Origin of the sequence: Pseudalkalibacillus sp. R45, from assembly GCF_052246725.1 — a bacterium.
In the GTDB taxonomy this organism is placed as follows: domain Bacteria; phylum Bacillota; class Bacilli; order Bacillales; family Fictibacillaceae; genus Pseudalkalibacillus.
Genome location: NZ_JBQQCL010000004.1, coordinates 173,015 through 288,357, shown reverse-complemented (window position 1 = coordinate 288,357; position 115,343 = coordinate 173,015). Strand labels below are relative to the sequence as shown.

Sequence of the window (115,343 nt, the reverse complement as noted above, 5' to 3'; positions counted from 1 at the left end):
TCCTGTATACTTATAAAGCAATCACAGTATAGAGGGGGATACATATATGGAATTAAGGACGATCAAAGCAAATGAGTTCGATGAATTTCTCAAAATGGGCGAATTCGCATTTCAATATGAACTTTCAGAAGAAGATAAAAGAAAAAGACGAGATATGACAGAGCTGGAAAACTGCTGGGCTATATTTGATAATGGGATTATGGCTTCAAAATTATTGATCCACCCGATGGAAATTTGGTTGGGTGGCAAAGTCATGTCGATGGGTGGCATAGCTGGAGTCGCAAGTTGGCCGGAATATCGCCGTAAAGGTCATATCAAAGCATTAATGAAAAAATCTTTGGAAGTGATGAAAGACAATGGTCAATCTGTTTCAATGCTGCATCCTTTTTCTGTGTCCTTCTATCGGAAGTATGGGTGGGAACTGACACACACGATCAAAAAGTATGAAATAAAACCAGAACAATTAGCAACAAGGTATGCCCATACAAAAGGAAACGTGATCCGAATTGAACATGATGTTGAAAGATTAGATCGGATTTATGATAAGTACGCGCAGAAATACGCAGGGATGTTGAAGAGGACAGAAAAGTGGTGGCGGAATTCTGTTCTCCATAACCCTCGTGATATAGTCGCTGTCTATTTGGACGAAAATGGAAATGACGAAGGATATCTCGTCTATCGTGTCAAAAAGAATGTGATGGAAATTGAAGAATGGGTTTCTTTGAATGAGGAAGCAAAAATGGTTATGTTGCAGTTTGTAAGAAACCACAACTCTATGGTCGATTCTATTCAACTGCATCCAGCAATTGATGAAAACTTTGAATTTCTGATGTTCGATCCAAAGATAAAACAGGAAATCAGTTCTTATTTCATGAGTAGAATTGTTGACTTTAAACAATTCATAAAAGTGTATCCGTTTCAGGTGTTTTTGGAAAAACCTTTGATTATCCATTTGGATGATCCTTTGGCAGAATGGAATAGAGGGACATTTATCATTAGGATGAATCGAGAGGAAGAAATTCAAGTTGATCATTTTCATCCAAAAGAAGGCGTGGGTTGCACACATCCTCCTGAAAAAGGGATCCAATGTGACGTCAACACACTCAGTGCAATGTTTTTCAATTATCAAACTCCAGGTCAGTTAGCAGCACAAGGCAGATTAGTTGGAAAGCCTGAAGAAATTGAAGTGCTGAAAAAGGTGATTAATAAGCAAATTCCATTCTTATACGACTTTTTTTAATCAAACAATACGAAAGGCTGTCCTAGTAGAATCGGGGACAGCCTTACCTTTGTTCTCTTGAATTTTGGCTGTTTTGGCAAACCTTTGTTGCTCTTGAACTTAAAGAAAGTATAAAATACTTTCTTCAGTATAAGGGCAACTAAGGCTCGACCTACAAAAGGCTTGGTCTCGCCAAGTTTTCTTTAAAAGTTGTTGATATCCGCTCCAGGATGCTCGCTTTCCGCGGGGCTTGCGGTGAGCCCACTCGTCGCCTTGCGACCTCAGGAGTCTCCTTTTCAAGGAAGCATTTGTGCTCCTGCGTCTACAAGAAAGTCCTGTCGATGCGAGCTTCCTCGTCGCATGCCTTGCGAGGAGATTATTCAGGTAGTAGGCACGCTGATCCCGCAGGACAAGGAAAGCTTCGGCATCGTTACATCGCACGAAGAAAATGCGATTTTCATTTTCGAGGAGTCTCGCACCTTGCTCTCCATTCAAGTTCCACAAGGTGATTTTTTTAAAATGACTCAAAACTAAATTTTAAAGTTGGTCTTTACAATCCCTGCTTCCCGAGCAGAATTAAAAATGATTAGAATAAGCGGACCGGCTATGAAGCCTATCATGCCCAATAACTTCAGACCAAGGTACATTGCAATCAGTGTGGATAGTGCTGATAAACCGATATGGTAGCCCATCACTTTTGGTTCGACTGTACGTCGGATAATCAACAGAATGACTGCTAATACTGCTAGCTTTGTTCCTAATACAACCTTACCGATAAGCAGATAATACAGTGCCCAAGGTCCAAGAATGACGATCGAACCGATGATCGGAATGAAATCGATCACCCAAATGATGAACGCCATTAATAGAGCAACCTTAGGAACAATCATGTATAGACCGATCAATGCTGCGATGAATATGACAATGCTGACTAAAAATTGCGCTTTCATAAAGCCGAATATAACATAAGATAATCTTGTGCTCATGAAATGCACTTTCTCAGCAGTTTTTTCAGTCATATGTGAATAGACACCTTTTTTCAATCTGGGGATATCTAAGAGAAATAAGAATAATGTAAGAAGGAAAACAATAATACTTACCAGAAAGCTTGGGATGAAAGAAACCAGAGAAGTAAGCGATTCAATATAGTTCTTCTCAAGCAGTTTCGTCCGAATCGACTCTAAAAATTGATCAACTTGGCTATTGATTTCAATGACGATTTCTTCCGGCAGATCTTGTGCTGCTTTTTCAAAATTTTTCTCTATATCATCCCATACAATATTCACTTCTGAAATATAGGTTGGGGAATTTTCCACGAAATTAATAGCAGAAGTGACTACTTTAGTTACCAGGAAATAGCTCCCGATCCCCATCAAAACGACGAAAAGTGAAAACACGATGAATACGGATAAGTTACGTTTGAAGGAGAATTTCCCTTGAAACATTTTAACAGCCGGTTCTAATAGCAGAGCGGTAAACAGTGCAAAAACGATGGGAAGTGCGATCGGCAGAACCCATACAAATGATGCAATGACAATGAGTGCGATCAATGTATAAATAATCCAACGTTTACGTGCTGAAAATTGGTTCAACCTGGTCCTCCTTTCCCGCTAAAATTGATATGTATCAGGCTTGGACAATGAATAATCAAAATAACGTTTTTTAGTCCTTACTTTATATTATATTGGTTTTGTGAAATTATGAACAGAGCTCCTAATAGAAATATGATCATTGTTAAAGAAAGTTCAAATAAATAAATCTGAAAAATAGCTGTACAAAAAAAGGGGCGACTTTTAAGTCAGCCCCTTTTACGCTGTATGATGCTTATCAATTTCTTCTTTAAGTTTATTCAACATCTTCTTACAGGTTGTAACCACATTCTTCGGAAAATCTTCATCGTATTCAACCCCATGAGGGTAGTAATGCTTCCCAAGGTACGGTTCCATAATTTTGATCAATGCATGTGCGGATTCAACTTCACCTTCGACTGCATAGCAAGGAATTCTTAAGTAGAATACCTCACCAGTATCCATGCTTTCAAACTTATAATCATATGTAATTCGTTCGTAATCCCATTGGCCAGCACGGACCAATCCGACATCATGCATTAAATGTTCGAGTATTTCAAAATTAATGACTTTACCTGCTAGTCCGATTTCTTCAAATTTCATGTGTCATCCTCCACATCCTTCGATATGTTCTTCCTTCATAATAATAGTACGAAATAGATTAAGATGCAATCTTTCAGTTATGATTCCTTACAATTATATATGATTTTTGAAAAGAAATCGAAAATTTGGCAAGACTAGACAATATGGACAGAATGTAAGCGAGCAATGGTAACGGTAACACGCACCAACAACACACAAAATTCTATTCGAAGGAAGGTTGATGTTTATGAAAAAATTAAGGGAAATAATGACCGAAAACGTGGACTTTTGTACAACACTTGATAACGTGTATGAAGCTGCTGTCAAAATGAAGGAAGATCATGTAGGCGCAATTCCAGTATGCGAAGATGACAAGCTGGTTGGCATGATTACTGATCGTGATATTGTGATCCGAGGTGTAGCTGAAAAAAAGCCAAATGCGTCAAAGATTACTGATGTTATGAGTAATGAAATAATAACCGGGACACCTGATATGGAAATAGAGGAAGCTGTAAAACTCATGTCCAAACATGAGATAAGGAGGTTACCAATTGTAGAGCAGAGTAAACTAGTTGGTATTGTGTCCTTAGGAGATCTAGCTATCCATTATGAAAGTGATCAACAAGCAGGGATGGCATTGACTGAAATTTCAGAAGCAGAGCCGGATCAACAAATGCATTGAATCGAAAAGTTGACCTCCAAATAAGGTCAACTTTTTGCATTTAAAAGCCGTTCCTCAGGATATGGGCAACTGAGGTCAGCCTGCGCTAAGGCATGGTTTTACCCAAGTTCTATTTATGCTTTAGTGAGGTATGGCCAAGTGATAACTTGAATAAGATGTTAATTAATAGATTGTATTCTATGGATAGACAAGTATAAAGCTATACGGTAATGTGAAAGTAAGATTCGACATACTTTTTAAGAAAAATAAGGGGGAGGGTGCATGAGAAGTATTGGATTGATCATCATTATCGCAATCATATTTTATGGATTCAGCATATTCTACGATGATTTAACCGAACTCCCGGATTATTCAGACCCTCCTATTGAACAAACTGAATCGGATTCTTCTGATAAGTCAAGGAGCGATCTTGATTTACCTGAAGAAGGTATCAGCAAATTTTTCCAAATGAACCAGGAAGAATTGATTACCAAAATTGGTGAACCTGATCGGATTGATCCTACACCTTACGGGTACCAATGGTGGATTTACGACCAGGATCCAGACCAGTATATCCAGTTTGGTTTGGATAAAGGAAGAGTGGTCACTATGTTTGTCATTGGGAAGAATGTAGATGTTTCTCCTTTGAAAATCGGACAAAAACGATCTGAGATTGAAAAGCATCTTAAGATGGATAATAAAGCGAAGCTCAAGGTTGACGGAAATGAATATCAATTTGAATTGACACAAGAAGAGATGCAAACCAGACCACTTGTAAAAATCAATGGGATATGGGTGCAACTTTATATGGATAAATTCAAAGATACCCTGGTCGGCATTCGCTACGTGACGCCGGAGGTACTGATCATGCAGCGTCCTTATTCACTTGAATATCGGGGCAAGTTGATCGATCAACCAGAATTGGATCAGAAGAATTGGGAAGAAGTTCAAAATGCTGAAGAGCTTCAAATATTCACATTGACGAATGTCATCCGTGAACAATACAATGTCCCGGCACTCCAATGGCATGAAGAAACCTCACAGGTTGCTTTTGGGCATAGCAAGGAAATGAATGAAGAAAATTACTTTTCTCACGAATCACCGAACACAGGAAATTTATCAAATCGCTTGGACAGAAAAGATATCAAATACATCCAAGCTGGAGAAAATATAGCCGCGAATTATATTGATGGCATCGAAGCAGTGGTCGGTTGGTTGAATAGCGAAGGTCACCGTAAAGCGATGTTGAATAAGGAATTCACACACCTAGGTGTGGGCGTATATCAAAGATATTATACTCAGAACTTCATCGTACCGTGGTGACAATGATATATACGTATAGAAAAAGAGGAGACTTTCGGAAAGAGTCTCCTTCTTTATTGTTCTGTTCATCTTAATTGTATTTTTGCGAAATCAACTTCTTAGCCTTGATACGTAAACCTTTCATCTAGGCTTTTCTTGGAATCAAATAGAAGCTTCCGGTTGATACTGCAACAAGGGTACCGTTTTCATTGTAAATTTTTGCTTCTGTCACGGAAGTCTTCGTCCCGAGGTGGAGGATTTCTGCTCTGCATTCAAGGAATTCTCCAACTCCCGGTGCGGTGTAGTTCATTTTTATTTCGGATGTGACGGCCACTTTATCATCTGGTATCTTCCGGTTGACGAAAGTACCCATTGCTGTATCAGCGAGTGTAGCTGTAAAGCCCCCATGTACGATATCCACAGAATTCGCCAAAAACGGGGTGATTGGGATCGACATGACAAGCTGCTCGCCATTATCTTCGATTTCAGTCTCCATGAACGCTGTTATATATGTATTGTACTTTCCGGTCATCTTACCATCTATACCATCCAACACTTGCTGTAACACGTTTATATCATCAATTGAGCCGTTTTCGATTATATATTTTACTTTCTCAAGCAGTTGATCCATTGATTCCATTTGATGTCCTCTTTTCGTATTTAGTTATTCAAGTGTACCAATGAAAAAATAACACTTGCAACAATAAAATAGGCGAACATAATCAACTCCTGCGTTGTACTATATACTGTAGGCTTGAGTTGAACGTATGGGAGGCATTATAGTGAGTAAGCAAGCGAAAAATAATGAAAAGGTCGAACAATTCAAGATGTTTGTACGCTCACACCCTGGATTAATCGATCATGTAAAGAACGGAAACCAGACCTGGCAAGATGTGTTTACAGAGTGGAATTTACTCGGAGAAGATCATGAACAATGGGGTAACTATATAGAGCGGAAGATTGGAGTTTCATCAACAGCAACAGGGAAGACGAAGAAAAAAGGGAAAAACGTCAATGATATCTCTGTCGGGGAAATCCTTACGATGTTCAAGAACATGGATATGGATGAAGTGCGCCAATATGCTTCACAGCTTAGTTCCGCAATGTCTGGTATCCAAGATATGTTACAACAATTTCAATCTAAAGGTCCAAGAAGACCACCATATCAAAACAATCCGTTTAACCAATTTTTCAAAGATTAATAAAGGGAGTATGTAGGATGCGTAAAGAAATCATTGATTACTTAGATCAAAGACCAGACCTGAAATTCATTGTCCGTGAACATCCTGATTGGTATCGTAAGTTATCACGTAACCCGGCTGCAATTCAAGAGCTGGAAAATGAAGCGAAGTTCTTTTATGGTCAGACATTCGGACAGAAAATCGACCGATTACATGGACAGATCGACACACTCTCTAGATTATTTCAATTATTTGTAAAACAATAATGAAGGTTGACTCGCAACAGAGTGTGTATAACCTCTAAATTCCGGTGTATGGGAGGTTAGCACAACTTATGAGTCAACCTTTTATTTGGAATTAGGGACCATTTATATGGGCAAGGGATATTTTACAGGACACCTGCAAATCCTATCGGATGAGGAGGTGTATCCGGTGTGGTTATTTTTCGTGTAATCGCTTGTGCAATGCTTATCAGTATCATATCAGGTTGTCAGATTAGTGGTCCGGGAAAGGTACAAAAGGTAACGATTGAAAAAGATCCGTCCGCCTTTCAGGTTGTTGAAGTTACAAGCCCTGTTAGCACCTTATCATTGACAGTAAGGCATATGGTGTCAAATGATGATGTGTTTGTGGAATGTTATGTGCCAGGATTTCAATTTACCGATAATACCACTTCAAATACAAGCAAAGAAGGGCATCTGAAGATCTCGGTCGATCATCAAAAGCCCTATTCTGTATATAAAGCAGCTTTCATTATAAAAAACTTGGAAAAAGGGACACATGACATTGCGGTGACCCTTGTAGATAGTCAAGGTAAGACGATTGAGGGGCTGAATAAGCAATTTATAGTGACCATCCCATGAGGATCAAGAAGGAACTTTCACGGTTGTTCCGATCGAGTTTGGTGGAAGCAGAGGCCTGAACTGCATTAAAAGATATTGAAAAATCTTTTCTTCAAGATTGATTTTCCTTGCTCGGAGCGCCTCATTTCCAAATAACGTATTGAACTCCAAAAAGTAGAACCTTCCATCAACTACCGCAAGATCAAATCCCGCATGATTGATGTTCAATTCTCTTGCTACCTCGATCGTAAGCTTGAGAGCATCCTCGGGGATATCATGAAACGAAATGCTTCCACCTTTTGCAACATTATTATGAAATTGATTTTCACCTGACCGCCAGTATGCCGCGATAACTTCTTCCCCGACAACACACACTCTTAAATCCCGATCCATTTCCAAGAATTCCTGGACATAAAGAGTGGAGTTGTTTTCTGCGTACTCTATGAATTCCTCTTCTGAATGAATTAGAAAAACGCCACGTCCCATCGAATTACGGGACTCTTTCGCCACGAATGGAAAAGGAAATGTTTCCAGAATATAATCGATATTCCTTTTAGAATTTCCTAGAATTTCGGTATAAGGAACGTGTTCAGGGCTGACTGTCCATAGAGCTCTTGTCATTTCTACTTTATCGTGACCTAAATGGATCGATTCTACACTTGGGAATATGGGTTTCTTGAGTCCATATACAAGTGAATTGACCTGCCAATGCTCTGGAAATAAAATCACATCCGCATTCTTGATTGACGCCTGTTCCCGGAACATAAGTTCAGGTTTGATATACTGAATCCCAGGAATGCCGATTGTACGGAATGGATTAAATGTTACAATTTTCATTATACTATCCCCTAAAATATACTAAACGAGAAAATTATATAGCCGGAATGAAAAACTGTCAATAAAATTTTTTAGTATAATAATGTATGATGAACTATTGGAGATGAAATATCTTAGAATGAAAGATTGGAAATAAGGGGACAATTTGTGGCATACTATACATAACCCAGAAATGCAGGGTGGAGGTGTTATTATATGTTAGCAACAGTTGAGAGTATTGAAATACTGGACGGGGCCGATGAACTTGCGTCAGTCATCTTCAATTCAGATATAGGACAAGAATATAAAGAAGCTAAGAAGAAGCTTCAAAAAGATAAAGAGGCTCAGAAATTGATTCATGAGTTTTCTAAAATGAAGGAAAGGTACGAAGAGGTTCAACGATTTGGTAAATATCATCCGGATTATAAGACCGTGTCCACGGACATCCGTGTCTTGAAGCGTGAGATCGATCTTAACAAGACTGTGGCATCATTCAAAAAAGCTGAAAAAGACCTTGAAACGCTTTTGAATGAAATATGTGGTATATTGGCAGGTCAAGTTTCTAAAAATATCAAGGTACCAACAGGTAACCCATTCTTCGATAACATGTCGTGTGGAGGAGGATGCGGATCCGGAGGAGCATGTGGCTGCGGTTAATAGCATAGTTTTGGGAGAGGGTAATCTTCAGAGGTTATCCTCTCTTTCTTATGTTTTTATTGATTTTGCAAGATTACTCCATTTCCACGGGCAGACGAACAGCGGAGGCGACCCGATTAGTCACGTAGGTCACTGGAGAACTGCCGAGGAGGCTCGGACCAAACAAACTTGGGGCTGAGTGGCTCACTCATAAGGATGTCAATCAATCTGTCGATCGCGTATGAAGGCTCCATACGACCATTTGAGGAGCAAAATCAGGTTGGTTTGTCCGTATGAAAGCTTCATCAACGAAAACGAATACAATCATGACAAAGGTTTCCACAACAGAACATCTTTTGTTGCGGGACATAAAAACGACATCTATAAACGATCAACTGTTGTTCAGAGCGCACATAAATGGATTCGAAGTGCAGACGATTCCCTTTCATTGCTGATACAGCAGCCCTTTCGATGATCTGTTCCACTTCTTTCCTCTTAATAGAGGAATCTGACGTTAAATAAAGGAACGGTATGCCTGCCCTTTTTGTAATTGACACTTCTGTAAATTTTGAAGTGCTCAGCAGGTTTTTCACAAACATATCCCAAACCGTTTCAAGATCCATGGACTACCACCTCAGGTAAAGTCATATAAGTGATTGCGCGCGGTTTATCTTCATGCTAGACTGAATTAAAACTGGTTAAAAGGAGTTCCGCTCATGCTAACGAATCGAACTGGATTGGCCATCTGGCTTCATTCATTAAAATACATTAAACAACTTCGTAAATTTGGCAACATTCATTATGTTTCGAAACGGATGAAATATGCAGTATTGTATTGCGATACCGACCAGAAAGATCGCATCATCGAGAAAATTGAAAAACTTCATTTTGTAAAGAAAGTAGAACCTTCTCATAAAGCTTATATCAAGACAGAGTATCAAAATGCACGTCCGGATAAAGCGAAAGAATATGATTATAAAATAGGGCTCTAATCGCTGTTAAGCATTATCATTGCCAGGCAGGAATGATATGCTGCATCCTCAGGATTCCTGTGAGATAGTGATAATAAAGCTCTTTTTCACTAAATTCGGTAGAAGGTTTTACCTCCAGGATTGTCAGTTCTTTATTATGAGTTGAAGCGCGATCTTGGAACAAGTTCCAACGTTTCGAATGTTCAGGTACGCCTTCACGGCAAATATAGATGGGTTGGAAGTTTGATTCACCTGCAGCTTGTAAGACGATCGCCAGGGAACAAACTTCCTTTTCATTTACCTTCGTTTTTAAAGCAATGAACTTTGTAAGACGGTGTGTATTTGTTTCAGCAATTTCAATAAGTTCATATAAATCTGAATAACCTTCACCAAGTTCTATAAAACGTTGAATCATAGTTTTGACCTCCTTTTTTAAAGGCTGTTTTCGCAAACTTTGTTGCTCTTGCACTTAAAGAAAGTATAAAATGCTTTCTTCAGTATAAGGGCAGCTAAGGCTCGACCTACAAAAGGCTTGGTCTCGCCAAGTTTTCTTTAAAAGTCGTTGATTTCCACTTCAGGTGCTGGCTTTCCGCGGGGTGTGCGGTTAGCCCACTTGTCGCTTTGCGACCTCAGGAGTCTCCTTATCAATGAAGCATTTGTGCTCCTGCGTCTACAAGAAAGTCCTGTCGAAGCGAGCTTCCTCGTCGCATGCCTTGCGAGGAGATTATTCAGGTAGTAGGCACGCTGATCCCGCAGGACAAGGAAAGCTTCGGCAGCGTTACATCGCACGAAGAAAATACGATTTTCATTTTCGAGGAGTCTCGCACCTTACTCTCCAATCAACTTGCAGAAGGTGATTCATTACCAAAATGACCCAAAAGCTCTTTAAAAAAGAGTTTTTTTAAAAGAGCTTATTCTATTGATAACTTTAGCATGAATGAAGGAGAAGTTCTATTGTAGATTTATGTAGGATACTTCTTGAGTGAAATCTATGACACTCCAGCGGGAAAGGCGAGCCAGGCATACGGTTCGCCGACTGAAAAGGAGTAAATTCCACAAAAATGATCTATTCAATAAGACCATATTTACGATTAAAAAAAGACCCGCAGGTAGTTACCTGCGGGCTGTTCTATACCCTTACATGCCTAGAAACATTACGGAAATGTTCATTTGCCGTAGGGACAGAACAATGGGAGAGGAGAAACCGGAGTATAGCCTATGGGGAAATTAAGCTTACTCCGTGGTTCAACTTACAACACCTGATTGAGGTGTTGTAATCCTATTATTGTACAGTTATAAAGCTTCTATACGCTCTATTTAAGAATTAGCTGCTTTTGTGGTAGGATAGTGAAGGTAAATAATTCTACGGTGAGGTTATACGTGATGAGAATAATATCAGGAGAGTTTAAAGGCCGTAAGTTAAAGGCTGTACCGGGTTCAGGTACACGACCGACATCTGACAAAATACGTGAATCGATCTTCAATATCATTGGTCCATATTTTGAGGGAGGCACCTCTTTAGATCTGTATGGTGGAAGTGGTGCTCTTACCATTGAAGGTATGAGCAGGGGTATTGCTAGAGCAATCATAATCGATGTCGATCCAAAAGCTGTGGAAACGATAAAAGAAAATTTGCACACCCTTGACTTGAATGAACGAGTAGAGGTTTTCAGGAATGATTCATACCGCGCATTGAAAGCGCTTCGAAAAAGGACTGTTAAATTCAGTTACGTGTACCTGGACCCACCATATAAAAAGCAAAAGATCAAAAAAGAAATCGAATTTTTAAAGGAAAATGAATTGTTAGAACTGAATGCGGTGATTGTCACCGAACATGATGCAATGCTGAAGCTTCCAGAACAAATCGCTGGTTGCGTTTGCCTCAAGCATGAGCAATATAATAGCACAACAGCGGTTACAATATATACAAATGAAACCGAGGGGGAAGAACAACATGAATAGGAAACTGGCTATCTGCCCAGGCAGCTTCGATCCGATCACATACGGCCATCTTGACATCATCTCCAGGGGCGCAAGTGTTTTTGACGAAGTGATTGTAGTCGTTGCGCACAATCAAAGTAAACAGTCACTTTTCACAGTCGAAGAGCGTATGGATCTTATAAAAGAAACTACTAAAGATATTGCGAACATCAAAGTCGATTGGTGTGATGGTTTGCTGATGGATTATGTCCGAACGACCGGTGCAAAAGTGATTTTGAGAGGATTAAGAGCGGTTTCTGACTTTGAATACGAAATGCAGATCACCTCCATCAACCGGAAGCTCGATGAATCGGTAGAGACATTTTTCATGATGACGAATAATCAATATTCATTCCTAAGTTCAAGTATTGTAAAAGAAGTTGCAAAATATCATTCTCCAGTTACTGATCTTGTTCCTAAAGTGGTGGAGGAGGCCTTGAAGGAGAAGTTTGCAAAATAATCCGTTCCACACTTTTACATAATCTTGTAGTGTTTGATGGATTTTAAATGTATCAAAATAAAAATGATCAAGCTGATGAAGGTGATCATCGCTCCAATAGTCAATAGGGAATGCCATGCATCATAAATCCATGAAATTGATGGGTGAGATGCATACGTCTCCACCACTCTTCCCTGTGACGTTTGCTTTACATACAGTGGCTCCCATAGAAGGATGGTCAAAATAGCAGCGATAAATCCATGCATGATCCTTGCGATAAGGAACGGTTTGAAACGTATATCCGTCTCAGCTAAGATACTTGCTACCTGAGCTTGAACGGAAAAGCCATTAAAGGCAAGGACGAAACTAACCAGCACAGCTTGTTCCAAAAGCACAGAACCACTGGTTTCGCTGATTAATTTGCTCCCGAGTGTAATTTCGAACATCCCTGAAAGAAATGGTGGGATCAGAGCTTGAGCAAAGCCTATCAAAGCCATAAATGTGGACAAGATAGAAGCCATAAACATAGTAATATGGAATTCTGTGAGCATCCTATTCAATACAGAAAAAAGTAGGATGAATCCACCAATCATCATTAGGGTCTGGATAGAGTGTTTGACAGCATCTCCCAGTTGTTGCCCGAATGGACGCGGATCGCTTCTCCTGACTTGATACATCCGATCAAGTGCAAGGCTCAACCTATTGTCTGGCCTAGGTGAATAATTTCGTCTTGGGCGGAAGTCATCCGAACCGTAAAAGCGCATGATGAAGCCTACAATGATATTACCGATATAATGCGCTGCAGCAAGAAGCACACCTAACTCTGCATTATGGAAAAAGCCGACTGCTACAGCCCCTAGTATGAATAACGGATTGGAACAATTGGTGAATGAAACGAGACGTTCTGCTTCGATCCGAGAGATTTCCTTCTCCTGTCTAAGTCTTGCAGTCAGTTTCGCACCTGCAGGAAATCCAGAGGAGATCCCCATAGCCCACACAAATCCTCCTGAACCAGGTACTTTGAAAAGTGGGCGCATGATCGGTTCCATCATTACACCAACAAAACGGACAACACCGAAGCAGATTAACAGTTCACTTATGATGAAAAATGGGAGTAATGAGGGGAAAACGATTTCCCACCACATTTTCAATCCGATCAATGATGATTCAAATGCTGCTTTTGGGTATACCATTAAAGATAAAGCAAATAGTGAAGCGACTATTGCAAAAAGTGAATTTTTTATTCGAGAATGGTACAATCCAAAGCCTCCTTATGAATACGATGAAATAAGGATGGACGTTTGATAAGTTGTCCTCATTCATTTATACGTGAATATACTGAGTTTAGACCTTGATGCAGTGTTCTTAGATGAAAAGAGGAGGTCATCCTGTGGATCAACCAAAGATTGGTTTAGCTCTAGGATCTGGAGGAGCTAGAGGGTTTGCGCATATAGGCGTTTTGAAAGCGTTGGTCGAAGCGGAAATTCCTATCCATATGATTGCAGGAAGCAGTATGGGTGCTCTTGTAGGTGCATTTTATTGTACCGGGCATAAGCCTGAAACAATGGTGAAGATGGCAAGGATGTTCCGAAGAAGATATTATATAGATTATACAGTTCCGAAAATGGGATTTGTAGCGGGTGAAAAAGTGAAGCAATTGATCCATGCTTTGACGAAAGGAAGAAATATTGAAGATTTAGATCTACCTTTTTCCATCATAGCAACAGATCTTTATAAGGGTGAAAAGGTCGTCATCACCAAAGGCGCTATATCTGAAGCTGTAAGAGCAAGTATTGCTGTTCCAGGTATTTTTGTGCCATATGAAAAAGATGGCAGACTCTTAATTGATGGAGGGGTGATCGATCGGGTACCTGTCTCTGTAGTGAAAGAGATGGGAGCGGATCTTGTTATTGCGGTTGATATCTCACATATAAAAAAAGACCCGGAAATCAATACAATCTTTGATGTTATCATGCAAAGCATCGATATCATGCAGCGAGAACTTGTAAAAGCGAACCATATTTCTACAGATGTGCTGATCAGACCTCTGGTGGAAAATTACAGTTCAGCTACGTTCAAGGAAATAGATGAGATCATTGCAATTGGTGAAGAGGAAACCAACAATCGCATTAAAGATATTAAAGCTGCGATACGCGACTGGAGGAAGAACAATGAAAAGAATTAGAGCCCAATGGCCCTGGGTTGTCATTTTAATAGCCATTTTGATCGCTTTCTTACCACTTCCTTTTTATTTCACACAACCAGGTGATGCAAAGGTACTGACTCCGATCATCGAGGTTGAAGAGAGGAATCAAGCAAAAGGTTCATTTATGCTTACCACCGTTTTGGTGGGGAAGGCAAATGCGGCAGAATACTTATGGGCGAAAGTCAGTGATTATCGAGAAGTGATTCCCGAAGATCAAATACGCGGGTCTGACGAAACAGAAGAAGAATATGAATCCCGACAGCTCCAGTTGATGCAAAGCTCGCAGCATGCAGCCACGATTGTCGCATATAAGGAAGCAGATAAATCGATTGAAATCCTCAATAAAGGTGTATTCATAACGGGTATCATTTCAGGTATGCCCGCTGCAGATAAACTAAAAGTGGGGGATCTGATCACCGAATTGAATGGGAAAGAAATCAAAACGGCTGAAGAACTTGTCAACCGGTTGAAAAAGTTTGATGCGAACGAAAAGGTTCAACTTACAGTTAACAGAGAATCAAAAGAAAAAGAGATAACGCTTTCGTTGAAGCCTTTTCCGAAAGACATTGTCCAAAACAGTGAAGAAGAACGCGCTGGAATCGGGATCACATATCCGGTTACATATTCAGAAATAAAGACTGACCCCGAATTAAAAATCGACACGAATAAAATTGGTGGTCCATCAGCTGGCCTGATGTTCACGCTTGAAATATACAATCAATTGACGAAAGAGGATTGGACGAAAGGTTACCAGATTGCGGGAACAGGGACGATGAATGAAAAGGGAGAGGTTGGTCCGATCGGAGGGATCAAACAAAAAATTGTAGCTGCAGACAATGCAGGTGCAGAAGTCTTCTTTGCCCCGGTTAAAGCAGATAATTATAAACATGCAAAAGAAGCTGCAGAAGACATTAACACTGAAATGGAAATCGTCCCAGTTGAAAAATTCACCGATGCACTGGATTATTTAAAAGACTTAAAGGAAAAGTAATACGTGCATAAGAGGCTGGGACAACTGAATTTTGTCCAAAAGAAAGAGGCTGACCCATAAGTGTCTGAGTCTCTCCGAACTTAACAACATTTTTAGGAAAAGCGTGTTTTGATACAAAATGTTGTGTTGGAGGTGTCTGACACTTGTCTTTTGGGTCAGCCCCTTTCTTTAGTGAGCAATAAATGAAGTCACTGCTTCGTCAACATCCTTCGCTTTTCGGTTTTCATTTTATCAATAGGCTGTTTTGGCAAACTTTGTTGTTCTTGCACTTAAAGAAAGTATAAAATACTTTCTTCAGTATAAGGGCAACTAAGGCTCGACCTACAAAAGGCTTGGTCTCGCCAAGTTTTCTTTAAAAGTCGTTGATTTCCGCTCCAGGATGCTCGCTTTCCGCGGGGCGTGCGGTGAACCCACTCGTCGCCTTGCAACCTCAGGAGTCTCCTTATCAAGGAAGCATTTGTGCTCCTGCGTCTACAAGAAAGTCCTGTCGAAGCGAGTTTCCTCGTCGCATGCCTTGCGAGGAGATTATTCAGGTAGTAGGCACGCTGACCCCGCAGGACAAGGAAAGCTTCGGCAGCGTTACATCGCACGAAGAAAATGCGATTTTCATGTTCGAGGAGTCTCGCACCTTGCTCTCCAATCAACTTGCACAAGGTGAGTTTTTAAAAATAACTCAAAAGCAACAATCTTTTAGAAAAGAGCCGCTTTGCCAAGTTTTCTTCAAGCGAAATTTCAGATACTCCACGGGGCAAAACCGAATATATTTTCAAATTCAATAACAACGATCTACACAACAACAGCTTTAATCAAATACGTATCGGAGGATTAGCGTATTCCTGTTTCCAAAGTGTTGTATGGAATCTGGATGGGAAACCAAGAATATATGTATTCGTTGCTTTGATATCCATCTCCATAAAGTCATCACTGTATTTGGAAAGGGTACTTACAATCGGAAGTTCCACCTTCTTTTTGATCGTATTTAAATGCTTTTGGCCATTTTCCGACATCCCAAGCAGTCGAATGGAAGTGGGCTGCTCACGTAAAGCTTTATTCATCACTTCTTTATTTGCATTGGTCAGAATATGTGTGCAAAGTCTTTGCAGACGGGTCCATGTGTATCGTTTCGTTTTGACGGATTCCAGAAAACTTTGAAATGATTCTGAACGCAAAATTTGATCCTTAAGTCGATGTTGAATGCCCTCCACACACTCATATACTTCTGATAGTTCATCTGCAGAAAAAGTGATCAATCGATGTTTTAAAAATTCAAAATAACCTTCCCAGTTGAGGAATTGACCGAACTCATGTTGGTGCTTTATTAGCCCCTTATATGTAGTCGGTGGAACAAGCTCCTCTATTTCTGATAATTTTCCATTGCCTTCAAATAGGGTTTTCCTGATTCCAGTCGCACTTGCGATTTTATCAGTTCCATGACCGACTTCATGATAACCAGCACCAGTGCGTTGTACAGTATCTATATGCATTTTAGAATCATTTTCTCTGATCGAATTCACATAATGGTACCCTAAAATGTTATTAGGTTTCGCTAGATCGACAGCTTCGTCAGGACGATTTGGAATTGTAGCGAAAGCTTTGGATGCGGCCGCAGGGTAACTGATACCTGTTTTGACATGCCTTTGTATCCACTCATTATATTCCTTTTCATTTTCTCGAAGAAAATCGACAGTCTTTAAAAAGGGTTCAATCTTCCCGGATTCACTACCAAAAATGATTTCATCACATTTCATTTCATCCAGTATGGAAACAGCTCCAAACGCAAAACGATCTGCCCGCTGGGTTGCAAAGGCATAGGGAAGTTCAACGACTAAATCGACTCCTGCTTCAAGTGCCATCTTTGCCCGTGTCCATTTTGAAACAAGGGCAGGCTCTCCTCTTTGCAGAAAATTACCGCTCATCACAGCAATGACTACATCAGCTTGTGATTGTTTCTTAGCTTGTTGCAAATGATATAAATGTCCATTATGAAAAGGGTTATACTCAACAATCAATCCTAAAGATTTCATCATTCTGCTCCTTCTGATTTGGTAGTGATAGAGGATATGCGTTAAAATTGAATCATCTTGACCTTATAGGAGAAAATCAGGTGAAACTGGAATACCAGTGACTTCATTATTGTACCAAATTGTGGAGAAAGAATAAAAACGACTGTAAAGAAAAAATGTTGACAATTTTTTTGTTGAAAGCTATAATTACTACTGTTGCCTTGAGGTGATGACAAATGAAATGGTCCATACAACAACTGAGAAGTTTTCAACGTAAAGGACTAGAACTTGATGAAACGATCGAGTTGGACTCGATCCGTGATTTTGATTCTGAGATCCGCGAAATAACACCAGTCCATGTAAAGGGTTATGCTGAAATCAATCAAAATCGAGCTGTATTTCATTTGACGATTACTGGACAAATGACACTGCCTTGTGCAGTGACTCTTGAAGATGTACCTTTTCCTTTTAATATCCGATCGACCGAGATTTTCCTCTTCGAGCCGGATTACGGGATGGATGCAGAAGAAGAGGATATCCATGTTGTCGAAGAGAATACGGTTGACCTGATACCTTATATTCGGGAAAACATATTGTTGGAAAAGCCGTTGAAGGTCATCAGCTCTGAACCAACTGATAACCCTCCTGCTCCTCCATCAGGTAAAGGATGGGATGTAGTTGAGGAAGAAGAGGATCGACAAGACAAGGTCGATCCACGGATGGCCGACTTGGCCAAATTTTTTAATGATAGCGATAAAAAGTGAAGAAACGTCAAAGCATTTGACATTCTCTAGCTGAACAATTCCTTCAAGGAGGTGGAAAACCATGGCAGTACCTTTTAGAAGAACCTCTACAACTCGCAAAAACAAGCGTCGTACTCACTATAAGTTGAAAGTACCTGGAATGGTGAAATGCCCAGAATGTGGCGAATACAAGCTTTCTCACCGCGTATGTCCAGAATGTGGAACATACAAAGGAAAAGAAGTAGTTGAGAAGTAAGTTTGATCAAAAGTGCCTGTAAGGATTAATATCCTTCCAGGCACTTTTTTTATGGTTCCTTTCAGCTATAATATAGGAAAACACACATAAGCAAGGTGATCATATGGAGAAAGTGAAAGTCGAAGTCGAAAATGGGATCGGCTGGGTGATTTTGAATCAGCCTGAGCGTTACAATGCCATCGATCATGACATGATTGGATTGATAGGCAAAGCGTTGAAAAATTTGAAAGATGATGATGGCGTTAAAATATTGGTGATGACAGGTGCAGGAGAGAAATCATTTTGTTCCGGAGGAGATTTATCCGTCTTCCATCAATTACATACAGAAAACGAAGCCTATGAAATGCTTTCCAAGATGGGAGAGGTTTTGTTCAAGATTTTCAGCTTTCCTAAGCCCACGATCGCTCTTTTGAATGGTGTAGCGGTTGGAGGAGGTTGTGAAATTGCTTCCGCATGTGATTTGCGGGTTGCATATTCAAATGTGAAGTTCGGTTTCATACAAGGCACACTTGGAATCACCACAGGCTGGGGTGGATCTACTTTTGTCATGGAAAGAATGAATCCTGACTCAGCGTTTGAGATATTGACCAGTGCTATTAAATATTCCGCACAGGAAGGATATGAAAAAGGGTTTATCCAGAAAGTGTTGGGTACAGAGGATCCGCTGAATGATTTTAACGAATGGATCGAACCTTTTACAACGAAAAATTCAGCAGTTCAACAAGCATATAAACAACGACGTCTCGACCGATATAAGCTTTCTGAAATCAAACAACGAGTTGAAAAAGAGATAAGTGATTGCGCGCGTTTGTGGGCTACAGATGACCATCATCAGGCTGTCAAAACCTTTTTAAACCGAAAATGAGCAGTTCCAGTTTCCTCCAAGACATAAAGGGATCGAATCTTTCACTAGCATTTAAAGAAAGTATAAATACTTTCTTCAATATAAGGGTAACTAAGATTCAGCCTACGCTAAGGCTTGGCAAAGCCCAAGTTTTCCTTAAACAAAAGTCTATCTTTTCTACCATCTGCATATGTTGTAAATAAAGTAGAAATGTTTGGAGGGATGCAGATGGGCTCAACACGCCAGGATGCTTGGAGTCATGATGAAGATCTATTACTAGCCGAAGTCGTTCTGCGACAAATACGTGAGGGTGGTACTCAACTAGCAGCGTTTGAAGAAGTTGGGAAAAAATTATCCCGAACCTCAGCGGCATGTGGTTTCAGATGGAATTCATTGATCCGCAAAAAATATGATGCTGCCATAGCCATTGCAAAGAAACAACGAAAACAGATGATGAAAGAGAAGTCATCGAAAACACATTCTAGTAATCCTGTTCCACAACAGGCAACGACCCAACAAGAAGAAATAAGAGTAATGAACAGAACCCCGGAAGTTAATTCAGATTTATGTATGGCGGATATAATCGACTACTTGCGAAATATCCAAAATTCAGAACAAGATGTGTTTACTCTTCAAGCAGAAAAAGATCGACTGAAGGAAAACCTTTTGAAAATCGAGAAGGAAAATGAAGTGTTGAACCACAAACTTCAAAAATTGCAGAATGATTATGATCATGTGTATGAAGACTATAAAATCATGTTGAACTTCATGGAGCGGGCAAGGAAAATGGCAGTGACGGATGAAGATGAGGATTCGCAAGTGAAATTCCAAATGGATTATAACGGAAATCTTGAAAAAGTGGAGAAGTAAGTAAAACAAAGCTGACGAAAAAGTGCCAGGAACCTAAAAATAAGGTCCTGACACTTGATACAAGTCAGCTTTTACTGTTTTAAACGTACAACGTATTTCTCTACAAGTCAGATGACGATACATCCGTTTCTTTGATCGGACCATCCTCTTTTTCCACAGGTTCTTGCTCAGCAACACCTGCTGGATACCATACATAAGGATTTTCCCCGCGGTCACGGCTTGGATTATAGGTTACGGATGAGAAGCCCATCTTTTCCCAAAACTCACTAGAACGCTGTCGTGCGTTTGTCTTGATTGGAAGATTGTAGGTTTTTGCATAATTGACGAGCGCACTACCGAAACCTTTCCCGTGATATGCAGGTAAGACTTCCAATTTCCATAGTTCAAGGTAATCCTGAGGCGGATCGAAATAGCGGTCGTAGTTCCCATCGATTCGATAAAGGCTCATTCTAGCAACCAGTTTGTCACCATAATAAATCCCGTAAAATGGAGACTCACTATCGTTATCAATGATATTTTCCTGTAAATCTTCCAACATCGATAATTCCTGGATTCCATATTCCTTGAACTTTTTAAATTCTTCCAACGTTTTATAATTAACGAGAAGCTTTTGTACTTTATACATTATTGGCGTCCCCCTTCATTTTTTCTCCCTTTCTATCTTGTATTATTATATAATAAAGTTACGAAAATTTCTGCAAATGTGAAAAAATTCTGCAGAAATCTACAGGAATCAGCCAGATTGTTGTTGAAAGTAGTAGATTGTAGCCTAGAGAAATAGGAGGAGATGGTTTGAAAAAGATACTGATCGCAAACAGAGGAGAAATTGCAGCTAGAATTGTAAAAACTTGCGAGAAATTAGGGATCGAACCTGTAATTGTTTATTCACAGGCAGATAAAGATCTTCCCTATGTGAAAAATGCAAAGATAGCTCATGAAATCGGTGAGCCTCCAGTCGTGAAGTCATATTTGAATAGCGACCGTGTGTTGGAGGTTGCACTTTCTGAAAAAGTTGATGCAATCCATCCTGGTTATGGATTTCTATCTGAAAATGCTGATTTTGTGCGGAAAGTTGAAAACGCTAACATTACATTCATCGGTCCTTCTGCAGATGTTGTAGAAGCGATGGGGGACAAGGTAAAAGCAAGAAAAACCATGCAAGTTGCTGGTGTCCCAGTCGTACCTGGAAGTGATGGTCCGATCAGTGATGTCGACGCAGCTGTCCAGCTTGCTGATAAAATCGGATATCCAGTCATGATCAAGGCAAGTGCTGGCGGAGGAGGCATCGGAATGCAGCGGTGTGATGATGAGAAAACTTTACGCACTGCTTTTGTATCTAGTCAGAACCGAGCGAAAGCTTATTTCGGCAATGATGAAATGTTCATGGAAAAATTCATTTCCAACAGCCGTCATATTGAAGTGCAAATCTTCGGTGATAAAGATGGGAATGTCGTGCATTTATATGAAAGGGACTGCTCGATCCAGCGCAGACATCAGAAGGTCATTGAGGAGTCACCATCACCATTCTTGAGTGAAGAAGTCCGCCAACAAATTTGTGAAGCAGCAGTACAGGCAGGTACACATGTCAGTTATACAAATGCTGGTACAGTTGAATTCATCGTTGACGAAAACGAAAATTTCTATTTCCTCGAGATGAATACACGTCTACAAGTTGAACATCCGGTCACGGAGATGATCACTGGTTTGGACCTTGTGGAATGGCAGATTGACGTTGCACAATCGAAACCAATCCCTTATTCACAAGCAGAACTTGTGAAATCGGGACATAGTATTGAATATAGGATTTATGCGGAAGATCCGAATACATTCTTACCTTCTCCTGGAAAAATCGAAACGTTCGAGTATCCAGAATCGGAAGGGCTCCGTGTAGATACTGGCTTCAGTTCTGAGACACAAGTCACACCATTTTATGATCCGATGATTGCAAAAGTCATCATTCATGCAGATGACCGTGAGAAGGCGTTAGAGAAGTCCAGGCATTTCTTTGCTGAGTGGACTTTGAGTGGGATCAAACATAATGGCCCGTTATTCGAGCACGTGTTAAATGAAGAATCGTTCCAAAAGGGACAATATACAACCCAATATTTAAATGAAGTAATCAAAAAAGTTGAAAATTAGGAGTGGTACAACATGAAAGAGATTACAGCATCAATGGCAGGTACAGTATTGAACGTATTGGTATCAGAAGGAGAAACAATCACAACAGGACAAGCAGTACTTACATTGGAATCAATGAAAATGGAAATTCCGATTGAAGCAGCAACTGAAGGTGAAGTAGCTTCTGTAAACGTAAATGTCGGTGATTTCGTCAATGAAGGTGACGTCCTTGTTGTCATGAAATAAAAGTGAATGAGCGCTCGTTCTTTTCTACAGCAATGAAGGAGGAATAATATGTTGAAAACAATTAATGAAACATTGAATGAGACGAAAGCAAGGATTGAAGCGGGTGGTGCTGAAAAGTATCATGAGAAGCTGAAAACACAAAATAAATTGTTCGTCCGTAAACGTCTCGATTTATTGTTCGATGATGATTCTTATAAGATTGAAGATGGAAAATTCGCAAATAACCAAGCAGAAGGGTTGCCTGCTGACGGTGTCATAACGGCAATCGGGAAAGTGAACGGTCAAAAAGTATGTGTAATGGCCAATGATTCTACTGTAAAAGCTGGTTCATGGGGAGCAAGAACAGTAGAAAAGATCATCCGTATCCAGGAAACGGCTATGAGGCTCAAGTTGCCACTCTTTTATCTAGTTGATTCAGCTGGTGCCAGAATCACGGACCAGATTGATATGTTCCCGAACCGACGTGGTGCAGGTAGAATCTTTTATAATCAAGTGAAAATGTCTGGAATGGTGCCACAGATCTGTATCCTGTTCGGACCATCAGCTGCGGGCGGGGCATATATCCCTGCGTTTTGTGACACGGTCATCATGGTAGATCAGAACGCCTCTATGTACCTGGGCTCACCGAGGATGGCGGAAAAGGTGATCGGAGAAAAGGTCACACTTGAAGAAATGGGCGGTGCTAGAATGCATTGCAGCATCAGTGGATGCGGTGATGTGCTTGCATCATCAGAAGAAGAAGCGATCGAATCAGCCCGCAACTATTTTTCATATTTTCCTGCCAACTATAAAGAAAGACCTCTGAAACTAGAGGGGAAACATCCTGTTCAAGGCAGAAGCTTATCCGAAATTGTACCGGAAAATCAGAACGTACCTTTCGATATGTATGAGTTCATTGACGGACTTGTCGATGAAGGCTCATTTTATGAAATGAAAAAGTTGTTTGCGCCAGAAATGGTGACGGGGTTTGCACGTATTGATGGAAAAACCGTTGGAATCGTGGCGAATCAGCCGAAAGTCAAGGGCGGGGTGTTGTTTGTCGACTCTGCCGACAAAGCAGCGAAGTTCATTACCCTTTGTGACGCGTTCTCGATTCCTTTGTTGTTCCTTGCTGATGTACCAGGATTCATGATCGGTACGAAAGTAGAAAGAGCAGGAATCATCCGCCATGGAGCGAAGTTGATTGCAGCAATGAGTGATGTGACTGTTCCGAAAATATCGGTTGTTGTCCGTAAAGCATACGGTGCAGGATTATATGCTATGGCAGGTCCTGCTTTCGAACCCGATTGCTGCATCGCACTGCCAACGGCACAGATTGCAGTCATGGGACCTGAAGCAGCGGTCAACGCGGTTTATTCCAATAAGATCAATGAAATCGAAGACCCGAAAGAACGAATGAAATATGTGCAGGAAAAGCATCAAGAATACAAAGAACATATTGATATCTATAAGTTGGCTTCTGAAATGATTGTCGATCAAATTGTTTCTGCTGATGACCTGCGGGAAGAGTTGATTGATCGATTCGAAGCTTACGAGTCTAAAGAAATTATTTTCAGTGAACGTAAACACCCAGTGTATCCAGTATAGGTAATCGTTGATTTATTAAATTGATCCATAGACCATCGATAGATGGCTCTATGGATCTTTTTTGCATTAGCTGTTTGCGCAAACTTTGATGCTCTTGCACTTAAAGAAAGTATAAAATACTTTCTTCAGTATAAGGGCAAGTAAGGCTCGACCTACAAAAGGCTTGGTCTCGCCAAGTTTTCTTTAAAAGTCGTTGATTTCCGCTCCAGGATGCTCGCTTTCCGCGGGGCGTGCGGTGATCCCGCAGGACAAGGAAAGCTTCGGCAGCGTTACATCGCACGAAGAAAATGCGATTTTCATTTTCGAGGAGTCTCGCACCTTGCTCTTCAATCAACTTGTACAAGATTTTTTAAAAATGACTCAAAAGCAAAAATCTTTTAGAAATGAGCCTTTGTATTTAAAGAAAGTATATATAGACTATTCACTTTTTAGACTTCATTATAATGGAAAGATTTATCAGCCTTCATAATTGTGCTACTATAATCTTACAAATCTCGTTGAAAGTTGGGGTTATCATGAAAATCGGGGTTATCGGCGGTGGTTCAATAGGATTATTATTTACAGCTTATTTAGCGGAAAGTGCTCATGAAGTCACACTTTTTGTCAGAAGAGAAGCACAGCAACAAGCGATTCATACGATGGGATTGACTGTAAAAGCGGGGAGTTCAGCATACACGTGCCAACCAAAGGTTTGTTTATTATCAGAAACTGGTAGAAATGACATTGATGTGCTGATCGTTGCAGTCAAATCCTATGATGTCGAACATATAATGCCTGAAATAATAGAAAAGTTCAAAAATACACGTTCCATTCTATTTGTTCAAAATGGAATGCAGCACCTTCGATTTTTGCCGCATTTTAAAATGCATTCGATTTACATGGGCGTGGTTGAACATGGTGCCATGAAAGAGTCCGATCATTTAATCAATCATACAGGTGTCGGACGGACTAAAATCGCCCCCTATCTTGATGGCCATTCAGGAATCAATTGGGAAAAGCTCTCGAAAGAAAAATTCCCATTTTTCTACCAAAATGATTGGTATGCAATGTTAAGTGAAAAGTTGCATATTAACGCTGTCATCAATCCTCTCACTGCAATTTTGAGGGTCCCCAATGGAGCTCTTCTGACGAATCCGCATTGGCTCGACTTGATGGAACAACTCAGTGAAGAAGCATGCAAGGTTTTGAACATCAAATATCATGAAGCATGGAAGGATTTAGTGGCTGTCTGCGAGAATACTTCTTTAAACAAATCTTCCATGTTAAGGGATATCGAGAATAAGCGGAGAACCGAGATCGAAGCGATAAACGGCTTCATCTTGAATTCAGCTAAAGGAAAAAATATTGAGGTTCCAAATAATCGATTTGTCTATCAAATCATTAAAGGGATGGAAGAGTAAAGAAAGTAGGGGGAACGATGATTGATTTTTTATTGGGTTCCTTGGCTATATTGGTTACAGTACCATTGCTTGCTTGGATCATGGTTTACTGGATCACAAGGAAGATCACCAGGCAAAAAAAGCGGTCGTTCATGGTTGCAACAGATGTGACAACTTTTTTCCTGATCATCTCTGTCATGGTCATTCTATATACGATATGGGGAAATACATTTTTATGGCCTATTGTCATTTTGATTTTGCTCATTGTTATTTGTATTACCATCTTGTATTGGAAGAGAGATGAGGATATCGGACTTTCTAAAATCATGAAAACAGCTTGGCGCTTGAATTTTTTATTATTTTCTTCGGGTTATTTGGTGCTTTGTTTGTATGGGTTGGTCATCCGTGTGATTGCTCTTAAATAGGAGGTTTAAAAATAGGACGACTGATAAACTTCGAATTTCTGCGTTACTTGGTTTTACCGGGTTAAAGATAAATCATATGTACCTGCGTCTACAAGTACACCTTAGAATGTTAGCTTCCTCGGTACAACTCGTAGCGATTCATGCAAGTATCGCTCGTCATTCTGGTCCTCAAAACCATCGTGCCTTGAACTTCTCGTTTTAAAGTAGCCATTTTTAAACTTATAATGAATAAACTTCGCAATGTGGAAATGTGGCTAACTCCAAGTCTTTCCGCGGGCAAACGAAAAGCGGAAGCCACCCGTGTCGAACTCCCACAGGAAGTTTGGAGTAATCCAAGTAACTGTCCGCTGAACTGGATAATACTTCCTGCAATAACTTACTTCCGAACTCCATCCTCGCTGAAACTGAGTTGTACTAACCCGTTAACGGACACAGGAGACCTTATTTGGTCAATATAATGGAAATTTACAAACTTAACGGACATCAGGGACCTTATTTCGCAAATATCATAGGAAATCAGCTGCTTTGTTCACAAATAACGGCTGTGGTGTCCGTTAAAGTTTCAGAAACAGCGGTTTTGTCACAAATAACGGCTCTGATGTCCGTTAACTTTAATCATGGCTTCTTGTTTCTCGATTGGCTCGCTTATCCCCGCTGGAGTGTCGCGAATTTCGTTTACACTTAAAGAAAAATACTTTCTTCAGTATAAGCGCAACTAAGGCTCAGCCTACGTCAAGGCTTTTCTTTGCCAAGTTTTTTAAAAAGATCGGGAAAGCTAAACTTTAACAAAGATTCATTACGATGTCCTCCTAGTTGCACCTTAGGCAGAATTGTTGGGTGAGTAGTAATTAATTTGCTATACTCATATTCGCAAAGTGTCTGTCGTGTTTACAAGAAAGGAAGAAATGTATGAAAGTGCTAGAGCTACCTTTTCGAAATAACGAAAATCTTTATTCTGCCTATTTGATGGGGAATTCTGATGTTGGTTCCTTATTTGACTATAATGCGTTTGAGGAACAAAGCTATATTGATCGATGGAAGGATCTTCAAGAAACGAGATTTCCAAGGTTGGCTCTTGTTGATCATCTGCTCACCTATCATCAATCATTTCCGACTAAGCCACCAACATACGAAAATATTGAAAAATTAAAGGATTCAAAATCCACGGTGGTTGTAACTGGCCAGCAAGCTGGTTTGTTGACTGGTCCTTTATACACTATACATAAATGTCTATCTACCATCCTGTTTGCACAAGAAAAGGAACGTCAACTTGGCACGCCAGTCATCCCGGTTTTTTGGATAGCTGGGGAGGATCACGATTTTGATGAGATCAATCATATCCACGTCCCTGATGGCGATCACTTAAAAAAACACAAGTTGAATTTATATGAAGGGATGAGGTCTGTTTCTCACATCAAATGTGAAAACGATTGTTTGCTTCAATGGGCTGAAGATGTGATCCGCTCATTCGGAGAAACAGAACATACCCAACAAGTGAAAGATCTGGTCCATAATGCTATAAATGAAAGTGATACGTTGACTGATTTTTTCGCTTATCTGATGATTACCTTATTCAGTGAATTCGGTCTTGTCATTCTTGACTCCCACCATCCTGACTTGCGGAAGATTGAAAGCCCCTTTTTTGAAAACATGATTGACAACAATGATGAAATCGATGTTTCATTTCAGCAAGGCTTGGCAGCTGTACAGAGACTAGGGTATGAATCGCCAATTGAGTCTGAAACGAACAATGCCCATCTCTTTATCGAAGAACGTGATGCTAGAGTATTGTTAATCCGTGAAAATGGTTCTTTCCGTGGGAAGAACAATGAATGCATTTATTATGAAAATGAATTATCAGAGATTGCTCGTTCAACACCATCAAGATTGAGTAATAATGTTATCACGAGGCCCCTAATGCAGGAATTTCTTTTACCTACACTTGCATTCGTAGCGGGACCTGGGGAAATTAATTACTGGAGCGCATTGAAGCCGGTCTTCCATAGCTTCGATAGGAAAATGCCGCCGATCCTACCGAGGTTGTCACTTGTTTTATTGGACCACTATACGCAAAAGACTATTGAAGAAAAGGCACTGGATCCACAGCGTATCGTTTTTGACGGGGTGGAAAAAGAAAAGAAACAATGGCTGGATGACAATACAGACCACGAACTGGATCAAGAAATCGAACACGCTTTGAAAGTGATGAAGAAGCAACACAGGCAGCTAAGAAATACTGCTTTTGAAATTGATAAAGGACTGGATCGTTTAACCGAAAAGAACTGGATGATCATTGAAGATCAAATCCTATATATGAAAAAAAGGATGGAAAAATCCATCTTACAAAAACATGAAGTCGATCTGAAAAAATTCGATCATATCCAAATGCATCTTCTTCCGGAGAACCAACCTCAAGAGAGAGTATTGAATATTTTTTACTACATTAATCATTTTGGATTTGGATTCATTTCGGAATTGGCAAGACAGAATTATTTATGGAACGGAAATCCGAAAGCGATAAAACTCTAATCTACAGAGAGATGGTTTTATCATGCAGGCGAGAAAACCCCATCCTCAAGGAATGGAAAGGGCATAGCCCAATGAGTAGGGTGGGGATGAATCGCCTTCGGACAAGGGATGGATCTTACCATCTCAATTGTCCGACTCATGATTTGTCTCATTTTTTTTGGAATCGTTCTTTTTTTCATCCCTAAAATGAAACTTTATGATATAATAGGAACGAATGTTCGTTTTCTGGAAGTGGAATCCATGTTGGTTCATAGAGCCTATAAATTTCGACTCTATCCAACCAAAGAACAAGAAATTCGAATCGCGAAGACAATCGGCTGCAGTCGTTTTGTATTTAATCACTTTTTGGCACGATGGAGTACCACCTACCAGGAAAAAGGGAAAGGATTGACCTATCCGACTTGTTCGAAGCAATTAACGCAACTGAAAAAGGAATTACGGTGGCTCAACGACGTAGACAGTGTTGCCCTTCAATCATCATTAAGGAACCTTGCGGATTCCTTTTCACGATTCTTCAAGAAACAAAACAACCCTCCCCGATTCAAGTCTAAAAAGAATAAGGTCCAATCCTATACCACCAAATATACAAACGGAAATATTGCGATTGTTGGAAACAAAATCAAATTGCCCAAACTGGGACTCGTCAAATTGGCAAAGAGTCGTGAGGTTAAAGGACGGATCCTCAATGCCACAATCAGACGAAACCGAAGTGGTAACTATTTTGTGTCCATTCTGGTTGAAACAGAAGTAGGTGATGGGTCTAAAACCAACTCGTCAGTGGGGATTGATGTCGGACTAAAGGACTTTGCCATATTGTCAGACGGAACGGTGTATAAGAACCCTGCGTTTTTTCGAACCTTAGAAAAGAAACTGGTGAAAGCCCAACAAGTCCTGTCCAGACGTCAAAAAGGGTCTTCTAATTGGCATAAGCAACGGATTAAAATTGCCCGAATGCACGAGAAAATTGCAAATGCACGAAACGATTACTTGCATAAAATCTCTACCCATATTGTCAAAAACCACGACCTTATTGGTATGGAAGATTTGCAGGTGTCCCATATGCTTAAGAACCACAACCTCGCAAAGCCATAAGTGAAGTGAGTTGGTCAACCTTCCGTTCCATGCTTGAATACAAAGCAAAGTGGTACGGCAAGCAGATCGTGGTGGTATCCAAGACGTTTCCTTCCAGTCAACTTTGTTCCCATTGTGGCTACCGTCATAAAGACGTTAAGAATCTTGCATTACGTGAGTGGGACTGCCCCAAATGCACGACGCATCATGATCGAGATCTTAACGCAAGTATGAACCTTCGTAAGGAAGCCTTACGATTAACCGCAGGAACTGCGGGGATCGCCTAATCCATAACCGGCGGTTACGCTGGTGTTCTTAGGAATCCCCCACTTCAAGCCACTCGCAAGAGTGCTACGTGGCGGGTAGTTCAATCGCCGAAAATCCACAGCATTAACAAAAAAACAGACGGAATTAAGAGAAAACTCTCCTTTTATATTGTCGTAAATAAGCTGACTTTACTGTAAAAATATATCGATGAAAACTTCTGAAAATCCTGCATTTAAAAGCAGGATTTTTTTTTGTTCAAAAGAATATTTAAACAAGTGGTGCAAAGTGGGGAGTTGTGGTAGACTTAGGGAAGAAAGTGGGGAGGGGGACCCGTATATGTTTATGGGAGAGCATTTACATACCATTGACGATAAGGGAAGAATGATAATCCCCTCTAAGTTCCGGGATGAATTAGGAACCACTTTCGTACTTACAAGAGGACTAGATCAATGTGTTTTTGGTTACCCTCTTGAAGAATGGAAGCAGCTTGAAGAAAAGCTGAAAGCACTCCCATTCACTAAAAAAGATGCACGTGCCTTTACGCGGTTTTTCTTTTCTGGAGCCGCAGAATGTCAGCTTGATAAACAGGGGCGTGCAAACATCGCATCTACACTACGTCAATATGCAAAGTTGGAAAAGGACTGTGTCGTCATCGGGGTAAGTAATCGAATCGAGATCTGGAACAAGGAGATTTGGGAAGATTACTTCAACAAATCAGAAGACTCATTTGGTGAAATTGCAGAAAGTCTGATGGATTTTGACCTCTAGAACACAATCGTAGTTAGAGCAGGAAATTGAGGGACAATTATGTTTGAGCATGAAACAGTATTGAAACAGGAAGCAATCGATGGACTTAACATTAAAGAAGATGGCATCTACGTGGATTGTACCCTTGGTGGAGCGGGTCATACAGAAGAAATTTTGAAAAGGCTCACTTCAGGACATGTTTATGCATTTGATCAGGATCTTCACGCAATCAACCATGCTAAAGAAAGATTGGCAGAGTACGAAGGTAAGTTCAGTATTATCAGATCTAATTTCAGAAATCTCAAGGATGAACTCATTGAAAAAGGGATTAGTGGTGTTGACGGTATTTTATTTGACCTTGGTGTTTCATCTCCGCAACTTGACGAGGCAGATCGAGGTTTCAGCTATCATCAAGACGCCCCATTGGACATGAGGATGGATCAGACTAGCGAACTAACCGCGTTCCATGTAGTGAATGAATGGTCTTATGAACAAATTGTCTCGATATTGTTCAAATATGGAGAAGAAAAATTCGCGAAATCAATCGCACGAAAAATTGAAGCCCACCGGGCACGAGAGACAATTCAAACAACCGGTGAATTAGTAGAAATCATTAAAGAGGCAATCCCGGCTAGGGCACGCCGAAAAGGTGGACACCCTGCCAAAAGAACCTTCCAAGCCATTCGTATAGCCGTAAATGATGAACTTAATGCATTTGAAGAGGCTTTACGAGATGGGATTGAAATGTTGAACGTGGCAGGTAGAATCTGTGTCATTACGTTCCATTCTCTTGAAGACCGTTTATGTAAGAAAGTTTTCAAGGAAGTGAGCAGTGAACCCGATTTACCACCAGGAATGCCAGTCGTTCCAGAGGAATACCAACCGGACATGAAATTGATCACCCGGAAACCGATTACTCCAGATAGTGGAGAACAAGAGAAAAATAGAAGAGCGAGATCGTCCAAATTACGGATCGCCGAGAAGAGAAAATAGAAAGGGGAACTGGGAGTATGAGCAATCTTGCCCATCAAGTAGAAAGAAAAACCAATCATGTTCAAAATCCACAACCGCAACCGAATGTGGTTAGAAGAAAAAGATCAAAAATCACAAAAGGGGAGAAGGTTCTCTGGACAATCGCTGCAATGATGTTAGCTGCAGCTTCGATCTTCATGATTTCAAATTATGCCGAAATGTATACCGTGAACAAAGAAATTCAGGTTATGGAACAAAATATTGATAAGCAAAGCAAGCAAGTGGATGATCTAACACTTAAAAAGTCAGAGCTAAGCGAGCCTTTGCGTATTATTAACTTCGCAGAACAAAAATTAGGAATGAAGTTCGACGATAAAAATATTAAAGTAGTAAACAATTAGTTTAGGTGTGGTTTGAATGATAGAGAAAAAGAATTCGAATATTAATAAAGGAGCAGTGATTTTATCTTTGATATTTGTCCTGCTCTTTTTCTTATTGATTGGACGTTATTTTTATTTAGGTTGGACGGGTCAAGCTGAAGGTGTCAATCTAGAAGAAATGGCTGAGAAACAATGGACACGGGAAGCGGCCCTTGATGCAGACCGCGGAACAATTTTCGACCGTAACGGAAAAGCGATTGCTGAAGATATCCCTTCGTACAACGTAATTGCAATTCTCGATAAAGATTATGCGAATCACATCAAGGATCCTGCTGAGGCAGCTAGTAAACTTGCACCATTACTGGGCATGTCTGAATCGAGATTGACAGAATTGATGAGCAAGGAAGGTCCTTTTCAAGTGGAACTGGGACCAGGCGGGAAAAAGATCAGCCATTCAAAAATGGAAGAAATAAAAGCGTTGGATATCAGCGGAATTGATTTCAAGCGGCTTACAAAACGATACTATCCGAACCAGGACTTTGCTTCTCACATTCTAGGATTCACTACGAATAATGATGAAGGTGTGAGAGCTGGGGCGATGGGACTTGAAAAAGCACTAGATGAATATCTACAAGAAGAAGACGGATCCCTGAAGTATCAAAGCGACCGTTATGGCTATAAGTTACCTGACCCTAAAGAAGTCATCAAAGAACCGAAACATGGCGCAAGTGTCCATTTGACACTAGATGAAAAGATCCAATTATTCCTCGAACAAGCGATGAATAATGTGGAAGAAGAGTATGAACCGAAGCGGATGATGGGGATCGTCGCAGATCCGAAGACCGGAAAGATCCTGGCGATGTCAAATCGTCCAAGCTTCAACCCGAATGTAAGGGACATCACGAATTATAATAATTTTGCTATCGGCTCAGCCTTCGAACCGGGTTCCACGATGAAGATTTTCACCCTTGCGGCAGCCATTGAAGAAGGGGTCTATAATGGGAACGCCCAATATCAATCAGGGGTTTACAAAACGAAGCATAGCAGAGTAAGCGACCATAATAACGGAAGAGGATGGGGTAAGATCACCTATGATGAGGGTGTGCAACATTCTTCCAACGTAGCATTTTCAAAAATCGCCAAAGAACAACTTGGTTTCGAAAAGCTCCATGAATACCTGACTGAACGTTGGGAATTTGATGAAAAAACGGGTATCAATATTCCTGGTGAAGCAGAATCCAAAATTCAATTCGACTGGGAAATTGAAAAGCTGGCAACTGCTTTTGGACAAGGAACTTCAATTACTCCGATCCAGCAGATTCAAGCGGCTACAGCAATTGCAAATGGCGGAAAAATGATGAAACCGTATGTTATCGATAAGATCGTTGATAAGAACAATGATGATGTAATAAAGAGTTATAAACCTAAAGTGGTTGGAGAACCAATTTCTTCAGATACATCCAAGCAAGTCCGTAAATTACTAAGATCAGTTGTAACCGATGGAACAGGGAAAAATTATAATATTGAAGGTTATGATGTTGCTGGTAAGACGGGTACTGCACAATTGTATGGCATGGATGGAAAAATAATGAAAGGTCATGACAACTATATTTTTTCATTCTTAGGAATGGCTCCTGCAGACGATCCGAAGTTATTGGTCTACGTGGCGATTGATCGTCCTGACCTTGACGACGAGGCCTATGAATCAGGTTCAGTTCCTGTATCGAAAGTATTCAATCCCGTCATGCAGGGAGGCTTGCAATACTTGAATATCACACCAGATGAAGCCAGTGAAGAAAATTCGGAAGAGAGGTCTTCAAGCGGAGTCATCCTAGAAGATTATGAGGGCGAATCATCGATTTCAGTGAAAAAGCAATTAGAGGAAAAAGGATTGAAGGTCAAAGTCTTTGGTGAAGGTGATCGAATCGTCAATCAAGCCCCTTATGCTGATACCAATGTGCTTCAAGGCGAAGAGGTCTTCCTTAGAACGGAAGGGAATGTGAAAATGCCTGATCTGACTGGGATGTCACGTTCAGAAGTTCTTAGACTTTCACAAGTTCTAGGATTGAAGACGCCAGAATTTACAGGAAGTGGATTCGTTTCATTGCAAAGTATCAAGAAAGGATCGGTCGTGAAGGCGAATTCACCCCTTGTCGTAGAGTTGAAGACACCACAAGAAGCGTTGCAGCAACAAGAGGATGAACAAGAGAATGAGCAAGAGACTAATAGAGAAGAATAACTGATTTGTTCTAGCTGTTTCTGTACAGGCATATAAATGAAACGAGCTCATCTGCCGAGGAGGTTGGACAAGTGCGGGTTTCTAATGTGACTGTACGGAGGCGGCTTGTTTTTGTGTTTGTTGCCGGACTCTTATTTTTAGTAGTGATTATGGGGCGGTTAGGTTATGTCCAGTTTGTGAAAGGGGAATGGTTGACAGGTCTCGCTCTTGATTCATGGAGTCGAAATGTGCCCTTTGAACCGAAGCGTGGAGAGATCCTCGACCGCAATGGGGTGCCGATAGCAAAGAATATCAGTGCGCCCACCGTGTACGTCGTACCTAAGCAAGTGAGGGATCCTGCCGGGACTGCGCAAAAACTGGCGGCAGCGTTGAATATCAGTGAAAAAGAAGTCTATAAGACGATCACTAAGAAGGAATCGATTGTCAATATTTACCCGGGAGGCAGGAAAATCAGTAATGAGAAAGCGAATGAAATCCGAGCTTATGATCTTCCCGGGGTATTTATAGCGGAGGACAGCAAACGTCATTATCCGTTTGGAAACTACTTATCACACGTCTTAGGGTTCGTCGGAATTGACAACCAGGGTTTAACTGGATTGGAGCTTCAGTATGATGAACATTTGAGTGGAGATGAGGGACATGTATCCTTTTATACAGATGTCCGTGGAAATCGAATGCCATCATTGTCAGATGAATATGAACCTCCAACTGATGGTCTTGATCTGAAACTTACGATTGATTCCAAGGTACAATCGATCATCGAACGTGAGCTGGATATAGCAGAAGCAACCTATAATCCTGATGGAGTGGTCGCAATCGCTATGGATCCAAAAACGGGTGAAATTCTTGGTATGTCAAGCAGGCCAGATTATAATCCATCCAATTACCGGGAAGTTCCTCAAGAGATATATAATCGTAATAAACCGGTGTGGAGCACGTATGAGCCTGGTTCAACATTCAAAATCATTACGTTAGCTGCTGCACTTGAAGAAAACAAGGTTGATCTTCAAAGAGACTCGATCCATGATCCAGGTTCGATAGAAGTGGCGGGGCGAAAATTAAGATGTTGGAAAAAAGGCGGCCATGGGAGTGAAACTTTTTTAGAAGTCGTACAAAATTCATGTAACCCAGGGTTTGTCGTACTAGGACAGCGGTTAGGTAAAGAGAAGCTGTTTTCATATATTAAGGACTTTGGTTTCGGTGAAAAGACTGGAATTGACCTTCAAGGAGAAAGTACGGGAATCCTTTTCAATCTTGATCGAGTTGGTCCGCTTGAACTAGCAACGACAGCATTTGGACAGGGGGTATCTGTAACACCAATCCAGCAGGTTTCAGCAGTTGCTGCCGCTGTGAATGGAGGTTACCTGTACACGCCATACGTAGCGAAAGAATGGTTGAATCCTGAAACAGGAGAAACCGTCAGTAGAACAACTCCTGATATGAAGCGACGTGTCATTTCAGAGGATACGTCCAAACAAGTCAGAGAAACACTTGAAACAGTCGTCGCCCAAGGGACTGGTAAAGGAGCTTTCGTAGATGGCTATCGAGTGGGCGGAAAGACAGGAACCGCTCAGAAAGCCGTGAACGGTCAATATTTGAAAGACAATCATATCGTATCCTTCATTGGATTCGCTCCTGCTGATGACCCTCAAATTGTGGTTTATGTAGCTGTGGATAATCCGAAAGGAACGTTGCAATTCGGAGGAATTGTAGCAGCCCCGATAGTTGGGAATATCATTGAGGATAGTCTGCCGGCAATGGGTGTACCGAAACGGAAGAATCAAGTAGAAAAGGAATTGACTTGGCTAGATCAGCCTTTGATTGAAATTCCAGATCTTAAAGGTAAAACAAGACAGGATATCCATAAAGCCTTCTATGAATTGAAAATCGAAACTGTTGGTTCAGGAGACGTTGTCATTGACCAGGCACCTGATCCTGGCCTTAAAATGACAGTAGGGTCGACGATTCGTCTTTATATGGGTGACAAAACATCCTCAGAGGATTAGAATGGAAGCAAGAGTACTACTTCTGGAACAAGCATATGGAGTCAAGGATTTAAAATGGTGTCAGACATTCTCTTGTTCAATCAACAGACCTGAGTAGAGTGCTCTTAAAGAGACTGTTGATCATCGAGAGTGTTTGGCACTTTGTTTTGAATGTATAGTAATATAGAGATGGACGATAAGCATAAAGGATGGAATGTCAGAAATGAAGAAATTAAATGAATTACTCGATAAGCTTTTTGTGTATCAATTGAAGAACGAAGGGAATCCGGAAATCACGGGGATTGAGATGGATTCTCGTAATGTAGAAAGCGGTAACCTCTTTGTTTGTATTAAAGGGGCAAATTTTGATGGACATGAATATGTCGACGATGTAGTCCGAAAAGGAGCTACTGCGATTGTAGCTGAAGAAATGGTTGAAACAACTGTACCTGTTATTCTCGTTAGAGACAGCCGTCACGCCCTCGCTGTACTTTCAGACCAATTCTATGACCACCCTACGCATCAACTACAGTTGATCGGTGTAACAGGGACGAATGGGAAGACCACAATTACACACATCCTGGATAAAATGTTCCAAGATCAGGGTAATCGGACTGGGGTAATCGGTACGATTGAGATGAGAATCAACAATCAAAAGTATCCTGTAGCCAATACGACACCAGAGTCACCATTCCTTCAGAAAGCTTTTGCAAAGATGGTCGATGAAAATGTGGATGGTGCGTTCATGGAGGTATCTTCCCATGCACTGGAGATGGGTAGGGTACGTGGCTGTGATTTCGATATTGCCATATTTACGAATCTCTCACAGGACCATCTAGATTATCATAAAACAATGGATCAGTACCTCCAGGCAAAAGGGCTTCTTTTTTCCCAACTTGGAAATACATATGGTAACAGGAAGGAAAAACTCGCCGTCTTGAATGAAGATGATCCAGCAACAGCAAAATACAAGAAAGTTACTGCAGTTCAGATCATGACATATGGAATTGAAAACGATAGCGATGTCATGGCGAAAGATATATCAATCACAGGAAAAGGGACAACGTTTCAATTGCATACATTGAGGGGTATTTATAAGGTTCAGATGAAGCTGATTGGTAAATTCAGTGTATACAATGTCCTGGCTGCTGTAACAGCTGGAATAGCTGCAGGTCTTGATGAACAAAAAATGGTGGAATCTGTCGAAAGACTAGAAGGGGTTCCAGGTCGTTTTGAAGTTGTAGATGGAGGACAACCATACACTGTCATCGTTGATTATGCCCATACACCAGACAGTTTGGAAAATGTGTTGACCACAATCAGAGAGTTTGTTGAAGGGAAGATATCCGTCATCGTCGGTTGTGGAGGAGACCGTGATCGGACAAAAAGACCATTGATGGCTAAGATAGCTGTCGATCACTCGGATCTTGCTATCTTCACTTCAGACAATCCTCGTACAGAGGATCCTCTGCAAATCCTGAAGGATATGGAAGAAGGAGTCGAGGCTGGTTCATATACTTCCATCATCGATCGGAAAGCCGCTATTGAATATGCCATCGATATTGCAGGAGAAAATGATGTGATCTTGATTGCTGGAAAAGGACATGAAACCTATCAGATCATCGGAAACAATACGATAGATTTCGATGACAGGGAAATTGCACGTGAAGCAATACAAAAGCACAACATCCAGGATCCATCAAAATAAATACAGTAATCAATACCGAAATACATTAATACTGGGAGGGGTTTAAAGAATGGATATAGCATTAATTGTTACCCTTCTGGCTTCATTTTTTGTAGCTGTCGTCCTTTCGCCGATTTTCATACCATTTTTAAAGCGTTTAAAATTCGGCCAAAGCATACGTGAAGAAGGGCCCAAATCACATCAAAAGAAATCCGGGACACCCACTATGGGTGGTATTGTCATCATCGTTTCATTAATTATAACGACTTTAGTTATTTCCTGGTATTCTGGTTTACTTACATTAGAAACGATGATTTTGTTGTTTGTCACGTTAGGGTATGGAATCATTGGATTCATTGACGACTTCATCAAAGTGGTGATGAAGCGGAATCTGGGCCTAACTTCTAAACAGAAGCTGCTGGGACAACTCGTAATTGCAATCATTTTCTATTTTGGTATGAAAGCAGCTGATATTTCGACAGCATTGGCTATACCTGGTACTGGGTGGTCGATTGAATTAGGTTGGTTTTATTTCATTCTTATCATCGTAATGCTTGTCGGTGCATCCAACGCGGTAAATCTGACAGATGGCCTTGATGGCCTTTTGGCTGGAACTGCTGCAATTGCATTCGGAGCATTTGCTGTGGTTGCTACAAGTAAATTTGAACTTAGTATTGCTTTATTTTGTCTAGCTGTCGTTGGGTCTCTTCTTGGCTTTCTGGTCTTCAATGCACACCCTGCGAAAGTATTCATGGGGGATACCGGTTCTCTTGCCTTAGGAGGCGCGATTGCTGCTGTAGCGATTCTAATAAAAATGGAACTGCTGCTTGTCCTCATTGGCGGGGTATTCGTCATGGAAACTTTATCAGTCATGATTCAAGTCGTATCATTCAAAACTACAGGAAAGCGTATATTCAAAATGAGTCCATTACATCATCATTATGAACTGAGTGGTTGGAGTGAATGGCGGATTGTTGTAACATTCTGGGCTGCAGGATTGTTGCTGGCTGCAATTGGTGTTTATATCGAGGTGTTGATCTAAAGTGGAGCGCAAACATGAACTCAACAATAAGAAAGTGCTGGTAGTTGGACTTGCGAAAAGCGGTTTTGCTGCAGCCAAAGTGTTAGTCAAGTATGGTGCGAATGTTATTGTTAACGATATGAAAGAACTTGAAAAGAATCAGGAAGCAAAAGAACTGATCAACCAGGGGGTTGAAGTCCACTGCGGGAGCCATCCGTTATCATTGTTGGACAAGCCGATCGATTTCATAGTGAAAAACCCAGGTATCCCGTATACTAACCCATTGATTGATGCAGCACTGGAAAAGGAAATTCCGGTATTTACTGAAGTAGAACTCGTTTCCTATTTGACCGATGCTGAAATCATTGGAATTACGGGTTCCAACGGAAAAACCACGACTACCACATTAGTAGGGCTAATGATGGAGAACAATCCGAAAAAACCAATAGTCGCAGGAAATATCGGTACAGTCCTATGTGAGGTAGCTGATCAGACGGATGTGGATGATATCCTTGTTGCGGAACTTTCAAGTTTCCAATTGATGGGTGTTCAATCTTTCAAACCTCACATTGGTGTACTTTTGAATATCTTTGATGCCCACCTGGATTATCATGGGACCCGTGAAGCATATGGAAAAGCGAAAGCACGATTATTCATGAATCAAACTGAAGAAGACTTTTGTATCTTCAATGCCGACGATCAAGAAGTCATTGCGTTGGTTGAAAATATGAAGAGCAAAAAGGTGCCATTCAGTACAAAGCAGACGTTACCAAAAGGTGCTTGTCTGAATGAGGGTTTTGTGACATTCAATGATGAAAGGATCATTGCAATAGATGAAATCGTCCTTCCAGGTGAACATAGCCTTGAAAACATCTTGGCTGCTACTGCTGCTGCCAAAATAGCAGGAGCAGATACCAATCAAATTATCAATGTTTTGAAAACCTTCAGCGGTGTGGAGCATCGACTGCAATATGTCGATACTGTCGAAGGCGTGAAATTTTATAATGATTCGAAGGCAACCAATATCCTCGCTACGCAAAAAGCGATTTCTGCCTTTAACCAACCATTGATTCTGCTTGCTGGTGGATTGGACCGTGGCAACGATTTTGATGACTTGATCCCTTATCTAATCAATACAAAAGCATTGATTACATTCGGAGAAACTGCACCGAAACTAATAAAAACCGCAAAAGAAGCAGGAATAAAGGTGATTGAACATGTTGATAATGTTGAAAAAGCCGTTCCTGTTGCTTATGAGTGCTCCGTTTCAGGTGATGTCGTATTATTATCTCCGGCATGTGCCAGCTGGGACCAGTATCCTTCTTTTGAACAAAGAGGGGACATGTTTATCGAAGCGGTGCATAAACTTAGGTAATAGAGGTTGTTCGAAAGCGATAGCTCACTCCTGATACTGGTGAATGGGACTGTCTTCTTTCTGGACACGATCTTAACAGGACGTTTTAAACCTATGGATTAGGGGTGTCTTGATTGCCTAAGGCTAAAAAAACACCAGATTTCGTTTTGGTTATTGTGACGATGACATTGCTTGCGATTGGAATCATAACTGTATATAGTGCCAGTGCTCAATGGGCAGAGATTCGTTTTGAAGATTCCTTTTTCTTCGCTAAGCGCCAATTGTTGTTTGCTGGGTTAGGTATTATTGCGATGTTCCTGATCATGCAAGTGGATTATTGGAGCTGGTCGAATTGGTCGAAACTACTCCTCATTGCATGCTTTGTGCTTCTTGTCGCTGTTTTGATCCCTGGTATAGGGATGGTACGTGGCGGTGCCAGGAGCTGGATCGGTGTAGGCGCCTTCTCCATCCAACCTTCTGAATTTACGAAGCTTGCGATGATTGCTTTTCTGGCAAGGTACCTATCTTTGAATCAAAAGAAAATCACTTCTTTTAAAAAAGGGCTGGTTCCTTCGCTCGGGGTTGTGCTGTTTGCCTTTGGCATGATCATGCTTCAGCCAGACTTGGGGACGGGTGCTGTATTAGTAGGGACATGTATCGTGATGATCTATGTAGCTGGAGCGAGGGTAAGCCACTTCGTCGGGCTGGGATTCATCGGTCTTTTTGGGTTTGTTGCCCTGATTATTTCAGCGCCATACCGGATTAAAAGAATTACATCGTTTCTGGATCCATGGAGTGACCCTCTTGGCAGCGGGTTTCAAATCATCCAGTCCCTCTATGCAATCGGACCAGGTGGATTGCTGGGATTGGGTCTTGGGCAAAGCCGACAGAAGTTCGGGTATCTGCCAGAGCCTCAAACCGATTTCATCTTTGCAATACTTGCAGAAGAGCTGGGTTTTATCGGTGGTTCATTAGTGCTGTTGTTGTTTGGTCTCCTCCTTTGGAGAGGCGTGCGTATCGCACTAGGTGCACCTGATTTGTTCGGAAGCCTTCTTGCAATCGGTATTATCGGCATGATCGCGATCCAGGTCATGATCAATATAGGAGTCGTGACTGGTTTGATGCCTGTTACGGGGATCACCCTCCCATTTTTAAGCTATGGCGGATCTTCTTTAACCCTGATGCTGATGGCGCTCGGTGTTTTATTGAACATAAGCCGATATGCACGGTATTAATGCTAGACAATCTACCCGCGTTCTATTAGACTTTAAAATGAGGAATCATTCATTTTATGGGCAAGGACGGATCAGCTTGGCAGATGCCAAGTTTCTTTTTTTGTGGCTTAAGAAAGTTTAAATTTAAGCCATTTTGAAAACCATGGTTGCTGAGTTGGGTGACATGTTTAGCTATGTACATGTTTAGTGCATATCATAATATAGAGATATTTAAGGTGGTGTAAGTGAAGTGGATAATATTATTGAACAATTAGAACAAGCTGAAGTAGGAAAAATATTAAGAGATGAACCACTTTCCAAACATACAACGATTAAAATCGGAGGCCCAGCCGATGTCTTTGTGGAACCTGATTCTGTTGAAGCATTGAAGAAAGTCATTGATATCGTCAAAAACAACGATGTCCCATGGACAACGATTGGACGCGGATCGAATTTATTGGTTTCTGATGAGGGGATTGAGGGAGTCGTCATCAAGCTAGGGAAGGGTACAGACCATCTAGAAGAAAATGGTGAAGAAATACTCGTAGGTGGGGGCTATTCCTTAGTGAAACTTTCAACGATCATGAGTCGAAAAGGCATGGCTGGATTAGAATTCGCAAGTGGAATTCCTGGATCGCTTGGTGGAGCGGTTTATATGAATGCAGGAGCTCACGGTTCAGATATGTCGAAAATATTGAAGAAAGCCCATATTCTTTTTGAGGATGGATCGATAGAATGGTTGTCTGCTGATGAAATGGCGTTTTCATACCGTACCTCGATTCTACAGAAAAAACCTGGGATTTGCATAGAAGCTGTCTTACAATTGAAACAAGGCGATCGAGAAAGCATTACGGATGTCATGCAAAAAAATAAAGATTATCGAAAAGAAACCCAGCCATGGAATCATCCTTGTTGCGGGAGTGTCTTCCGTAATCCATTACCGAACTATGCTGGTCAATTGATTGAAAGCTCAGGATTAAAAGGAAAGACGATCGGCGGTGCCCAGATTTCTGAAATGCACGCCAACTTCATCGTCAATACTGGAGATGCGAAAGCAAAGGATGTCCTAGAGTTAATTGATTTGGTGAAAAGTACGATAAAAGAGAAACATGATATCGACATGGAGACGGAAGTCGAAATGATCGGACGATAATGGATGTAACTAGTTAAAGGTGTTTGTGATAAAAGTTATATCCATATTTGGTAGAGAAGAGAATGAAACGCGGAAAGCGAGTGTCTTTCCAATAAAACACCAATTTATATAAAAAAAGTCCATTGAAAAAATCTTTTCAGAAGTAGAAAAGATGGATTAATGTACCATTTTAGTGTGCTATAATACAACTAAATAGATGTGTTCTGAAAGAGTGGACATATGAACGGGGTTGACTCGAAATGTTGGTCAGAGCAGCAGTTCAGACACACATTGGTTAACCCCTTAACTCTTTCTAAGTCCTCATCAAATGGGGGAAGCCTTGATGAAGAATGAAAAGGTAACAACGATAGAAGACCGTATACCGAAACTGAAACAACAACGGAAACAAAAAGCGAATCGAAGAATGATCTTCTATATTTCTTTTTTCTTTTTACTCATCTTGATCATCGTCTACTTCCAATCACCTTTAAGTGATGTTAGAACGATAGATATTAAGGGAAATCAATTGATTCCGGAAAATATTATATTGGACCGGCTTGATTTTTCAACAGATACGAGCTATTGGTCTGTTAATCCAAAAGCTGCTGAATCTGATGTCCAAAAGATCGTACAAGTCGAGTCAGTGAATGTGGAGAAAGTCTTTCCAAACAAAGTGGTTATTACTGTAACTGAATTCGAAAAGGTGGCATTTCTAACAACAGATGGAAAATACTTGCCATTGCTGCAAAATGGAGAGTCACTTCCAAAAGTTTCTGAAGCTACTGTGCCGTCAAATGCACCTATATTAGTAAACTGGAAAAAAGAAGAATTGATTAAAGAGATGGCTGCAGAACTAACAAAACTATCAGAAAGTGTACGATTACGAATATCGGAAATCCATCATACTCCCTCTGATAACGACGCCAAGCATATAACGCTGTACATGAATGACGGTTTTGAAGTTCAATCCAGAATCACTAATTTTGCAGCCTATATGCAATACTATCCTTCTATCGTAGACAAACTTGATGGAAATACAAATGGTGTAATTCATATGTCAGAGTCACCTAGATTCGAAGCATTTGATATCGAAGAGGAAGAAGGAGAGGAACAAACAGAGAATGAAGGTTAGAGGAAAGTATGCAATCTACTCATTAGTCTTGCTTGTCACTGGATTCATGATTGCCTTTTCCTATCAATATACGAAGGAAGAAAGAATACAACCTACTAATGATCAATGGAAGCGGGAAGATCAATTGCGTTCTAGCATCCTTTCCATTCAAAGAGAGAACCGTAAATTACAAAGCGAGCTTGAAGAGGCTCAAAAAAAAGTAAGTGATATGGAAGATAATATTGCCGAACAAGAAAAAAGGTCGTTCAACTTTGTAGAAGAGATCAAGAAACTGAGGAAAGTAGTCGGACAAGTCCCTGTTGAAGGCCAAGGAATATCTGTTTCCCTTGAAGACAGTTCTTACATACCTGATGCGGAAAATCCGAACGACTATATCGTTCATGAAGAACATATCCGGATGGTCATTCATGAGTTGTATGTAACTGGAGCTGAGGCCGTTGCCATCAATGGGCAACGAATCTCTCATACGAGTAATATCGCTTGTGTAGGTCCGGTTGTAAGTGTAGACGGAGTAAAACACCCTGCACCATTTGTGATAACTGCCATAGGAGATCCAGATATCTTTTCAAATTCCTTGAATTTAACAGGAAATACCACCGACCAGTTAGTGAATGATGGAGTGCAGGTCCGTATCCAAAAAGAATCTTCGATTGAAATACCTCCTTTTATTGCTCGGGAAGGATGACAAACGACCATGAAAAGACGTATTAAATTCTTTATCATGACCATGATTGTCGGTTTTATGCTTGCAGTTCAATTTCATACGAATCAAGAACCTGTCGTACGTGATACGAGAGATATATGGGAATTGAGAAATGATCTGGAAAGTCAAAAACAGATACAGCAAGAGCTTTATGCCGAAATTTATAAGTATGAACAACTGATTGACGAGTATTCTGACTCTGATAAAGACGGACAGCTGGAAACCTTGGAAGAGACACTTGCCGATCTGAAAAAAGATGCGGGTTTAACGGAAGTTAGCGGTCAAGGAATCGAATTAACGATCGAACCATTATTAAATGATGAGGATTTGGTAGGCAAGGCTGCTTATTCCATTCATCCCGAGCTATTAAGGCGTTTGATCAATGAACTCAACAGTTATGGAGCAGAGGAAATAGCAATTGATGGTGAGCGGATTATCAATACCTCCCCGATTCGAGAAGTCAATGGCAAGACCTACATAAATGACAAGCCAATTTCTCCTATACCTATCAAGGTTAAAGTCCTTACCAGAGATCCAGGAAAACTGCACACAGAAATGCTGACTTCTCAATCTGGAGAAGATTTTGCCCGTGAAAACCTTCTATTATCATCAGAGTTGGTTGGTGAAGTTTCTTTACCACCCTACAATCAACAACTGCGTGTAAAATTTATGAAAGAGAAGGAGGATACGTAATATGTGGCTTCCTGTATTAGGGTTATTGATCGGCCTCCTTCTTGGGTTCATGTCCGATTTGCGGGTGCCTCCAGAGTATACAAGCTATCTGTCCATAGCGGTTTTAGCAGCATTAGACACCTTGTTTGGTGGAATACGTGCTCAATTGCAAAAAACCTTTGACGACAGAGTATTTGTCTCAGGTTTTTTCTTTAATATTCTTCTTGCAGCAGGTTTAGCTTTTCTAGGTGTCCATCTTGGTGTAGACTTGTATTTAGCTGCAATTTTTGCTTTTGGAGTGAGACTATTCAACAACATTGCAGTGATCCGTAGATTACTCCTCACTAAAAGCTCTAAAATTCAGCAAACAGAAAGAAATTAACGTAAAAAACTTTTAAAAAATAAAGGGAATGCTTGCTTGATGTTGAATACATTCCTTAATTACGGATTTTATCAGTCAGGTATTTTCGTTTTTTTATCCGGCTTTTTAAATCCAAATTGTCGGATTCAAGGAAAATAAGTAAAAGCGTATTCATAAGAACCTGTTATGCTTGAAGATTCACTTTACCTCAATAAGAGCGAAGCAGACCTTATGAAAGAATGAAAATGATAGCCTGAAATGAAAACAAACAATCAAGCAAGAGTCGATATTTTGAAGGAGGTGCCAAAGAATGAACAGCAGCGAAGTTATGATTAGCTTAGACATCGGTACATCCAATATTAAAGTAATCATTGGAGAAATGTCTGATGAGTCCTTTAATGTCATTGGAGTAGGGAATGCAAAATCAGAAGGAATCAAAAAAGGTTCTATAGTTGATATTGATGAAACTGTTCGTTCGATAAAAAAAGCTGTTGAACAAGCCGAAAGAATGGTAGGAGTACAGATCAATTCGGTTATTGTCGGTATTACTGGCAATCATGTACAACTTCAACCATGCCATGGTGTCGTAGCAGTATCAAGTGAAGACCGGGAAATACGTGATGAAGATATTACAAGAGTCATAGATGCAGCTCAAGTAATGTCCATACCTCCAGAAAGGGAAATCATCGATGTGATTCCAAGAGAGTTTGTTGTTGATGGGCTTGGGGAAATCAATGACCCTAGAGGTATGATCGGCGTTAGACTGGAAATGGAAGGTATTTTGATAACAGGATCGAAAACGATATTACATAATGTTCTCCGTTGTGTTGAACGTGCTGGTCTGGATGTTGCTGATATCTGCCTTCAACCATTGGCAGCTGGAACAATAGCCCTGAACAAGGATGAGCGTAACCTTGGTGTCGCTCTTGTAGATATGGGGGCGGGTTCCACGACACTGACAGTTTTTGATCAAGGGTCAATCCAGTTCACAAAAGTACTGCCGATCGGCGGAGACTTTGTTACTAAAGATATCTCGATTGGTTTTCGGACCACGACAGAAGATGCTGAACGTGTTAAGGTTAAACATGGACATGCTTTTATTGACCATGCATCTGACGAAGAATTATTCGAAGTGGCGAGGATTGGTTCATCTAATGAACAGCAATTTTCACAATATGAACTTGCTCATATCATCGAACCACGGATGGAAGAAATCTTCGGTTTAGTCATGGAAGAGCTTCATCGGAATGGTTACAATGAACTCCCTGGAGGATTTGTACTGACTGGTGGAGTCGTAGCCATGCCGGGTGTATTAGAATTGGCAAGGGAAGTATTAAATCAGAATGTACGTATTTCCATGCCTGATTATATTGGTGTACGAGAAGCACAATATACAACAGGAGTCGGATTGATACAATTTACATTCAAAAACGTTAAAATCCAGGGGAAAGAAGTGGCTGCTTCTATTTCTGAAGAGCATCACATTGAAGAGCAGCCAACGAAAAAGCGTAGGAATTCCGAACAACGGGTAGAGAAAGATAAGCCTGGTGTCAAAAACAAGATGAAGGAATGGTTCGGAACCTTCTTTGAATAATCCCTCGTGAAGAGAAAATCAGTAGATTAGGAGGATCGCAAATGCTAGAGTTTGATATGAATATGGATGGACTCGCAAAAATTAAAGTAATTGGTGTAGGCGGCGGTGGTAGTAACGCTGTCAACCGAATGATCGAAAACAACGTTCAAGGTGTTGAGTTCATAGCAGTAAACACGGATGCACAAGCCTTGAATCTTTCAAGAGCAGAAAAGAAAATGCAGATCGGTGCCAAGCTGACAAGAGGTCTAGGTGCTGGTGCTAATCCAGATATAGGTAAAAAAGCTGCAGAAGAAAGCAAAGAACAGATCGAAGAGGTCCTGCAGGGTGCGGACATGGTATTTGTTACTGCTGGTATGGGCGGAGGAACAGGTACGGGTGCTGCTCCAGTCATTGCTGAAATCGCAAAGGAAATCGGAGCATTGACGGTAGGAGTCGTTACGCGTCCATTCACTTTTGAAGGGCGTAAACGTTCAACCCATGCAGTAGGTGGAATCGAAACACTGAAGGAAAAAGTTGATACATTGATTGTAATCCCGAACGACCGATTATTGGAAATCGTCGATAAAAACACACCGATGCTTGAAGCATTCCGTGAAGCGGATAATGTACTTCGTCAAGGTGTACAAGGTATCTCTGACTTGATTGCAGTGCCTGGCTTGATCAACTTGGACTTTGCAGACGTGAAAACGATCATGACTTCTAAAGGATCTGCTTTGATGGGAATCGGTGTCGCAGCAGGGGAAAACCGTGCAACAGATGCGGCTAAAAAAGCGATTTCCAGTCCATTGTTGGAAACATCAATTGATGGAGCTAAAGGTGTTCTTATGAATATCACTGGTGGTTCGAACTTGAGCCTTTATGAAGTGAACGAAGCTGCAGATATCGTATCTTCTGCTTCAGATGAAGACGTGAACATGATCTTTGGTTCCGTCATTAATGAAGATTTGAAGGATGAAATTCTAGTAACAGTCATTGCGACAGGTTTTGACGACACACAACCACAAGCGAAGCCACAGCAGCAACGACCGAAACAGACAATGAATAATCAACAGCCTACTAGTCAACAACCTTCTCCACAGAAACAAAGCAATCGTGAAGAAGGGCAACCTTCAAGACAACAAGAGGGTCAACGGAATTCAAATTCAAACCCTCAGACGGATTTCAATGATACGTTGGATATCCCTGCATTCCTAAGAAATCGAAACCGTCGTCGCTAAATTTTTATAACATGAAGCTGTCTCCAATATTGGGGACAGCTTTTTTACATTTAAAGAAAGTATTTTATACTTTCTTTAAGTGCAAGAGCAACAAAGTTTGCTAAAACAGCCTTTATTAAAAAGGGAAAATGGAGGTGCGTCTAGCAAAAAACTAACAAAATTAAGAAAGGAGTGATTTTTTGACGCAAAAAATCAATTTTACTCACCAAAAATCGAAAAACTCGAAGTGATACTAAGAAAATCTACACCCATACCTCCTGGAATAGCAAAAGCTGAAAGCCAGTTGTCAAAAAGCAAGGCTGGAGTGAAGGGTGAAAGGTCACTTGACTTTCGCTTCTTAACAACTTAAATACCAAAGTAAGACTTTAACTTTACTTTATTAATACAGACATAGTTAAATGATTTCTCATGTTAAGCTTGTGTCCTTCCATCCCCACTTACTTCCTTTCCGTAAGAATGTCTGAAATATCTACCAATCCACAGAATAACTTTATATAGCACACCTTACTATCGCTCAGGGCGATTCAGTGGTATTAACCGGTGTTATTAGCAATTAAAATGGTTTGATGATTATACCTGGTACTTATAATATAAGCACATGCCCGATTTTCAAAATAGCCAGAAAGGAGAATGAATTACAATTGATATGATCACTGAAACCGTTCAAACTTTAGATGAAATTATCTTTTCGAAACCTGCATTAGAAGATGGGAAATCAATGTGGCAAATCGTCAACGATACAAGTCTTGATCAAAACTCATCATATAAGTATATCATGATGAGTGAGTTCTTTTCAGAGACGTGCGTCGTTGCAAAGATAAATGATCAAACAGTAGGGTTCGTCACAGCGTTCATACCGCCAGAGCAACCTGAGGTAGTATTCGTCTGGCAAATAGGTGTAGATCCGAATGAGAGAGGAAAAGGAATTGCATCGAAAATGCTTACCGAATTGATCAACCGACCGATTTGTAACGACGTTCGTTACCTGGAAGCTACAGTAACACCATCTAATCAAGCATCTAGATCTTTATTTGAAGGTTTTGCACGTCATCAAGACACTGAATGCGAAATAACTGAACGTTTCGCGGATGATCTCTTCCCTTCTGATGACCATGAATCGGAGCTTAATTTCCGAATCGGTCCTTTTAAACGATGACCATTAATCACAGCAAATACTTATACCAATTGGAATCAAGGAGGAATGTAAGATGGATAATAATAGTACAGATTTGAAACTTTTTGAGGAATTGGAATCTGAAGTTCGCAGCTATTGTAGAAGCTTCCCTGTTGTTTTCGATAAAGCAAAAGGATATAAATTGTGGGACGAAAACGGTAAAGAATACATTGATTTCTTTTCTGGTGCCGGTGCCTTGAATTACGGTCATAACGATGAAAAAATGAAATCGGCGTTGATCGAATACATTACTGGAGATGGGATCACCCATTCTCTTGATATGGCTTCTGTAGCCAAAAGGAATTTTATCCAGAAATTCAAAGATACCATATTAGAGCCTAGAGGCTATGATTATAAAATGATGTTCCCTGGTCCTACGGGGACCAATACAGTAGAAAGCGCACTGAAATTAGCAAGGAAAGTAACCGGACGTACTGATATTATCAGTTTCACAAATGGGTTTCATGGAATGACGATCGGTTCTTTGTCTGTAACCGGAAATGCTGTCAAACGGAAAGGGGCAGGAATCCCATTACAAAACACGGTGACTATGCCATTTGACAGCTTTGTGGATAACGGTACTGATAGCTTGGATTATTTGGAGCGGTTCCTGGAGGATAACGGAAGTGGAGTAGAAACTCCGGCTGCAATGATCTTTGAAACTGTTCAAGGTGAAGGTGGAATCAATGCAGCCAGCTACGAATGGATGAAAAGGATTGAAGAGATCTGTAGGAAATGGGATATTCTTTTAATCATTGATGATGTTCAAGCAGGTGTAGGCAGGACAGGGACCTTCTTCAGCTTCGAACCTGCTGGCATAAAGCCAGATATCGTCTGTATGTCAAAATCTCTAAGTGGTTATGGTTTACCGCTTGCAATTACGCTGATTCGTCCAGATCTCGATATTTGGACACCCGGTGAACACAACGGTACGTTCCGAGGGTTTAACCATGCCTTCATAACTGCAACAGCTGCCCTTGATTATTGGGAAGATGAAACCTTCGAGAAAAAGATTCAAGAAAAAGCAAGGACAGTTCAAGAATTCCTGATCAACCTTACGGATAAATATCCTGAAATCGAAGGAGAAGTATGCGGAAGAGGATTGATGATCGGAGTAGAAACAAAGAAAGAAGGTCTCTCTGAGGAAATTGCTGCAGAAGCATTCAAACGTGGGTTGATTATGGAAACCTCTGGACCAAATGATGAAGTGTTTAAACTCTTCCCACCGATCAATATTGATATGGAAGGATTGGAAAAAGGGTTTGAAATCATAGAAGCAAGTGTAAGGCATCTTGTAAAAGAACCAGTACACAATTAAGGAGTAGATAGAGCTAAGGAGGCAGATTCATGAAAGTCGTCAAACTAGAAGATGTAATCAATTCTGAACATTCCATTGAGGGTGGAAACTGGGTAAGCAGAAGATTGATTTTGAAAGATGATAACATGGGCTATTCTGTCCATGATACAGTCATCAAAGCGGGTACTGAAACGCATATTTGGTATCAAAACCATTTGGAATCTGTTTATTGTATAGAAGGAGAAGGGGAAGTAGTAACACTGAAAGATAATAAAGTGTGGCCGATTGAGAAAGACACCCTTTATGCCCTGGATGAAAATGACGAACATCTCCTTCGGGCAAAGACAAACATGAGGATGGTTTGTGTTTTCAATCCTCCGATCACCGGTAAGGAAATACACGATGAAAATGGCGTCTATCCGGTATTAGAAGATTGATGTCATGAAAGTGAACACCCCTTGGACTAACTCTCCAAGGGGTGTTTTTTAATTTGACTTAAAGAATGGATAAATATCTTGTTCAGTTCAATATCAACCGATTTACAAAAATAACGGACACCAGGAACCTTATTTTGTGTAAAATCATAAAAATCAGCTGTTATATGTACAAATAGCGTCTCTGATGTCCGTTAACCTGTAACCTGTACCACTGCAGAGTCTCGCTTAGCTCTTTGTTCCCCTTAGGAGTGTCGTGAATTTCGCTTAAAGGGATTTTCTTTTCTGCTATCCTTACTGCTGATAAGGGTTCTAGTTGGACTATAGATCCAACCGACAAAAACTCCTTAAATCTTTCAAAATTAATCGCTTGCCCCCCACATAAACCGACAGACAATCTTATTCCCCTTACGCTATACTAAGTGCACAGTTCTACAGAGAAAGGAGCACCCAATGGCAATATATCTGGATGTCATTTGGTTTCTGAATTTCTGTATCGATTTTCTGCTATTGTGGTTGACTTCGGTGATCCTTAAAAGGGAAGTCTCAAAGAAAAGGTTGGCCGTAGGTGCATTTTTAGGTTCTTTATATGTATTGTTTTTATTTTTAGACACCGCAATTATCTATCATCCAATCATCAAGTTTTTCTATTCCGTCTTCATCATCATCACCACATTCGGTTACAAGCGCTTTGGTTATTTTGTACAAGGCTTATTCATGTTCTATTTTTCAACATTCATTACAGGGGGTGGCATTTTAGGACTTCATTACTTTTTACAGACTGATGCCAAAATCGTGAACGGAGTTGTCAAGACACAATCGTCAGGAATGGGGGATCCCATCAGTTGGTTATTCGTCATTTTAATGGTTCCAATCATGCTCTATTTCACAAAAAAAAGAGTCGACCATATCGAGGTCAGAAAACTTCGCTATGATCAAGTTATGAATTTCGAACTGAAAATAGACTCTCTCACCTTAAAAGGAGTCGGGCTTTTAGATAGCGGGAACCAGTTGCATGATCCAATATCGAAACAACCTGTCATGATAGTGGATATGACTGTTTTTGCCGATCAGATTCCGTCGGCAGTCATCAACCATGCAAAAAGCCTTGACTCGATAGGTGAATTGGTAGATGAACCGAATCCCTGGCAAGATCGAATGCGCATCATTCCTTATAGAGCTGTCGGAAGCGCAAATCAATTTCTTACAGGATTCAAGGCGGATTCTATTGGAATTTGGGATAATGGTGAAAAATATGAAACATCAAATGTCATTGTCGGACTATCCTTTACAAATATCTCGGGAGAAGGAGAGTATAACGCAATTCTTCATCCGAAGATGTTATCAAATGCAAAAGTGACATCAACCGCATCATAAATATCGATTAATTAACGGGGGAGGATATTGAATGGGGAAGCTGAAACTGCGACTTACGTTGTTCTGGTACAAACTCTTGATCAAATTGGGTGTGAAGACGGAAGAAATCTACTACATAGGCGGAAACGAAGCCCTTCCATCACCCCTATCGAAAGATGAAGAAGCCTTATTACTGAAAAAGCTGCCAAAGGGTGACAAGGCAGCACGAGCAGTATTGATTGAAAGGAATCTGCGTCTAGTCGTTTATATTGCGAGAAAATTCGAGAACACAGGGATCAACATCGAGGATCTGATCAGTATCGGTACGATCGGATTGATAAAAGCTGTGAATACCTTCAATCCTGAAAAGAAAATCAAACTCGCAACGTACGCTTCAAGATGCATCGAGAATGAGATATTAATGTACTTGCGACGTAATAACAAGACACGTTCTGAAGTTTCATTTGATGAACCTTTGAATGTCGATTGGGATGGTAATGAATTATTGCTCTCTGATGTCTTGGGGACAGAAGAAGATATCATCACAAGGGATATCGAAGCAAATGTAGATCGTAAGTTGTTGGTCAAAGCCCTTTACACCTTGTCACCAAGAGAAAAGCAAATCATGGAGTTAAGATTCGGTCTTGCGGGTGGAGAAGAGAAAACCCAAAAGGATGTAGCGGATTTGTTAGGAATTTCGCAATCATATATATCCAGATTGGAGAAACGTATCATAAAAAGGCTGCAAAAAGAATTCAATAAGATGATGTGAAAATAAGAAGGTTCTTTTCTAAAAGATTGTTGTTTTTGAGTCATTTTTAAAAAAACATCTTGTGCAAGTTGATTGGAGAGCAAGTTGCGAGACTCCTCGAAAATGAAAATCGCATTTTCTTCGTGCGATGGAACGTTGCCGAAGCTTTCCTTGTCCTGCGGGATCAGCGTGCCTACTACCTGAATAATCTCCTCGCAAGGCATGCGACGAGGAAGCTCGCTTCGACAGGACTTTCTTGTAGACGCAGGAGCACAAATGCTTCCTAGAAAAGGAGACTCCTGAGGTCGCAAGGCAACGAGTGGGCTCACCGCACGCCCCGCGGAAAGCGAGAATCCTGGAACGGAAATCAACGACTTTTAAAGAAAACTTGGCGAGACCAAGCCTTTTGTAGGTCGAGCCTTAGTTGCCCTTATACTGAAGAAAGTATTTTATACTTTCTTTAAGTGCAAGAGCAACAAAGTTTGCGAAAACAGCCAAAAAGAAAGAACTTATCGATGTCACCGGTAAGTTCTTTCTTTTTGGCTGTTAAAATTCTAAAAAAAAGATAACCCTTGTAATGACAATCATTTGTAGAGAATACATCGAATTGCGGATCGATAATTTTTAAGCTTGTGCATAAATTTTCCTCCTCAGGAGATACTTTAATTTGACAGTAACTCCCAATTGGAGGGGAAGATATGACACGAAATAAGGTAGAAATTTGTGGAGTAGATACATCTAAGCTTCCAGTTTTGAAAAACCCTGAAATGAGAGTTTTATTCAAAGAAATGCAGAATGGAGATTTGTCAGCAAGAGAAAAACTTGTGAATGGGAATCTAAGGTTGGTCCTTAGTGTAATCCAACGATTCAACAATCGGGGAGAATATGTCGATGACTTATTTCAAGTCGGTTGTATCGGCTTGATGAAATCAATCGATAATTTCGATTTAGGTCAAAATGTCAAATTCTCAACCTATGCGGTACCGATGATCATCGGTGAAATTAGAAGGTACTTACGTGACAACAATCCGATACGTGTTTCGAGATCCTTGCGTGATATCGCTTATAAAGCTTTACAAGTCCGTGATAAGATTGTCAGTAAGGAATCCCGCGAGCCGAACCCGACGGAAATTGCCCGTGAACTAGGAGTTACAAAAGAAGAAGTCGTTTTTGCCCTCGATGCGATTCAAGATCCTGTTTCATTGTTTGAACCGATCTATAATGACGGTGGCGAACCGATCTATGTCATGGATCAGATCAGTGATGACAAACAGAAAGATTATCAGTGGATTGAGGAAATTGCACTGCGCGAAGCGATGACGAGATTGAATCAAAGGGAAAAGTTGATTTTGACGATGAGGTTTTTCCAGGGTAAAACCCAAATGGAAGTAGCGGACGAAATCGGAATATCTCAAGCACAAGTTTCTCGTCTGGAAAAAGCAGCAATCAACCAAATGAACAAAAGCATCCAAAGTAGTTGAATAGCAAGTGAAGCCGATCATATACAAGTCGGCTTCTTTTTTTGTTCATTTTATATCCACTTGTCATATATTTTATAGAGAAGCGTTGTTTGTACGACATTACGCTGTATATACAAAGGCATTGTTGTAGGAAAAATAGTTGCTTTTTCGAGGAACCATTCTGTATTTGCCAGAGCTTCGCAGATATCACCAATTAAGTTTGACAAAGCACAAATCAAAAACATAAGTCAGGGGCGATTATTGTGATAAAAATTTCCGAGTTCCAGGTCAAGGATGTTGTCAATGTATCGAACGGACGAAAACTTGGTCATATAGCGGACCTTGAAATCAATTTGAATTCCGGAAAAATCGAAGCGATCGTTATCCCGGGGGCAGGGAGGATGATGGGGTTCATGCGTAAAGAAAATGATATCATCATACCGTGGAGGGATATTGTCAAAATTGGAAAAGACGTCATTCTAGTAAGGTTCGAAGACCAATCAGGCAATGAATTGGCTCCGCAAGGCTTCCAACATTCTTCGAAGAATTAAATGAACAACGTATTCTCCAACTATTCAACAACTTGTGATAAAATAAGAAGAGCTAATCATGATATCGACAGCAATACACACGATAATTGTTGGAGGGTTGACAATGTCGGATCCTTTTACACTTGGACATGAGATGTATTACAAAATTAAAGAACTGCGGAATTTCACCACTAATAAGGTGACGGCAGGCTTTTCAACAAGGCATGGCGGAGTGAGTCAAGGACCATTTCAATCTTTGAATTTAGGCTTGCACGTAAAAGATGTAGATCACGACGTCATCGATAACAGAAGGCGTCTGGCGGAAGCTATCGACACTCAGTTGGAGCAGTGGGTGTTTGCTGACCAAGTCCATGGAAGCGACATTTGTAAAGTTGAACAAACTGACAAGGGCAAGGGTTCAAAATCCCTTGAATCGGGAATCATAGGGATGGATGGATTATATACAAGGGAAAGTGGCCTTGTCCTTGCCTTAGCCTACGCCGATTGTGTACCGGTTTTTTTCTTGTCAGAAGAATCCGATATCGTTGGTGTTGCACATGCTGGGTGGAAAGGTTCAGTGAAAGGTATTGCCGCTAAGATGGTTGGAACATGGGTTACTAACGAAGAGGTAGCTGTCGATTCAATCCATGTCTTTGTAGGACCGTCTATTCAGGGATGTTGTTATGAGGTTGACAAGCATGTCATCACTCAAGTTGATGACTCTTTAGATGATGAGGATCCTAGACCTTATACTGCGAAGGGAAATTCTAAGTACCAATTGGATCTTCAACGATTGAATAAACAGCTTCTTATGAAAGCAGGCGTTCCTGAAAAGAATGTTCATTTGACGAAACTTTGCACAAGTTGCAACGTAGACCGATTTTTTTCACATCGAAAAGAGAATGGAACAACTGGAAGAATGTTAGGTTTCATCATGGTGGAGCAATAGGAGGTGCTCAAAGTACGATTGACTATTTCAAATAACTTACAAATGATCAAAGACGACATAGCAGAAGCTTGCCAGAAAACAAATCGAGATCCTGAAAAGGTATCGATCATTGCAGTGACGAAATATGTCAGTGTCGAAACGACTCAAAAAGCGGTTGAAGCTGGAATCAAACATCTTGGTGAGAATCGAGATGGAGGCTTTTTACATAAATATGAACACGTCAGTGGAGATGTCCAATGGCATTTCATAGGTACTCTACAATCCCGTAAAGTCAAATCGATTATTGATCAGGTCGATTATATTCACTCCTTAGACCGTATGTCACTGGTGAAGGAAATCAACAAGAGAACTAACCGCAAGATCAAATGTTTTGCCCAGGTGAATGCTTCAGGGGAAGAGTCGAAGCATGGTTTGGATCCCGAAGAAGTTGTTGCATTCATCAAAAATGTTGCAAAATATGAAAATGTTGAAGTAGTAGGTTTAATGACGATGGCTCCATTCATATCTGATGAAGAAAGGCTGCGGAATATTTTTCGTACGATGCGGGTTCTGAAAGAAGAAGTACAAGCATTAGGCCTTTCCCACGCACCTTGCACTGAGCTATCCATGGGAATGTCAAATGACTATAAGATTGCCGTAGAAGAAGGCGCTACCTTTGTACGTATCGGTACATCGCTAGTTGGAAAAGAATTTTGAGGAGGGCTCTCCATGGGAATTAAATCAAGGTTGAAGAATTTTTTTGCATTTGATGAAGATTTATATGAAGATGAAGTTTATGAGGTTGAACAATCTGAAGGTGAAGAGGTTGAACCGATGAGTCGCTCGCGTCGAGATCAGAAAAGCCAGAATATCGTCAGTTTACAAAGTGTTCAACAACAAGTGAAAGTGGTCCTGATCGAACCGAGGACATACTCGGAGGCACAAGAAATCGCAGATCAGTTAAAAAACAGAAGAGCTGTTGTGATGAATCTACAGAGAATTCCCCTCGATCAGGCGAAACGTATTGTCGATTTTCTCAGTGGCACGGTATATGCCATCGGTGGAGATATACAGAAACTTGGTCCAAACACATTCATGTGTACCCCGGATAATGTAGACGTTTCAGGTGCAATATCTGAAATGACTGGGGAAGAATAGAAGCTTAAAAGGGTGGTAATAGAGAATGCTAGAAGATATCCTAATATTTGCAATTGGAGCTTACCGATGGTTGATTATCATTTATATTTTCATGTCCTGGGTCCCGAACGCGAGAGAATCGTCATTCGGTCAATTTTTAGGATCGATTTGTGAACCATTTCTCTCTCAATTCAGAAAAATCATCCCACCACTTGGAATGATTGATTTGTCCCCGATTGCAGCATTGTTTGCGCTTTTCTTCGCTGAAATCGGTGTCCGTGCATTATTCGATTACCTGTAGGTGTCAGAAATGTCGATATATGATCATTACAGACCAGAAGAACAGCCTTTCATAGATCAAGTATTGGAATGGCGAAAAATCGTACTTGACCAATATCGGGTAAAAGTCACGGATTTCCTGGATCCGCGAGAGCAGCACATTATAAAATCCATTCTTGGATCAAATGATGAAGTCCATTTTCAAATTTGGAAGGGGTACCAAGGTATAGAACGTTCAAGAGCCTTGTTGTACCCCATTTATTATGAACCTCAAGACGAAGATTTTGAAATAGAATGTCTTGAAGCGAATTATCCATCAAAATTCGTTACATTACATCATTCAGATGTTCTCGGTGCTCTAATGAACTTAGGTCTGAAACGGAAGAAGTTCGGTGATATTTTGATGGGTGAATCCAAATTCCAACTCATCATCGCCAGTGAGGTTGCTGATTATGTCCGTTTGAACTTCAATTCGGTAGGGAAGACATCTGTAAGTGCCAAGATCATCTCTCCTGAAAAATTGATCGGAAAACCTGATGAATGGAATACAGCATCGAGCACGGTAAGTTCGTTGAGGTTGGATGTTGTGTTGTCGGAAGTATTTCGTCTATCACGGTCAAAGGTAGTACCTTACATAACGAACAAAAAGGTAAAGTTGAATTGGAAAATCGTCGAGCAACCTTCAAGCATTTTGGAGGAAGGTGATCATCTTTCTGTGCGAGGTTTAGGCCGAGCGAAACTCATTTCTGTTGATGGTAAGAGCAAAAAAGGAAAGTGGAAAGTAACATTTGGTACAAAAAATTCCAAATAAGAGAAGGATTTGTCATTGATTATGTCGAAAATGAAAGAAAGTAAAGACATCGATACGGGGGTGGCGTCATGCCTTTAACACCATTGGATATTCATAATAAAGAGTTTAATCGTGGGTTTCGAGGATATGATGAAGATGAAGTAAACGAATTTTTAGATCAGGTTATCAAAGATTATGAAGGGGTCATTCGTGAAAAGAAAGACCTACAGGAACAGTTAGCGAAAATGGAAGAGAAGCTTTCCTATTTTACGAACATTGAAGAAACACTGAATAAGTCAATCGTCGTTGCACAAGAAACGGGTGAGGAAGTAAAGCGTAACGCAAATAAAGAAGCCCGTTTGATTGTAAAAGAAGCAGAGAAGAATGCTGATCGAATCATTAATGAAGCATTGTCTAAGTCTAGAAAAATAATGCTCGATATTGAAGAATTGAAGAAGCAATCTTCCGTTTATCGTACCCGTTTCCGTATGCTGATAGAAGCACAGCTGGAAATGTTGAAGAACGAAGATTGGGATCATCTGATGCCTCCTGAAGATGAGAATGAACAGCATCAACTTGAGGAATCAGAGTCAGAAAAAGCAAACATAACTTGACGTAGTAATTTTAAATTCGGTATACTTTGATGACAGGAGCATATTCCTACTGAGATGGGGACAGTACAATCAGTTATCTTTCTAAGCGAATCGGGAATGGTGTGAGCCCGATAAAGAGTCTGTAAGGAAAATCACCCCGGAGTTCCGTGCTGAATTTCAGTAAGCACTGGCGTTTCATCCGCGTTAAGGATGCTAAGTGGCTTGTATCAACAATGTACATACAGCTATTAGGGTGGTACCGCGAGTCAACCTTCTCGTCCCTATCTGGGATGAGAAGGTTTTTTTATACTTAATGAAAGTATAAATACTTTCTTCAGTATAAGTGCAACTGTGGCTCAGCCTTCGTTTAAGCGTGTCTTTGCCAAGTTTTTTTTATACTTATGAGAGTATCAACTATTTTCATCAGTTAAAGTGAACGCTTGCTCAGTGATGGAGATTATGAAAAGGCTTTGTTGAACTTCTTTGTTGATTTTAAAGAAATCAACTATCATGATCAAATCTTAAGAAAAAGAACCTTTTGAAAGGCAGGTTGGATATATGAATTACAAAGATACGTTATTAATGCCAAAAACTGATTTCCCGATGCGTGGCGGTCTTCCGAACAAGGAACCGAACATTCAGGAGAACTGGGAAGAACAGAAGATTTATGAAAAAGTGCTAGAGAAAACGAAAGATCAGCCCAAATTCATTTTGCACGACGGACCTCCATATGCTAACGATAATATCCATCTCGGACACGCAGAAAATAAAGTCCTGAAAGATATCATCGTACGATACAAATCAATGAACGGTTTCAACGCACCATATGTTCCTGGTTGGGATACACATGGACTGCCGATCGAAACTGCGCTAGCTAAGAAAAAGAAAGTAGATCGCAAGAAACATACGATCGCTGAATTCCGCAAAATGTGTGCGAAATATGCACTTGAGCAGGTTGAATTGCAAAAAGCACAGTTCAAACGTCTTGGGGTGCGCGGCGATTGGAATAATCCATATATCACGTTGAATAAAGAATACGAAGCCGAACAGATCAAAGTCTTTGGGGAAATGGCAAACAGAGGCTTGATCTATAAAGGGAAAAAACCGGTCTACTGGTCCCCTTCATCTGAATCAGCTTTTGCGGAAGCGGAGATCGAGTATAAGGATAAACGTTCCCCTTCCATTTATGTCGGATTTAAAATCAAGGACGGTAAAGGTGTTGTCGATGAAGATGTATCTGTAATCATCTGGACGACTACCCCTTGGACGATTCCTGCTAACCTGGGTATTGCCGTTCATCCGGATTACAATTATGTTGTCGTTGAAACTGGCGGGGAAAAATATCTCGTCGCAGAAGATCTACTTGACGAATTGGCAGAGGTATTGGAATGGGAGTCTCCAAATGTATTGAAGCAGTTAAAAGGCACGGAGCTTGATCAGGTTGTTGCGCAGCATCCTTTTTATGACCGGGATTCGTTGATGATGCTGAGTGACCATGTTACCACCGATTCAGGTACTGGTTGTGTCCACACTGCTCCAGGACACGGGGAAGATGACTTTAAAGTTGGAAAACGTTACGGACTCGGCATCCTTTGCCCTGTCGATGATAAAGGGGTTATGACTGAAGAAGCACCAGGCTTTGAGGGAATGTTCTACGATGATGCCAATAAACCGATTACAGAGAAGTTACAGGTGTCTGGCGCATTACTGAAATTAGAATTCATCACACACTCCTATCCACATGACTGGAGAACGAAGAAACCGATCATTTTCAGAGTGACTGACCAATGGTTTGCTTCTATTGATAAAATCAAGGACCAGATCCTTTCAGAAATCAAGGACGTCAAATGGTATCCTCATTGGGGCGAAACAAGACTACACAATATGGTGAAGGATCGCGATGATTGGTGTATTTCGCGACAAAGAGCGTGGGGAGTACCGATTCCGGTCTTTTATGGAGAAGATGGAGAACCGATCATTACACCGGAAACAATCGAACATGTTTCCAACCTGTTCCGCGAACATGGCTCTAATGTGTGGTTCGAATGGGATGCAAAGGATCTTCTTCCTGAAGGCTTCGAATCAGAGCATAGTCCGAATGGTGAATTTACGAAAGAGACGGATATCATGGATGTCTGGTTCGATTCCGGCTCTTCCCATCAAAGTGTTTTAAATGAACGTGCTGAATTACAACGCCCTGCTGACGTATACCTTGAAGGTACAGACCAATATCGAGGTTGGTTCAATTCTTCCTTATCAACAAGTGTTGCCGTCACAGGTAAATCACCATACAAAACGATCATCACGCATGGTTTCGTACTCGATGGTGAAGGAAAAAAAATGAGTAAATCTCTCGGGAATGTCATCGATCCGATGAAAGTTATGAAGCAGCTTGGAGCAGACATCATCCGTCTTTGGGTTTCTTCAGTCGATTACCAAGCAGACGTACGTGTTTCGGATGATATCCTTAAACAAGTATCAGAAGTTTATCGTAAAATCCGTAATACGCTCCGCTTCATGCTCGGAAACTTGAATGGATTCGACCCAGCGAAGCATCGTGTAGCATATGAAGATATGAACGAACTTGATCAATACATGCTGGTCAAAATGAATCAGCTGGTAGAACGAGTGAAGGATGCATATGATGATTATCAATTCTCATCTGTATATAATGCGATCCATAACTTCTGTACGATCGAATTGAGCTCTTTCTATCTTGACTTGGCGAAGGATACGTTGTATATCGAAGCTGAGGATGATCATAAACGTCGTTCAATGCAGACTGTCTTGTATGACAGTGTTGTCGCTCTTACACAACTTGTCACGCCGATCATCCCTCATACAGCAGATGAAGTGTGGCAGTACATCCCAGGGGAAAAGGAAGAAAGCGTACAGCTTACGATGATTCCTGAAGCCAACAAGTATCAGAATGCTGAGGAAATGTTGAAGAAATGGGATCAAATGCTGGATATCCGTGATGAAGTATTGAAAGCATTAGAAAATGCACGTAACAAAAAAGAAATCGGTAAGTCACTTGCAGCATCCATCGAGCTCTACCCGAATGCAAAAGCAAAAGAGCTATTGATCAATGCGGGTGATCTGGATAAATTCTTCATCGTATCACATGCAGCTGTAGCAGGAGATAAAGGTCAAGCTCCTGAACATGCTGATGTATATGATCTGTTAGGGGTTGTTGTAAAAGCAGCAGAAGGAGAAACTTGTGAACGCTGCTGGACTGTAACGCCGACTGTCGGTCAAAATGAAGAACATCCTGCCCTTTGTGCACGCTGTGCCACTGTGGTTACAGAGAATTATCAATAAAAAGAATGATGGCCAGCTCTGATTTAAAATAAGAGCAGGCTTTCTTTTTTTGTTGGTAAAATCACGCCTTTTCAGCGGTTGATCCGCAAGTTTAAGTGTACTCTAAGGATCCTTTTCTGAGTGCTTGATCTTGTTTCTTCTCTCCACATCAGACCCTTAGAACCGCCTTTTGAGTGCTTGATCTTGTTTCTTCTCTCCTCCTCACACCCTCAGAACCGCCTTCTGAATGCTTGATCTTAAGTTCTTTCTCGCTATCGCACCCTCAGAACTCGTAAAAGTGCTTCATGAAGGCTTCATAAGACGCTTTGAATAAAAAAAAGGGTTGTAAGTACTTCATAAAGGTTTTATAAGACACTTAGAACGCAAAAATGGGTTGTAAGTGCTCTATGAAGGATCCACCATTTAATGCAAACTTCCTGTTGTAAAATGTAAGACTCTGGTCAAACTATAATTACTATGCAATAGGAAGGAAGTTTCGTCATGAAATATGAACATCTGAAAAGACAACTCGAACAAAGGAAACAAGAGATATTGCATGAATTTGAACAGAATGACCATTACGGTTTAAATCGTGGCTTTGCCAGTGATACTTCATCAGGCGAGCTTTCTCAATATGACAACCACCCAGCTGACTCGGGTACGGAACTTTTTGAGCGTGAAAAAGACATCGCATTGAACGGGCATCTGAAGGAAGAACTGTCGGATATCGAGTACTCATTGAATCAGATGGAAGAAGGGACATATGGAATTTGTGAAGCGACTGGAAAAGAGATCCCTATGGAAAGACTAGAAGCACTTCCTACTTCAAGGACAGTTAAAGATGCTTCGCCCAACCAGGAGATATCCAAAGACAGACCGGTTGAAGAAGAGGCACTTACTGAAATGGAAGACAAGTATTATTCAGAGCATGATGATAATGAATTCAACCAGCCCAATGTTTATTACGAAGTCGCCTCCTTCAACGAGAATAGCATGACATATGAAGGCTCTTCGATTGTAGATGAAGAAGACAATACCGAGTATGTGGAAGAATATGAACAATTCGTTTCAACAGATATCGAAGGCTACAGAGGGGCTGATAACGTGAATTTTGAACGTAATGTGGAATACGATGAATTCATAAACGAACAGGATCAATTAGAGGATGAACAGCCTTAAGCTGAAGGCTGTTCTTTTTTCAATCTTCAAATGATGAAGGTTGACATATAAGAAATCTCGTTGTGAAAGCACCTTCGATATGCTAAAATTTAACGGGTAGAAACGAAGGTGGGGTAAACATGCGCTATTATGCTCTAGCGATTTTTGTATTGATAGTTGATCAAATTACGAAATGGCTCATTGTCACAAGGATGGAGTTGGGGGAACAAATTACGATCATCAATGAGTTCTTCTATCTGCATTCGCATCGGAACCGGGGAGCGGCTTTCGGTATATTACAAGGACAGATGTGGCTCTTTATCATCGTCACAATCATCGTCATCATAGCTGTAATCTATTATCTACATACTGAAGCAAAAGGGAATGTTTTGTTAAGTACATCATTAGGTCTTATTCTTGGAGGCGCGATCGGTAATTTCCTCGATCGCCTATTTCGAGGGGAAGTCGTAGATTTTCTCGACTTTTACATCATCAACTATGATTTTCCGATTTTCAATATTGCGGATTCCTCGCTTGTGATTGGTGTCGGAATGATTGCGCTTGCCTTTTTACTGGAAAGCAGAACACAGAAGGAGAATTAAAACATGGAGCAAGTTTATATAAAGGTGACTGAAGATCATATACGTGAACGGGTAGATAAAATCATTTCTACTCAACATGAAGATACATCACGGTCACAAGTCCAGCAATGGATCAAAGAAAACCGAGTGAAAGTGAATGGGGAATCGGTCAAAGCGAATTATAAATGCCAAGATGGTGATGAAATCGTCATCGATATTCCTGATCCAGTTGAGCTTGAAGTGGTACCAGAAGAAATGTCTCTTGATATTGTTTACGAAGATGAAGATTTGCTTGTCGTCAATAAACCAAGAGGTATGGTCGTGCACCCTGCTCCTGGACACTTGACAGGTACTCTCGTGAACGGTCTGATGGCTCATTGCAAAGATCTTTCAGGTATAAACGGCGTTCTCCGCCCTGGCATCGTACACCGGATTGATAAAGATACTTCAGGTCTATTGGTTGTCGCAAAAAATGATACGGCTCATAAACATTTAGGCGCTCAGATGAAAGCAAAAACGACAACTCGTAAATATGAAACGATTGTGCATGGCGTCATCCCTCATAACAAAGGGACGATCGATGCACCAATCGGAAGAGATAAGCATGATCGGCAAAAAATGACGGTGACGGATACGAACAGCAAGGACGCTGTCACACATTTCAATGTACTTGAACGATTCAGCCGTTATACGTTTGTGGAATGTATTTTAGAAACTGGACGGACCCATCAAATCCGTGTCCATATGAATTATATCGATTTTCCGGTAGCAGGGGATCCGAAATATGGACCAAAGAAGACGCTTCCGATTGATGGTCAGGCCTTGCATGCGAAAACGTTGGGCTTCGTCCATCCAAAGACTGAAAAGAATATGGAGTTCACATCTGAACTTCCAGATGACATGCAGAAGCTTTTGGATGAACTTCGTCGAAATTAAGCTTGACAGGCAGAGGTCGCTTTGAGATAATCAGTTCAACAATGAAATAAGAACCTTTAAGATCAGTCCCGTGAGGCTGAGAAGGTAAACGGTTAGGTATCAGGAGAAAAGTGTCTTCTTGATGCTTTCAGGTACAACTATACCCTCTCACCCATTGCGGTGAGAGGTTTTTTAATGAAAAAGTTCTGTTAAAGGAATTTGTTGATTTGAAGCGAAATTTGCGACACTCCTGCAGGAAAAGCAAGCCAAGTGAGACCCCGGAGCGAGGAACACGGGAGGAGGCTTGCGGATCGCCCGCGGAAAGAGAGTGAATTTCGTAGTAGAAATCATCAAAAACAGAGCCAGACAAAAATACAACTAACCTTACCGGGTCATAAGGTTCACGAAAACTGGGGGTGTGGGAATGGAGCAAACTGTACTGCTCGATCAACAAGCGATCAAACGAGCACTAACACGAATTGCCCATGAGATTTTAGAACGGAACAAAGGAACAGAAAACCTTGTTCTTGTCGGTATCAAAACGAGAGGCGTTTACTTGGCTGAAAGGCTGAGTGACCGGATTGAACAAATCGAAGGTGAAAAGGTAAGTAAAGGGGAAATCGACATCACCTTGTACCGGGATGATCTCACGAAAAAGACAGATAATGACGAACCGATGCTAAAAGGAACTGATATCCCGATTGATGTCACCAATAAAACAGTGATTTTAGTCGACGATGTCTTGTATACAGGCCGCACAGTAAGAGCCGCGATGGATGCACTCATGGATTTGGGGAGACCGTCCCAAATACAGCTTGCTGTCCTGATTGATCGTGGACACCGTGAACTCCCAATACGTCCAGATTATGTCGGCAAAAATGTACCAACATCAAAAGAAGAAATCATCAGTGTCGATTTGACAGAAGTTGATGAAGTAGAGCAAGTGATCATACAAAAAAACTAAAAATGGCCCTTTTAAGTCAGTCCCGTGAGGCTGGCAAAGGGGAATGAAATGAGCGGTTAGACAAAGGGAGAACTGTACCTTGCTCCGCATTTCATCCAACCTCTTTGCGCCTGCAGAGAGGTTTTTTATGGGCCTCATACCATGAGGAGGATGTAAAAATGAAACAGCAAGAATCTGTTGGAATTCGAGAAATACCAAAGCCAGGTAAATGGCTGACATTGAGTATACAGCATTTGTTTGCGATGTTCGGAGCGACGATCCTCGTCCCATTCTTAGTAGGATTGAGTCCTTCAGTCGCTCTCATTTCAAGCGGACTGGGTACGTTGGCGTATCTGATCATAACAAAAGGCAAGATTCCTGCCTATCTCGGCTCATCATTCGCTTTCATCATGCCGATCCTTTTAGCCAAGTCTCTCGGTGGATTAGAAGCAGTCATGGTCGGGAGCTTCTTAGCGGGTCTTGTTTACGGAATCGTTGCATTGTTAATCCGTAGCCTGGGTATCAAGTGGCTGCTGCAGATCTTTCCACCGATTGTGGTAGGTCCTGTCATCATCGTCATTGGACTAGGTCTTGCGACGACTGCGATTGATATGGCGATGTACGTTCCTGGGTCTGATCCGAAAGAGTATAGCCTGATCCATTTTTCAGCAGCGCTTGTGACACTTGGAATCACGATTGTAACCGCGGTTTTTCTGAGAGGATTTTTCAGTCTGATTCCTGTTCTGGTAGGAATTTTCGGCGGTTATGCATACTCATACTTCATTGGATTGATCGATCTTGCACCAGTTCGTGAAGCTCAATGGATCCAAATGCCTGACTTGATGGTACCATTCGTCACCTACACACCATCCTTCTCCTGGCAGATCGCACTGATCATGGTACCGATTGCAGCAGTGACGATCACAGAGCATATCGGGGATCAGATGGTCCTAAGTAAAGTCGTGGGGAAAAACTTCATCGAAAAGCCCGGTCTTCATCGCTCGATTCTGGGTGATGGCGTGGCTACGATAATTGCTTCATTCTTAGGTGGACCTCCAAATACAACATACGGAGAAAACATTGGCGTACTAGCAATCACAAGAGTATTCAGTGTATTTGTGGTAGGGGGGGCGGCAGTCCTGGCAATCATGTTCGGATTCGTCGGGAAAATTTCAGCCTTGATCGGCACCATCCCTGCACCTGTCATGGGAGGCGTCTCTATCCTATTATTCGGTATCATCGCATCCTCAGGATTGAGAATGCTGATCGATAACAATGTGGATCTTGGGGATAAACGGAATCTTGTCATTTCGTCTGTCATACTCGTCCTCGGTGTTGGAGGAGCAACCATTGAAGTGACAGAAGAGTTCCAGGTCGCAAGCATGGCATTGGCTACTATAACAGGAATCATCCTCAACCTGGTCATACCGGGAAGGGATAAGGACGTTCATAATTCTAAGATTTTCTCTGAAATCAATGAAACCAAGACAACTCAAAATGACTCTGTAGCATGAGAATGACCATCTTTTAAACTTAGTCCCGTGAGACTCAAAAGGGTGGGTGTGAGGGATTGCTCCCTAGGGTAAAAGACAATAAATGTCTTCACTTGGAGCATCCCTTCCAACACGCCTTTAACAATGAATAAGGCGTGTTTTTTTTAGAATATGGCTTTGATAAATCCTGAAGTTTTTTGCTGAAGCCAATATATAAAGAGTTAAGGAGCGTGTTTTGGGTGAATCATCTACTTACAATCGACGCTTTACAAACGAGTGCGATCGATGAAATTCTACATAGGGCTCAATACTATGTAGACAAAGACTTCAAAGGTGTAAGTCAGAGTGAACCGAAATTTGTGGGGAATTTATTTTATGAACCGAGTACGCGTACGAAGTTCAGTTTTGAAGTAGCGGAAAAGAGGCTGGGTCTGCAAGTATTGGATTTCGAATCGCAGTTTTCGAGTGTATTGAAGGGTGAGTCATTATATGACACAGTCCGGACGCTTGAAGCAATCGGAGCGAATGCGGTTGTCATCCGCCATCCTCAGGATCACTTTTACGAAGAACTTAAAGATATAACGATTCCGATTCTGAACGCTGGGGATGGATGCGGGAATCATCCAACACAATCGTTGTTGGATTTACTCACGATCCGACAGGAATTCATCGTCTTACAAGGCTTGACAGTCGCGATCATCGGTGACTTGAGACATAGTCGTGTAGCACGATCCAATGCAACCTTGCTTTCGAAAATGGGCGCTAAGGTCATCTTCTCAGGACCGGAACAATGGTTTGATTATGATCTTCCAAACGGAAAGTATGTGCCGATGGATCAAGCAGTTGCAGAAGCAGATGTTGTGATGATGCTGAGGATCCAGCACGAACGACATGAGCAAATGATGGACTTATCCAAAGAGGAGTACCATAGTCAATACGGTTTGACGATCGAAAGAGAAACGCTGATGAAAGATCAAAGTATCATCCTGCATCCAGCGCCGGTAAATAGAGGAGTGGAAATTGCGGATGAACTGGTTGAAGGTACTCGTTCAAGAATCTTCAAGCAGATGACGAACGGAGTAGCAATACGGATGGCCGCCCTGCACTGGGCATTACAAATAGAGGAGGAAGTAAGCTATGGGAATCTTACTTAAAAACGCTCGTGTGTGGAATAAGGATAGCCGAAAATTGCAAGATGTATTGATCATCGATTCGAAAATTCAAGAAATCCGTCCAAATATCGATGAGGAAGAGCATAAGACCATCGATGTCGATGGCCAACTTTTGGCACCTGGTTTTGTGGATTTGCATGTACATCTGCGAGAACCTGGTGGAGAGCATAAAGAGACGATTGAGACGGGGACGAAAGCTGCCGCCAGAGGCGGATTCACTACAATTGCAGCTATGCCAAATACACGTCCTGTCCCAGACACCCAAACCACGATGATGAATTTACAGAAACGGATTAAAGAAACAGCGAGCACTAGGGTCCTCCCTTATGCTTCAATTACAGTCCGCCAGATTGGAGAAGAACTTGTCGATTTTGAAACATTGAAGGAAGAAGGCGCATTCGCTTTTACCGATGATGGCGTCGGGATACAAAACGCAGATAAAATGCTGCAGGCGATGCAACGAGCAGCTGCACTGGATATGGCGATCGTCGCTCATTGTGAGGAAAATTCACTCATCCATAACGGCTGTGTCCATGAGGGAGAATATTCTAAAGCGAACGGTCTGGATGGTATCCCATCTGTGTGTGAAAGTGTACAAATTGCAAGAGATGTCCTTCTTGCAGAAGCGGCAGGGGTCCACTATCACGTATGCCATATCAGTACGAAAGAGTCTGTCCGGGTCGTGCGCGATGCAAAGAAAGCCGGAATTAATGTGACGGCTGAAGTGACCCCTCATCATCTATTACTATGTGAAAATGACATCGTGGATCAATCACCTCATTTCAAAATGAACCCGCCTCTTCGTGGGGAAGAAGATCGTGACGCATTGATTGAAGGGCTGCTGGATGGAACAATCGATTTCATTGCAACCGACCATGCCCCGCATACGGAGGAGGAAAAGTCTGTCGGCATCGAACGGGCTCCATTCGGAATCGTCGGCTTAGAAACTGCGTTCCCGCTATTGTACACGTATTTAGTGAAACCTGGTATATGTGACCTCGACTTCCTGATCAGTCGGATGACGAGGGAGCCTTCAAAAAGTTTCGGTTTACCATACGGACGAATTGAAGAGGGAGCACCAGCAGATCTTGTCGTCCTCGATTTGGATCATGAAAGTCCGATACTTGTTGAAAACTTTGCGTCGAAAGGAAGAAACACACCATTTAAAGATCGAATTTGTAACGGCTGGCCGGTCCTCACATTAGTCGCAGGAAAAATAGCATATAAGAACGGGAGTGTGTTCACACCATGAAACGACAATTGATTTTGGAAGATGGAAGTACCTTTGAAGGCATTGGAATTGGGAGTTTGCGTGAGTCTGTTGGAGAAGTTGTTTTCACCACTGGAATGACAGGTTATCAAGAAACGCTTTCTGATCCATCTTATTGTGACCAAATTATCACGTTCACATATCCTTTGATCGGAAATTACGGCATCAACCATGAAGACTTCGAATCAATCGATCCCGCCGCTGCAGGAATAATCGTAAGCGAAGCAGCGATTGAACCAAATCATTGGCAATCGACAAGTACATTCGATGAGCTATTGAAAGTAAAAGACATACCTGGAATAACAGATATAGATACCCGGGCATTGACACGTAAAATCCGCATACACGGAACGTTGAAGGGAAAAATTGCTGCAATGGATGCGGATGTCGGTCACGTTACGGAGGAACTGGCTCGGAAGTCTTTACCGAGAGATCAGGTAAAGAAGGTTTCTACGCATACGCCATACACTCTTCCTGGCAGAGGGAAGCGTGTCGTCCTGGTGGATTTCGGAGCGAAGCGAGGTATCTTAAGAGAATTGATTGAGCGTGGATGTAATGTCACTGTCGTTCCTTATAACATAAGTGCAGATGAAATCCTGAGGCTGCAACCTGACGGGGTGATGCTCAGCAATGGTCCTGGGGATCCGACAGATGTGCCGGAGGCGATCGAAATGGTCAAGAATATCCTTGGAAAAGTCCCTGTCTTCGGAATTTGCCTTGGACATCAGTTACTCGGACTAGCATGTGGTGTAAAGACCATCAAAATGAAATTCGGACATCGGGGTGTCAATCACCCTGTGAAGGATCTGGAGACAGGAAAGGTCATGATAACTTCACAAAACCACGGCTACACAGTCGACCCAACCGGTATTGAAGAAACGGATCTGATTGTCACACATGTCGCAATCAACGATGAAACGATCGAAGGATATCGCCATAATTCCCAACCGGCGTTCAGTGTTCAGTTCCACCCAGAAGCCTCACCAGGTCCGAATGACTCGAATGATTTGTTTGAACAATTCATTTCTATGATGCAGACATCGAAGAAAGCGGGGAATCAAGTATGCCAAAACGTATAGATATTGAAAAAATCCTTGTCATCGGTTCTGGACCGATCGTGATCGGTCAGGCAGCAGAATTTGATTATGCGGGAACACAGGCTTGTCAGGCGTTGAAAGAAGAAGGATACGAAGTCATACTTGTGAATTCGAATCCTGCGACGATCATGACCGATACGACAATGGCAGATAAAGTATACATCGAACCACTGACTGTCGATTTTGTCAGCAGGATCATACGTAAAGAAAAACCTGATGGCGTTCTTGCAACATTAGGGGGCCAAACCGGATTGAACCTTGCAGTTGAACTTCATGATGCAGGTATTTTAGAAGAATATGGGGTAGAGCTGCTTGGAACGAATTTGCATTCAATCCAACAAGCTGAAGACCGGGATCTATTCAGAACATTGATGAATGAATTGAATGAACCGATTCCGGAAAGCGAAATCATCCGTTCTCTTCCTGAAGCTAAAGAATTCGTCAAGAAAATCGGCTACCCAGTGATCATCAGACCGGCATACACCCTCGGAGGTACTGGAGGAGGGATTGCCAGTAATGAAGCTGAATTGAATGAATTCGTATCGAGCGGATTGAAATACAGCCCTGTTTCCCAAGTGTTACTGGAAAAAAGTATTGCAGGTTACAAGGAAATCGAATATGAGGTCATGAGAGATGGAAACGACGGCGCAATTGTCGTATGTAATATGGAGAATATCGATCCAGTAGGTGTTCATACAGGAGATTCATTCGTCGTGGCTCCGAGTCAAACACTCAGCGATCGTGAATATCAGATGCTTCGGAATGCAAGTTTGAAAATCATCCGGGCACTTGAAATCGAGGGCGGATGTAATGTTCAACTCGCTCTTGACCCGCACAGCTCGGATTATTACATCATCGAAGTGAACCCGCGTGTCAGTCGATCATCCGCCCTCGCTTCTAAAGCGACGGGCTACCCGATTGCAAAGTTAGCAGCGAAGATTGCTGTCGGTTATTCGCTGGATGAACTGAAAAACCCAGTCACTGGAAGAACGTATGCCTCTTTCGAACCTGCACTGGATTATGTCGTCACTAAAATCCCGAGATGGCCGTTCGACAAATTCGAGGCAGCGAACCGTACATTGGGTACACAGATGAAAGCCACTGGTGAAGTCATGGCGATCGGAAGGAATTTTGAGGAATCATTGCTTAAGGCAGTTCGTTCACTCGAGACAGACATCTATCATCTGCATAGTTCGACCGATCCAGCCACTGTGACGGACTGGAAGGAGATCCTTAAGAAAACGGATGACCAAAGGATTTATAATGTCACAGAAGCACTTCGTTCTGATGTACCAATCGAGTCCATCAACGAGTGGACGAAAATCGATCCATTCTTTTTATCTAAGTTGAAGTACATCACCGAGATTGAAAAAGCATTGACAGCAAACCCCAATGATTTTGAACTATTGAAGATGGCAAAACATAGAGGATTCTCTGACAAAACAATTGCAAAGCTTTGGGATATGACGGAACTTGAAGTGTACCAAAAGCGAGAAGAGAATCAGTTGATGCCAATCTATAAGATGGTGGATACATGTGCGGCGGAGTTCGATTCGGCTACGCCTTATTACTACGGAACATATGGTCAGGAAAATGAAGTTGAGGAAAGCAAGAAAAAGAGTGTTTTAGTTTTAGGATCCGGGCCTATCAGAATCGGGCAAGGAATCGAATTCGACTATGCTACGGTCCATACTGTTTGGGCGATCCAAGAGGCAGGATATGAAGCGATCATCATCAACAACAACCCTGAAACTGTCTCCACTGACTTCAGTACTTCTGACAAGCTTTATTTCGAGCCATTGACGGTTGAAGATGTCATGCATGTGGTCCGTCAGGAAAATCCGCTCGGAGTTGTCGTCCAATTCGGTGGGCAAACAGCTATCAATCTTGCATCCGAGCTGAGCAAAAGAGGGGTGGAAATACTCGGAACAAGCCTGGAAGATATGGATCGAGCTGAAGACCGTGATAAATTTGAGCGAACGTTGCAGAATCTTGATATCCCGCAGCCTCCTGGGAAAACAGCGACATCTGTAGAAGGGGCAGTTCAGATCGCGAAAGACATCGGTTATCCCGTATTAGTCAGACCGTCATATGTACTTGGGGGACGAGCGATGGAAATCGTCTATCAAGAAAATGAACTCCTTCAATATATGGAAAACGCAGTGAAAATCAATCCAGAACATCCGGTTTTGATCGACCGCTATCTATTCGGGAAAGAGATTGAAGTCGATGCTATTTCAGATGGTGAGACAGTCTACATCCCTGGGATCATGGAACACATCGAACGAGCAGGGGTTCATTCAGGAGATTCAATCGCCGTATATCCGTCGCAAACCATTTCAGAACAAATGAAAGAACAGATCATCGAATGTACGACCAAGCTTGCTAGAGGCTTGAAAATCGTCGGATTGCTGAACATCCAATATGTCATATGTAAAGATGAGCTATACGTGCTTGAAGTGAATCCTAGATCAAGCAGGACAGTACCGTTCCTAAGTAAAATCACGGGCGTCCCGATGGCGAACCTAGCAACAAAGGCGATTTTGGGAGAGAGCTTGGTACAACTAGGATATGAAACAGGCTATCACCCTGAGCCTGCGGATGTTTTCGTCAAGGTTCCTGTCTTTTCATTTGCGAAGTTACGCCGTGTAGATATCACGCTCGGGCCTGAAATGAAATCGACAGGTGAAGTAATGGGACGTGACCGTACGCTGGAAAAAGCACTGTATAAAGGCTTGATCGCTTCTGGCATGAAGATTCCAACATTCGGCTCCGTATTGTTCACGATTGCGGATAAAGACAAAGAGGAAGGATTATCACTCGTCCAGCGTTTCTATGATATCGGTTATCAGATCCTTGCTACAGAAGGTACTGCAAACTTCATCAGAGAGCACAAAATCCCGGTCACCGTCGTCAATAAGATCCAAGAGGGCAGCCCAAGTTTGCTTGACCGGATCCAGCAAGGAGAAGTACAGTTTGTGGTCAATACGTTGACGAAAGGGAAACAGCCTGCAAGAGACGGTTTCAGGATTCGAAGAGAAGCCGTTGAAAATGGAGCTGTCTGCTTGACTTCTTTCGATACGGTAAAAGCAATTTTGAATGTAGTCGAGTCAATGACCTTTTCAGCTAATCAAATGCCATCCTTTGAAAAGAGAAAGGCAGGTGTACTTGCTTGAGGAAAGAGTTGACCAAAGTCATCCACCAGGAACGAATCGCGGACAAGATCTATGTGTTGACCTTTGAAGGTGAAATGGTTTCTGAGATGGTAGATCCCGGACAGTTCTTGCATATCAGAGTCGGTGAGCAGTATATGCCGCTGCTCAGAAGACCGATCAGTATCTGCGATGTTGACCTTGACCGCAAGCATTGTACAATTTTATATCGCGCAGAGGGGGAGGGTACTCAGCTATTGGCGAAAAAAAGAAAGGGAGACCAATTGGATGTATTGGGACCATTAGGAAATGGTTTCCCTTTAGATGCTGTTCAGGAAGGCGAAACGGCATTGCTAGTAGGGGGTGGCATAGGGGTTCCTCCCCTCTATTATCTCTCCAAGAAGCTGGTGGAACGTAACATCCGTGTAATCCATGTCCTTGGCTTTGCTTCGAACAAGGATGCCTTTTATGTTGACGAATTCGAACAACTTGGGAGAACCGCGGTCACGACAATTGATGGAACACTAGGATATCAGGGATTTGTAACAGATTATATTAAACAAGCACAACCATCGTATGACGTGCTTTATTCATGCGGACCGACCCCAATGTTGAAAGCGGTCGAGGAGCAAATGAATCCACGGCGTGCCTACTTCTCACTTGAAGAGAGGATGGGCTGCGGCATCGGAGCTTGTTTTGCTTGCGTGTGTAATGTAAAGGATGATCCGACTGGTCACGCATATCGAAAAGTTTGTTCGGATGGACCAGTGTTTCCACAAGGGGTGATTCAACTGTGAGTAAATTCGATATTCAATTGCCTGGTTTAACGATGAAAAATCCAATCATGCCCGCTTCCGGGTGCTTCGGGTTCGGAAGAGAGTTTTCGAAGCTGTATGACTTGAGCCAGTTGGGGGCAATCGTCATTAAAGCGACAACAGATGAACCTCGTTTTGGGAATCCGACTCCACGGGTAGCTGAAACGCCTGGTGGTATGCTGAACGCAATCGGTTTACAGAACCCAGGTCTTGAAAAAGTGGTTTCTGAAGAGTTGCCTTTTTTAGCGGACTATGATGTCCCGATACTTGCAAATGTCGCAGGAACTACCACAGAAGATTATGTTACTGTTGCCCGGACCGTTTCCAAATCCCCGAATGTGACAGCACTAGAGTTGAACATTTCGTGCCCTAATGTAAAAGAAGGCGGGATTTCATTTGGGACTAATCCAGAGGTTGCAGCAGAACTGACAAGAGCAGTGAAGAAAGTGTCAGAAGTACCCGTCTATGTAAAACTCTCTCCAAATGTGACGGACATAGCTGAAATTGCTCAAGCCGTCGAAGCAGCTGGTGCCGATGGATTAGCAATGATCAACACCTTGCTCGGGATGCGTATCGACTTGAAGACAGAAAAACCTGTCATTTCTAATCGTACCGGTGGATTATCTGGCCCTGCAATCAAACCAGTAGCGATCAGGATGATTTATGAGGTCAGCCAGCGTGTATCGATTCCGATCATCGGTATGGGCGGGGTGACATCTGCTGATGATGTCCTTGAGTACTTTTTAGCAGGCGCAAGTGCAGTGGCGGTCGGGACAGCTAATTTCGTCAACCCATTCATTTGCCCGGAAATCATTGCAGAGCTGGAAGAGAAATTGACAGAAATGAAGATTGGACATATCAATGAGTTGGTCGGAAGGAGCTGGAAGTCTTGCTACAGCCCATCATTATCGCGTTAGATTTCGAATCGAAGGAAAAAGTCCGGACATTTCTTGACTCATTTCAAGATGAGCAATTATTCGTTAAAGTCGGAATGGAACTATTTTATCAAGAAGGACCTGATCTGATCCGGATGTTGAAGGACCAAGGGCACGCCATCTTCCTGGATTTGAAGCTGCATGATATCCCCAATACAGTACGCAAAGCGATGAGGGGATTGGCGAAGCTTGATGTCGATCTTGTCAACGTCCATGCGATGGGCGGATCTGAAATGATGATCGGTGCCATCGAAGGATTAGTGGAAGGAAGTCGAAGCGGACGTCCGAAATGTGTCGCTGTCACACAACTTACAAGCAGTTCCACAACAATGATGAATGAAGAGCTGAATATCCCTGGTTCAATTGAGAAATCGGTCATTGGACTAGCTGAAAATGTACAAAACGCTAGTCTTGACGGTGTGGTGTGCTCACCTTTGGAAGTACCACTCATCAAGGAAAAATGCGGCAAATCATTTTTAACGGTCACACCGGGAATCCGTTTGTTCTCGGATCAGAAAAATGATCAGAAACGGGTAGCGACTCCTGCTCGTGCGAGAGAGCTAGGGAGTGATTTCATCGTCATCGGCCGAACGGTCACGACATCTGCTGATCCACTTCAAACATACCGAAAAATCGAAAATGAATGGGGGATTACTTATGAAACACCAGGTAGCTAAGTATCTACTAGGCATAGAAGCAGTAACGTTAAGTCCGAAAGAGCCATTTACATGGTCTTCCGGAATGAAATCACCTATCTATTGTGATAACCGTCTGATCATTTCTCATCCTGAAATCCGTTCCAAGATCGCTGATGCATTTGTTGAATTGATTAAAAAGTATTATCCAGATGTTGAAGTCATCGCAGGAACGGCAACAGCAGGCATTCCCCATGCTGCATTGGTTGCTGATCGGATGAATCTTCCGATGGTGTATGTCCGATCCAAGGCAAAAGCACACGGTAAAGGTAAGCGGATTGAAGGGAAGCTCTCTGAAGGTTCCAATGTCGTTGTGATTGAAGATTTGATTTCTACAGGAGGCAGTGTCCTCAACGCAGTGGATGCTTTAGAAGAGGATGGAGCTCGTGTTCTTGGATGCGCGGCAATTTTCACCTATGAATTGCAAAAAGGGAAAGAGGCATTTGCAGCTCGATCATTGGACGTGCAAACCCTCTCTGATTTTAGTACATTAGTACATGTAGCCGCAGAAGAAGGGGACATTTCAAACGACTCGATCAACCAGTTGAATGAGTGGTGTAATAATCCTGAATCCTGGTCGAACGTGGCTTCAAAATAAAATCGATCTGGAGTGAAGTCTGTTGAGGAAAATGGAAGGTGAGGACTTTGATCAGCTTGTTTCTTTTTTTGACGGGATGGCAAGGACAAGCTGGTTGAGTTCGATTCATGATAAGTTGAAAATCCAATCAGGAAGCTGGGAAGGTGCTCACGTATTGGACGTAGGTTGTGGAACCGGCCGCCTTTTATTACGTGGGATAGAGGAAGCAGAGCATGTGACGGGAGTCGATCTTTCTTCAGAAATGTTAAAAGCGAGCAAACAGAACTTTTTCTTACATAACCGTGCTGCTAAGTCGACGTTTTTGATTGGCGATGCTTATGAACTGCCTTTTGAAGATAATACATTTCAAGTCTCGCTCTCCACATGTGTGATGTTTCTTCTCCCAGAACCAGAAAAAGGGCTGAAAGAACTGATCAGGGTGACAAGTCCTGGTGGAACAATTACAATGTTGAATCCAAGCAAGAAAATGAATCAGATGAACGCATTCGATTATAATAAAAAGAATGGTATCACCGGATTCGAACAGACAACTTTATTGAAATGGTCGAATGTGTCGACTCGCAGGCATCGATATACTTCACAAGAATTGACGGACTTGCTGACTCGCTTGGGTGCAACAAAAGTAATCCATCAAGAAGTATTGGATGGTCTCGCAGTGATTACAACCGCAAGAATTTGATCATACCTATTCATTTTTGGTGTAAAAGTGAATACTTCATTAAACTCTTCTTGAAGGAAATTCGTGATTGCTGTAGTAAGTAATGTAATAGCAATACGAATTTATACTGAAAAGGAGAGGTCGAATGTACGAATTGAAAACAAAGGAAAATGACAACAGCGTTATCGAATTCATAGAAAATGTCGATAACCCTAAAAAGCGCGAGGACGCCTATAAATTACTGGACATCTTCACAGAAACGACTGGTTTCAAGGCAAAAATGTGGGGACCAAGCATTATCGGATTTGGTTCTTATCATTACAAATATGAATCAGGGCATGAGGGGGACGCACCCCTAGTCGGATTCTCACCACGAAAAGCAAAAATAAGCTTGTATTTTGCCCCTGGGGATCCAAAGCGTGACGAACTGTTGAAGGATTTTGGAAAGCATACAACAGGGAAGGCTTGCGTGTACATAAACAAAATGGCAGACATTGATGATGAGGTGCTTAAGGAGCTGATCAACCAATCTGTGAAGTTCCTTCAGGATACTTATCCAAATACATAAAGGCTCTGTTCTAAAAGATTGTTGCTTTTGAGTCATTTTTAAAAACTCACCTTGTGCAAGTTGATTGGAGAGCAAGGTGCGAGACTCCTCGAAAATGAAAATCGCATTTTCTTCGCGCGATGTAACGCTTCCGAAGCTTTCCTTGTCCTGCGGGCTCAGCGTGCCTACTACCAGAATAATCTCCTCGCAAGGCATGCGACGAGGAAGCTCGCTTCGACAGGACTTTCTTGTAGACGCAGGAGCACAAATGCTTCCTTGAAAAGGAGACTCCTGAGGTCGCAAGGCTCACCGCACGCCCCGCGGAAAGCGAGCATCCTGGAGCGAAAATCAACAGCAACAAAGTTTGCGAAAACAGCCTACATAAAAGAAGGGCAGTCCTTTTCAGGCTGCCCTTTCGTGTTGCATTAATTTAGTATGATGACAGAGTTGAGATCAGAATAACCAATTGACGATGAAACTGATGACGACGATTGCTCCAATGATCATTAAGATAGTTCGTAGCATAAATAACTTCCTTTCTGATTTCGAATTTTACTGAAACTTATGTGAGTTTAATTTCTTAATTGTATAATTCACTACTCTTAAGAAAATTAAACCTTTTACCTAAAGCTTTTGAAAATTCTCATCATGCAGAAAGGGGTCTATTTTCATTCATCTGCGTCGTTGCAGCAATTGATAGACCAGATCCTCGTCAGGAGTGACGTAAATGGTTTTTTGATTATCATAGGTTACAAAACCTGGTTTTGCACCGCTCGGTTTTTTTACATATTTGATAAATGTGTAATCGACCGGGACGGAACCCGAGTGTTTCGCTTTACTGAAATAAGCTGCAATATTCGCAGCTTGCTGCAGGGTTGTTTCATCAGGATTGTTGCTTCGGATGACGACGTGTGAACCTGGAATATCTTTCGTATGAAGCCACACATCGTTCGCATTAGCAAACTTGTTTGTCAAATAATCATTCTGTTTGTTGTTTTTTCCGACCCAAATACCCACATCGGTTGTAGAACGGTAATGCTCAATAGCTGGTTTATGATTTTTCTTTTGTTTGGATTTGCTCTTTTTCTTTAAGTAATGACCTTCTTCCAACTCTTCGCGAATTTCCTCTACATCGCTTGCAGAAGCTGAGTCCAACTGTTGTAATAAAGATTCAAGGTACTTGATTTCGTTATTCGTCTCGTGAATCTGTTCATGGACATATTGAATCGAATTTTTTAATTTATTATACCGCTTGAAGTAATGCTGTGCATTTTCCGAAGGGGTTTTTTGATTGTCCAATGGTATTGTGACTGTGCCGCCATTCTCATCATAATAATTCGGCAATTCTGCTTCTTTCATTCCACGGCTCAGCTGATAGATATTTGCAGTGATCAGCTCCCCATAAAGCTTGAATGATTCCGCTTTTTCAGAGTTTGATAAGGTTTCTTTCAACTTCGGCAATTTCTGTTCGTTCTTTTTGAGTTCATTTCTCAGGAATTTCTCTAGATCGGTTGCCTGTTGTTTGACACGATCTCTTTCTGCTTTTCCGAAAAAGTAACGATCCAAAAGGCTGCTGATTGTATGAAAGCGAGTCACCTCTCCCTTTAGGTGGGATAATTCGATGACTGAATAATATTCTTTATTATCTGTAACAAGCATTATCGGTTGATAAATATGGTTTTTTACATCTTCCATCACTTTTGAAAAGGAAGAAGCTAAGGAACTGCGGTCACCTAATTTTGATCTTGCAATGATTTCCTTTGCAACCAGTGGAGAGATCCCTTCGAAATTCTGAACAATTTGCCGGTCAAGTTTCCCGCTGTTGAAATCCAGTCTGCGGATGAATGAATCTTCATCTGCCTTTAGTGGGTTAACTTTATTTTGTGCTGGAGGGAAAATGTAGGGACTGCCTGGAAGCATGGTCCGGTGTCTGTTTTGAGTGGGCGGGATATGCTTCACACAGTCAAGTATCACATTCGTATCAGCATCAACTAGTGAGATGTTACTATGTCTTCCCATGATCTCAACGATCAACAGTTTCTCAGTAATGTCTCCAATTTCATTTCTTGAAGCAATATGGAAAGTGACGATCCGCTCCAGTCCAGTTTGTTCAATCCGATCTATGACCCCGCCTTCAAGATGTTTACGAAGTAACATACAAAACATCGGAGGTACTTTAGGATTTTCATATTGCTGTTCAGTGATATGTATCCTCGGAAAACTTGCATTTGCAGATAATAGCACTCGTCTAGATTTACCTTTTGAGCGTATGACAAAGATCAACTCTGTCGGGAAAGGTTGATAGATTTTGGTTATTTTTCCTTGTGTTAGGTTTTCGGTAAGTTCGTGTGTAATGGCTCTTGTCATAATACCGTCGAAAGACATAATATTTCACTCCAATAAATTGATACCTGTACGGTAACGTTTTAACGATCTTCGAATCTAGAACTTTATTCCTTTTTCATAAGCATACATACAAATTCCCGTTCCATTATAGCATTTTTTGGGACAATCCTGAATATAGATGGCTTGTATAAGAAGGTTTAAACGGGGTGGAAGAATGAAATGGTATACGTTCTCAACTTCAGAAATTGAAGAAAAACTTCAGACAAGCACTACAACAGGATTGACCGTAAAAGAAGCTAAGAAACGATTTACGAAGGACGGCCCCAATGAATTGCAACAAGAAGAACGAATGTCTGCCATTATCGTTTTCTTAGCACAATTCAAGGATTTCATGGTCTTAGTGTTATTGATTGCAACATTGATCTCTGGGATTCTTGGAGAGTATATGGACGCCATCACGATCATGCTCATCGTTTTCGTAAATGGAATCCTGGGTTTCTTGCAAGAACGGAAAGCCGAACGATCATTGCAAGCATTAAAACAGCTTTCAAGTCCGAAAGTCCAGGTATTACGTGATAAGGATTGGATTACAATTCCTTCTCGTGAGGTTGTCATAGGGGATGTCATCCGCTTCTCTGCAGGGGACAGGATTGGTGCAGATGTAAGGTTGATCGATGCCAAGTCATTGTCAGTTGAAGAATCAGCTCTGACAGGAGAATCTTTGCCATCACAAAAAAATGGGACAGCCAGCTTACAAGGTGATCATGAACCTGGGGATCAAGAGAATATGTGCTTCATGGGCACTCTCGTCTCCAATGGAAAAGGAACCGGAATCGTAGTCGGTACGGGTATGAGTACAGAAATGGGGAAGATCGCCCACCTCCTGAAGAGCGAAGAAGGATTACAGACCCCATTGCAGCGCCGGCTTGAGCAGCTCGGTAAGATCTTGATCCTCGTCGCATTGTTACTGACTGCCCTTGTCGTCGTAGTCGGAGTCATCCAGGGGCATGATGTGTATACGATGTTTCTTGCTGGAGTCTCACTAGCGGTTGCCGCCATTCCAGAAGGCTTGCCTGCCATTGTGACGATCGCACTCGCTCTAGGTGTACAGAAAATGATCCGACGGCGAGCAATCGTCCGAAAGCTCCCTTCAGTCGAAACATTAGGCTGTGCAACGGTCATTTGTTCGGATAAGACAGGTACCCTCACTCAGAATAAAATGACAGTCACGGATATTTGGAGCAGCGGCAAGACCTGGCAGGTGACAGGAACAGGCTTTGAGTTGACAGGAGACTTTATAAATGGAGATCAATCTGTAGAGATCGAAAAATTTCCGGCTTTGAAACAGCTCTTAACCTTTGGAGTGCTCTGTAATAACGCTACAATCAAATTTTCAGATAGAAAAGGGAAAAATGGTTATCAGATAAATGGAGACCCCACTGAAATAGCTTTGCTCATAGCAGGTCAAAAAGCAGGCTTGAGTAAAGAAACGCTTCATGGAGCATATCAGATCCAAGATGAGTACCCATTTGATTCGGATAGAAAGATGATGAGTGTTCTTGTCCGTACCTCAGATAATCAGGAATATATCGTGACAAAAGGGGCTCCAGACGTTGTGTTATCTAGATGTGATAACATCTTATGGAATAATCGGCAAGCATATTTGGACGATTCGAGGAAAAACGGCGTACATCAGGCTGTCGATAGGATGGGAAGCCGTGCTCTGAGGACGATTGCAGTCGCTTACCGTCCTTTGAAGAAGGGAGAAAGAGTGAGCACTGCTTTCGAGGCGGAATCGAATCTGACATTCATCGGATTACAAGGGATGATCGATCCACCTCGACCTGAAGCAATTGAATCAATCAATGACTGTCAGCTGGCAGGAATCAAGACAGTCATGATTACCGGGGATCATATCGTCACAGCAAAAGCAATTGCCAGAGAGCTGAACATGCTACCCGATCATGGAAAAGTAATGGAAGGGAAGACATTGGCGGCACTGACTGTTGAAGAGCTTGAGGATGTCGTGGATGATGTTTATGTCTTTGCAAGGGTATCTCCTGAACATAAATTGAAAATCGTCAAAGCGCTTCAAAATAGAGGACATGTGGTGGCGATGACCGGTGACGGTGTTAATGATGCGCCTGCTATCAAAGCTGCGAATATCGGAATTGCGATGGGTGAATCAGGGACGGATGTCGCCAGAGAAGCTTCTTCTCTTGTCCTATCCGATGATAACTTTGCAACGATCAAATCTGCTATTGAAGAAGGCCGGAACATTTATGAGAATATACGGAAGTTCATACGTTACTTGCTTGCATCCAATGTTGGGGAAATTTTGGTGATGTTGTTTGCGATGCTGCTTGCATTACCATTACCCCTCGTCCCAATCCAAATCCTCTGGGTGAATCTAGTGACGGATGGTTTGCCTGCAATGGCATTGGGTGTGGATAGCGCTGAAGAAAATGTCATGAAAAGAGCGCCGAGATCTACGAAAGAAGGTGTGTTTTCACGAGGGCTTGGCTGGAAAATCATCAGCCGTGGGTTTTTAATCGGGATCGTCACAACCATCGCCTTCTGTATTGCCTATTTTGAAAATCCGGAAAATCTAGTCAGAGCACAGACGATTGCATTTTCAACGCTTGTAATGGCACAGTTGATCCATGTGTTCGATTGCAGAAGTGAGCGTTCTGTATTCCATCGTAATCCATTCGGAAATATATATCTTGTATGGGCAGTCATCTCGTCAGTCGCACTCCTTGCTGTAGTCATATATTATCCGCCTTTGCAGCCAATCTTCCATACTACAAGTCTTACGATAAGGGAATGTCTATTAGTCCTCGGTATGGCGGCATTACCAACCTTCGCACTTGCAGGGTCACACCTGTTCAATAAGAAAAAGTACAAAGGCCAGCCAATCAAGCAAGCCTAATAATGATTTGAAAGAGGCTGCCCAAAACATTTTTTTCTTCAATGTTTGGGTCAGCCTTTTTGGATTTTCCTTGAAATCGTAACGGACACCAGAGCCGTTATTTAGGACAAAAATGCGGTATTTCAGAATTTAACGGACACCAGAGCCATTATTTGTGAACAATAAAGCTGTTTTACTAAGATTTTAACGAAATAAGAGTTCTGGTGTCCGTTAGTTGTCTCTCCTCAACTGTTTCAGATAGGAGGCCCGAGGTTTTCCCTATGCTCGGCACTTATTAGACTACCTCTATTTTTATGATTGGGCTCTTTTAAATGTCTTTGTTGATTTTTAAGCGAAATTCGCGACCACCCCTGCGGGAAAAGTGAGCCAGGCGAGACCCCGAAACGATTAATGATCTTCGAGTATAATAATGATCTTCGACTAAATACCACCACGTCCTGCGCCTGCGATAATTCGGCGAAAAACTACAAGGATGAATATAAGTTCGTGGTCTAGTGGTGAACGTCGAAGTCAGTACATCCTGTACAATTACGTTCATGTCGTTGAGGGGGCTTCCATTTTTCTTTATCGTATTTCTGCTTTAAAAGGAATTAGCAACTATAAATCTTTCATATTCTTGTCCACTGTTGTAAAATTGTATAGAATAGTACAATGGATGTGATAATGTGATTAAAAGTATGACGGGTTTTGGAAGAGCATGCATTGAGCATGATGAATACACAATCACTACAGAGATCAGATCCGTGAACCACCGTTTTACTGAGGTTCATGTTCGGATGCCGAGACAGCTGACGATCATTGAGGATAAGGTCAAGCGTTGTGTCACACGATACATAAAACGGGGTAAGGCTGATGTGTGGATCACCATTGAAGGTGAAACGGGTGTTGAACGCGAATTGACTGTGGATTGGGGATTGATGGATCAATATGTTGCTGCACATGAACGTGCCAATGAACGATACAATGTTCAGGATCCGATCCGTTACCAGCAACTCCTAACATTTCCAGATATCGTTTCTATTCACGAAAAAGAGAATGTATCCGATGAATTTGCAGAAAAGATACTTGAATCTGTAGAAAAAGCCGCTTCTAAATTGAGCGAAATGAGAGCTGAGGAAGGAAAACATTTGAGAGAAGATCTCAATCAACGGCTAACTGTGATTGAAAAAATCCTCAACGAAGTAGAATCCTTTGCACCAGATGTTCAAGAGGCGTATAAAGAACGTCTTTATAAAAGGATCAAGAGCATCAATGATGGAACGGTCGAATTAGATGAAGATCGTATCCTGACTGAAGTTGCGATATTTGCTGATAAATGCAGCATTGATGAAGAATTGATCCGTTTGAAAAGTCATCTCAGCCAATTCAGAGACATTTTAGAGGAATCTGAACCTGTGGGAAGAAAATTGGATTTCCTCGTCCAGGAGATGAATCGTGAAAGCAACACGATCGGGTCAAAAGGAAATGATTATTCAATTAATAAAAATGTTGTACAATTAAAGAGTGAAATAGAAAAAATCAAAGAACAAGTACAAAACATTGAATAAGGTATGATCTAGAGGGTTGTACGTTAAGAAACTTGGATACGCTAGATATAGATAGCCAGGAGGTAACAAATGAACATTAAATTGATCAACATTGGATTTGGAAATATTGTTTCGGCAAATCGGATCATTTCGATCGTAAGTCCAGAGTCTGCTCCTATCAAGCGAATCATAACAGATTCAAGGACACAGCATAAATTGATAGATGCGACTTATGGAAGAAGGACACGCGCCGTGATCATCACTGACAGTGATCATGTTATTCTTTCTGCTGTACAACCCGAAACGGTAGCTCAGAGATTACTAAACAAAGAGGATTTGACAGAAGAATAGAGAGTGACTGAGGTGTAAAGGTTAATATGAAGAATGAGAGAGGAATTTTGTTCGTTTTATCTGGTCCCTCCGGAGTTGGAAAAGGAACAGTGAACCGAGCATTGCGTCAACAATGGAATGGGCTTGAATTTTCGATTTCCGTCACTACCCGTAAACCTCGTGAAGGTGAGCAGGATGGGGTCGATTACTTCTTTAAATCCCGAGATGAATTTGAAAAAATGATTGAACAGAATGAACTTCTTGAATGGGCAGAATATGTGGGGAATTACTACGGGACTCCTTTGCATTATGTAGAGCAAACGTTGGCTTCCGGTAAAGATGTTCTGCTTGAAATTGAAGTGCAAGGTGCTTTGCAGGTGCGAAAACTGGTACCCGAAGGCGTGTTCATTTTCCTTGTTCCTCCAAGCCTTGCTGAACTTCGAAATCGAATCGTAGGCCGAGGGACGGAAACAGAAGAATTGATCAATAATCGAATGTCCGTTGCTAAGGAAGAACTAGAAATGATGGATCATTATGATTATGTTGTGGAAAATGATGAAATACAGGCAGCATGTGATCGTATTAAATCGATTGCAATTGCGGAACATTGCAAGAAAGAAAGAATTAAACAACAATACTTGAGATTACTGGAGGTTGAGTAAATGTTATATCCTTCAATCGATTCTTTGATGGAGAAAATAGATTCCAAATACACACTGGTGACAGTTTCAGCTAAAAGAGCGCGAATGATCCAACAGGCATCCGAGCCGATGATTGATGATCCGAAATCAAGTAAATTCGTGGGTGTGGCTTTAGAAGAAATCATCGATGGAAAACTAAGTTATGATATTACCAAGCTAGAAGGATAAAGGGGTTGACCCATAAGTGTCTGACGTACTCCGTTGAACCAACATCTTGATTCAATTTGTTGCCGGGAGACGCCTGACACTTTTCTTATGGGTAGGCCCTTTTTTACACTTATCTATGTTAAATCATAAGGTAGGTTAATAATTTTTAACTTTCTTTAAGCGAAATTCGCGACACTCCTGCGGGAAAAGCGAGCCAGGCGAGACTCCACAACGAGGAACTCGTGAGGAGGCTCGCGGTTCACCCGCGGAAAGGGCGTGAATTTAGCTTAAATAACAATTGAGAATAATGCCTTTCAAGGAAATGTATTAACCGTAAAAATATTATGTATACAAAAAGTAGTAGGGGATGGTTTCAGTGTCTAGCAATAAAAACATTTTGCTATGCGTGACCGGAGGGATAGCGGTATTCAAAGCTGCGGCCCTGACGAGTCAAATCAGACAAGCTGGGTATGAGGTCAAGGTGATGATGACAAAGTCTGCGATGGAATTCGTTACACCATTAACCTTCCAAACACTTTCTAGAAATCCTGTATATCATGATACGTTTGATGAAAAAGACCCATCCGGTGTAGCTCATATCGATTTGGCTGATTGGGCCGATCTGGTCGTCATTGCACCTGCGACAGCAAACAGCATTGGTAAACTGGCAAACGGGATTGCAGATGATATGATCTCTACGACATTGTTAGCAACGACAGCGCCAATAATGATCGCTCCTGCCATGAATGTCCATATGTATGAACATCCGGCAGTCTTTTCGAATATGGAAAAACTGGCTGACTTCGGATGCCGTTTCATAGAACCAGGGGAAGGGTTATTAGCATGTGGTTATGTTGGTAAAGGAAGACTTGCAGAGCCGGTTGAAATCCTTGAAGCAATCAGTGCGTTTTTCAAGGAAGCGGATCATCAAGTTTTACTGAATAAACATGTGCTTATCACAGCGGGGCCAACTAGAGAACATATCGATCCAGTGAGGTTTTTTTCCAACCGTTCAACTGGGAAGATGGGCTACGCCTTAGCAGAAGCAGCCGCTTCACTTGGTGCAAAGGTAACGCTTGTCAGCGGTCCTTCGGTGCTTAAGCCCCCATTCGGAGTAGAGGTTATTCCGGTGGAGACAGCTGAAGAAATGTTTGAAGCTGTAATGGCTCATTATGCTGATGCAGACCTAGTGATCAAATCAGCAGCAGTTGCTGACTATCGCCCGAAACTCACTTATGATTCGAAAGTGAAAAAGAGCGGGGGAGACTTGTCGGTTGAGATGGAAAGAACAAAGGATATTTTGAAGGAACTTGGCCGGTACAAGACAAGGCAAATATTAGTCGGTTTCGCTGCTGAAACGGATGATGTTGAGCGTTACGCGAAAGATAAGTTAGAAAGAAAGAACTTAGACCTGATTGTTGCGAATGATGTTTCTCAAAAAGGATCAGGATTCGAAGGAGATACGAATCAGGTTTTTATTTATGGCAAGGATGGATATGAACGCAAAAGTGCCTTAGTATCCAAAAAACAAGTTGCAGAGATGGTGCTGGAAGAATCCCTCCGATTCATGAAAGGGTTGAATAAAGGATGATTGCTGGGGTAATTGTCGATGTTCCAGCAATTGGTACGGACCGGACGTTCGACTATCGAATCCCTGATGATCTTGCAAGTGCGGTTCAAATCGGCATACGGGTCGTTGTGCCTTTTGGACCCAGAAAACTGACAGGATTCGTAATCAGTTTGAAGGAATCATCAGAGCATAAACGATTGAAGAAAATTGAAGATGTTGTCGACCCTTCTCCGGTCATAAATGAAGAATTGATTGACCTTGGAAAATGGATTGCTGATAACACTTTATGTTTTCTTCATTCTGCGTATCAATCGATGTTGCCAGCGGCCATGAAAATGAATTACACGAAGCGCATCCATATGACGGAGAGAACTGATTTGGACCGATTCCCGGAAAATATCCAGGAAGCCCTTCAATCTGATAAAGGTCTGAGCTGGGATGAGGTATTGAAGATGGGCTCAGAATATGTACGTAGTGTACAAACAGGTTTGAACGAAGGGCAACTTGATGTCCAATATGAAATACGATCAAAGGGAAACAAAAAGAAGCAGAAGGTCATCAAAATCTCCAAAACTCCTAAAGAACTAGCGGAAGCACGGGATGAGATTATAAAACGTGCGCCAAAGCAAGCGGCTGTCTTGAATTTTTTACTTGAATCAAAACATCAAGAGATCCTTACTCAAACGTTGATTGAGAGAACCAACAGCTCACGAGCGGCGGTGAAGGGGTTGATTTATAAGCAACTGCTTCTTGAAACTGATAAGGAATTGTACCGGGACCCTTACCAGGATCGTGAATTTGAAAAAACGATATCGTTACCGCTCACCAGTGAACAGAAGCAGACAATCGAGCCTATTTTAGAGGATATCCATACAGAAACTCATGAAACGTTTCTCATTCATGGGGTCACAGGTAGCGGAAAGACCGAAATCTATCTACAAGCAATCGAACAGGTCCTCCATCTCGGAAGGGAAGCAATCATGCTTGTTCCGGAAATTTCTTTGACACCGCAAATGGTACATCGATTCAAGAGTCGGTTTGGTTCAGAAGTAGCGGTATTGCATAGTGGCCTCTCAGTGGGAGAAAAGTATGATGAATGGCGAAAAATACATCGTAACGAAGCACGCGTGGTCGTTGGAGCGCGATCAGCAATATTCGCACCATTTAAGAAACTAGGAATCATCATCATCGATGAAGAACATGAATCAAGTTATAAACAAGAAGAGAATCCTCGCTACCATGCAAGGGATATCGCGATCCAAAGAGGAAAATTCCATAAGTGTCCGGTAGTGCTGGGCAGTGCAACACCGACGTTGGAGTCCTATGCACGTGCGCAAAAAGGGGTGTACACGCTTTGCACCCTCAGCGAACGTGTGAATAATAGGGATATGCCGAAAGCCGAAATTGTTGATATGAGGGAAGAGTTACGTTCAGGCAATCGATCCTTATTCTCAGAGACACTCTTTGAGCGTTTGAAAGACCGGAAAGAGAAAGGTCAACAAAGCGTTCTGCTTTTGAACAGACGCGGTTACTCCACATTCATCAATTGTCGGGATTGCGGTTATGTCGCACAATGCCCACACTGTGATATTTCCCTTACTTTCCATAAACGATACAGCACGCTCAAATGTCATTATTGCGGTTATGAAGCCCAGCAGCCTTCCAATTGTCCTGAATGCAACTCAGAACACATTCGTTTTTTCGGAACAGGTACACAGAAAGTCGAGGAAGAGCTTAACCGGCTGATGCCAGAAGCGAAAGTGATCCGAATGGATGTTGATACCACTAGCCGCAAAGGGATGCATGAAAAATTATTGAATTCGTTTGCCGAGAAAAAAGCGGATATTTTGTTAGGGACTCAAATGATTGCAAAGGGATTGGATTTTCCGAACGTGACGCTTGTCGGTGTTCTAGCGGCAGATTCTATGCTCCACCTCCCAGATTTCCGTTCCTCTGAAAGAACGTTCCAATTATTGACTCAAGTAGGGGGGAGAGCGGGGAGACATGAACTTTCAGGTGAAGTGGTCATCCAAAGCTATACACCAGAACACTATAGCATCCAACTTGCCCAGCATCATGATTTTCTCACTTTTTATAATAAAGAAATGCAAATTCGGAAATTACACCAATACCCGCCTTTTTATTTCTTGGCACTAATCACGATTTCACACGAAGAATTGATGTATGTCGTGGACATATGCGAAAAAGTTGCAGGACGGTTGAAAGAATCTCTCAGTTCACAAGCGATCGTCCTCGGACCAGTAGCATCACCGATTCCTCGCATGAAAGATAGATATCGGTACCAATGCGTGATAAAATACAAAAATGAACCGAAATTAAAAGAAACATTGAACGAAATTCTAGTCCATTACCAGAAGAGGATGCAGAGGGATGGGTTGGTTGTTGGCGTGGATATGCATCCTCAAACAATCATGTAAAGAGATGTGGTTCAAAATAACGACAGAATGATAACCTACAGATTTCTTCGTTACTAGGTTTTACCGGTCCTCATGTATTAAACACATACATTCCGGTCCTTAAAACCTTCGTGCCTCGAACTCCTTGTTTCTAATTGGTCGTATTTTGAAATTTATTGAAATGATAGTTCAAAATTCTGGGAAACAGTCTTGGGTTTTTTTAACGAAATTCACTACACTCCTGCAGAAAAAGCGAGTCAGGCAAGACCAAGCAGCTATCTTTTAAGATAACGGATACCAGAGCCGTTATTTATGAGGAAAATCGGTGTTTCTGAATTTTAACGGACACCAGAGCCGTTATTTGTTAAAAAAGCAGCTGATTTTCTATGATATTTGTAAAATAAGGTCCATGGTGTCCGTTAAGTTTTAAAAATACAATTGTTTTAGTCAAATAAGGTCTCCTGTGTCCGTTAACGGGTAAGTGCAACTCAGTTTCAACCAGGATAGAGTGACGAGGCTTGCCAATGGCCGGCGGAAAGTGAGAGAATTTCGAAGAATCTTTTAAATAATGGACTTATAAGATAGGTGATTATATGAAAATCGTGTTTATGGGAACTCCGGATTTTTCAGTTCCGGTTTTACAAAGACTCATCCGTGATGGTTATGAAGTAGTGGCTGTCGTTACTCAGCCAGATAAGCCAGTCGGACGGAAGAAAGTGATTACACCGCCACCTGTGAAACAGGAAGCATTACGGCATGAGATTCCTGTTTTACAACCTAAAAAAGTGAGGACGGAATATGAGGAAATCCTGAAGTTTGAGCCAGATCTGATCGTCACAGCAGCATATGGACAGATTTTACCTGGCGAATTGTTGGATTATCCCGAACTCGGCTGTATCAACGTACATGCCTCTTTACTTCCCGAATACCGTGGAGGGGCACCGATCCATAAAGCGATTATCGATGGGAAGAAAGAAACCGGAGTAACGATCATGTTTATGGTGGAAAAACTGGATGCCGGAGATATGCTTAGTCAAGTGTCGGTGGAAATCGAAGAGGATGACAATGTTGGCAGCTTACATGATAAGTTGAGCGGGGCAGGGGCAGAATTGCTTGGAGATACGATTCCAATGCTGGTGAATGATGAGTTACAGCGGATTCCACAAGACGAATCGAGAGTCACTTATGCTCCCAACATTTCTAGAGAAATGGAAAAAATAGATTGGACAGCAAACGGAGAAGACATCTATAACCAGATTAGAGGATTGAATCCATGGCCTGTCGCTTATACATCACTAGAAGGTAAGAATGTGAAAGTCTGGTGGGGAACAAAAGAACCAGTTGAACATAAAGGGGAACCTGGACAAATTTTGGCTTTAGATAACAAAGGAATCCTGGTAGCGACAGGGGATAAAACAGCGATAAGGATAGCAGAGCTGCAACCAGCAGGGAAGAAACGTATGGAAGCTTCTCAATACCTTGCAGGCGCACAACTGACTACAGAAATGAAATTCGGTGAATAAGTATGAAGAATGTACGAGAAGTTGCTACAGAGCTGTTATTGAAAATTGACCGTTCGCAAGCATATAGCAACCTTTTATTGAATCAGGCAATACAAAAAAATAACCTTTCAGGGAAAGATGCAGGTCTTTTGACTGAAATCGTTTATGGGACGATCCAAAGGAAAAACACATTGGATCATTACTTGAAAACGTTCATAAAAAAACCATTGGACAAACTGGAAGACTGGGTTCTGGTACTCTTACGACTGTCCGTCTATCAAATGGTCTACCTGGATCGGGTCCCAGACCACGCAATCATCAATGAAGCTGTTGTGATTGCAAAAAAGAAGGGGCACAAAGGCATCTCAGGATTCGTCAACGGTGTACTTCGGAATATCCAACGAAAAGGGGTCCCAGGTATTGCATCAATGGAAGATAAGAGGTTACAATTAGCCATTGAGTGCAGTCATCCAGAATGGTTGGTTGGTCGCTGGTTCGACCAGCTTGGAGAAGAACGCACAAAAGAAATGTGTACGACCAATAACACCCCGCCTTCAGTTACAGCCAGGGTACATCGTTTAAAGGTGTCCGCTGAAGAAGCTGTTAGGCGATTGGAAGAGCAGTCTGTGGAAGCAGAACTGAGCAAATTCATACCAGATGGAATCAAGATTTTATCAGGTAATCTTCCTAAATCAGAACTTTACGGATCAGGTTGTCTAACCATTCAAGATGAAAGCTCGATGCTAGTCGGTTATGCACTTGACCCACAACCAGGTGAACGTGTATTAGATGCCTGTGCCGCACCTGGTGGGAAAACAACTCATCTCAGCGAAAGAATGGACGATAAGGGTGAGATCACAGCGATCGATCTGCATGATCATAAAGTAAAGCTTATAGAAGAGCAGGTGGATCGGCTTGGATTGACGAATATTGAAACGATTGCGATGGATACTAGGAAAGCAGCGAAATTATTCAAGGAAGAAACATTTGATCGTGTTCTTCTTGATGCCCCTTGTACGGGTTTTGGTGTGATCCGGAGAAAACCGGATATCAAATGGGCGAAACAACCAGACGATATCAAACGGATTCAAAAGGTTCAATCTGAATTATTGGAAGCAGTCGCTCGTGTTGTCAAGGTTGGTGGATTATTGGTGTACAGTACGTGTACAATAGAAGCAGAAGAGAATGGCAATCAGGTTGAGCGATTCTTAGATCGCCATCCTGAATTCGAATGGGATGTATCTTTATCTAAAAGGCTGCCGGTATCTGTACAACCATACGTATCAGATCTAAAGGGTGAGGTCCAGATCCTTCCTCAATATTTCAACAGTGACGGATTTTATATTGCATGTTTAAGAAAAACTTCTAGAAAAGGCGGTGATGAAACATGTTAAAACCGTTGACAGAAAAACAGACCAATCCAAACGTAAGGGCATCGATATTTTCATTAAAGTATGAGGACCTTTTAGATTGGTTGAAACAAGCAGGTGAACCATCGTTTCGTGCCAAACAGATTTATGAATGGCTGTATAGGAAACGAGTGACATCATTTGATGAGATGACGAACCTTTCAAAAGACCTGCGTGAAAAGTTGAACGACGCATTTGTTATCACACCTTTAAAACAGGTGGTCCGACAAGAATCCAAAGATGGAACGATCAAGTTTCTTTTTGAACTTGAAGACGGCTACTCGATTGAAACGGTGTTGATGAGACATGAGTATGGAAACAGTGTTTGTGTCACGACACAAGTTGGGTGCCGATTAGGTTGTACGTTCTGCGCTTCTACACTGGGCGGTTTGAAACGTAACCTGAAGGCCGGGGAAATCGTTGCCCAAGTATTAGAGGTACAGCGTGCTATGGATGAAACAGATGAACGTGTCAGTTCAGTTGTGATCATGGGGATTGGAGAACCTTTTGATAACTATGAAGACTTGATTTCTTTCCTTAGAATCATCAATCATGATGAAGGATTGAATATCGGAGCACGGCATATCACGGTATCTACAAGTGGGGTTGTACCAAAGATCTATGATTTTGCAGATGAAGGAATGCAGATCAATTTTGCGATCTCTCTGCATTCGCCAACTACTGAAATCCGAAGCAGGCTCATGCCAGTTAACCGTATGTATCCACTTGAGGATCTGATGGACTCGATCCGGTATTATATCCGGAAGACTGGGCGCCGTGTCACATTTGAATACGGCTTGTTCGGTGGCGTGAATGATCAGGTCGAGCATGCTGAACTTTTGGCTGATCTGATCAAAGATATAAAGTGTCATGTTAACTTAATTCCTGTAAACTATGTACCAGAGAGAGATTACGTCCGTACACCTAAAAACCAAATTTTCAAATTTGAAAGTACGTTAAAAGAACGCGGTGTGAATGTTACCATTCGTCGAGAGCAGGGTCATGATATCGATGCTGCTTGCGGTCAATTACGTGCGAAGGAGCGTAAGGACGAAACGAGGTGAAGAAGGTTGTTGAAGGCATCTTTTCAAACTGACCAAGGTAAAGTACGATCCCATAATGAAGACAGCGGGGCAGTAATCCAGATTTCTGCCTCGGATGTTTTCGCTGTCGTTGCAGATGGAATGGGAGGGCATAACGCCGGGGATGTCGCCAGCCAAATGGCTGTCGATTATATTAGGGAACATATTGATACATACATAAAAGAAAAGATTGAAACACCAAATATAATTCAATCTTTAATTGAAGATGCGAATACCAGTATTTATACGTATGCAAATGAACATCCAGAATGCCATGGAATGGGAACAACCGTGGTCCTGCTCAGAGCAACAGAGGATGAGGTTTCCTTAGGACATGTAGGGGACAGCCGTTGTTATCATATACATGACCAGACGATCAGGATGCTGACTGATGATCATACACTTGTCAATGAATTGGTGAAGTCAGGTCAAATTACGACTGAAGAAGCGGAGTATCATCCTAGAAAGCATGTTGTCATGAGGTCTGTCGGGACTGATGCAAAGGTAAGGATCGACAACCTGAACTATTCTTGGGAACCAGGTGATTATCTACTTATATGTTCCGATGGACTATCAAACAAGGTTCCAGCAAACTTGATGTTAGAAGTGGCTACAGAGGACGGGTCTCTTGAAGACAAAGTGAACCAACTCGTCAAAATGGCGAATGATGCTGGAGGGGAAGATAACATTACCCTTATCCTATTGTATAACGGTTTGTATAACGATGTTGGTCCCGAAGAAGGTGCATCCACATGATCGGCAGACGTATCAGTGATCGATACAGGATTCTTGAGGTCATTGGTGATGGCGGGATGGCGGTTGTCTATAAAGCAGAAGATTTGATTCTTGATCGGATCGTCGCAGTGAAAGTGCTGCGTTCAGAATACTCTACAGATGAGGACTTCATCAGGCGTTTTAGACGTGAAGCTGAGTCAGCAACGAGTCTCAACCATCCGAATGTCGTCAATATTCTCGATGTCGGTGAAGAAGAGCAAATCTACTTTATCGTGATGGAGTATGTGCAAGGAAAGACATTGAAACAGATTATCCGTGAACTAGGACCGCTATCACCAGAGCGTTCAGTTGAAATCATGAAACAGATTTCCTCTGCGATCGCCCATGCCCACGAGCATCATATCGTTCACCGGGATATCAAACCACATAATATTTTAATAGATGAGGATGGAAATGCTAAAGTAACAGATTTCGGTATCGCATTAGCTGCAACTTCTGCTACGATCACGCATACCAATTCTGTACTTGGCAGTGTCCATTATTTTTCGCCGGAACAAGCAAGAGGCGGGATTGCAAATAATAAATCTGATATCTACTCTATGGGTGTCGTACTCTATGAAATGGTGACTGGCAGACTACCTTTTTCAGGTGAATCAGCTGTTTCGGTAGCCTTGAAACATCTTCAAGAACAGTTTCCTGAACCGAAGTTTATCAATCCCGATATTCCACAGAGTGTCGAGAATATCATATTGAAAGCCATGGCCAAAGATCCAAATGAACGTTTTGATAATGTCCAGGCAATGGAAGAAGATCTGAATACAGCGCTTGATCCTGACCGTCTCAATGAACCGAAACATTCGATTGATGAAGATGAAGAGGCTACGAAAGTTCTTACGCCGATCGGGAATATGACGGAACAAATGAAAACGGCTACAGTCCCACCTGTTAATAATACGGAGAAAGAGAATTCTGATCCGAATAATGGTAAGAAAAAAAAGAAAAAGAAGAAAAAGAAAAATTGGATTGCAATCATTTTAATGATTTTTCTTCTTTTAGGGATTGCAGGTGTTGGAGCAGTAACCTTGTGGCCTGAAATTTTCCAAACGAAAGAGGTCCCTGTCCCAGATGTTATCAATCAACCGTATACGGAGGCTTATGAGAAAATCAAGGATGCGGGACTGAATCCGGAAAAAGAGGAACAGCCCAGTGCTGAAGTAGAAGAGGGGAATGTCATCCGACAAACCCCTGCGCCAGGCTCTGCTGTAAAAGAAAACCAGACAGTAAAACTATATGTGAGTACCGGTCCTAAAAAGTTTGAAGTCGAGAACTATGTCGGTCAAGAAGAAGATGATGTCAAGCGGACAAATGTGGAAGATTATTTCAAACGCGTTGATTATCCATCAAGAAGCAGTGAGGATGTACCTGCAGGGCAAGTCATTGAACAATTCCCGGAAGCAGGTGAAATGGTCGTCCCTGGTCAAGAAGTATTGATATTGTATGTCAGCAGCGGGCCACCATCTTTCGAACTTGCTGATCTAACAGGGAAATCGTTAGAAGAAGCCAAAACGTATGCTGATGAAAACGGAATTACCTTAAAAGAGGCTGACGAGCGGGAGTTTTCAGAAGATATTAATGAGGGCAATATCATCCGTACAGATCCGAAGGCCGGTGAAGCCGTTCGGGCTGGGGATGAGATTACTGTTACCGTTTCAAAAGGTCTACCTGAGCCAGTAACGATTAAAGACATGGTTGAAATCGAATTCGATGATGATGGTGGTAGTGGGGATGACCCAGGAAATGGTAACGAAGATGACAAAGGAAAAAAGAATGAACCGAAACATGTCCGTATTGTAACGAATGATGCGAACGGTGAGAAAACAATTGTCGATAAAGAAATCTCTGAAACAGAACAGTTTGAAATTCCTCTTACTGTCGAGTATAACGGTGAAGGTAGTTACAAAGTCTATGTAGATGATGAAGAATATTATAGTGACTCATATACCTATGAAGAAGCGAAAAACTTTCAGAATGGAGAGTAGATGGACTGCATGCCAATAGGAACGATCATTAAAGCGTTGAGCGGATATTATTATGTGAAAAGTGAAGAAGAGAATGAAATCTATCAATGTCGAGGAAGAGGCAACTTCCGTAAACGAAAGTTGACACCGCTTGTGGGAGATGAAGTAGAGTTTCAATCGACCAATCAGACAGACGGTTATGTTTTGGAAATCTTCGAACGGAAGAATGAACTGATCAGACCGCCTATTGCCAATGTAGATCAGGCATTGATCATTTTTTCCGCACGCCGGCCAAGCTTTAAATCGCTCCTTTTGGATCGATTTTTAGTCCATATTGAAGCTAATGAAATTCTTCCGGTCATCTGCGTCAGTAAACTAGACTTGTTAGAGGATGATACGGAAATCGCAAAAGAGCTGGCTGTATACCGTCGGATTGGGTATCATGTCCTCGAAACCTCCTCCATCGATGAAAGAGGTCTGGAAGAGGTGAGAGCACTTTTCGATAATAAGGTAACAGTCATCGCGGGACAATCAGGAGTTGGAAAGTCCACTTTGTTGAATTCGCTCAATCCTGATTTGAAAATAGAAACGAACGATATTTCAAATCATCTAGGGAGAGGCAAACATACGACAAGGCATGTAGAACTGATTCCATTTGGAGATGGGCTTGTAGCAGATACTCCTGGTTTTAGTTCATTGGATTTCATCGATATTGAGCCCGAGGACTTATCAATCTATTTTCCAGAGATGCGTGATTTGCGGCCGGATTGCAAGTTCAGAGGTTGTACGCACATATCAGAACCAAAGTGTGCAGTAAAAGAAGCATTAGAAAATGACGAGATCGCACAATTCCGATATGACCATTACGTTCAATTTCTTCAAGAGATCAAAGACCAAAAACGGAGGTACTAGTCATGACTAAAATCGCACCATCGATCCTTTCCGCAGATTTCTCGCGGTTAGGTGAAGAAATAAAAGATGTTGAACGGGGAGGAGCCGACTATATCCATGTGGATGTGATGGATGGACATTTTGTTCCGAATATCACCATCGGACCATTGATTGTCGACGCAATCCGGCCTATTACTGATTTACCGTTAGATGTCCATCTAATGATTGAAAACCCTGACCAATATATTCCGGAATTCACTAAAGCTGGTGCAGACATCATATCGGTCCATGTGGAAGCTTGTCCGCATCTGCATCGCACCATTCATCTGATAAAAGATCATGGAAAAAAAGCGGGTGTGGTACTTAATCCTCACACACCCGTCAGTATGATTGAACACGTCATCGAAGATCTGGATCTTGTATTATTGATGACAGTAAACCCGGGATTCGGCGGCCAGTCCTTCATTAAACAAGTTTTGCCGAAAATCAAGGAAGTTTCTGATCTATGTGATGAAAAAGGTCTTGATATCGACATTGAAGTCGATGGCGGGGTCAATACTGAAACAGCGAAATTATGCAGAGAATACGGCGCAAATGTACTTGTTGCTGGATCTGCCATTTATAAGAAAGAGAACAGGAAGGATGCAATCGAGTCCATCCGTGGTGTATAATAAATAATTAGTAAAAGAATAAAGATCGTAAAGAAACCACTAGGGGAATCTCCGTGAGAGATTGAGAGTGGAGTGTATGCTCCTGACCCTGAGAACCTCAACAGGCTAAAACCTGCGGAGGGAAGTCGGCTTTCACACTAGAAGATTGTGAAATGAAGGCAGCTGTATCTCCGTACAGTTGCTTTTTTATTGTTCATTAAAGGAGAGGGTAAAATGAGAAATCGAAATTTATTGATAGCTGAAATAGCAATTATGTCAGCACTTGCAATCATATTAGGTTTTATCAAGCTGAGTGGGCCATGGGCGTTTGGAGGTTCTGTATCACTGGAGATGATCCCGATCTTCATCATGGCTTTTCGGAGAGGTCTATTTGCAGGGGTTTTGACAGGATTATTAGTTGGACTTTTGCAATTATTGATCAATCCCTACATCTATTATTTCTTGCAGGTCATTTTAGATTATCCACTGGCATTTTTAGTTGTCGGATTGGCTGGTTTGACAAGACCGAAGTGGAAAGATACATTCGGAAAAAGAGTAGGACTGATCATAGTCGGTACCTTTATCGGAAGTTTGATGCGCCTTGCCAGCCATGTCATCTCTGGAGTGGCTTTCTTCGAAGATCAGGCACCTGAAGGAACTCCGGCATTCACTTATTCTTTCGTGTATAATTTTTCGTATATCGGCCCGACATTCCTCTTGACTGTCATATTACTGATCCTACTATCCAAAACAGCTCCTAAATTGATTCATGGAGAGTGACATTATTGCAAACAATTTGTATCGTTTCTGGAGGACCTGAACATCTGCTGCCCCAGGAGATGGAAAGTGAAAATGCTTTTTATATTGGTGTTGATGAAGGGGTCCTATATCTTCAAAAAAGAAATATAATACCACATGCCGCCTTTGGTGACTTCGATTCGATAACGCGTGAAGATGTAACTAGGCTTCAAGACAAGAAAATGGAGGTCTTTACGTTTGAACGAGAAAAAGATATGACGGACCTTGAACTTGCGTTAAGATGGTCACTTAAACAAAATCCCGAAAAAATCATTTTATATGGTGCCACAGGTGGCCGACTGGATCATGAGCTGATCAATTTTCAAATGTTGAAAGCAGGCCTTGACGCCAATATACCTATAGAAATAGTTGATCGTGATAATATCATCCTCATGAAGGAGCCGGGGACATATACGATTGAATCCATTCATGAATTTCCGTACGTTTCCTTCTTACCGTTTTCGCCTATCGTGACGGGGGTGACATTGTCTGGTTTCCGTTACCGGTTGGATGATGCAACAGTAGAGTGGGGCTCGACCCTCTGCATTTCAAATGAGCTTGTAACAAAAAAAGGTACTTATTCGTTTGATAGCGGCATAATTATGGTGATAAGAAGCAAAGATCGAGATCGAAATTTAAAAACTCCGGGTACTATTTCTAAGTAGACGAATATACTTAAATAGAATGTTAATTTTCCGAAGGTGAGATCTTCCGGAAACTAACGTTGGAGGAGGCGGAATCATGAAATTTTATACCATCAAACTGCCAAAGTTCTTGGGCGGATTCGTGAGGGCGATCTTAGGGTCATTTAAAAAAGGGTAACAAAAAAGCACCAAACCAGGTGCTTTTTTGTTTTGGGTGTTTTTGCAAACTTTGTTGCTCTTGCACTTAAAGAAAGTATAAAATACTTTCTTCAGTATAAGGGCAACTAAGGCTAGACCTACAAAAGGCTTGGTCTCGCCAAGTTTTCTTTAAAAGTCGTTGATTTCCGTCCCAGGATGCTCGCTTTCCGCGGGGCGTGCGGTGAGCCCACTCGTCGCCTTGCGACCTCAGGAGTCTCCTTATCAAGGAAGCATTTGTGCTCCTGCGTCTACAAGAAAGTCCTGTCGATGCGAGCTTCCTCGTCGCATGCCTTGCGAGGAGATTATTCAGGTAGTAGGCACGCTGATCCCGCAGGACAAGGAAAGCTTCGGCAGCGTTACATCGCACGAAGAAAATGCGATTTTCATTTTCGAGGAGTCTCGCACCTTGCTCTCCAATCAACTTGCACAAGGTTAAAATGACTCAAAAGCAACAATCTTTTAAAGAAGAGCCTTTGTTTTTGAAGCTTTGTCCTAGGAAACTTTTTTTTCGGAATTCGCGACACTCCTGCGGAGAAAGTGAGGTTAACGGACATCAGGGACGCTATTTGCCTATAAAACAGCCGATCTATATGATTTTGCATTAAATAAGGTCTCTGGTGTCCGCTATTTTTGTAAATCGGCTAATTATTGATTAATTAAGGTCTCCTGTGTCCGTTAACGATCATTTAAATGTCTAACGTAAAATGAAAAAAGGACTGGTTCATATTAGAATGAACCAGTCCTTTTTGTTTTTTAAGATTAGACGCGTTCTACTTTACCTGATTTCAAGGCACGAGCAGATACGTATACACGTTTCGGTTTACCGTCAACAAGAATACGAACCTTTTGAACGTTCGCTCCCCATTTACGTTTTGTAGTGTTCAACGCGTGAGAACGCTTGTTTCCAAAGTTTGTTTTCTTACCAGTAACAACACATTTTCTAGCCATGATTGGTACCTCCTTTATTACAAATAAAAATTGTAATCAACAATTACATTCAATATCCTTCTTTTTACGAAAACACTACATTATAGTAGCATGAGATGTATAAGAATGCAAGAATGTTTATCAAGTTTATTTACTTGACACGATAAATCTTGATTCTATGATATTTTCTTTCAAATTGTAAGATATTATAGTAAAATGACACTAGCCATAGGTCATTATAATCCAAGGGAGGATTCTGCATGTCTATAGAAATGAAAACAAATTACGGAGAAATTGATATTTCTAATGATGTTATTGCAACCATTGCGGGTGGAGCTGCGATTGATTGTTATGGTATTATCGGAATGGCCTCACAAAAGCAAATTAAAGATGGCATTACTGAACTTCTAGGCAGAGACAATTTCAGTAGAGGAATTGTCGTGCGGCAAGAAGAGGATGAAGTACACATAGACATGTATATCATTGTCAGTTATGGAACGAAAATTTCTGAAGTAGCTCACAATGTACAAACAAAAGTGAAGTACACGCTTGATCAAATGCTGGGTCTATCTGTAGATTCCGTCAACATTTTTGTTCAAGGCGTGAGGGTGACGAACCCGTAACGAGGAGGAAGGATTCGTGACAGTTAAGAAGGTAGGCGGGAATAAGCTTTCCCAAATGTTCATTTTCGGAGCGGACAACCTGAACAAAAATGTAAAAATGGTAGACGCTCTTAATGTTTTTCCAGTACCAGATGGTGATACTGGGACGAACATGAATTTAACGATCACTTCTGGTGTGAAGGAAGTAAGAAATCTATCAACTGATGACGCCAGTAAAGTAGCAACATCTTTTTCGAAAGGGCTCCTAATGGGTGCCCGTGGCAACTCTGGTGTCATTTTATCCCAGCTTTTCAGAGGTTTTTCGAAAGCGATAGAGGGTCACAGTGAAATTGACACGAAATTATTTGCTGAAGCGTTTGAGGCTGGTGTCGAAACCGCATATAAAGCAGTCATGAAACCAGTTGAAGGTACGATCCTGACCGTTGCTAAGGATTCGGCCAAAAAAGCAGCAAAGGCTGCTCGTAAATCAGACGATATGGTAGACGTCATGAAGCAGACGTTGAAAGAAGCGAAGGAATCTTTAGACCGTACACCGGACTTATTGCCCGTTTTAAAAGAAGTCGGTGTAGTCGATTCAGGCGGTCAAGGACTCGTTACGATCTATGAAGGATTCCTGGCTGTACTTGAAGGAAAAGAGCTTCCGGAAGTCAGCGTGTCGGGTCCATCTATGGATGAGCTTGTCAATGCAGAACACCATAAGGCGCAAAGCCATATGAAAACAGAAGATATCCATTATGGATATTGCACAGAGTTCATGGTGAAATTCAAATCTGAAAAAACGGAAAAGAATCCATTTTCTGAAGAAGGATTCAGAAATCAGCTCAGTGAGCATGGTGATTCTTTACTCGTCGTTTCTGATGAAGATCTCGTCAAGGTCCATATACATACGGAAAAGCCGGGAGATATGCTGACTCTCGCTCAAACGTATGGTGACTTGATCAATATAAAAATTGAGAACATGCGGGAACAGCACACGGCTATTTTAGATGATGAAAATAAGCCCGAACTAGAAACCAATATCCCGGAACAATCAGCGAAAAAGGAATTCGGGATTGTTACTGTTTCAATGGGTTCAGGGATTGAAGAATTGTTCAAAAGTTTAGGTGCGACTGTCGTGATTGCCGGAGGGCAGACGATGAATCCAAGTACGGAAGACATTGTCAAAGCGATTCAAGAAGCGAATGCTGAAAAGTTGCTCATCCTTCCGAACAATGGAAACATTGTGATGGCCGCGGAGCAAGCAGCTACAGTAGTTGAAGAAGAAGTGGCAGTAGTGAAAACGAAAACGGTTCCACAAGGAATTTCTGCACTTCTTGCATTCAATCCTAGTGCTTCTTTAGATGATAACCAATTAGCGATGACAGAAGCTGTCAAGCACGTCAAATCAGGACAAATCACTTTTGCGGTACGTGACACAAGCATTGATGGTGTTGATATCAAGAAAGACGATTTCATGGGAATCTTCGATGGAAAGATTGTATCGTCGAATGGGACTCAAAAAGAGGCGGCCGAAGCATTGTTATCTGAAATGGTAAGTGACGAAGATGAAATCATCACCATCATTTTCGGTGAAGATGCTGATGAAAGTGAAGCGTCCGCACTTGGTGACTGGATAGAGGGTCAATTTCCAGATGCGGAAGTTGAAATCCACCCAGGTAACCAACCAATTTACTCGTACATCATTTCTGTAGAATAAACGCTTTGAATATTCCTACCATGATCAGACGCATTCCTGACAGGGTAGGAATATTCTTTATCTCTATATGCATAGATGGAGGAATTACAAATGAAGTATAAAAGCGTTTTCGATATCATCGGACCGATTATGATCGGTCCATCCAGTTCACATACAGCGGGTGCAGCAAGAATTGGTCGGGTTGCAAGATCCTTGTTCGGCCGTAAACCTGAATGGGCACACATTTCCTTCTACGGATCCTTTGCGAAAACGTACCGTGGTCATGGAACGGATGTAGCAATTGTCGGTGGGATCCTCGATTTTGATACGTTCGATCAGCGGATAAGCGAATCGTTGAAAATCGCCAAACAAGAAAAGATCAAAATCAAGATGACAGAAGAGGATGCATTAACTGATCATCCGAACACAGCCCGGATCCGTCTTGGAGATAAGGACGGAGAGCTGGAAGTGGTTGGAATTTCGATCGGCGGTGGAAAAATCGAGATTATTGAGTTGAACGGATTTGAGTTGGGGTTATCAGGAAACCATCCTGCACTTCTTGTCGTACACAATGATCATTACGGTGCTATTGCTGGCGTAGCCAATCTATTAGCCAAACACCAGATCAATATCGGTCATATGGAAGTCGGAAGGAAAGAAATTGGAAGTGAAGCTCTGATGACGATCGAAGTGGATCAAAATCTTGAAGATGACGTTTTAGCAGATATCGAAAAACTTCCACACATTTTAAAAGCGACACGGATTCATGATTAAACAGAAGGGCGGTATGAGTGTGTTTAGGAATGTCAGTGAGTTGGTGGAACTTGCCGTTTCAAAAAATGTTCCAATTTCTGAAGTAATGATAGAACAAGAAATGGAAATGACCGGCCGATCGAAGGAATCGGTCATGGAACGTATGGAAAAAAACCTGGATGTCATGGAAAAGGCTGTAGAACGCGGAATCAAAGAAGGTGTAAAATCACATTCTGGGTTGACTGGCGGTGATGCAGTCCTTCTTCAAAAATATATAGAGAGTGGCAAAAGCCTTGCTGGTACGACGATTCTGGATGCGGTCAGCAAAGCTGTTGCGACCAATGAAGTGAATGCTGCTATGGGAACGATCTGTGCGACGCCTACGGCAGGGTCCGCAGGTGTCGTCCCAGGTACCCTATTTGCCCTTAGAGACAAACTGCAGCCGAGCCGTGAACAAATGGTCCGCTATTTATTCACATCTGGTGCTTTTGGTTTCGTTGTTGCAAATAATGCGTCGATTTCCGGAGCTGCTGGTGGTTGTCAGGCAGAGGTAGGCTCAGCTACGGGAATGGCTGCAGCAGCAATCGTCGAACTAGCTGGCGGCAGCCCTGAGCAATCAGCGGAAGCTATGGCGATCGCGCTTAAAAACATGCTTGGTCTTGTATGTGATCCCGTTGCAGGACTGGTTGAGGTACCTTGTGTAAAAAGGAATGCCATCGGTGCAAGTATCGCGATCACCGCTGCAGATATGTCACTTGCTGGTATCACGAGCCGTATTCCATGCGATGAAGTGATTGATGCAATGTATAAGATTGGAGAATCGATGCCAACTGCCCTTAAGGAGACTGCACAAGGAGGATTGGCGGCTACTCCGACAGGTCGGGAACTTGAAGCGAAAATATATGGAGTACCGTTAAAGAAAAAGTGATGGATTTGTCGATACCAGTTACGCAAGTTAAAGGAATCGGAGAAGCACGGGCAGAAGAATTGGCTGATTTGAAAGTGTATACCGTCAACGATCTTTTAATGTACTTTCCATACCGTTATGAAGACTTCCAAGTGAAGGATTTAACGGAGCTGAAACATGACGAAAAAGCAACAATAGAAGGGAAGGTTCATAGCGAGCCTTCTCTCCGTTATTTTGGTCGGAAGAAATCTAGACTGACCGTGAAAGTACTCGTGGGGAAATATCTTGTAACGGCAGTGTTTTTCAACCGGGCTTTTTTGAAGAAACAGCTTTCAATCGGGCAACCTGTCACAATCACAGGGAAATGGGATCAACACAGATTGACGATCACAGCGCAGCATGTGACGTTCGGACATCAAGAAACTGACGAGACGATTGAACCGGTCTATTCGATTAAGGGAGATTGGACAGTCAAAAAAATCCGAAAAGTAATCCAGCTTTGTTTACAACAATTCCTTAGCTCAGTCAAGAATATTTTACCGGAGGATTTGAGGAAGCAATATAAACTTATCGATCGCAAAGAGGCGATCCAATGGATTCATGCTCCTGCCACCCATGAGCACTTGAAGCATGCAAGACGGTACTTCGTCTATGAAGAACTGTTACGATTCCAATTGAAAATGCAGTGGTGGCGGAAACAGGAGAAAGAAAAATCCGACGGTCAAGAGAGATTCTTCAATGAGGCTGAAATCGACCGTTTCATAACTGCTCTGCCTTTCCCGTTGACAGGTGCACAAAAGCGTGTGGTCGATGAAATTTTAAAAGATTTAAGATCCCCATATCGGATGAACCGTCTGCTTCAAGGGGATGTAGGATCTGGTAAGACCATTGTGGCAGGCATAAGCATGTATGCACTCACAACATTGAACATGCAATCAGCCTTGATGGTGCCGACTGAAATATTAGCCGAACAGCACTATGAATCAATGAGCCAATTATTCAACGAGTTTGAAATCAATGTTGATATACTGACAAGCTCGATTAAAGGGAAACGTCGCAGCGAGATTCTGGAGCGTGTCAAAAATGGGGAAATTGATATCCTGATCGGCACGCATGCCTTGATCCAAGATGAAGTCCAATTTAATGACCTTGGTTTGGTGATCACGGATGAACAGCACCGGTTCGGAGTGGAACAGAGGAAAGTGCTCCGGCAAAAAGGGATCACTCCTGATGTCCTCTTTATGACCGCTACTCCTATCCCAAGGACACTGGCAATATCGGCCTTCGGTGATATGGATGTTTCAACCATCGATGAAATGCCGGCCGGGCGAAAACCGATTGAAACCTATTGGGCGAAGCATGGGATGCTTGATCGTGTTCTTGGATTCATTGAAAAGGAAGTGGAGAGAGGTCGACAAGCCTATGTGATTTGTCCGCTGATCGAGGAATCGGATAAGCTCGACTTCCAGAATGCCGTCGATGTTCATGCCCAGCTGGTCAACTATTTTACAAACTTCAAAGTAGGTTTGATGCATGGACGGTTAAGATTTGATGAAAAAGAAGAGATTATGGCTAAGTTTAGTAGAAATGAGGTTCAAATCCTTGTTTCGACGACGGTAGTTGAAGTGGGAGTGAACGTTCCGAATGCAACAATCATGGTCGTTTATGATGCAGAGAGGTTCGGTTTGTCCCAATTGCATCAATTACGTGGAAGAGTTGGGAGAGGAGATGCGCAATCCTACTGTATCCTGATCGCAGATCCAAAATCCGATGTCGGGAAAGAACGCATGCAGATCATGACAGAAACAAATGACGGGTTCGAATTATCCCAGCGAGACCTCGAACTACGCGGACCTGGTGACTTCTTCGGTAAAAAGCAAAGCGGTTTGCCAGACTTCAAAGTTGCTGACCTTGTCCATGACTATCGGGCTTTGGAGGTTGCAAGGAACGATGCTGCGAAGATGGTAAACTCTGAAGGTTTTTGGAAAGAACCAGGCTATGAAGCTCTAAGAAATTGGCTGTTAGAACAGGTAAATGCTTGGGAGGATCTTGATTAACTCACTATTCCTTGAAAAGAATGACCAATCAATATATACTACTATTAGTACCTACTCATAAGAGTAAGGGATGGTGAAGGAATGAAGAGAAATAAAAAAGAACGTCAACAATTGTTGAAAGAGACGATTCTTATAAATCCATTCATAACAGATGAGGATTTAGCAGATCAATTCCAGGTAAGTGTACAAACAATACGACTTGATCGTTTGGAGCTTTCGATTCCGGAACTTCGTGAAAGGATCAAAAACGTCGCCCGGCAACAGCTGGATGAAGTGAAGGCACTTTCGATTGATGATGTGATCGGTGAGATCATTGACCTGCAACTGGATGAATCTGCGATTTCAATATTGGATATCAAGAAAGAGCATGTTTTTTCTAGAAATAATATCGCCAGGGGGCATCATTTGTTTGCACAGGCAAACTCCCTTGCCGTTGCGATCATAAATGATGAAATGGCATTGACCGAAAAATCCGACCTGCGATTTACGAGACAGGTCAAAGTTGGTGAGCGAGTCGTTGCAAAAGCGAATGTGGTCGAACATCAAAATGATCGCTCTATTGTAGAAGTGAAGAGCTACGTTGAACAGGAACTTGTTTTTGAAGGTGTATTCACCATGTTCCGCTCGAACAGAAGCAAGAAAGAAAGGACGTAATTCATAAATGAGGATTGCTATTGATGCAATGGGCGGTGACAATGCTCCTGAACAGATTGTTCTAGGTGCCATTGAAGCTGTCAATCAATATACCGATCTTGAGGTGACTCTTGTCGGTGATGAAAACGAGATCAAAAAAAATTTGACCAGATCCGACCGTATCTCAATTTTACATACATCCGAAAAGATCTCAAGTGAGGACGAACCAGTAAGGGCAGTCAGGAGAAAGAAACAAGCTTCGATGGTTTTATCTGCGGTCGAAGTAAAAGAAGGCAGAGCCGATGCCTGTATCTCGGCAGGAAATACAGGCGCATTGATGACGACTGGATTGCTCCATGTCGGGCGTATCCCGGGTATCGACCGCCCAGCCTTATCGCCTACGTTACCAACACTGGATGGTCGAGGATTCGTCCTGCTGGATGTGGGGTCAAATATGGATGCAAAGGCAGAACATATTTTTCAATATGCATTAATGGGCAGTGTATACAGCCAAAAAGTGCGGGACATTGGGAAACCACGCGTTGGACTGTTGAATGTCGGGACAGAAGATGGAAAAGGAAACGAATTGTCTAAACAGACTTTTCAATTGTTGAAAGAGACAGATCTCGTTCATTTTGTCGGAAATGTAGAATCACGTGATCTTTTGGAAGGTGTTGCCGACGTTGTTGTCTGTGATGGTTTTTCGGGGAATCTCGTTCTGAAAACCATTGAAGGTACAGCAATGTCAATGTTCAAGATGCTCAAGGAACAGCTGATGAGTTCAGTTAAAAGTAAATTGGCTGCTGCTGTTTTGAAACCAGAATTCAAATTGATAAAAGAAAAACTTGATTACAGCGAATACGGTGGAGCGGCGTTATTCGGTCTGCGTGCGCCGGTAATTAAAGCGCACGGCTCTTCCGATGCAAATGCAGTGCTGAATGCGATACGTCAAGCACGCCATATGGTTGCACATGACATGGTAGCGATCATCACTGAAAAAGCAGCTCGACTAGAAGGGAAGGAATGACAAATGGGGAAAGTCGCATTTATTTTTCCGGGACAAGGTTCTCAACAAGTTGGAATGGGTCAAGATTTTGTAAAACATAACGAACAATCTGCTGCAGTCTTCAAACAAGCAGACGATCGGTTAGGATACTCGCTATCTTCAATTGTCGCAAATGGTCCTGAAGAAACACTGACACGGACCGAAAACACTCAACCAGCTTTACTGACGACGAGTATTGCGGTCTTGAAAGCTTTAGAAGAATATGAGATACGTCCGGACTACACTGCAGGCCATAGCCTGGGGGAATATACAGCGCTAGTAGCTTCGAAAGCGTTGAGTTTTGAAGACGCTGTATATGCAGTCCGAAGACGCGGCATGTTCATGGAAGAAGCAGTCCCTGCAGGTGAAGGCGCAATGGCTGCAGTCCTTGGCATGGAGGCGGATCAACTAGAAAAAATCACAACTCGTATCACAGCTGATGGAGATTCAGTGCAATTGGCAAACCTTAATTGCCCGGGACAAATTGTCATCTCCGGTTCCAAGTCAGGGGTAGAAAAAGCTTCTGAAGCTGCGAAAAAAGAAGGCGCAAAGAGAATCATCCCTCTTCAAGTGAGCGGGCCATTCCACTCAGAATTGATGAAACCTGCTGCTGAAAAAATGGGTGATATCCTAGATGAGTTGACGATTACAGATGCAGAAATACCGGTCGTAGCGAATGTAACGGCTGAGCCTGTAACAGAAGCCGGTGAGATCCGATCGAAACTGATTGAGCAAATCTACTCGCCCGTACGTTGGGAAGAAACTGTCCGATACTTGTTGGGTGAAGGCGTGGATACGTTTATCGAAATCGGACCAGGGAAAGTATTGTCTGGTCTTGTGAAAAAGGTGCATCGACGAGCGACCACGATTGCGATATCTGACCCGGATTCGTTGGAAACGGCTGTAAAGAAACTTAAGGAGGTATGATTTGATGCTTACTGGTAAAACTGCCTTAGTAACTGGGGCTTCTAGAGGGATCGGCCGAGCGATAGCAATCGAACTGGCCAAGCAGGGTGCCTCGGTTGCAGTGAATTATTCCGGAAGTGAAGAAAAGGCAAGAAAAGTAGTAGAAGAAATTCAAGATAACGGTGGACAAGCTTTTGCCATCCAATCAGATGTATCCAACATGGATTCAGTAACTGCGATGATCAAAGAGGTGGTCTCCACTTATGGCTCTCTCGATATTCTTGTCAATAACGCTGGAATCACACGTGACAACCTCTTGATGAGAATGAAAGAAGAAGAATGGGATGCTGTCATCAACACGAACTTGAAAGGTGTCTTCAACTGTACAAAAGCAGTGACACGTCAAATGATGAAACAACGTTCAGGTCGCATCATCAACATGGCATCGGTTGTTGGTGTAGCCGGAAACCCAGGACAAGCAAACTACGTCGCAGCAAAAGCGGGTGTAATCGGCCTGACGAAAACGACTGCAAAAGAACTTTCCAGCCGTGGAATCACTGTTAACGCTGTCGCACCAGGTTTCATCGAAACAGACATGACAGACGCTCTCGAAGGAAGCGTCAAAGACGAAATGCTCAAGCAAATTCCACTAGCACGTCTCGGACGGCCAGAAGACATTGCAGCAGCTGTCAAGTTCCTGGCGGGTGAAGAGAGTGAGTATATTACGGGGCAGACTATTCATGTCGATGGCGGCATGGTAATGTAATAAGTGGATAGTTCAGAATTCCGGGAAACAGTTCTGTCGAAGACTTTCTTTAAGTGGAATTCGTGACACTTCTGCGGGACCAGTGGCCAGCGTTCCAGATTAGCTCAAGCAGCTATGTTTTCAGTTAACGGACACCAGAGGCGTTATTTGTGACAAAATCAGTGTTTCTGAATTTTTAACGGACACCAGAGCCGTTATTTGTGAAAAAAGCAGCGATTTACTATGAAATTTGCAAAATAAGGTCCCTGGTGTCCGTTAGGTATACAGAACCCTGTTGTTTTGGTGAAATAAGGTCTCCTGTGTCCGTTAACGAATTAGTGGAACTTACTTTGAGCAAGGAACGAGCGAGAAGGCTGGAATTTTCGCAAACCTGAAGATCACCAGCGAAAAAGGCGGGAATTTTGCAGGAATCATTAGTGGAAAATAACCAAGCAAAGTATTTTATAAAATCTTGTATATCTGAGATTTACTAGATGATGTACATCTCGTATAATACTTGAGAGGAGGTGAACGGACATGGCAGACATTCAAGATCGTATTACGAAAATCATCGTTGACCGTTTAGGGGTTGATGAGGAAGAAGTGAAACGTGAATCTTCATTCAAAGAGGATCTAGGAGCGGATTCTTTAGATGTTGTTGAACTTGTTATGGAACTTGAAGATGAGTTCGACATGGAGATTTCTGACGAAGATGCTGAAAAAATTGCTACTGTTGGCGATGTAGTTGATTACATAAACAGCCATCAATAGTATTTTTGTAAGTCCCGCGTCAACCCTTGATTGCGGGGCTTTGTTTTATTAAACTTAATTGTGTATAAGCAAGATTAGGATTATGGAGGTCACAATGTCCAACAGTACACCATCAAAGAAATATTCACGAACAAAGCGCAGGCCTTTCACAAAGGAAGAGCTTTCTTTACGTTTTAAGCCATTCCAGGAAAAAATCGATATCCATTTCGGAAATGAAAAATTACTCTTCCAAGCATTCACTCATTCATCGTATGTGAATGAGCATCGTAAACGTCCTAGTGATGATAACGAACGCCTTGAATTTTTAGGAGATGCAGTATTAGAACTGACAATTTCCCAGTACTTGTATAAGAAGTATCACAATATGTCCGAAGGTGAATTGACGAAATTACGTGCAGCAATCGTATGTGAACCATCCTTGGTGACATTTGCACTTCAATTGAATTTCGGAGATCTTGTATTACTAGGTAAAGGTGAAGAAAATACAGGAGGAAGAACACGTCCTGCCTTGCTAGCGGACGTTTTCGAAGCTTTCATTGGAGCCCTTTATCTTGATCAAGGGTTGGAAGTTGTCGAACAGTTCTTAAGCAAATTCGTCTATCCAAAAATTAATGAAGGTGCTTTTTCCCATGTGATGGATTTCAAAAGTCAGCTTCAAGAATTCATCCAACGAGAAAACCGAGGAACACTCCTATACAGGATCGTTCAGGAGTCTGGACCTGCTCATAACCGGGAGTTTACCTCTGAAGTCTATTTAAGCAGTGAACGACTCGGAATCGGGCATGGTCGTTCTAAAAAGGAATCTGAACAGCACGCTGCGAGAGAAGCACTGCAATATTTGAACAAAAAATAAGAAAAAGGGCTGTCCCATAAGTGTTTGACACTTTTCTGAGGGGACAGCCTCTTTTTTGCATTTAAAGAAAGTATAAATACCTTCTTCAATATAAGCGCAACTAAAGCTCAGCCTGCGCCAAAGGCTTGGCTGAGCTAAGTTTTCTTTAGCAAGTTTTCTTTAACGACCTATTCACTTTTTACGGAGTTCGCTAAGTTCTTGGATGATTCCTTCGGTTTCATTGACACTGAAATGATTTTTCTTCATAACATAATCATAGAGGTCCTTCAATTCATCGTATTGTTCCACATCAAAGTCTTCCGGACGCATGACGCCTGTATTCACGACTTGCATTTGTTTTTGCATCTGTTCGATCATATACGATAGATTTTCTTCGTTTTTGTTATTGAGATTCACCAAATCATCCTTTCTGCATCCATTCTTACTTGCCATTGTAGCATGAATCGACATTAAATGCGGAATTTTACCGGAGTTCTTCTGCCGTAACCATCTTTATGATAAAATAAATAAGTATGTATTCAAGTTTAAGGGTTGAAATTTCTGAGCATGATGAATGAGATGAATTTAGTGAAGGGGGAATCATAATGTTCCTCAAAAGATTAGATGTCGTCGGATTCAAATCCTTTGCTGAACGGATCGGTATTGAGTTTGTACCAGGCGTTACAGCAGTGGTTGGTCCGAATGGAAGCGGGAAAAGCAACATTTCCGATGCGGTCCGTTGGGTTTTAGGTGAACAGTCTGCCAAATCCTTACGTGGAGCAAAAATGGAAGATATCATTTTTGCGGGAAGTGATACACGTAAACCGTTGAATATGGCTGAAGTGACATTGACTTTGGATAACGAAGATCAGCATATACCGATTGAATATAATGAAATCAGCATTACAAGGAGAGTTTATCGTTCTGGTGACAGTGAATATCTGATCAATAGGCAGCAATGTCGTTTGAAGGATATTATCGACTTGTTCATGGACTCCGGTCTTGGCAGAGAAGCCTATTCAATCATCGGACAAGGTAAGGTTGAAGAAATTCTCAGCAGTAAACCGGAAGATCGCCGGAGAATCTTTGAAGAAGCGGCTGGTGTCCTGAAATACAAGACGCGGAAAATAAAGGCAGAACAGAAACTCCGTGAAACTGAAGAGAATCTGAATCGTGTAGAAGACATCCTCCATGAACTGGAGGGTCAGGTCGAACCATTGAAAATTCAGGCATCGATTGCTCGTGATTACTTGGACAAGAAAAGCGAGCTTGAAGTGATTGAATCGGCATTATTGGTTCACGAAATAGAGGACTTACATACAAAGTGGGAAACGAAATCCAAAGAAATCGAACAATTCAGAGTTGAAGAGGTCAAACTGTATGGACAAGTTCAGAATAAAGAACAGGAAATCGGCATCATCAGGGATGAATTGACTGCTTTGGATGAATCGATCGATGAACTCCAGGACGTCCTCTTGAATGTGAGTGAAGAGCTCGAAAAGCATGAAGGTAAGCGTGAAGTGATGCGTGAACGAAAGAAAAATTACCATCAGAACAAAGAGCAACTAACTCAGAAAATCGCGCAACAAAAGGAAAAGAAAAAATCTCTCGAAGAAACGTTGCAAATTGAACGAGATCAATTACATGAACACCAGAGCAAACTGAAGAAACTTCAAAGCAAGCTTAAAGTTCAAGAAGAACAACTTGAGTTAGTTGATAAGAACATTGAAGAAGAACTCGAGCAACTGAAAAGTGAATATTTCGATTGTCTCAATGAGCAGACATCGATTAAGAATGAAATCCGGTACTTGAATGAGCAGCTGGGTCAGCAGACTTCTAAATCTTCTAGACTAGATGATCGGCATAAACAATACATCGAAGAGCGTGATCGGATAACGCAACGGAAAACAGAATTGGATGGAAAACTTGAAAGTGTCCAGACGGAACTTGAATCGCAAATGGATGCGTTCATGAAGCTGAAAACAGCAATCGAAAAGGACGAAAAGACGCTGAATGAGAAAGAATCGAAGTTATATAAAGCGTATCAATTCATCCAACAATTCCGTTCGAAAAAAGAGATGCTTGAGGAAATGCAAGAAGATTATAGCGGATTTTTTCATGGTGTCCGAGAGATACTGAAAGAACGAGGTAAGAGGCTTCCGGGCATTGAAGGTGCTGTAGCCGAACTGATCACTGTGTCCAAAAATGAAGAAACGGCTATTGAAACAGCACTCGGAGCTGCCATGCAGAATGTTGTTGTCCATACAGAGGAAGAAGCTCGGAAGGCGATTGGGTTTTTGAAGCAAAAACGTCTGGGACGAGCTACATTTTTACCAATGTCTGTTATGAAGAGCCGGAAGATTTCAGGACAGGAAGAGGGGAAAGTTTCCAATCATCCTTCTTATATCGGGATTGCTTCCAATCTTGTCAGTTATGATGAAAAATATCGTAAAGTCATTGAAAACCTCTTAGGTAATGTTGTGATTGCCAAAAACTTGGAGGGTGCCAATGCGTTAGCGAAACTCCTTAATCACCGTTACCGGGTCGTAACATTAGAAGGGGACATCGTCAATCCAGGAGGATCGATGTCAGGTGGTAGTTTGAAACAAAAGAATACGTCCTTATTATCTAGGCAGCGCGAATTGGATTCCATTTCAGAAAAGCTTACCACTATGGAAACGCAGACCGAACAGCTTGAAAAAGATGTTAAGCAAGAGAAGAAAAACTTGCTCAGTCAGAAAGAAAAGCTTGAAAACTTGCGTGAAACCGGAGAAAACAAACGACTCGAAGAACAGCAGTTGAAAGGTGAACTTAGAGAAATTGAACTTGAAGGTAAGAACATCAATGAACATTTATCGTTATACGATCGTGAAAAAGGAACGTATGACTCTGAAAAGGAAACGATGGAAAAAAGGGTGGCAAGTCTGCAAAAGTCCTTGAAATCGTCTGAGACGAAGGCTGTCGAGCTCGAACAAGACGTAGAAAAACTATCGAATCAAAAGAAAAACCAACAAACAACGAAGGATGATTTGAAGGAAGAAATTACTTCGTTGAAAGTGAAGCTTGCCCAATCGGAAGAACAATTTTCAAACTCGAACAGTACCGTCCAACGTTTACAAAATGAACTCGATGAAACAGTGAAGATCATGAGTGAGGCGGAAGAAGAATTCTGGTTGCTTGAAGAAGCAGTCAATACGAGTACTTCCGATGAAGAGGTGTTAGATGAGAAGATCATCCAGCATCGGAAGGATAAAGATTCTACCGTCCAACTAATTGGCGATCGTCGGAAAGAGCGCAGTCAACGTCAAGAAAAAGTAGAAGAGCAGGAACTGCAGCTTAAAGAATTCAAGCGGCTTCACCAGCAGATTTCCGA

At 41.8% G+C, this 115,343-nt stretch carries 113 protein-coding genes, 1 pseudogene, 1 riboswitch and 1 other annotated feature (1 of these 116 cut by a window edge); of the genes and pseudogenes, 102 read left to right on the top strand and 12 right to left on the bottom strand.

Translation table 11 applies throughout. The annotated features are described in order from the left end of the window. Nucleotides 1–46: 46 nt before the first annotated feature. Both ACTWQL_RS10700 and ACTWQL_RS10695 read left to right on the top strand, forming a co-directional pair. Nucleotides 47–1,240 (top strand): GNAT family N-acetyltransferase, encoded by a 1,194-nt coding sequence (locus ACTWQL_RS10700; RefSeq protein WP_443142430.1) that lies wholly within the window; start codon nucleotides 47–49, stop codon nucleotides 1,238–1,240. A gap of 339 nt (nucleotides 1,241–1,579) precedes the next feature. Further along, the gene (locus ACTWQL_RS10695; protein ID WP_443142429.1) at nucleotides 1,580–1,753 is read left to right on the top strand and encodes a hypothetical protein; all 174 of its coding nucleotides are present in this window, start codon (nucleotides 1,580–1,582) and stop codon (nucleotides 1,751–1,753) included. Here ACTWQL_RS10695 and ytvI read toward each other — a convergent pair. Continuing rightward, entirely contained in the window at nucleotides 1,750–2,811 is a 1,062-nt protein-coding gene (gene ytvI / locus ACTWQL_RS10690) for a sporulation integral membrane protein YtvI (RefSeq protein WP_443142428.1), read from the bottom strand. The two genes, ACTWQL_RS10695 and ytvI, sit on opposite strands and share 4 nt — an antisense overlap. A gap of 216 nt (nucleotides 2,812–3,027) precedes the next feature. Further along, nucleotides 3,028–3,390, bottom strand: coding sequence for a YugN family protein (locus ACTWQL_RS10685; RefSeq protein ID WP_443142427.1), 363 nt, complete (start codon nucleotides 3,388–3,390; stop codon nucleotides 3,028–3,030). A gap of 226 nt (nucleotides 3,391–3,616) precedes the next feature. On the opposite strand from ACTWQL_RS10685, the gene ACTWQL_RS10680 reads away from it, so the two are divergent. Both ACTWQL_RS10680 and ACTWQL_RS10675 read left to right on the top strand, forming a co-directional pair. Further along, nucleotides 3,617–4,051, top strand: a complete 435-nt coding sequence (locus ACTWQL_RS10680; protein WP_443142426.1) for a CBS domain-containing protein — start codon at nucleotides 3,617–3,619, stop codon at nucleotides 4,049–4,051. 261 nt (nucleotides 4,052–4,312) lie between these two features. Beyond that, nucleotides 4,313–5,353, top strand: coding sequence for a CAP domain-containing protein (locus tag ACTWQL_RS10675; protein ID WP_443142425.1), 1,041 nt, complete (start codon nucleotides 4,313–4,315; stop codon nucleotides 5,351–5,353). A 124-nt stretch (nucleotides 5,354–5,477) separates the two neighbouring features. Here the strand turns inward: ACTWQL_RS10675 and ACTWQL_RS10670 are convergent, their stop codons facing one another. Next, nucleotides 5,478–5,972 carry a PaaI family thioesterase gene (locus tag ACTWQL_RS10670; RefSeq protein ID WP_443142424.1) on the bottom strand — a complete coding sequence of 165 codons (495 nt, stop codon included), beginning with the start codon at nucleotides 5,970–5,972 and terminating at the stop codon, nucleotides 5,478–5,480. Between the two features lie 142 nt (nucleotides 5,973–6,114). Between ACTWQL_RS10670 and ylbD the strand changes: the two genes are divergently transcribed. From ylbD to ACTWQL_RS10655, 3 genes are all read left to right on the top strand, one after another. Beyond that, nucleotides 6,115–6,534, top strand: a complete 420-nt coding sequence (gene ylbD / locus ACTWQL_RS10665; protein WP_443142423.1) for a spore coat protein YlbD — start codon at nucleotides 6,115–6,117, stop codon at nucleotides 6,532–6,534. Nucleotides 6,535–6,551: 17 nt separating this feature from the next. Continuing rightward, complete coding sequence (locus ACTWQL_RS10660; RefSeq protein ID WP_443142422.1) at nucleotides 6,552–6,779, top strand: YlbE-like family protein; 228 nt, start codon at nucleotides 6,552–6,554, stop codon at nucleotides 6,777–6,779. 168 nt (nucleotides 6,780–6,947) lie between these two features. Next, entirely contained in the window at nucleotides 6,948–7,376 is a 429-nt protein-coding gene (locus ACTWQL_RS10655; protein WP_443142421.1) for a hypothetical protein, read from the top strand. Nucleotides 7,377–7,379: 3 nt separating this feature from the next. Here ACTWQL_RS10655 and ACTWQL_RS10650 read toward each other — a convergent pair whose 3' ends face one another. Continuing rightward, a complete protein-coding gene (locus tag ACTWQL_RS10650) occupies nucleotides 7,380–8,192 on the bottom strand; it encodes an ATP-grasp domain-containing protein (protein ID WP_443142420.1) in 813 nt (270 codons plus the stop codon). Between the two features lie 195 nt (nucleotides 8,193–8,387). Between ACTWQL_RS10650 and ACTWQL_RS10645 the strand changes: the two genes are divergently transcribed. Then, nucleotides 8,388–8,828 (top strand): YlbF family regulator, encoded by a 441-nt coding sequence (locus ACTWQL_RS10645; RefSeq protein WP_443142419.1) that lies wholly within the window; start codon nucleotides 8,388–8,390, stop codon nucleotides 8,826–8,828. A 284-nt stretch (nucleotides 8,829–9,112) separates the two neighbouring features. Here the strand turns inward: ACTWQL_RS10645 and ACTWQL_RS10640 are convergent, their stop codons facing one another. Continuing rightward, complete coding sequence (locus tag ACTWQL_RS10640) at nucleotides 9,113–9,430, bottom strand: hypothetical protein (protein WP_443142418.1); 318 nt, start codon at nucleotides 9,428–9,430, stop codon at nucleotides 9,113–9,115. Between the two features lie 93 nt (nucleotides 9,431–9,523). On the opposite strand from ACTWQL_RS10640, the gene ACTWQL_RS10635 reads away from it, so the two are divergent. Beyond that, nucleotides 9,524–9,799: a YlbG family protein gene (locus ACTWQL_RS10635; RefSeq protein ID WP_443142417.1), complete on the top strand. Its 276-nt coding sequence runs from the start codon at nucleotides 9,524–9,526 to the stop codon at nucleotides 9,797–9,799. Between the two features lie 16 nt (nucleotides 9,800–9,815). On the opposite strand, the gene ACTWQL_RS10630 is transcribed toward ACTWQL_RS10635, so the two are convergent. After that, nucleotides 9,816–10,193: a DUF7147 family protein gene (locus ACTWQL_RS10630; protein WP_443142416.1), complete on the bottom strand. Its 378-nt coding sequence runs from the start codon at nucleotides 10,191–10,193 to the stop codon at nucleotides 9,816–9,818. Nucleotides 10,194–10,486: 293 nt separating this feature from the next. On the opposite strand from ACTWQL_RS10630, the gene ACTWQL_RS10625 reads away from it, so the two are divergent. The 3 genes from ACTWQL_RS10625 to coaD all read left to right on the top strand — a co-directional run bounded on the left by ACTWQL_RS10625 (nucleotide 10,487) and on the right by coaD (nucleotide 12,218). Beyond that, nucleotides 10,487–10,651: a hypothetical protein gene (locus ACTWQL_RS10625; RefSeq protein WP_443142415.1), complete on the top strand. Its 165-nt coding sequence runs from the start codon at nucleotides 10,487–10,489 to the stop codon at nucleotides 10,649–10,651. A 510-nt stretch (nucleotides 10,652–11,161) separates the two neighbouring features. Continuing rightward, a complete protein-coding gene (gene rsmD / locus ACTWQL_RS10620) occupies nucleotides 11,162–11,740 on the top strand; it encodes a 16S rRNA (guanine(966)-N(2))-methyltransferase RsmD (RefSeq protein WP_443142414.1) in 579 nt (192 codons plus the stop codon). Then, on the top strand, nucleotides 11,733–12,218 hold the full coding sequence (coaD, locus tag ACTWQL_RS10615; protein ID WP_443142413.1) for a pantetheine-phosphate adenylyltransferase: 486 nt from the start codon (nucleotides 11,733–11,735) through the stop codon (nucleotides 12,216–12,218). Before rsmD ends, coaD begins: the two co-directional genes overlap by 8 nt. Nucleotides 12,219–12,232: 14 nt before the next feature. On the opposite strand, the gene ylbJ is transcribed toward coaD, so the two are convergent. Next, nucleotides 12,233–13,390, bottom strand: a complete 1,158-nt coding sequence (ylbJ, locus tag ACTWQL_RS10610; RefSeq protein WP_443142412.1) for a sporulation integral membrane protein YlbJ — start codon at nucleotides 13,388–13,390, stop codon at nucleotides 12,233–12,235. A 197-nt stretch (nucleotides 13,391–13,587) separates the two neighbouring features. Between ylbJ and ACTWQL_RS10605 the strand changes: the two genes are divergently transcribed. The 3 genes from ACTWQL_RS10605 (at nucleotide 13,588) to ACTWQL_RS10595 (ending at nucleotide 16,173) form a co-directional block, all read left to right on the top strand. Next, nucleotides 13,588–14,382: a patatin-like phospholipase family protein gene (locus ACTWQL_RS10605; RefSeq protein WP_443142411.1), complete on the top strand. Its 795-nt coding sequence runs from the start codon at nucleotides 13,588–13,590 to the stop codon at nucleotides 14,380–14,382. Beyond that, complete coding sequence (locus tag ACTWQL_RS10600) at nucleotides 14,369–15,394, top strand: SepM family pheromone-processing serine protease (protein ID WP_443142410.1); 1,026 nt, start codon at nucleotides 14,369–14,371, stop codon at nucleotides 15,392–15,394. The genes ACTWQL_RS10605 and ACTWQL_RS10600 overlap by 14 nt, the downstream gene beginning before the upstream one ends. A gap of 509 nt (nucleotides 15,395–15,903) precedes the next feature. Next, nucleotides 15,904–16,173, top strand: coding sequence for a hypothetical protein (locus tag ACTWQL_RS10595; protein ID WP_443142409.1), 270 nt, complete (start codon nucleotides 15,904–15,906; stop codon nucleotides 16,171–16,173). A gap of 27 nt (nucleotides 16,174–16,200) precedes the next feature. Here ACTWQL_RS10595 and ACTWQL_RS10590 read toward each other — a convergent pair whose 3' ends face one another. Next, on the bottom strand, nucleotides 16,201–17,421 hold the full coding sequence (locus ACTWQL_RS10590) for a nucleotidyltransferase (protein ID WP_443142408.1): 1,221 nt from the start codon (nucleotides 17,419–17,421) through the stop codon (nucleotides 16,201–16,203). 212 nt (nucleotides 17,422–17,633) lie between these two features. Here ACTWQL_RS10590 and ACTWQL_RS10585 point away from each other — a divergent pair, with 212 nt between their 5' ends. The 4 genes from ACTWQL_RS10585 (at nucleotide 17,634) to ACTWQL_RS10570 (ending at nucleotide 20,110) form a co-directional block, all read left to right on the top strand. After that, nucleotides 17,634–18,161, top strand: coding sequence for a YceD family protein (locus ACTWQL_RS10585; RefSeq protein ID WP_443142407.1), 528 nt, complete (start codon nucleotides 17,634–17,636; stop codon nucleotides 18,159–18,161). A 61-nt stretch (nucleotides 18,162–18,222) separates the two neighbouring features. Next, nucleotides 18,223–18,396 carry a 50S ribosomal protein L32 gene (rpmF, locus tag ACTWQL_RS10580; RefSeq protein WP_443142406.1) on the top strand — a complete coding sequence of 58 codons (174 nt, stop codon included), beginning with the start codon at nucleotides 18,223–18,225 and terminating at the stop codon, nucleotides 18,394–18,396. A gap of 103 nt (nucleotides 18,397–18,499) precedes the next feature. Then, nucleotides 18,500–19,261, top strand: coding sequence for an enoyl-CoA hydratase/isomerase family protein (locus ACTWQL_RS10575; RefSeq protein WP_443142405.1), 762 nt, complete (start codon nucleotides 18,500–18,502; stop codon nucleotides 19,259–19,261). A gap of 207 nt (nucleotides 19,262–19,468) precedes the next feature. Further along, entirely contained in the window at nucleotides 19,469–20,110 is a 642-nt protein-coding gene (locus ACTWQL_RS10570) for an RsfA family transcriptional regulator (protein WP_443142404.1), read from the top strand. 100 nt (nucleotides 20,111–20,210) lie between these two features. Here ACTWQL_RS10570 and ACTWQL_RS10565 read toward each other — a convergent pair whose 3' ends face one another. After that, entirely contained in the window at nucleotides 20,211–20,735 is a 525-nt protein-coding gene (locus tag ACTWQL_RS10565) for an N-acetyltransferase (RefSeq protein ID WP_443142403.1), read from the bottom strand. A gap of 167 nt (nucleotides 20,736–20,902) precedes the next feature. Here ACTWQL_RS10565 and ACTWQL_RS10560 point away from each other — a divergent pair, with 167 nt between their 5' ends. The 53 genes and pseudogenes from ACTWQL_RS10560 (at nucleotide 20,903) to ACTWQL_RS10300 (ending at nucleotide 78,221) form a co-directional block, all read left to right on the top strand. After that, a complete protein-coding gene (locus ACTWQL_RS10560) occupies nucleotides 20,903–22,249 on the top strand; it encodes an acetyl-CoA carboxylase biotin carboxylase subunit (protein ID WP_443142402.1) in 1,347 nt (448 codons plus the stop codon). Nucleotides 22,250–22,261: 12 nt separating this feature from the next. After that, nucleotides 22,262–22,474, top strand: coding sequence for a biotin/lipoyl-containing protein (locus ACTWQL_RS10555; RefSeq protein WP_443142401.1), 213 nt, complete (start codon nucleotides 22,262–22,264; stop codon nucleotides 22,472–22,474). Between the two features lie 48 nt (nucleotides 22,475–22,522). Beyond that, a complete protein-coding gene (locus tag ACTWQL_RS10550) occupies nucleotides 22,523–24,061 on the top strand; it encodes an acyl-CoA carboxylase subunit beta (RefSeq protein ID WP_443142400.1) in 1,539 nt (512 codons plus the stop codon). Between the two features lie 235 nt (nucleotides 24,062–24,296). After that, on the top strand, nucleotides 24,297–24,530 hold the full coding sequence (locus tag ACTWQL_RS10545; protein WP_443142399.1) for a hypothetical protein: 234 nt from the start codon (nucleotides 24,297–24,299) through the stop codon (nucleotides 24,528–24,530). A gap of 46 nt (nucleotides 24,531–24,576) precedes the next feature. Continuing rightward, nucleotides 24,577–25,461, top strand: coding sequence for a 2-dehydropantoate 2-reductase (locus ACTWQL_RS10540; RefSeq protein WP_443142398.1), 885 nt, complete (start codon nucleotides 24,577–24,579; stop codon nucleotides 25,459–25,461). 17 nt (nucleotides 25,462–25,478) lie between these two features. Further along, the gene (locus ACTWQL_RS10535; RefSeq protein ID WP_443142397.1) at nucleotides 25,479–25,865 is read left to right on the top strand and encodes a DUF3397 domain-containing protein; all 387 of its coding nucleotides are present in this window, start codon (nucleotides 25,479–25,481) and stop codon (nucleotides 25,863–25,865) included. A 909-nt stretch (nucleotides 25,866–26,774) separates the two neighbouring features. Continuing rightward, nucleotides 26,775–28,394 carry a bacillithiol biosynthesis cysteine-adding enzyme BshC gene (gene bshC, locus ACTWQL_RS10530; RefSeq protein ID WP_443142396.1) on the top strand — a complete coding sequence of 540 codons (1,620 nt, stop codon included), beginning with the start codon at nucleotides 26,775–26,777 and terminating at the stop codon, nucleotides 28,392–28,394. Nucleotides 28,395–28,634: 240 nt separating this feature from the next. Beyond that, nucleotides 28,635–29,752, top strand: a pseudogene (gene tnpB, locus ACTWQL_RS10525) (IS200/IS605 family element RNA-guided endonuclease TnpB). A 316-nt stretch (nucleotides 29,753–30,068) separates the two neighbouring features. Further along, nucleotides 30,069–30,500 (top strand): division/cell wall cluster transcriptional repressor MraZ, encoded by a 432-nt coding sequence (gene mraZ, locus ACTWQL_RS10520; protein WP_443142395.1) that lies wholly within the window; start codon nucleotides 30,069–30,071, stop codon nucleotides 30,498–30,500. Between the two features lie 39 nt (nucleotides 30,501–30,539). Next, nucleotides 30,540–31,472, top strand: a complete 933-nt coding sequence (rsmH, locus tag ACTWQL_RS10515; protein ID WP_443142394.1) for a 16S rRNA (cytosine(1402)-N(4))-methyltransferase RsmH — start codon at nucleotides 30,540–30,542, stop codon at nucleotides 31,470–31,472. 17 nt (nucleotides 31,473–31,489) lie between these two features. Beyond that, complete coding sequence (gene ftsL / locus ACTWQL_RS10510) at nucleotides 31,490–31,852, top strand: cell division protein FtsL (RefSeq protein WP_443142393.1); 363 nt, start codon at nucleotides 31,490–31,492, stop codon at nucleotides 31,850–31,852. 16 nt (nucleotides 31,853–31,868) lie between these two features. Then, nucleotides 31,869–34,070 (top strand): penicillin-binding protein, encoded by a 2,202-nt coding sequence (locus tag ACTWQL_RS10505; RefSeq protein WP_443142392.1) that lies wholly within the window; start codon nucleotides 31,869–31,871, stop codon nucleotides 34,068–34,070. A gap of 71 nt (nucleotides 34,071–34,141) precedes the next feature. Next, nucleotides 34,142–36,076 (top strand): stage V sporulation protein D, encoded by a 1,935-nt coding sequence (locus ACTWQL_RS10500; RefSeq protein WP_443142391.1) that lies wholly within the window; start codon nucleotides 34,142–34,144, stop codon nucleotides 36,074–36,076. Nucleotides 36,077–36,278: 202 nt separating this feature from the next. Then, complete coding sequence (locus ACTWQL_RS10495) at nucleotides 36,279–37,763, top strand: UDP-N-acetylmuramoyl-L-alanyl-D-glutamate--2,6-diaminopimelate ligase (protein ID WP_443142390.1); 1,485 nt, start codon at nucleotides 36,279–36,281, stop codon at nucleotides 37,761–37,763. Nucleotides 37,764–37,812: 49 nt separating this feature from the next. Beyond that, on the top strand, nucleotides 37,813–38,784 hold the full coding sequence (mraY, locus tag ACTWQL_RS10490; protein WP_443142389.1) for a phospho-N-acetylmuramoyl-pentapeptide-transferase: 972 nt from the start codon (nucleotides 37,813–37,815) through the stop codon (nucleotides 38,782–38,784). Nucleotide 38,785: 1 nt separating this feature from the next. Further along, nucleotides 38,786–40,138: a UDP-N-acetylmuramoyl-L-alanine--D-glutamate ligase gene (gene murD, locus ACTWQL_RS10485; RefSeq protein WP_443142388.1), complete on the top strand. Its 1,353-nt coding sequence runs from the start codon at nucleotides 38,786–38,788 to the stop codon at nucleotides 40,136–40,138. A gap of 113 nt (nucleotides 40,139–40,251) precedes the next feature. Beyond that, nucleotides 40,252–41,352: a stage V sporulation protein E gene (gene spoVE / locus ACTWQL_RS10480; protein WP_443142387.1), complete on the top strand. Its 1,101-nt coding sequence runs from the start codon at nucleotides 40,252–40,254 to the stop codon at nucleotides 41,350–41,352. A gap of 229 nt (nucleotides 41,353–41,581) precedes the next feature. Next, nucleotides 41,582–42,484 carry a UDP-N-acetylmuramate dehydrogenase gene (murB, locus tag ACTWQL_RS10475; protein WP_443142386.1) on the top strand — a complete coding sequence of 301 codons (903 nt, stop codon included), beginning with the start codon at nucleotides 41,582–41,584 and terminating at the stop codon, nucleotides 42,482–42,484. A 322-nt stretch (nucleotides 42,485–42,806) separates the two neighbouring features. After that, complete coding sequence (locus tag ACTWQL_RS10470; RefSeq protein WP_443142385.1) at nucleotides 42,807–43,595, top strand: cell division protein FtsQ/DivIB; 789 nt, start codon at nucleotides 42,807–42,809, stop codon at nucleotides 43,593–43,595. Next, a complete protein-coding gene (locus tag ACTWQL_RS10465; RefSeq protein WP_443142384.1) occupies nucleotides 43,585–44,280 on the top strand; it encodes a DUF881 domain-containing protein in 696 nt (231 codons plus the stop codon). The genes ACTWQL_RS10470 and ACTWQL_RS10465 overlap by 11 nt, the downstream gene beginning before the upstream one ends. A gap of 9 nt (nucleotides 44,281–44,289) precedes the next feature. Continuing rightward, the gene (locus ACTWQL_RS10460) at nucleotides 44,290–44,991 is read left to right on the top strand and encodes a DUF881 domain-containing protein (protein WP_443142383.1); all 702 of its coding nucleotides are present in this window, start codon (nucleotides 44,290–44,292) and stop codon (nucleotides 44,989–44,991) included. Between the two features lies 1 nt (nucleotide 44,992). Further along, nucleotides 44,993–45,352, top strand: coding sequence for a small basic family protein (locus ACTWQL_RS10455; protein WP_443142382.1), 360 nt, complete (start codon nucleotides 44,993–44,995; stop codon nucleotides 45,350–45,352). Nucleotides 45,353–45,641: 289 nt separating this feature from the next. Continuing rightward, nucleotides 45,642–46,925: a cell division protein FtsA gene (ftsA, locus tag ACTWQL_RS10450; RefSeq protein ID WP_443142381.1), complete on the top strand. Its 1,284-nt coding sequence runs from the start codon at nucleotides 45,642–45,644 to the stop codon at nucleotides 46,923–46,925. Between the two features lie 41 nt (nucleotides 46,926–46,966). After that, complete coding sequence (gene ftsZ, locus ACTWQL_RS10445; RefSeq protein ID WP_443142380.1) at nucleotides 46,967–48,142, top strand: cell division protein FtsZ; 1,176 nt, start codon at nucleotides 46,967–46,969, stop codon at nucleotides 48,140–48,142. A gap of 646 nt (nucleotides 48,143–48,788) precedes the next feature. After that, the gene (gene ectA, locus ACTWQL_RS10440) at nucleotides 48,789–49,298 is read left to right on the top strand and encodes a diaminobutyrate acetyltransferase (protein WP_443142379.1); all 510 of its coding nucleotides are present in this window, start codon (nucleotides 48,789–48,791) and stop codon (nucleotides 49,296–49,298) included. Between the two features lie 52 nt (nucleotides 49,299–49,350). After that, nucleotides 49,351–50,634 (top strand): diaminobutyrate--2-oxoglutarate transaminase, encoded by a 1,284-nt coding sequence (gene ectB / locus ACTWQL_RS10435; protein ID WP_443142378.1) that lies wholly within the window; start codon nucleotides 49,351–49,353, stop codon nucleotides 50,632–50,634. Between the two features lie 29 nt (nucleotides 50,635–50,663). Beyond that, complete coding sequence (locus tag ACTWQL_RS10430) at nucleotides 50,664–51,050, top strand: ectoine synthase (protein ID WP_443142377.1); 387 nt, start codon at nucleotides 50,664–50,666, stop codon at nucleotides 51,048–51,050. A 450-nt stretch (nucleotides 51,051–51,500) separates the two neighbouring features. After that, on the top strand, nucleotides 51,501–52,424 hold the full coding sequence (spoIIGA, locus tag ACTWQL_RS10425; protein WP_443142376.1) for a sigma-E processing peptidase SpoIIGA: 924 nt from the start codon (nucleotides 51,501–51,503) through the stop codon (nucleotides 52,422–52,424). A 31-nt stretch (nucleotides 52,425–52,455) separates the two neighbouring features. Next, entirely contained in the window at nucleotides 52,456–53,175 is a 720-nt protein-coding gene (gene sigE / locus ACTWQL_RS10420; RefSeq protein ID WP_443142375.1) for an RNA polymerase sporulation sigma factor SigE, read from the top strand. A gap of 677 nt (nucleotides 53,176–53,852) precedes the next feature. After that, nucleotides 53,853–54,635 carry an RNA polymerase sporulation sigma factor SigG gene (sigG, locus tag ACTWQL_RS10415; protein ID WP_221564112.1) on the top strand — a complete coding sequence of 261 codons (783 nt, stop codon included), beginning with the start codon at nucleotides 53,853–53,855 and terminating at the stop codon, nucleotides 54,633–54,635. A 242-nt stretch (nucleotides 54,636–54,877) separates the two neighbouring features. Continuing rightward, nucleotides 54,878–55,165 (top strand): YlmC/YmxH family sporulation protein, encoded by a 288-nt coding sequence (locus ACTWQL_RS10410; RefSeq protein WP_261132703.1) that lies wholly within the window; start codon nucleotides 54,878–54,880, stop codon nucleotides 55,163–55,165. 103 nt (nucleotides 55,166–55,268) lie between these two features. Then, nucleotides 55,269–56,093 (top strand): peptidoglycan editing factor PgeF, encoded by an 825-nt coding sequence (gene pgeF, locus ACTWQL_RS10405; RefSeq protein ID WP_443142374.1) that lies wholly within the window; start codon nucleotides 55,269–55,271, stop codon nucleotides 56,091–56,093. Between the two features lie 18 nt (nucleotides 56,094–56,111). Continuing rightward, nucleotides 56,112–56,789 (top strand): YggS family pyridoxal phosphate-dependent enzyme, encoded by a 678-nt coding sequence (locus ACTWQL_RS10400; RefSeq protein ID WP_443142443.1) that lies wholly within the window; start codon nucleotides 56,112–56,114, stop codon nucleotides 56,787–56,789. Nucleotides 56,790–56,801: 12 nt separating this feature from the next. Further along, nucleotides 56,802–57,230 (top strand): cell division protein SepF, encoded by a 429-nt coding sequence (locus ACTWQL_RS10395; protein ID WP_443142373.1) that lies wholly within the window; start codon nucleotides 56,802–56,804, stop codon nucleotides 57,228–57,230. A 25-nt stretch (nucleotides 57,231–57,255) separates the two neighbouring features. Further along, on the top strand, nucleotides 57,256–57,510 hold the full coding sequence (locus tag ACTWQL_RS10390) for a YggT family protein (RefSeq protein WP_221564122.1): 255 nt from the start codon (nucleotides 57,256–57,258) through the stop codon (nucleotides 57,508–57,510). 9 nt (nucleotides 57,511–57,519) lie between these two features. Beyond that, nucleotides 57,520–58,299 carry a YlmH family RNA-binding protein gene (locus ACTWQL_RS10385; protein ID WP_443142372.1) on the top strand — a complete coding sequence of 260 codons (780 nt, stop codon included), beginning with the start codon at nucleotides 57,520–57,522 and terminating at the stop codon, nucleotides 58,297–58,299. 68 nt (nucleotides 58,300–58,367) lie between these two features. After that, nucleotides 58,368–58,892, top strand: a complete 525-nt coding sequence (locus ACTWQL_RS10380; RefSeq protein WP_261132708.1) for a DivIVA domain-containing protein — start codon at nucleotides 58,368–58,370, stop codon at nucleotides 58,890–58,892. A gap of 42 nt (nucleotides 58,893–58,934) precedes the next feature. Continuing rightward, nucleotides 58,935–59,157: a binding site (T-box leader), on the top strand. Between the two features lie 272 nt (nucleotides 59,158–59,429). Continuing rightward, the gene (gene ileS, locus ACTWQL_RS10375; protein WP_443142371.1) at nucleotides 59,430–62,192 is read left to right on the top strand and encodes an isoleucine--tRNA ligase; all 2,763 of its coding nucleotides are present in this window, start codon (nucleotides 59,430–59,432) and stop codon (nucleotides 62,190–62,192) included. Between the two features lie 480 nt (nucleotides 62,193–62,672). Continuing rightward, nucleotides 62,673–63,350 carry a TraR/DksA C4-type zinc finger protein gene (locus ACTWQL_RS10370; RefSeq protein ID WP_443142370.1) on the top strand — a complete coding sequence of 226 codons (678 nt, stop codon included), beginning with the start codon at nucleotides 62,673–62,675 and terminating at the stop codon, nucleotides 63,348–63,350. Between the two features lie 119 nt (nucleotides 63,351–63,469). Further along, complete coding sequence (lspA, locus tag ACTWQL_RS10365; protein ID WP_443142369.1) at nucleotides 63,470–63,931, top strand: signal peptidase II; 462 nt, start codon at nucleotides 63,470–63,472, stop codon at nucleotides 63,929–63,931. A gap of 3 nt (nucleotides 63,932–63,934) precedes the next feature. After that, nucleotides 63,935–64,846, top strand: coding sequence for an RluA family pseudouridine synthase (locus tag ACTWQL_RS10360; protein ID WP_443142368.1), 912 nt, complete (start codon nucleotides 63,935–63,937; stop codon nucleotides 64,844–64,846). A gap of 403 nt (nucleotides 64,847–65,249) precedes the next feature. After that, nucleotides 65,250–65,789, top strand: coding sequence for a bifunctional pyr operon transcriptional regulator/uracil phosphoribosyltransferase PyrR (pyrR, locus tag ACTWQL_RS10355; RefSeq protein WP_443142367.1), 540 nt, complete (start codon nucleotides 65,250–65,252; stop codon nucleotides 65,787–65,789). Between the two features lie 158 nt (nucleotides 65,790–65,947). Next, complete coding sequence (locus tag ACTWQL_RS10350; RefSeq protein WP_443142366.1) at nucleotides 65,948–67,282, top strand: solute carrier family 23 protein; 1,335 nt, start codon at nucleotides 65,948–65,950, stop codon at nucleotides 67,280–67,282. A gap of 218 nt (nucleotides 67,283–67,500) precedes the next feature. After that, the gene (locus tag ACTWQL_RS10345) at nucleotides 67,501–68,415 is read left to right on the top strand and encodes an aspartate carbamoyltransferase catalytic subunit (RefSeq protein ID WP_443142365.1); all 915 of its coding nucleotides are present in this window, start codon (nucleotides 67,501–67,503) and stop codon (nucleotides 68,413–68,415) included. Next, the gene (locus ACTWQL_RS10340) at nucleotides 68,399–69,685 is read left to right on the top strand and encodes a dihydroorotase (RefSeq protein WP_443142364.1); all 1,287 of its coding nucleotides are present in this window, start codon (nucleotides 68,399–68,401) and stop codon (nucleotides 69,683–69,685) included. The genes ACTWQL_RS10345 and ACTWQL_RS10340 overlap by 17 nt, the downstream gene beginning before the upstream one ends. Further along, nucleotides 69,682–70,782, top strand: a complete 1,101-nt coding sequence (locus ACTWQL_RS10335) for a carbamoyl phosphate synthase small subunit (RefSeq protein WP_443142363.1) — start codon at nucleotides 69,682–69,684, stop codon at nucleotides 70,780–70,782. Before ACTWQL_RS10340 ends, ACTWQL_RS10335 begins: the two co-directional genes overlap by 4 nt. Further along, on the top strand, nucleotides 70,767–73,976 hold the full coding sequence (gene carB, locus ACTWQL_RS10330; protein WP_443142362.1) for a carbamoyl-phosphate synthase large subunit: 3,210 nt from the start codon (nucleotides 70,767–70,769) through the stop codon (nucleotides 73,974–73,976). Before ACTWQL_RS10335 ends, carB begins: the two co-directional genes overlap by 16 nt. After that, nucleotides 73,973–74,749 carry a dihydroorotate dehydrogenase electron transfer subunit gene (locus ACTWQL_RS10325; RefSeq protein WP_443142361.1) on the top strand — a complete coding sequence of 259 codons (777 nt, stop codon included), beginning with the start codon at nucleotides 73,973–73,975 and terminating at the stop codon, nucleotides 74,747–74,749. The genes carB and ACTWQL_RS10325 overlap by 4 nt, the downstream gene beginning before the upstream one ends. Beyond that, nucleotides 74,746–75,684: a dihydroorotate dehydrogenase gene (locus ACTWQL_RS10320; RefSeq protein ID WP_443142360.1), complete on the top strand. Its 939-nt coding sequence runs from the start codon at nucleotides 74,746–74,748 to the stop codon at nucleotides 75,682–75,684. The genes ACTWQL_RS10325 and ACTWQL_RS10320 overlap by 4 nt, the downstream gene beginning before the upstream one ends. Further along, the gene (pyrF, locus tag ACTWQL_RS10315; RefSeq protein WP_443142359.1) at nucleotides 75,657–76,379 is read left to right on the top strand and encodes an orotidine-5'-phosphate decarboxylase; all 723 of its coding nucleotides are present in this window, start codon (nucleotides 75,657–75,659) and stop codon (nucleotides 76,377–76,379) included. Before ACTWQL_RS10320 ends, pyrF begins: the two co-directional genes overlap by 28 nt. Then, nucleotides 76,360–76,995: an orotate phosphoribosyltransferase gene (gene pyrE, locus ACTWQL_RS10310; RefSeq protein ID WP_443142358.1), complete on the top strand. Its 636-nt coding sequence runs from the start codon at nucleotides 76,360–76,362 to the stop codon at nucleotides 76,993–76,995. The genes pyrF and pyrE overlap by 20 nt, the downstream gene beginning before the upstream one ends. Before the next feature lie 31 nt (nucleotides 76,996–77,026). Continuing rightward, the gene (locus ACTWQL_RS10305; protein WP_443142442.1) at nucleotides 77,027–77,674 is read left to right on the top strand and encodes a class I SAM-dependent methyltransferase; all 648 of its coding nucleotides are present in this window, start codon (nucleotides 77,027–77,029) and stop codon (nucleotides 77,672–77,674) included. A gap of 124 nt (nucleotides 77,675–77,798) precedes the next feature. Continuing rightward, the gene (locus tag ACTWQL_RS10300; protein ID WP_443142357.1) at nucleotides 77,799–78,221 is read left to right on the top strand and encodes a DUF1801 domain-containing protein; all 423 of its coding nucleotides are present in this window, start codon (nucleotides 77,799–77,801) and stop codon (nucleotides 78,219–78,221) included. Between the two features lie 651 nt (nucleotides 78,222–78,872). Here ACTWQL_RS10300 and ACTWQL_RS10295 read toward each other — a convergent pair. Next, entirely contained in the window at nucleotides 78,873–80,585 is a 1,713-nt protein-coding gene (locus ACTWQL_RS10295; protein WP_443142356.1) for an Rqc2 family fibronectin-binding protein, read from the bottom strand. A gap of 175 nt (nucleotides 80,586–80,760) precedes the next feature. Between ACTWQL_RS10295 and ACTWQL_RS10290 the strand changes: the two genes are divergently transcribed. The 18 genes from ACTWQL_RS10290 (at nucleotide 80,761) to ACTWQL_RS10205 (ending at nucleotide 100,532) form a co-directional block, all read left to right on the top strand. After that, nucleotides 80,761–83,478 (top strand): calcium-translocating P-type ATPase, SERCA-type, encoded by a 2,718-nt coding sequence (locus ACTWQL_RS10290; protein WP_443142355.1) that lies wholly within the window; start codon nucleotides 80,761–80,763, stop codon nucleotides 83,476–83,478. A gap of 665 nt (nucleotides 83,479–84,143) precedes the next feature. Further along, nucleotides 84,144–85,025 carry a YicC/YloC family endoribonuclease gene (locus tag ACTWQL_RS10285; RefSeq protein WP_443142354.1) on the top strand — a complete coding sequence of 294 codons (882 nt, stop codon included), beginning with the start codon at nucleotides 84,144–84,146 and terminating at the stop codon, nucleotides 85,023–85,025. Nucleotides 85,026–85,094: 69 nt separating this feature from the next. Beyond that, nucleotides 85,095–85,355, top strand: coding sequence for an extracellular matrix/biofilm regulator RemA (remA, locus tag ACTWQL_RS10280; RefSeq protein ID WP_225065642.1), 261 nt, complete (start codon nucleotides 85,095–85,097; stop codon nucleotides 85,353–85,355). 26 nt (nucleotides 85,356–85,381) lie between these two features. Further along, nucleotides 85,382–85,996, top strand: coding sequence for a guanylate kinase (gene gmk / locus ACTWQL_RS10275; RefSeq protein ID WP_443142353.1), 615 nt, complete (start codon nucleotides 85,382–85,384; stop codon nucleotides 85,994–85,996). After that, complete coding sequence (gene rpoZ, locus ACTWQL_RS10270) at nucleotides 85,997–86,203, top strand: DNA-directed RNA polymerase subunit omega (protein WP_443142352.1); 207 nt, start codon at nucleotides 85,997–85,999, stop codon at nucleotides 86,201–86,203. It begins immediately after the preceding gene. Nucleotides 86,204–86,558: 355 nt separating this feature from the next. Then, complete coding sequence (gene coaBC, locus ACTWQL_RS10265; protein WP_443142351.1) at nucleotides 86,559–87,773, top strand: bifunctional phosphopantothenoylcysteine decarboxylase/phosphopantothenate--cysteine ligase CoaBC; 1,215 nt, start codon at nucleotides 86,559–86,561, stop codon at nucleotides 87,771–87,773. Next, the gene (gene priA / locus ACTWQL_RS10260) at nucleotides 87,770–90,190 is read left to right on the top strand and encodes a primosomal protein N' (RefSeq protein WP_443142350.1); all 2,421 of its coding nucleotides are present in this window, start codon (nucleotides 87,770–87,772) and stop codon (nucleotides 90,188–90,190) included. Before coaBC ends, priA begins: the two co-directional genes overlap by 4 nt. A 572-nt stretch (nucleotides 90,191–90,762) precedes the next feature. Continuing rightward, nucleotides 90,763–91,692, top strand: a complete 930-nt coding sequence (gene fmt / locus ACTWQL_RS10255) for a methionyl-tRNA formyltransferase (RefSeq protein ID WP_443142349.1) — start codon at nucleotides 90,763–90,765, stop codon at nucleotides 91,690–91,692. A 2-nt stretch (nucleotides 91,693–91,694) separates the two neighbouring features. After that, nucleotides 91,695–93,065 (top strand): 16S rRNA (cytosine(967)-C(5))-methyltransferase RsmB, encoded by a 1,371-nt coding sequence (gene rsmB / locus ACTWQL_RS10250; protein ID WP_443142348.1) that lies wholly within the window; start codon nucleotides 91,695–91,697, stop codon nucleotides 93,063–93,065. Then, on the top strand, nucleotides 93,059–94,144 hold the full coding sequence (gene rlmN, locus ACTWQL_RS10245) for a 23S rRNA (adenine(2503)-C(2))-methyltransferase RlmN (protein ID WP_443142347.1): 1,086 nt from the start codon (nucleotides 93,059–93,061) through the stop codon (nucleotides 94,142–94,144). Before rsmB ends, rlmN begins: the two co-directional genes overlap by 7 nt. A gap of 6 nt (nucleotides 94,145–94,150) precedes the next feature. Then, nucleotides 94,151–94,918, top strand: coding sequence for a Stp1/IreP family PP2C-type Ser/Thr phosphatase (locus tag ACTWQL_RS10240; RefSeq protein WP_443142346.1), 768 nt, complete (start codon nucleotides 94,151–94,153; stop codon nucleotides 94,916–94,918). Then, on the top strand, nucleotides 94,915–96,936 hold the full coding sequence (pknB, locus tag ACTWQL_RS10235; protein ID WP_443142345.1) for a Stk1 family PASTA domain-containing Ser/Thr kinase: 2,022 nt from the start codon (nucleotides 94,915–94,917) through the stop codon (nucleotides 96,934–96,936). The genes ACTWQL_RS10240 and pknB overlap by 4 nt, the downstream gene beginning before the upstream one ends. 9 nt (nucleotides 96,937–96,945) lie before the next feature. Further along, a complete protein-coding gene (gene rsgA, locus ACTWQL_RS10230; RefSeq protein WP_443142441.1) occupies nucleotides 96,946–97,827 on the top strand; it encodes a ribosome small subunit-dependent GTPase A in 882 nt (293 codons plus the stop codon). A 2-nt stretch (nucleotides 97,828–97,829) separates the two neighbouring features. Beyond that, complete coding sequence (gene rpe / locus ACTWQL_RS10225; RefSeq protein WP_443142344.1) at nucleotides 97,830–98,477, top strand: ribulose-phosphate 3-epimerase; 648 nt, start codon at nucleotides 97,830–97,832, stop codon at nucleotides 98,475–98,477. 31 nt (nucleotides 98,478–98,508) lie between these two features. Beyond that, a riboswitch (TPP riboswitch) is annotated at nucleotides 98,509–98,617 on the top strand. Nucleotides 98,618–98,690: 73 nt separating this feature from the next. After that, complete coding sequence (gene thiT, locus ACTWQL_RS10220) at nucleotides 98,691–99,236, top strand: energy-coupled thiamine transporter ThiT (protein WP_443142343.1); 546 nt, start codon at nucleotides 98,691–98,693, stop codon at nucleotides 99,234–99,236. 5 nt (nucleotides 99,237–99,241) lie between these two features. Next, nucleotides 99,242–99,919, top strand: coding sequence for a thiamine diphosphokinase (locus ACTWQL_RS10215; protein ID WP_443142342.1), 678 nt, complete (start codon nucleotides 99,242–99,244; stop codon nucleotides 99,917–99,919). A gap of 76 nt (nucleotides 99,920–99,995) precedes the next feature. Beyond that, a complete protein-coding gene (gene spoVM, locus ACTWQL_RS10210; protein ID WP_096199318.1) occupies nucleotides 99,996–100,076 on the top strand; it encodes a stage V sporulation protein SpoVM in 81 nt (26 codons plus the stop codon). Nucleotides 100,077–100,382: 306 nt separating this feature from the next. Next, on the top strand, nucleotides 100,383–100,532 hold the full coding sequence (locus ACTWQL_RS10205; RefSeq protein ID WP_443142341.1) for a hypothetical protein: 150 nt from the start codon (nucleotides 100,383–100,385) through the stop codon (nucleotides 100,530–100,532). A gap of 323 nt (nucleotides 100,533–100,855) precedes the next feature. Here ACTWQL_RS10205 and rpmB read toward each other — a convergent pair whose 3' ends face one another. After that, on the bottom strand, nucleotides 100,856–101,044 hold the full coding sequence (gene rpmB, locus ACTWQL_RS10200) for a 50S ribosomal protein L28 (protein ID WP_221564186.1): 189 nt from the start codon (nucleotides 101,042–101,044) through the stop codon (nucleotides 100,856–100,858). A gap of 239 nt (nucleotides 101,045–101,283) precedes the next feature. Here rpmB and ACTWQL_RS10195 point away from each other — a divergent pair, with 239 nt between their 5' ends. From ACTWQL_RS10195 to rnc, 11 genes are all read left to right on the top strand, one after another. Beyond that, nucleotides 101,284–101,646 carry an Asp23/Gls24 family envelope stress response protein gene (locus ACTWQL_RS10195; RefSeq protein ID WP_221564188.1) on the top strand — a complete coding sequence of 121 codons (363 nt, stop codon included), beginning with the start codon at nucleotides 101,284–101,286 and terminating at the stop codon, nucleotides 101,644–101,646. Nucleotides 101,647–101,662: 16 nt separating this feature from the next. Continuing rightward, entirely contained in the window at nucleotides 101,663–103,342 is a 1,680-nt protein-coding gene (locus tag ACTWQL_RS10190; RefSeq protein WP_443142340.1) for a DAK2 domain-containing protein, read from the top strand. Nucleotides 103,343–103,432: 90 nt separating this feature from the next. Beyond that, complete coding sequence (gene sdaAB / locus ACTWQL_RS10185) at nucleotides 103,433–104,095, top strand: L-serine ammonia-lyase, iron-sulfur-dependent subunit beta (RefSeq protein ID WP_443142339.1); 663 nt, start codon at nucleotides 103,433–103,435, stop codon at nucleotides 104,093–104,095. A gap of 19 nt (nucleotides 104,096–104,114) precedes the next feature. Beyond that, nucleotides 104,115–105,002, top strand: a complete 888-nt coding sequence (sdaAA, locus tag ACTWQL_RS10180) for an L-serine ammonia-lyase, iron-sulfur-dependent, subunit alpha (RefSeq protein ID WP_443142440.1) — start codon at nucleotides 104,115–104,117, stop codon at nucleotides 105,000–105,002. 5 nt (nucleotides 105,003–105,007) lie between these two features. Next, on the top strand, nucleotides 105,008–107,038 hold the full coding sequence (recG, locus tag ACTWQL_RS10175) for an ATP-dependent DNA helicase RecG (protein ID WP_443142338.1): 2,031 nt from the start codon (nucleotides 105,008–105,010) through the stop codon (nucleotides 107,036–107,038). A gap of 81 nt (nucleotides 107,039–107,119) precedes the next feature. After that, the gene (gene fapR / locus ACTWQL_RS10170; protein WP_443142337.1) at nucleotides 107,120–107,692 is read left to right on the top strand and encodes a transcription factor FapR; all 573 of its coding nucleotides are present in this window, start codon (nucleotides 107,120–107,122) and stop codon (nucleotides 107,690–107,692) included. A gap of 7 nt (nucleotides 107,693–107,699) precedes the next feature. Beyond that, nucleotides 107,700–108,698 (top strand): phosphate acyltransferase PlsX, encoded by a 999-nt coding sequence (gene plsX / locus ACTWQL_RS10165; protein WP_443142336.1) that lies wholly within the window; start codon nucleotides 107,700–107,702, stop codon nucleotides 108,696–108,698. Between the two features lie 3 nt (nucleotides 108,699–108,701). After that, nucleotides 108,702–109,643, top strand: coding sequence for an ACP S-malonyltransferase (gene fabD / locus ACTWQL_RS10160; protein ID WP_443142335.1), 942 nt, complete (start codon nucleotides 108,702–108,704; stop codon nucleotides 109,641–109,643). A 4-nt stretch (nucleotides 109,644–109,647) separates the two neighbouring features. Further along, complete coding sequence (fabG, locus tag ACTWQL_RS10155; RefSeq protein WP_443142334.1) at nucleotides 109,648–110,388, top strand: 3-oxoacyl-[acyl-carrier-protein] reductase; 741 nt, start codon at nucleotides 109,648–109,650, stop codon at nucleotides 110,386–110,388. Between the two features lie 516 nt (nucleotides 110,389–110,904). Then, nucleotides 110,905–111,138, top strand: a complete 234-nt coding sequence (acpP, locus tag ACTWQL_RS10150) for an acyl carrier protein (protein WP_443142333.1) — start codon at nucleotides 110,905–110,907, stop codon at nucleotides 111,136–111,138. A gap of 94 nt (nucleotides 111,139–111,232) precedes the next feature. Beyond that, nucleotides 111,233–111,991 (top strand): ribonuclease III, encoded by a 759-nt coding sequence (rnc, locus tag ACTWQL_RS10145; RefSeq protein ID WP_443142332.1) that lies wholly within the window; start codon nucleotides 111,233–111,235, stop codon nucleotides 111,989–111,991. A 171-nt stretch (nucleotides 111,992–112,162) separates the two neighbouring features. On the opposite strand, the gene ACTWQL_RS10140 is transcribed toward rnc, so the two are convergent. Beyond that, a complete protein-coding gene (locus ACTWQL_RS10140; RefSeq protein ID WP_443142331.1) occupies nucleotides 112,163–112,441 on the bottom strand; it encodes a DUF1128 domain-containing protein in 279 nt (92 codons plus the stop codon). 134 nt (nucleotides 112,442–112,575) lie between these two features. Between ACTWQL_RS10140 and smc the strand changes: the two genes are divergently transcribed. Continuing rightward, on the top strand, nucleotides 112,576–115,343 hold the 5' portion of the coding sequence (smc, locus tag ACTWQL_RS10135) for a chromosome segregation protein SMC (RefSeq protein ID WP_443142330.1). Its footprint extends 799 nt past the window's final position; the window shows 2,768 of its 3,567 coding nt (coding positions 1–2,768); the start codon lies at nucleotides 112,576–112,578; the stop codon falls past the right edge of the window.

Coding starts and splice junctions, on each gene's coding strand:
- ACTWQL_RS10700 (WP_443142430.1), top strand. CDS start 47: ATGGAATTAAGGACGATCAAAGCAAATGAGTTCGATGAATTTCTCAAA.
- ACTWQL_RS10695 (WP_443142429.1), top strand. CDS start 1,580: ATGCCTTGCGAGGAGATTATTCAGGTAGTAGGCACGCTGATCCCGCAG.
- ACTWQL_RS10685 (WP_443142427.1), bottom strand. CDS start 3,390: ATGAAATTTGAAGAAATCGGACTAGCAGGTAAAGTCATTAATTTTGAA.
- ACTWQL_RS10680 (WP_443142426.1), top strand. CDS start 3,617: ATGAAAAAATTAAGGGAAATAATGACCGAAAACGTGGACTTTTGTACA.
- ACTWQL_RS10675 (WP_443142425.1), top strand. CDS start 4,313: ATGAGAAGTATTGGATTGATCATCATTATCGCAATCATATTTTATGGA.
- ACTWQL_RS10670 (WP_443142424.1), bottom strand. CDS start 5,972: ATGGAATCAATGGATCAACTGCTTGAGAAAGTAAAATATATAATCGAA.
- ACTWQL_RS10660 (WP_443142422.1), top strand. CDS start 6,552: ATGCGTAAAGAAATCATTGATTACTTAGATCAAAGACCAGACCTGAAA.
- ACTWQL_RS10650 (WP_443142420.1), bottom strand. CDS start 8,192: ATGAAAATTGTAACATTTAATCCATTCCGTACAATCGGCATTCCTGGG.
- ACTWQL_RS10645 (WP_443142419.1), top strand. CDS start 8,388: ATGTTAGCAACAGTTGAGAGTATTGAAATACTGGACGGGGCCGATGAA.
- ACTWQL_RS10640 (WP_443142418.1), bottom strand. CDS start 9,430: ATGGATCTTGAAACGGTTTGGGATATGTTTGTGAAAAACCTGCTGAGC.
- ACTWQL_RS10635 (WP_443142417.1), top strand. CDS start 9,524: ATGCTAACGAATCGAACTGGATTGGCCATCTGGCTTCATTCATTAAAA.
- ACTWQL_RS10630 (WP_443142416.1), bottom strand. CDS start 10,193: ATGATTCAACGTTTTATAGAACTTGGTGAAGGTTATTCAGATTTATAT.
- ACTWQL_RS10625 (WP_443142415.1), top strand. CDS start 10,487: ATGCCTTGCGAGGAGATTATTCAGGTAGTAGGCACGCTGATCCCGCAG.
- rsmD (WP_443142414.1), top strand. CDS start 11,162: ATGAGAATAATATCAGGAGAGTTTAAAGGCCGTAAGTTAAAGGCTGTA.
- coaD (WP_443142413.1), top strand. CDS start 11,733: ATGAATAGGAAACTGGCTATCTGCCCAGGCAGCTTCGATCCGATCACA.
- ylbJ (WP_443142412.1), bottom strand. CDS start 13,390: ATGGTATACCCAAAAGCAGCATTTGAATCATCATTGATCGGATTGAAA.
- ACTWQL_RS10600 (WP_443142410.1), top strand. CDS start 14,369: ATGAAAAGAATTAGAGCCCAATGGCCCTGGGTTGTCATTTTAATAGCC.
- ACTWQL_RS10595 (WP_443142409.1), top strand. CDS start 15,904: ATGCCTTGCGAGGAGATTATTCAGGTAGTAGGCACGCTGACCCCGCAG.
- ACTWQL_RS10590 (WP_443142408.1), bottom strand. CDS start 17,421: ATGATGAAATCTTTAGGATTGATTGTTGAGTATAACCCTTTTCATAAT.
- ACTWQL_RS10585 (WP_443142407.1), top strand. CDS start 17,634: ATGAAATGGTCCATACAACAACTGAGAAGTTTTCAACGTAAAGGACTA.
- rpmF (WP_443142406.1), top strand. CDS start 18,223: ATGGCAGTACCTTTTAGAAGAACCTCTACAACTCGCAAAAACAAGCGT.
- ACTWQL_RS10575 (WP_443142405.1), top strand. CDS start 18,500: ATGGAGAAAGTGAAAGTCGAAGTCGAAAATGGGATCGGCTGGGTGATT.
- ACTWQL_RS10570 (WP_443142404.1), top strand. CDS start 19,469: ATGGGCTCAACACGCCAGGATGCTTGGAGTCATGATGAAGATCTATTA.
- ACTWQL_RS10565 (WP_443142403.1), bottom strand. CDS start 20,735: ATGTATAAAGTACAAAAGCTTCTCGTTAATTATAAAACGTTGGAAGAA.
- ACTWQL_RS10555 (WP_443142401.1), top strand. CDS start 22,262: ATGAAAGAGATTACAGCATCAATGGCAGGTACAGTATTGAACGTATTG.
- ACTWQL_RS10550 (WP_443142400.1), top strand. CDS start 22,523: ATGTTGAAAACAATTAATGAAACATTGAATGAGACGAAAGCAAGGATT.
- ACTWQL_RS10540 (WP_443142398.1), top strand. CDS start 24,577: ATGAAAATCGGGGTTATCGGCGGTGGTTCAATAGGATTATTATTTACA.
- ACTWQL_RS10535 (WP_443142397.1), top strand. CDS start 25,479: ATGATTGATTTTTTATTGGGTTCCTTGGCTATATTGGTTACAGTACCA.
- bshC (WP_443142396.1), top strand. CDS start 26,775: ATGAAAGTGCTAGAGCTACCTTTTCGAAATAACGAAAATCTTTATTCT.
- mraZ (WP_443142395.1), top strand. CDS start 30,069: ATGTTTATGGGAGAGCATTTACATACCATTGACGATAAGGGAAGAATG.
- rsmH (WP_443142394.1), top strand. CDS start 30,540: ATGTTTGAGCATGAAACAGTATTGAAACAGGAAGCAATCGATGGACTT.
- ftsL (WP_443142393.1), top strand. CDS start 31,490: ATGAGCAATCTTGCCCATCAAGTAGAAAGAAAAACCAATCATGTTCAA.
- ACTWQL_RS10505 (WP_443142392.1), top strand. CDS start 31,869: ATGATAGAGAAAAAGAATTCGAATATTAATAAAGGAGCAGTGATTTTA.
- ACTWQL_RS10495 (WP_443142390.1), top strand. CDS start 36,279: ATGAAGAAATTAAATGAATTACTCGATAAGCTTTTTGTGTATCAATTG.
- mraY (WP_443142389.1), top strand. CDS start 37,813: ATGGATATAGCATTAATTGTTACCCTTCTGGCTTCATTTTTTGTAGCT.
- ACTWQL_RS10470 (WP_443142385.1), top strand. CDS start 42,807: ATGAAGAATGAAAAGGTAACAACGATAGAAGACCGTATACCGAAACTG.
- ACTWQL_RS10465 (WP_443142384.1), top strand. CDS start 43,585: ATGAAGGTTAGAGGAAAGTATGCAATCTACTCATTAGTCTTGCTTGTC.
- ACTWQL_RS10460 (WP_443142383.1), top strand. CDS start 44,290: ATGAAAAGACGTATTAAATTCTTTATCATGACCATGATTGTCGGTTTT.
- ACTWQL_RS10455 (WP_443142382.1), top strand. CDS start 44,993: ATGTGGCTTCCTGTATTAGGGTTATTGATCGGCCTCCTTCTTGGGTTC.
- ftsA (WP_443142381.1), top strand. CDS start 45,642: ATGAACAGCAGCGAAGTTATGATTAGCTTAGACATCGGTACATCCAAT.
- ftsZ (WP_443142380.1), top strand. CDS start 46,967: ATGCTAGAGTTTGATATGAATATGGATGGACTCGCAAAAATTAAAGTA.
- ectA (WP_443142379.1), top strand. CDS start 48,789: ATGATCACTGAAACCGTTCAAACTTTAGATGAAATTATCTTTTCGAAA.
- ectB (WP_443142378.1), top strand. CDS start 49,351: ATGGATAATAATAGTACAGATTTGAAACTTTTTGAGGAATTGGAATCT.
- ACTWQL_RS10430 (WP_443142377.1), top strand. CDS start 50,664: ATGAAAGTCGTCAAACTAGAAGATGTAATCAATTCTGAACATTCCATT.
- spoIIGA (WP_443142376.1), top strand. CDS start 51,501: ATGGCAATATATCTGGATGTCATTTGGTTTCTGAATTTCTGTATCGAT.
- sigE (WP_443142375.1), top strand. CDS start 52,456: ATGGGGAAGCTGAAACTGCGACTTACGTTGTTCTGGTACAAACTCTTG.
- sigG (WP_221564112.1), top strand. CDS start 53,853: ATGACACGAAATAAGGTAGAAATTTGTGGAGTAGATACATCTAAGCTT.
- pgeF (WP_443142374.1), top strand. CDS start 55,269: ATGTCGGATCCTTTTACACTTGGACATGAGATGTATTACAAAATTAAA.
- ACTWQL_RS10395 (WP_443142373.1), top strand. CDS start 56,802: ATGGGAATTAAATCAAGGTTGAAGAATTTTTTTGCATTTGATGAAGAT.
- ACTWQL_RS10390 (WP_221564122.1), top strand. CDS start 57,256: ATGCTAGAAGATATCCTAATATTTGCAATTGGAGCTTACCGATGGTTG.
- ACTWQL_RS10385 (WP_443142372.1), top strand. CDS start 57,520: ATGTCGATATATGATCATTACAGACCAGAAGAACAGCCTTTCATAGAT.
- ACTWQL_RS10380 (WP_261132708.1), top strand. CDS start 58,368: ATGCCTTTAACACCATTGGATATTCATAATAAAGAGTTTAATCGTGGG.
- ileS (WP_443142371.1), top strand. CDS start 59,430: ATGAATTACAAAGATACGTTATTAATGCCAAAAACTGATTTCCCGATG.
- ACTWQL_RS10370 (WP_443142370.1), top strand. CDS start 62,673: ATGAAATATGAACATCTGAAAAGACAACTCGAACAAAGGAAACAAGAG.
- lspA (WP_443142369.1), top strand. CDS start 63,470: ATGCGCTATTATGCTCTAGCGATTTTTGTATTGATAGTTGATCAAATT.
- ACTWQL_RS10360 (WP_443142368.1), top strand. CDS start 63,935: ATGGAGCAAGTTTATATAAAGGTGACTGAAGATCATATACGTGAACGG.
- pyrR (WP_443142367.1), top strand. CDS start 65,250: ATGGAGCAAACTGTACTGCTCGATCAACAAGCGATCAAACGAGCACTA.
- ACTWQL_RS10350 (WP_443142366.1), top strand. CDS start 65,948: ATGAAACAGCAAGAATCTGTTGGAATTCGAGAAATACCAAAGCCAGGT.
- ACTWQL_RS10340 (WP_443142364.1), top strand. CDS start 68,399: ATGGGAATCTTACTTAAAAACGCTCGTGTGTGGAATAAGGATAGCCGA.
- ACTWQL_RS10335 (WP_443142363.1), top strand. CDS start 69,682: ATGAAACGACAATTGATTTTGGAAGATGGAAGTACCTTTGAAGGCATT.
- carB (WP_443142362.1), top strand. CDS start 70,767: ATGCCAAAACGTATAGATATTGAAAAAATCCTTGTCATCGGTTCTGGA.
- pyrE (WP_443142358.1), top strand. CDS start 76,360: ATGAAACACCAGGTAGCTAAGTATCTACTAGGCATAGAAGCAGTAACG.
- ACTWQL_RS10305 (WP_443142442.1), top strand. CDS start 77,027: ATGGAAGGTGAGGACTTTGATCAGCTTGTTTCTTTTTTTGACGGGATG.
- ACTWQL_RS10300 (WP_443142357.1), top strand. CDS start 77,799: ATGTACGAATTGAAAACAAAGGAAAATGACAACAGCGTTATCGAATTC.
- ACTWQL_RS10295 (WP_443142356.1), bottom strand. CDS start 80,585: ATGTCTTTCGACGGTATTATGACAAGAGCCATTACACACGAACTTACC.
- ACTWQL_RS10290 (WP_443142355.1), top strand. CDS start 80,761: ATGAAATGGTATACGTTCTCAACTTCAGAAATTGAAGAAAAACTTCAG.
- remA (WP_225065642.1), top strand. CDS start 85,095: ATGAACATTAAATTGATCAACATTGGATTTGGAAATATTGTTTCGGCA.
- gmk (WP_443142353.1), top strand. CDS start 85,382: ATGAAGAATGAGAGAGGAATTTTGTTCGTTTTATCTGGTCCCTCCGGA.
- rpoZ (WP_443142352.1), top strand. CDS start 85,997: ATGTTATATCCTTCAATCGATTCTTTGATGGAGAAAATAGATTCCAAA.
- priA (WP_443142350.1), top strand. CDS start 87,770: ATGATTGCTGGGGTAATTGTCGATGTTCCAGCAATTGGTACGGACCGG.
- fmt (WP_443142349.1), top strand. CDS start 90,763: ATGAAAATCGTGTTTATGGGAACTCCGGATTTTTCAGTTCCGGTTTTA.
- rsmB (WP_443142348.1), top strand. CDS start 91,695: ATGAAGAATGTACGAGAAGTTGCTACAGAGCTGTTATTGAAAATTGAC.
- rlmN (WP_443142347.1), top strand. CDS start 93,059: ATGTTAAAACCGTTGACAGAAAAACAGACCAATCCAAACGTAAGGGCA.
- pknB (WP_443142345.1), top strand. CDS start 94,915: ATGATCGGCAGACGTATCAGTGATCGATACAGGATTCTTGAGGTCATT.
- rsgA (WP_443142441.1), top strand. CDS start 96,946: ATGCCAATAGGAACGATCATTAAAGCGTTGAGCGGATATTATTATGTG.
- rpe (WP_443142344.1), top strand. CDS start 97,830: ATGACTAAAATCGCACCATCGATCCTTTCCGCAGATTTCTCGCGGTTA.
- thiT (WP_443142343.1), top strand. CDS start 98,691: ATGAGAAATCGAAATTTATTGATAGCTGAAATAGCAATTATGTCAGCA.
- spoVM (WP_096199318.1), top strand. CDS start 99,996: ATGAAATTTTATACCATCAAACTGCCAAAGTTCTTGGGCGGATTCGTG.
- ACTWQL_RS10205 (WP_443142341.1), top strand. CDS start 100,383: ATGCCTTGCGAGGAGATTATTCAGGTAGTAGGCACGCTGATCCCGCAG.
- rpmB (WP_221564186.1), bottom strand. CDS start 101,044: ATGGCTAGAAAATGTGTTGTTACTGGTAAGAAAACAAACTTTGGAAAC.
- ACTWQL_RS10195 (WP_221564188.1), top strand. CDS start 101,284: ATGTCTATAGAAATGAAAACAAATTACGGAGAAATTGATATTTCTAAT.
- sdaAB (WP_443142339.1), top strand. CDS start 103,433: ATGAAGTATAAAAGCGTTTTCGATATCATCGGACCGATTATGATCGGT.
- fapR (WP_443142337.1), top strand. CDS start 107,120: ATGAAGAGAAATAAAAAAGAACGTCAACAATTGTTGAAAGAGACGATT.
- plsX (WP_443142336.1), top strand. CDS start 107,700: ATGAGGATTGCTATTGATGCAATGGGCGGTGACAATGCTCCTGAACAG.
- fabD (WP_443142335.1), top strand. CDS start 108,702: ATGGGGAAAGTCGCATTTATTTTTCCGGGACAAGGTTCTCAACAAGTT.
- fabG (WP_443142334.1), top strand. CDS start 109,648: ATGCTTACTGGTAAAACTGCCTTAGTAACTGGGGCTTCTAGAGGGATC.
- acpP (WP_443142333.1), top strand. CDS start 110,905: ATGGCAGACATTCAAGATCGTATTACGAAAATCATCGTTGACCGTTTA.
- rnc (WP_443142332.1), top strand. CDS start 111,233: ATGTCCAACAGTACACCATCAAAGAAATATTCACGAACAAAGCGCAGG.
- ACTWQL_RS10140 (WP_443142331.1), bottom strand. CDS start 112,441: ATGTCGATTCATGCTACAATGGCAAGTAAGAATGGATGCAGAAAGGAT.